Below are 101487 nucleotides of genomic sequence, written 5' to 3' on the forward strand. Positions count from 1 at the left end.
CCAAGTACGTCCAGTACGAGGACTTCCGGCCGGCACGCCGAGAGCACGCACCGGACGTCACTCCTTGACGGGCGAACGTTGCCTGCCGGGGCACTGGGTGTATTGCTCGTGAGGCTCGTACTTGTGGGGACGGGCGTGCGCGCACGCCCGTCCCCCCGACTCGCTTCGGAAACAGTCCGGTTCAGTCTCACCCGTCGGCGTTCTGCCAGGGAAAAGGTGCCAGGTCGGGTTCGACCCAGCTGGTCCTGGCCGGGGTGCCGGCCAGTGTCGACGACCGGTAGAAGCGAGTGAGCAGCTTCTTGTCGAGCAGCGCGCGGTGCTGGTCGACGAAGGCGTCGAAGTCGGCGGTGTCCGGCTCGCCCGCGTGGTGGCCCACCAGCTCGACCCAGGCCCGGCTGACGGTGGCGTTGTACTTCTGTGGTGCGCCTGCGTAGCGGGCGGTGCGCTGGATACCGTCGCTGACCAGGTCCACCGCCGCGTCCGTTCCGTAGCGCCGGACGGCCAGCCAGGTCAGGTGGACGTGCTGGCGGTGCCCGAATCGCTCGGCAGTGGCCATCACCTCTCCCATCAGCTCGGCGAACGGCGACGACTCCTCGTTCACACCGTGGTCGGTTGTGATCACGCCTCCTCCGTGGCCAACGCGTCCAGAACGGCGTAGAAACCGGCGACCGCCTCGGCGGGCAGGCCGTCCAGCGCGCGGCTCTCCAGGCCGGCCAGTGTCTGCCGGATCAGAGTCGCGGTCTCGCGCCCGGACTCGGTGAGCTGGATCAGCACCGAGCGGCGGTCGCCGGCTCGCGTACCGCGTGTGATGTGGCCCCGTCGCTGCAACCGGTCCAGCACGCTGGTCAGGGTTGTGGGGCGGGTGCCAACGGCCGCGCTCAACTGGGATGGGGTGCGGCCCTGGCCGTCGGCGAGGTTGGCCAGTGCGTTGATCTCGGAGGCGGTCAGGTCGAGGTCGACGAGTTCGGCGGCGATCAGGTGCAAGGTGGCATGGGTCGCGCGCTGCAGGGCCAGCAGCGCCGACCGTTCCGATGGCACGGATTCGAAGTTCACGATTTCGGATATTACGAAATCGTACTAATGCTGCAAGCCCGCCGGGTGCCAGTGACGGCGTCCGTCACGGACGGTCGGCGGCAGGGCGGGGTAGAAGTGGAGCGATGACCGGAACAGCGAGGTGAGCACACCCTTGGCCGCCGTGTTGCCGCGCCGCGCTGTGGACGGGGCTGCTGACCTGCCGGAAGACCGCCTCACCCGCTCCGTCGGGCGGGTGTGCCGGTGAGGTCGGCAGGTGGAAGGAGCGAGTGGGATGAGCCGAGCGGAGCACCGTCCGGAGCAGGCGGATCGTCCGGAGTACGGGGTGTCGGGCCCGAGCGGTTTGATGGATCTGCTGGGTGTCGCCGCGGTGCTGGTGGAGGCCGACGGCCGGATCGACATGTGGAGTCCGCAGGCCGAGGAACTGTTCGGCTATGCCCGCGGCGAGGCAGTCGGACAGTACGCGGCACCGCTCCTCCTCAACCCCGAACACCGGGAGACGGCGATCAGGCTGTTCGCCGAGGTGATGGAGACCGGCCGAGGATGGGCGGGTGCCTTTCCCGTCCGGCACAAGGACGGCAGCACCCGGATGATCGAGTTCCGCAACATGCGGCTGACGGACAGCGTCGGTGACCACTACGCCCTCGCGCTGGCGACCGACCGTTCCACCTTGCGTCAGGTGGAGCGCAACGTGGCCCTGTCCACGCGGCTGGTAGCCCAGGCCCCGATCGGGCTGTCCATCCTGGACACCGATCTGCGGTTCGTGGTCGTCAATCCGGCCCTCGCGTCGATGCACGGCGTCCCCGAGGCCGACCACGTCGGCCGGAGGTTCCGCGAGATCCTGCCCGGTGTGTGGTTCCGGGCCGCGGAGACCGCGATGCGGAAGGTGCTGGAGACCGGCGTCCCCGTGGTGAACCAGCAGGTGGTGGGCCGGACTCTCGCCGACCTGGACAACGACCACGCCTGGGCGGTGTCGTTGTACCGGCTGGAGGACCATCACGGGCGCGCGCTGGGCATCGCCAACGTGGTGGTGGACGTCACCGACCGCTACCGGGCAGGCAGAAAGGCGGAGCGGGCGCAGCAGCGCCTGCGTCTGGTGGCCAACGGTTCGGCCCGCATCGGCACCACCCTGGAGGTGGAGCGGACCGCGCAGGAGCTGGCCGACGTCCTCGTGCCCGACCTGGCCGACATGGTCGCGGTGGACCTCCTGGACTCCGTTCTGCAGACGGGCCGCACGGAGCTGGGCGACGACCCGGCGCTGTTCCGCGCCCTGGCGGTGAAGACCGCCTACCCGACCGACGCCGTTCGAGCGATCGTTCCGCCCGGCTGCCTCACCACCTACCACTGCGACCATCCGGCGGCCCATTGCATCCGCACCCGCCGCCCCGTCCTGAGCACCCACCTGGTCGGCAGCGACGTCACCCGTATCGCCGCCGACCCCGAGGCCGCCCGCCTGCTCGTCCGGGCGGGTGTCCACACCGACATGGCGGTCCCGCTCATCGCCCGCGGACAGGTCATCGGTGTCCTGGGCATGGCCCGGGCCCGCAACCCGCTGCCGTTCGACGAGGACGACCTCACCCTCGCCTGCGAACTCGCCTCCACCGCCGCTCTGAGCATCGACAACGCCGTGCTGCACCAGCACATCCGCAGCGCCGCGGAGACCCTTCAGCGCAGCCTGCTCCCGCAGCTCCCGCCCCACCATCCCGGCCTCGAAGTCGCCGCCCGGTACCGGCCGGCGCAGGCCTTCAGCGAGGTCGGCGGCGACTGGTACGACCTCATCCCACTCGACGGCGACCGAACCGCCCTCGCGGTGGGCGACGTCATGGGCAGCGGTATCCCGGCCGCCACCACCATGGGCCGCCTGCGCACCGCTACCTCCACCCTCGCCTACCTCGACCTCGAACCCGCCCGGATCCTCACCCACCTCGACCGGATCACTCACGGTCTGGACCCCTACATCGCCACCTGCCTCTACGCGGTCTACGACCCGCACCACTGCCGCCTGCACGTGGCCTCCGCCGGCCATCTGCCCCCGGTCCTGGTGCGGGCCGGCAAACCACCCGAACTCCTCGACCTGCCCACCGGCACTCCGCTGGGAGTCGGCGGTGTCCCCTTCGTGGCCACCACATTGCGGCTGGAGCCCGGCGACCAGCTGGTCCTCTACACGGACGGGCTGGTCGAAACCCGGAACGACCCCATCGACGAACGCCTGAACGACCTCCTGCGTCTTCTGACACTGCCGGACCGCTCCACGGAAGAGACCTGCGACCGGCTTCTGCGGCAGCTCCGGGACCCGGCCGGCCATGACGACGTCGCCCTTCTCATCGCCCGGGCCCAGCCACTGCGGCCCAAGGGGAGTGCGGGGTAGGGCAGCCGGCGGCCCGCCGAGGGCATCGAGCTCTGCGGGGACGCCGTCCCGGTCAGGGCTTCCCGCCTCCGCCCGCCGTCACGCCCGTTCGGGAGAGCCGATCTCGCGCAGGATCCCGAAGGCCCGCAGCAGGGGCGCCGGGCCCGTGTCCGTGATGCCGGACGCCCGGCGCGCCCGGCGGGTCCGCAGTACGGCACGTACCGCGGAGAGGGCGGCGCAGGCGATCACGGCCGCCTTGAGGTCGGCGTCCGGCGTGTCCGGAGGCAGCCTGCGCTGAACCAGGACGGTGAGCCGCTCCTCGAAGTCGGAGAAGGCCTGCACCAGGCGGGCCGTGACGACGTTCTCCATGTCCTCGAGCGGGTGGCTGAGGGCGGTCAGGGTGGAGGCCGCGAACGGCTTGGCCGCCTCCAGCAGGGCGTTGCACACCGCGGCCAGGGGCTCCTCGTCCGCCGGACGCCCGGACAGGGCGTTCTCGACGTAAGCGAAGATCTCGACGCCGTCCGGCAGCAGCAGCGCCTCCTTGCTCTCGAAGTAGCGGAAGAACGTGCGCACGGAGACGTTCGCGTATGCGGCGATGTCCGCAACGGTGGTGGCCTCGAAACCACGCTCCTTGAACAGGCGCGCGGCCCCTTCCAGGAGCAGGCGCCGGGTCTCCTCCTTCTTGCGTTCACGCAGTCCAGTGGGGGCGATCTCACTCGGCATGAGTCGAAGCCTCCGCCATGGTGTCGCGACTGTCAATTGGCACGGATGCCACGCGTGGGCGTCGCGGGAGCAAACTGGCATGGATGTCAATTGTCATTAGTGCCACTTCTGCTCTAGGGTTCGTGTCACTCGTGACACTTTCTTTGGGAGGCCACGGTGCCCCGACCCTCACAGCCCCCGCCGGCGCCGGCCGACGCGCACACCGACGCGCGTACGGATGCCCGTACTGATGCCCGTACAGAAGTCCATCCGCCGGCGAACCCCGCCCCCGCACGCGGTGGACTCGGCCGCCTCGGCGGCTTCTGTGCCCGGCATCCGGCCGCGGTCATCGCCGCCTGGCTGCTGATCCTTCTTGCCGCCCTGGCCGGGCGGCACCTCGCGGCGCCCACCTTCAGCGACCAGGTCAGCCTGCCCGGCACGGCCTCCCACACCGGGGCCGACCTCCTCGCCACCTCCATGCCCCAAGCGGGCCGGCCCAGCGGCAAGGTCGTCTTCCACACCGACTCGAGCACTGTGGCCGACCAGCGGTCCGCTGTCGACCGCACCCTGGCCGATCTGCGCGACCTGCCCCGCGTCATCGCCGTTTCCGCCCCCGTGACCAGCGACGACGGACGTACCGCGTACACCACCGTCTCCTTCGACGAACAGCTGAAGAACCTCGGCCACGACTACACCGAGCGACTCGACACGGCGACGGGGCCCGCCCGGGCGGCAGGGCTGGGCGTCGCCTACGGCGGAGACCTCGAACAGGTGGTCCGCGAACCGGCCAACGACAAGCTGAGCGAGGCCGTGGGCGTGGTCACCGCCCTCGTCATCCTGCTGCTGGCCTTCGGCAGCGTCCTCGCCGCGCTGCTGCCGCTGGTCACCGCGCTGATCAGCGTCGGAGTCGGCCTCGCCGTCGTGGGCATCGTCGCCGCCACCCTCTCCTTCGCGACCTCCGCCACGACACTCGCCGGCATGATCGGCCTGGGCGTCGGCATCGACTACGCCCTGTTCCTGACGACGCGCTTCCGTCAGGACCTCATCGACGGGCACGATCCGGTCGAGGCCGCGGCCCGCACGGCGCGCACCAGCGGACGCGCCGTCCTGATCGCTGCCCTGACCGTGGCCGTCGCCATGCTCAGCCTGTACGCCTGCGGGCTGAGCTTCATCGGCAAGATAGGGCTCGCGGCCACCCTCGCCGTGGTCGTGACCGCCGGTGCCGCCCTCACCCTGGTTCCGGCAGCCCTGGGCCTGGTCGGCAGGCACATCGACCGGCTCCGACTGCGCCGCCCCGTCGCCGAGAGCTCGGGAGCGCACGACGGGTGGCACCGCTACGCGGACCTCGTCTCCCGGCGCCCATGGACCTTCCTGGCCGTCGGCCTCGCCATCCTCGGCGTGTGCTCCGTACCCCTGCTGTCCATGCGCCTCGGCCATGTCGACTCCGGTGCGGACCGACCCGGCACGAGCACCCGTACCGCCTACGACTGGATCGCGCACGCCGACGGACAGGGTTTCGGAGCGGGCGCGAACGGCCCGGTCCTGACCGTGGTCGACGTGAGCAAGGCGAAAACGCCCGCCGACCGGATCTCGAACGACCTGACCGCGGCCCTGCGGAACACCCACGGCGTGGCGTCCTTCACCCCCCTCAGGGCGAGCGCCGACGGGAAGATCCTCGTCACCACGGTCACGCCGACCACGGGCCCGCAGGACGCCGCGACCGACGCCCTGCTGCACACCCTCTCGGGCCGCACGCTGCCGAAGGCCCTCGACGGTACGGGCGCCGGGGCCTGTCTCACCGGCAGCGTGGCCGGCCAGGCCGACTTCCGCGACACGGTGGAACAGCGGCTGCCGATCGTCATCGGCATCGTCCTGGTCCTCTCGTTCCTCCTGCTCATGACGGTCTTCCGCAGCCTGGTGATCCCGCTGAAGGCCGTCGTCCTCAATCTCCTCACCACGGCCGCGTCCTACGGTGTGCTCGTCGCGGTCTTCCAGTGGGGCTGGGGCGACGCAGTGCTCGGGCTGTCCGAGCCCGTGCCCATCGAGTCCTACGTCCCGATGATGATGTTCGCGATCGTCTTCGGGCTGTCCATGGACTACGAGGTCTTCCTGCTGTCCCGGATCGCCGAAGCCTGGCATCGCACCGGTGAGAACCGGCCGGCCGTGGGTGAGGGGCTGTCCGCGACGGCCCGCGTGATCTCCGCCGCGGCCTTCATCATGACCGCCGTGTTCCTGTCGTTCACCGCCTCGCCGACCGTGGTCGTGAAGATGCTCGCCCTCGGACTGGCGATCAGCGTGATCGTGGACGCCACGGTGGTCCGCCTGATGCTGGTGCCGTCCGCCATGTTCCTCATGGGCAAGGCGAACTGGTGGATCCCCCGCCGACTCGACCGGGTCCTTCCGCACCTGCACGCCTGACCGCCTCACCCGCCCGCCCAACCGACCGAATCCGGAAGTGACCACGTGAGCCCGAACCGCCGGAACGCAGTCCGCATCCTCGTCGTGAGCACCGCGATACTGGCCGCCCTCGTGTGCGCGACCGATCTCCTGGTCGAGCACCGCACCGAGGAGCGGCTCGCCGCCCAGGCCTCGCGCCGGCTGAAGCCGGAAGGGCCGGTGCACACCGATCTCACCACGCCGCTCGCGGGGCTGCGCACCCTCGGCGGAGAGGTCGGCGACGTCGAGGTGAGCGCCAAGGGCGTACGCCGTCAGCACACCGTGATGGACGTGACCGTCCGCTTGAAGGACGTCACGACGGACGGCGACAGCGCCGGCGGCACCGCGACCGCCACCGTCGGATACGACGAGGTGACCCGGCGCCTGGGCTCGCTGGGCGACGGTCTGACAGCGGGCGGCCAAGGCGGCGACCTGATCCTCGGCGGGAGCGTCGGACGCCTGGGCCTGCCGGTCACCGTGCGGGCCAAGGTGTCCACGACCTCGGACGCCTTCACCATCACGCCCACGACGGTGAGCGCCCTCGGCCGCAGCATGGCGGTCGACGACCTCGCCGCCCTGCCGGCCGCGTCCGGGCTGCGGGACGAGCTCGAGCCCCGGACCGTGGCCGTCACCGGACTGCCCCGCGGCGTCGCGCTGACCTCGGCGCATGCCGCCGACAACGGCCTCGTGCTCACCTTCTCGATCGACGCGGGCCCACCGGGCGCGGGCGGGGGAGCCGCCTGACGGACCGGGAGGCAGCGCCCGTTGCCTGGTTGCTCGCGGACAGTAATAAGCTGGGTGACCATGTGACCGGCACGTCGACGACCGCGCCGGGCTCGAGCGTCAGGAGGCGACCGATGACTGTGGGAACCGAGCGAGCCGTACTGGCGGGCGGTTGTTTCTGGGGCATGCAGGACCTGATCCGCAAGCAGCCGGGCGTGGTGTCCACGCGCGTCGGCTACAGCGGCGGCGACACACCGAACGCCACCTACCGCAATCACGGCGACCACGCCGAGGCCATCGAGATCCTCTTCGATCCCACGGCCACGAGCTACCGCGACATTCTGGAGTTCTTCTTCCAGATCCACGATCCGACCACGAGGGACCGTCAGGGCAACGACATCGGGCGCACCTACCGCTCCGCCATCTACTACACCGACGAAGAGCAGCACCGCGTCGCCGTGGACACCATCGCGGACGTCGAGGCGAGCGGGCTGTGGCCGGGCAAGGTGGTCACGGAGGTCGAGCCCGTGGGCGACTTCTGGGAGGCCGAGCTCGAGCACCAGGACTACCTGGAGCGCTACCCCAACGGCTACACCTGCCACTTCCCGCGACCGAACTGGAAGCTGCCTCGCCGAGCCTCCTCCCCGACGAACTGAGACTCCGGCCCACGCCGGAACACCGCCCCTGACCAGCTCTCGGCGATTTCCGTCGACGAACCTGGTCGGGGCCGTCGATGCGGGCCGCGACGGCGCCGGGTGCCATGGGAAGGTGCCGGGCGCCGTGTGGCGCGTGATTCTGTAAGGGTGTCTGCTGTCCGAGCCGGTCGGATCCCGGCGGCCTACGCCGACTCGGGCCGCCGCGCGGTACGCGTGACGCTGGCCGCCGCGGCCGGTTTCTACCTCTTCCGCTACGGCCTCGACCGACCCGTCGCGGCCACCTACGCCCTGTTCGCCGCCGTCGGGTTGGGCGGCCTCTCCAGGATCCCCGGCACCGGGCGGCAGCGCGCCGCGATGGTTGTGCGCCTGCTGCCGGTGTGCTGGCTGCTGGTGGCCGTCGGCACCTGGCTGTCGGTACGGACCTGGAGCGCCGTCGTCGGCATGCTGGTCGTCGGCTTCGTACTGGCCTTCTCCGCCGTGGGCGGACCGCGCCCGGCGGGAGCGGCATCGGGCCTGCAACTCCTCTACATCCTGCCGTCCTTCCCCCCGTACGACCCCGGCTCGCTCGGTGACCGGCTGCTCGGCACGACCACCGGGCTGGCCCTGCTCGCCGCCGCCGAGGTGCTGATCTTCCCCGAGCCCACCCCACCCCCGTACCGGGAGCGGGCCGTCCACGCCGCACGGACCGCCGCACACTGCGCGGCGCTCCTCGCCGCGCCTCCCTATGCCCTGACCGACGGGGACATCCGGGCGACCCGGGAGTCCGGCCGCGCCCTGCGGTCCCTGACCGTGCCGGAAGCGGAACGTCCGGCGGGACCGGGGGTGCGCGACCGCGCCCTCACCCACACCGGACTGGCCACCCGCACCCTGCTCAGCCGACTGGGTGAACTCCCCGCCGCACCCGGCGACCCTCCGGGAGCCGCCGTGACCGCCGTACTGCACGCGGTGGCGCGACTGGCCACGGCGACCGCAGCCCGGCTGACGGCGGGGCCGCCGCCGATGGCACCGTACGAGGAGCTGAGCGCGGCACGCGCGCACCTGTCGGCCTTGTCCGTCGGCCCCGCCGCCGGCGTGGCTGCCGCCTCCGTCCGCACCGGCGGGGACGCTTCGCCGCCGGGCTTCCCTCCGGCCGTACTGCGCCGACACGCCGCCGTGCTGGAAATCGCCGACGCCGCGCTGACGATGGCCACGGCGGCCGATCTCGGGGTAGGAGGCCGGCGAGCCGCACTGCCGGCGCCGGCGGGTCGCTTCTGGTACGCCAGGGAGCGGGCACCCGGCCTGTGGTGGCACCGGTTGCGTGGCCACGCCGAGCGCCGGTCGGTGTTCTTCCAGAACGCGGTGCGCATAGCCATGGCCCTGACGGCGGCCCGCCTCGTGGCCGGGGTGGACACACTGCCGCACGGGTTCTGGGCCATGCTGGCGACCCTCACCCTCACCCGGACCACCATGGACGAGACCTGGACCACCATCCGGGTGGCGCTGGCGGGCACGCTGGCCGGTGCCCTGGTGACCGCCGGGACGCTGACCCTGGTCGGCACGGACACCGTGATCTACGCCGCCGTAGTGCCGTTGTGGATGCTGTTCGCCTTCACGGTCGGGCCCGTCAAGGGGGTCGGCTGGGCGCAGGGTCTGTTCACCGTGCTGGTGGCCCTCGTCTTCGCCCAACTGGCGCCGCCCACATGGCGGCTGGCGGAGGTGCGGATGCTGGACGTGCTGATCGGCAGTGCGATCGGCGCGGTCTTCGGCCTGCTGGCCTGGCCCCGTGGTGCCCACGACGAGTTGCGCCGTGCGGCGGCGGAACTCCTGCACAGGGCAGCCGAGATCGTGGTGGCGACCGGCGCCTCGCTGGCGGAGGGCGGGCCGGTGGCCGCGCCGTCGGCGGTGCCGGGCCACCGGTCCCTGCGGCACGCCGTCATCCTCGCGGAATCCGCGTACGCCCAATTCCAGAGCGAGCCGGCACCCTTCGGCGGCCGGGCGCGCCGGATGGCACTGCCCGGGGCCGACTGGCAGGCGACGCTCATGGCCGGTCACCACACACTGTGGGGAGCGGACCGGCTGCTGGAACCGCCGCTCACCGCGCTGGGCCCGGTGGCGGCGGAGTCGGTCGGCGGAATGGGGGATCGTGTGGCCGGGCGGATGCTGCTGGTCTCGGCGGCACTGGATCCCGGAAGCGACACCCCGACCGCGCCGGTGCCGCTGCTCGACCCGGCTGTCGACGGGTTCGCCCTGGAGCCGCCCGGCGCACCCCGGCTGTACTACGCGACCGTGTCGTGGCTCGACTCGCTGATGAAGGACCTGGCCCGGATCGCACGCGGCGGGCCGGGACCCGAGCCCGGCGAGGCGGCCACAGCGCGCTGAGGCTCCTGTCGCCGCCGGCCGGGAGCGGGCGTACCTCCGGCCGACGTCAGGAGCTCGTGAGGACGACGAGCTGCTGGGTCGCCCGGGTCATCGCCACATAGCGGTCGACTGCTCCTTCGACTCCCTGGCCGAACTCCTCCGGGTCGATGAGGACGACCAGGTCGAACTCGAGCCCCTTGCACAGCTCCGGGGTCAGCGACCGGACGCGGGACGTCGTGCGGAAGGTGGGATCGCCGATGACGCAGGCGATCCCGTCGGCATGTGCTGCGAGCCAGGTGTCGAGGATCGAGCTCAGATCCGAAGCAGATCCGTGGACGACGGGGACACCGCTGCTGCGGATGGAGGTCGGCACGTTGGCATCCGGGAGCACGGTCCGGACGACCGGCTCGGCCTCCGCCATGATCTCCTCCGGCGTACGGTAGTTGACGCTCAGTGAGGCCAGGTTGATCCGGTCGAGCCCGATCCGTTCCAGCCGTTCCTGCCACGACTCCGTGAACCCGTGTCTGGCCTGGGCACGATCCCCGACGATGGTGAAGCTCCGGGACGGGCACCGGAGAATCAACATCTGCCATTCCGCGTCGGTCAGTTCCTGCGCCTCGTCCACGACGACGTGCGCGAACGGGCCGGCGAGCAGGTCCGGTTCGGCGCTGGGCAACGCGCTCGCGTCGATCAGGGTGTCCCGCAGGTCCTGTCCGCGCAGCATTGTCACCGCGCCTTCACCGTCGTCGTCCGCCTCGAGGAGGCCGTCGATGACGCCGGCCCTGCGGTCGCGTTCTGCGGCGACCGCGGCTTCGTGCCGCAGCCTGCGCCGCGACGCCTCCGGGTCCCCGAGCCGCTGCCGTGCCGCGTCCAGGAGCGGCAGGTCGGACACCGTCCAGGCCTGTGCGTCCTCGCGCTGCAGCTGCTGAACCTCATCGGGGCCGAGCCAGGGAGCGCACATCCGCAGGTATGCGGGCACCGACCACAGGTCTCCGACGAGGTCGCCCGCTTCGAGCAGCGGCCACGCGCGGTGGAAGGCCGTGAGCAGTTCCCTGTTCTGCCGCAGTGACTTGCCCAGCAGGTCGTCCGAGACGTCGCCGTCGTGCCTGTCCACCAGGATCGTGAGCAGCTCCTCCCAGACCTGGTCGCGCGCCTCGTTGTGCGGAGTACCGGGCTCTGCCGCTTCGAACGCCACCGCCCAGTCGTCAGCGCTCAGCCGGATGTCGGACCAGTGGGTCGTGACCGTCATCCCCTCGGTGGGCGGCTGCTCGTAAAACCTGACGGCCGTCTCGATCGCCTTCACCATGTTCGCGGACGACTTCAGGCGGGCCGCGTCCGGGTCGGCCTCGACCGCTGCCGCGGCTCCCTCGGAAACGAGGTCCCGCAGGGTGCAGGTCTGCACGCCCTCCTCACCAAGGCTGGGGAGGACGTCGGCGACATAGGCCAGGTAGGGCCGGTGCGGACCGACGAACAACACGCCGCCCCGCCGGTGACCGAGGCGGGGATCGGAGTAGAGGAGGTAGGCGGAGCGGTGCAGGGCGACGACGGTCTTGCCCGTACCCGGACCGCCGTCGACGACGAGAGCGCCGCGGGATCCCGCGCGAATGATGGCGTCCTGGTCGGCCTGGATGGTGCCGAGCACGTCTCGCATCCGGGGCGAACGGTCGCTGCCAAGGCCGGCGATGAAGGCGGATTGGTCGTCGAGCGCGGCATGCCCGGCAAATCCGTCCGGGGTGAACACCTCGTCCCAGTAGTCGCTGATCAGGCCGCGGGTCCAGCGATACCTGCGGCGGCTTGCCAGCCCCATCGGGTTGGCGTGGGTGGCTCCGAAGAACGGCTCGGCCGCGGGGGAGCGCCAGTCGACCAGCAGCCGACGACCCGTGCTGTCCGTAAGGCCAAGTCGTCCGACGTACACGGGCTCGGGGTTGTCCGCACCGACCATGTGTCCGAGGCACAGGTCCAATCCGAAGCGACGCAGGGCGCGCAGGCGAGCGGTCAGCCGGTGGACCTCCGTGTCCCGGTCCATCGCCTGCCGGCCCGCGCCACCGGGCGCCTTGCGCTCGGCCTCGAGGCGGTCGGACACCTCGGCGATCGACTGCTCCAGGCACTCCGCGACGGCAGCGAAGTGCTGCTCGTCGCCTGCGATCAGCGCCGGGTCGGCCTTGGGGGAGAGGCGGTCGGGGAGGTCGAAAGCACTGGTGGTCAAAGGGGTCACGTCATCAGCTCCGATCTGGGGCCGCTTGCGGCCGTGGCGCGCGGCAAGGCGTCTGGACCGGCGTGGCGAACCTGGGTTCCTGTCTTCCGGGTCCTGGCCCGGCGGTCCCGTGTGGCTCACGCGCAAACGGGCGACCGGTCCCGGTCGACCTCCGCGAGCAGCAGCTTCGCGGCCACCGCCGCCCCGTCGCTGCGGATCGTGCGGGCCACCGCCCTCGCTCGTGCGCGGGTCGCGTGAGTCAGGGCCGTTTCGGGCGGGGCCGGTTTGACGTCCCCGCGCGACCCATACGTCGACAACAACACACGCACTTCGCGACACCCGTTTCCTCAGGTTCTGGCTTCGGGCCGCGATTCTGCGGTACGACGGGGGCCTTGCCGCAAGCCCCCCAGTGCGCTATACGTTGAGAGTGGCAAGGAGTGGGCAACCTCCTTGCCCTTGCTTTTTGTCCCCCGCTGTCGCCCGTTGTTGACGAACCAGCCCGGCGCCGAGCTGTGGCCACGGGGCGCCGACGGTCCAAGAGGCGGCCGGCCACACCGGAACGGCACTCTGCAGGGAAGCGGCCGGCTTCCAGCCAGACCCGGTCGCCTGCATGGATCAGCAGCTGAGCGCCGGTACGGCCGCGGAGTTGGGCGGCGCCCTGGACGTGGTCGGGGTGGGCGGAGCGTCCTGGGGTCGGGATGGAGGGGTGGGTGGCGGCCACGTACGGCTTCAGGGCGGACGGGTCAGTGGTGCGTGCGCGGGCGGCGCGATGCATTCGAATTCATAACATCTACTTTTGTGGTGGCTCGCTTGGCATGGCGCCGTGGCACTGGAGCGAAGCTCCCTCCCGCGCACCGCCGAGGCCGTGGCCCTGGCCGAACTGCGTGACGCAATCGTCCGCGGCGACCTGCCGCCCGGCTCTCCCATCCGCCAGAACGCCGCGGCGGAGGAGCTCGGTCTGAGCGTCATCCCGGTACCCGAGGCACTCGAGACCCTGGCCGGGGAGGGCATCGTCACCTACGTTCCGCAGCGAGGGTTCACCGTCACCGCGCTGACCCCGCGCAGCGTGGACGGGATCTTCCAGGTACGGGAGTTGATCGAAGCCGCGGCGGAGGCCAGCGCCGCAGTCCGGCGACGAGCCGAGGACGTCACCGCCACGCGCGGCGCGCTGGAGGAGCAGCGTGCCGCCACCGCGGCGGGTGACCGGGAGGCAGTCATCACCGCCAACCGCCGCTTCCACTTCGCTCTGCTGGACAGGTGCGACAACGAGTGGATGCTGCGCTTCGCCCGGCAGCTGTGGGAGGCCCTGGAACCGCATCGCGCCCTGTCCTACCGTCGCGCCGCAGCTGCGGGCGACCTGGTCCGGGCCGAGGCGGTCCTCGCCGATCACGAGGGCGATGTAGCCGCCTTCGAAGGCGGAGACCATGCCCTGGCCCTGCGGCTGTTGGCCGAGCACCGGCGGGGCGGCCTGGGGGACTTCCACCGGTTGCCGGCTCCTGCCGATCACAGCGGATGACAGACAGCCTCCAGGGTGATGAGCGCGCTACTTGGAGTCGACCCGTCCGAGCGGATTGGGTCCGGTCGTCAGCGCGTCGCGCGCTGCCTGCCACGCGGGATCCCCGGGGTGGAGCTCGGTGCGGAGGTAGGCCCAGGTGAGCCGCTGGACCACGGCGACTCGCTCGGGGTTCTCGTCCGTGGTCTCGGCGACGTCATACCCGGAGACACCACCGAGCCCGTGCTCTGCGTCGAACAGGGTGAGCAGGGACTTCGGGCCGGGGGAGAGGAAGTACGGATCGGCGTGCCAGCCCGCGCCCGCAACCGTGAGGTGGGGAGAGGTGTCCTTGTCACCGGCGACCACGAGCGCGGGCGTCCTCATCTCGGAGAAGTCCGTGGTCGAGAAGAAAGACAGGTTCTCCGCTGCCGACTCGGTGAGGGCATCACCACCTCTGCCGGGCGCGGCGAGCAGCACGCCCGCCTTGATCCGGGGCTCGGCCAGGTTCACCTCCGTTCCGTCCTGCGGATCGATGAGCCGGGCACCCAGCAGCAGGCTCGCGGTGTGCCCGCCCATCGAGTGCCCGGCTACGGCGACCTTGTTCCTGTCCAGGCGCCCGAGGAGCTGCGGGACGGCGGCCTCCAGCACGTCGAGCCGGTCGAGGATCCGAGTCATGTCCTCGGCCCGCGAACGCCAGTACAGCGGCGCTCCAGGGGTAGTGGGATCGAGGCTCAGCGTCCTCGAGCTCAGATGGGTGGGCTGGATCACGACGAATCCGTGCGCCGCCCAGAAGTTGGCGAGCGGGGCGTAGCCGTTCAGCGAGGAGAGATGGTTCGAGTGGCCCTGGCCGTGTGAGAGAAGGATGACCGGCAGCTCGCTGCCGGTCACGGGCGCGGAGACGCGCACGTGCAGATCTACGGCCCGGCCGGGTGCCGACAGCACCACCGGACTGACCGAGAGGACGGGAGTGGGGGCGCTGACGGTGTCGGCTGCGTGAGTCGATTCACTCATGGTGTGCAGTTGCCTTTCCGTAGGCTTTGCTGCCGATCCCATCGAGTGGGCAGCAGGTGAGGCGGACAGGAGCGTCCCGCTTCGGGCTACGCTCAAAGCGGATCCTCGTTCCGGAAGAATACGGAACAGCGTTCCGCTTGGTCAACTGTCGCCGGAAAACCGGAAGGAGAGCGTGGTGTCCGCTACAAGTCGGCCCGGGGAGGTGCCGGCCCGAAGCAAGCGGGCCGACGCGCTGCGCAACCAGCAGGCGCTGCTTGCCGCCGCCGCCGCGGTCTTCGCCACCTCGGGCGTCGACGCGCCGATCCGTGAGATCGCGGCCAGAGCCGGTGTCGGCTTGGGGACGATCTACCGCAACTTCCCGACCCGGGCAGATCTTGTCGTCGCCGTCTACCGTCACCAGGTCGAGGCCTGCGCCGAGGCCGGCCCGACCCTGCTGGCCGACGCCGACTCTCCCCTCGCGGCACTCCGCCAGTGGGTCGACCTCTTCGTTGATTTCCTGGTCACCAAGCACGGACTCGCCAACGCGCTGCAATCGGACAGCAGCGGCTTCGACGCGCTGCACGCCTACTTCCTCGACCGCTTGGTGCCCGTCTGCGCGCAGTTGCTGGACGCCGCGGTCGACGCGGGCGAGATCAGGCCCGGTACGCACGCCTACGAACTCATGCGCGGCATCGGCAACCTCTGCATCGGACGCGACGGCGACCCGCGCTATGACCCCCGCCGACTGATCGAGTTGCTGCTCCGGGGACTGCAACAACCGCAGTCATCCTGATGCGGACGACACTCGACGACTTCTGGCCCTGCCACTTCACCATCCAGCAAGGCCGACCCGCCCCCAGCTCCCCATTTGTCGTGATCGCCGAGGGCGGGTCGCGCCCGCTCCGTCAGCCGCGCGCGGCCACGTACAGGCTCTGCGTGCCGCGGCCGAGCGGACCCTTCTCGTCGTGCAGGGCGGACTCGGCGAGGCCGATGCCCGCGCCGTCCACCATGGTCCGGGCGTCCAGGCAGACCCACTCGCCCACGGGGTGGCGGTGGAGGTTGACGGTGAGGTCGGTGTTGATGAATACATAGCGGTGGAAGTCCAGCTCGGCGCTGACGCCGTTGCCCGAGTCGGCAGCAGTCAGTACACGGCTGAGCGGGGTGATCTCCTCGCCCGCCACCAGGGGGACGCGCATCCGCATCCACGCCGTGGCGGGGCCGGGTTCGAGGAACGAACCGGCGGCGAAGCGGATTTCCATGGCGGTGTGGTAGCCCTGGTCCCACGGGATCGGGAAGAACGCCTTCGAGGGTACGGCCTCGGGGCCGGGCACCTGCCGGCCCGGCGACACCTCCGGTACCGAGTCCGGCGCCGTCTTCATCAGCAACGCCGTCGCCCGCATCACTTCCTCACCGCCGTCGGGTGTCAGACCGAGCTCCCAGAGCTCGACGCTGCGCCCGGCGCGCAGCAGGCGCGTGGCCACGGTCAGCGGCCGTATCGGGACCGGGCGCATGATCTCGTACGTGATCCGGGCGACGCGCATGTCCGGCCGTCCGCCCGGCCGTTGCTCGGCGGCCAGCCCGAGCAGACCTGCCGGCGGTCCGGCGTGCTGGGAGTCGGCGTCCCAGGGCCCGCGAGTGTAGGCGGTGGGGAGGAACCGGTCGTCGGCCTCCCGCTCGTAGAAGGCCTCGGCTTCCGACACTGGCATGACGGTTCCTCCCGGTCGCGCGGACTGTCCCTCGGACATAGTACTAAGCGCTTGCTCATTTGCCTTGGGGTCACGCTGCCCGATCGCCACGCCAGACGGAAAGGACGACGCCGGCCGGCTCGGCAGCCGGCCGAAGGAGTCGAGCAAACCGGCGTGCGGAGAACGGACGAGAGCTGCGCTCGGGCTGTCCGGCAGGACAGCACCGAAGCGGTTCAGTGCCTGTGCGGGGCGTACGGACCTGGGATTTCCCCCGACCCTCGCGGGATCAGTCTGGTGGGCATGACGACGGTGCGGGGCGGGGAGGTGTCCCCGTGGATGCGGGCGAACAGTAGGTGCGCGGCGCTCGTCGCGAGCGCGACCGGGTCCTGGGCGATCACGGTGACCGGGGGAGTCATCTGCGCGGCCAGGGTGAAGTCGTCGAAGCTCACGAACGCGATACCGGAGGGCAGGACGGCCAGTACCCCGAACGCGACGATGTCATTGCTGGCCAGAACCGCCGTGGGTGGCTCGGGCGAGGAGAGGATCTCGGTGACGGCCTTGGCGGCGTCCGGGCCCGACCTCAGTCCATGTCGGATGAGCGCCGGATCGGCTTCGATGCCCGAGGCTTTCAGTGCTGCCAGGTACCCGCGATAGCGTTCGCCGACGGCCCAGATCTCCTGCTTGTCGCCGAGGTAGCCGATGCGGCGGTGGCCGTGCGCAATCAGGTGCTGGACGGCCTCCTTGACGGCCCCGAAGTTGTCCACCACCACGGTGTCGACCTTCAGACCGGCCGCCGCCCTGTCCACGCACACGATTTTGGTCCCCTGCGCCTGTGCCGCGCGCAGGAAGCGGTGGCTGCCCGCGACGGGGGTCAGGATCAGCCCATCGACGCGGCGGGCGGTGAAGGCCGCGATGACTTCCCGTTCCCGGCGAAGGTCGTCCCGGCTGGAGCCGATCAGCACCATGCTGCCGCGCTGGCGGGCGACGTCCTCCGCCGCTGATGCGACCGCGGCCATGAAGGGGTCGGCGACGTTGTCGACCACCAGTCCGATGGTCTGACTCAACTGGTCCGCGCGGCGCAGTTGGCGAGCCACATCGTCGCGCTGATAGCCCAGCTTCCGGACCGCGGCCTCCACGCGTGCAGCGGTCTGGGGGGCGACGGCCGAATCACCGTTGACGACCCGGGACACCGTCATCGCGCTGACGCCCGCTTCTGCGGCTACGTCTTTCATCGTGGGCCGCGTGGCCACGCTGCGTCCTCCAGGTGGGTCACTTTCGAGCATCGATTAGTTAACGTTACCATCCGGTTGCCAAGGCCGAGCCACCACCGGATCACCCCTCGACGGTTACTTGGTGGCGCGCCGATTCACCTGTTCCGTATCAGCGCCCGGGACGCGCGGCTCACCGCTCCCGCTCCCGTTCCGGGGCGGACCTGGCTGGACCGGGCCGCTGTGGGCGAAGCTCTGCGAGCCTGCAAGAGCGGTGACATCGACACAAAGGGCACCGCTCAACTCGGCGATGAACGCGCCTTACGACTCGTCACTCCGCTGACCGCGGACGAGATCCCGTGTGCGCCGACCCTTGACACCCATCTGGAGCCGCCCCAGAATCAGCGCCACTGTTAACGATACCAACCCGAAGGCGCAGCATGGCCTCTGCAAGGGAACCACTTCTCGCGGCACACGGCGTGGTCAAACGATTCGGCCACGTCCAGGCCCTCCAGGGTGCCGATTTCACGGCGTATCCCGGTGAGGTCGTCGCTCTGATCGGTGACAACGGTGCCGGTAAATCGACTCTGGTGAACGTGCTGTCGGGCGTGATCACCCCGGACGGCGGCGAGGTCCGTCTGGAGGGGGTGCCGGTGCGGTTCGGTGGGCCGGTGGACGCGCGGCGTCATGGCGTGGAGACCGTGTACCAGGACCTGTCGCTGGCGCCCGATCTGGATGCGGCGGCCAATCTGTATCTCGGCCGAGAGCTTTTGCGCGGTGGCCTGCTGGGCCACCTGGGCGTGCTCGACCGACCCGCGATGCGGCGGGAGGCGGTCAAGGCGTTCGCCGAACTCGGCGTCGAACTGAAGGACGTGACAGCGCCTGTGACAACGTTGTCGGGCGGTCAGCGTCAGTCCGTCGCCGTGGCTCGTGCGGTTGCGTTCGCCAACAAGGTCATCTTCATGGACGAGCCGACCGCCGCTCTGGGGGTCGTCCAGCGTGCCCGCGTGCTGGACACCGTTCGGCGGGTCGCCGACCGGGGCATCTGCGTCGTGCTGATCAGCCACAACATGCCCGAAGTGCTGTCGGTGGCGGACCGGGTGGAGGTACTGCGGCTGGGCCGGCGGGTCGCCTCGTACACAGCGGCCGACACCACCATCGAGGAACTCGTCGGGGCCATGACCGGATCGCTCGACGGAGCCGCGCAGAAGAACGCGGCCCTCGGCTCGGCCGGTGCAACGGAAGCGGAGGAAGGGCGATGACTGCCGACAGCCAGGAAATCGAGCAGGTTGCACAGCCGCACGATCCGCCCCGGTCCGGCAACGGACGGATCGTTGTTCCCACATGGCTGCGGCGGGCGGCATCTGTCAGTGAACTGTGGACTTTCGTGATCCTCGTGGCGCTGGTCGCGTTCTTCACCATCGCCGCGCCGGGCAGGTTCTTCACCGCGTACGACCTCACGCAGATCGCCGTCAACGCGGCCATCTACCTGGTGCTGGGTGTCGGAATGACGTACGTGGTCATCACCGCGGGCATAGATCTGTCGATCGGCTCGGTCCTTGTTCTGGCGGCGGTGGCCGCGGGCGAGTACAACATCCACCACGGCGGGGCCACCGCCGGCTGGGGCGCGGTCGCAGTCTGTGTCCTCATCGCACTGGCCGTCGGCACCGCGTGGGGCGCGCTGCAGGGATTGGTGGTGGCGACCGAGAAGGTGCCCCCGCTGATCGTGACGCTCGGCGGGCTGGGTGCGGCGCTCGGTCTGGCCGAACTCGCCACCGGTGGCCAGGATCCGGCCGGTGCGGCATCCGCCAACCTGCAGAACAGTCTCGGCTTCGGCAAGGTGCTCGGCATCCCGTGGTTGGTGATCCTCGCCGCCGTGGTCACCGCCGTGTTCGGCGCGGTGCTGGGCGGTACGAAGTTCGGCAACTACACGCTGGCGATCGGCTCCAACCCGGCTGCCGTACGCCGCGCGGGCATACCGGTGGGCCGTCACCTGATCAAGGTGTACGGGCTGATGGGTCTGCTGGCCGGACTGGGCGCGGTGATGTGGCTGGCCTCATACGGCACGACGTCCATCGCCGGACACTCCACCGACAACCTGAAGGTGATCACCGCAGTGGTCCTCGGCGGGACCAGCCTTTTCGGCGGGCGTGGATCGGTGCTGGGCACGGTGATCGGCGTGTTCATTCCCGCGGTGCTCACCACCGGACTGATCGTCATCGGCGTTCAGCAGTACTGGCAGGACGTGGCGGTGGGGGTCGTGCTGGTCGCAGCCGTCTACATCGACCAGATGCGCAGGAAGACCCGAGAGCGCACCTAGTGCCCCGGCAGGCAACGTTCGCCCCGTCGTGACGCCCGGCACTCCCCCAAGCTCTTCGAGCAGGGGGGACCCCCACTCGCCGCACCGGCCGAAAGCCCAAGTACGTCCAGTACGAGGACTTCCGGCCGGCACGCCGAGAGCACGCACCGGACGTCACTCCTTGACGGGCGAACGTTGCCTGCCGGGGCACTAGTCACCCCACGCCGCCTCAACACCCCACATCCGCAGGCGGCATGGAGACCCCAGATCCCCGCGGCCTCACCCCCGCAGTCAGGGCGGGACAAGCACCCACGGCGCCGAGCGCGCAGCTAAGGAGAACACCGTGATGTCGAGCATTCGCAGCAAGCACACCCTACTGGTCGCCGCAGGCGCTGCGCTGGTCCTGGCCACCACCGCCGCATGCAGTTCGTCGAGCAGCGGCACGGGTTCGGGGTCGGCGGGAGGCGCTGCCCACAAGAAGGTCAGGCTGATCACGGGTGTGAAGAGCGATCCCTTCTACATCACCATGACCTGTGCCGCTCAGAACGAGGCCAAGGCCAAGGGCATGGACTTCAGTGCCGACGGTTCCGCGCAGTGGGACGTGTCGGTCCAGCGCCCCCTCCTCGACTCGGTCGCGGCCGCCCGGCCCGACGGGCTGATGATCTCGCCGGTCGACACCAGCGCACTCACCCCCTCGCTCAAGCAGATCCAGTCGTCCGGAACCAAGCTCGCGCTCGTGGACACCACGGTCAGCGACACCTCGGTCGGCATCACCCGTATCTCGTCCGACAACGAGAAGGGCGGCCGGGTCGCCGCCGACGCGCTCGCCAAGCTGATGAACGAGAAGGGCTCGGTCATCGTGATCAGCGTGAAGCCCGGCGTCTCCACCACCGACGCCCGGATCAAGGGCTTCACCGAGGAAATGGCCAAGTACCCCGACATCAAGGTGCTGCCCACCCTCTACGACAACGACCTGCCGGCCACCGCGGCCTCCCAGATCCAGTCGACGCTGGCGGCCCACCCCGACCTGGGCGGCGTCTTCGCCGGCAACACCAACACCGGCCAGGGCATCGCGACCGGCCTCAAGCACGCCGGGAAGCAGGGCACCGTCAAGGTCGCCGCCTTCGACGCAGAACCCGACGAGACAGCTGCGCTCAAGGCGGGTTCCCTCCAGGTCCTGGTCGCCCAGGATCCGGCAGCGATCGGGAAGCAGGCGGTCGACCAACTCGCCGCCGCCTTCGAGGGCAAGCCCGTCGACAAGGCGGTCGGCACCAACATGGTCGCCATAACGAAGGCCAACATGAACGACCCCGCGGTCAGCAAGTACTTCTACAAATCAGGCTGCTGACCCACCCGCAACCGCCGGGTGGACCCGTCCTCCTGCTCATCGGGTGCGGCCCCACCCGGCGGTCCTGCGCGGACCTGGTCGGGCCACAGGGGGTGACCAGTTCCCTGTCTGGTGGTGAGTCGTTGTGGTACGGGCGTCCTCGTCGACGGCTGCCTGATCGAGCCAGCCCAGGACGGTGCTGGCGCCCGCTGTGCCCTCCCGGCAGGGCACCTGGTGCCCGAGGGGCAGCGAGGGGTCAGCGACGCCGGTGGGCGTTGAGGCGGGCGGCCTGGCGCGTCAGGTAATCGCGCTCGGCGAGGTTGGGTGCCTTGTGGGCCGCCTCGGCGTACAGCCGCGCCGCCGTCGCCAGGTCGCCGTCGCGCTCGTGGAGGTACGCCGCCACCGCGGCATGGCGGGGCAGTGAGTCGTTCAGCGCCGCGAGCGCCGCCAGCCCGGCGCGAGGTCCGTCGGCCTCGCCGACGGCCACCGCGCGGTTGAGCCGGACGACCGGGCTGTCGGTCAGGCGCAGAAGCTCGTCGTACCACTCGACGATCTGCACCCAGTCCGTCTCCTCGGCGGTGGCCGCGTCGGCGTGGAGTGCCGCGACGGCGGCCTGGGCCTGGAACTCGCCAAGCCGGTCGCGGGCGAGGGCCGCCTGCAGGATCTCGACGCCCTCGGCGATCGACTCGGTGTCCCACCGGCCGCGGTCCTGCTCGGCCAGCGGCACCAGGCTGCCGTCGGGCGCGATCCGGGTGGCGCGCCGGGCGTGGTGGAGCAGCATGAGGGCGAGCAGCCCCGCCACCTCGGGGTGGTCGATCGCGGCCGCGAGCTGCCGGGTGAGCCGGATGGCCTCGGCGGCGAGATCGACGTCGCCGGAGTAGCCCTCGTTGAAGACCAGGTAGAGGACGCGCAGCACGGTGGCGACGTCGCCGGGCTGGTCGAACCGCACGTCGGAGACGGTGCGCTTGGCACGGCTGATGCGCTGCGCCATCGTCGCCTCGGGCACCAGGTAGGCCTGGGCGATCTGACGGGTGGTGAGCCCGCCGACCGCGCGCAGCGTGAGCGCGACCGCGGACGACGGTGTGAGCGACGGGTGGGCGCACAGGAAGTACAGCTGGAGCGTGTCGTCCGCCGTCGGCGCGGGCCCGGGCGCCGGCTCGCCGTCGACCAGGTCCTCGCGCCGGCGGCGGGCTGCGTCCGCCCGGGTCGCGTCGAGGAACCGGCGCCAGGCCACGGTGACCAGCCAGCCCTTCGGGTCCCGCGGCTGGTCGGCCGGCCAGACGCGGACCGCCTCGACCAGCGCGTCCTGCACGGCGTCCTCGGCCGCCGCGAAGTCGGCTCCGCGGCGGACGAGGATCCCGAGCACGCTCGGCGTGAGGCTCCGGAGCAGGGCCTCGTTCATCGATGGGGGCACTCCGTGATGGTGGGCGGCGCGGCCAGGAACGGGCGCACCTCGAGCCACTCGTGGATCGGCTTCCCGCCCGCCCCGGGGGCCGCCGACAGTTCCCCGGCCAGCTCGATGGCGCGCTCGTAGCTGTCGACATCGATCACCATCCAGCCGGCGATGAGGTCCTTGGTCTCGGCGAATGGGCCGTCGGTGACCGGCGGGCGGCCCTCACCGTCGTACCGCACGAACGTCCCCTCGGGCGCGAGCGCCTGACCGTCGACGAACTCGCCGGTCCCCTCGAGCCGGGCCGCGAAGTCCTGCATGTACTTCACGTGCGCCGAGATCTCCTCCGGCGTCCACTGGTCCATGGGCACGTCGTTGACCGGAGCCGGAGCGCCGCGGTAGTGCTTGAGCAGCAAGTACTTGGCCATCGTGTGTCTCCTCGGTGCTGGTGCGACCATTGTGGTCGCGTTCACCACGGGGACGGAGCCAGGCACCGGTTCTCGACATCGCCGCCCGAATTACTTTTGCGGTGGACCCAGCCCCGTTGAACCGGCCGTCCCCCGTGGCCCTTCCCCCGTAGGACTCACCCGCCCCACAGCGTGACATACACCGGCGGCCGGAACTGGGAGGGTGGGACGCCCGTGCCGGGTGCGCGCATGATGCGGGTCGCTGCGGGGGTGTGCAGGAAGTGCAGGAACGCGTCGGTGGCCGGGGAGCGGTGCTCGGGCTGCAGGACGGTGGCGTGCCATGTGGCGTCCGACGGCGTCGCCGGGGTCTCCAGCACGCGCAGCTCGTCACGCCGGATGCGGGGTGACACCAGATGGGCCGGCGCCGGCGCCACCCCCGCGCCCTCGGCGGCGGCCGCCCAGGTCGCGGCCTGGTTGGGGAACACCCACACGTGCCCCTCGGCCACACCGAGCCGGCGCAGCAGCCGCCCGGAGTCCGCGTCCGGATCGGTCCCGGAGGAATCGACCAGCCACGACCACTGCGACGGCGGACCGGGCGGCCGCGGCGACCTGGCGCCGGTCACCACGACCAGCTGGGTGCGGAACAGCGGCTCGCTGACCAGTTCGCCCCGGCGGAGCGCGCCGAGGTACGGCCCGAGCGCGACGTCGGCCAGCCGGTTTTCCAGCAGCACGCGTATCTCGTTGCCGACGGCCACCCCGAACGAGGTTTCGGTCCTGCGTCCCGAGCGTTCGGCGAAGGCCTCCACCAGCGACGGGAGCACGAACTCGGCCAGCGTGCTCGTGGCGACGACCCGCAGCTCGTCGGGCGCACCCCGCGCCGCCCGCACCGCCGCCTCGGCGTCCGCGCTCAGCGCGACCATCCGCGACGCGACCGGCAGCAGCCGCGCCCCCGCGGGCGTCAGACGCATCGCTCCGCCGCCGACGCGCCGGATCAGGGGATCGCCGAAGTGGGTGCGCAGCGCGGTGAGCGTCTGCGACACCGCGGACTCGCTCACGTTCAGGGTCCGTGCCGCGGCGGCCACCGAACCGAGCCGGGCGACCAGCACGAAGGTACTGAGCTGTGTGACGGTCACTAGCTGATTTTCGCGCGTTTGAGAGGATAAGTGAACGCTTATCGACCCATTGCATGGGGGATGCGGAAAAGCGCAGCATCACTGCACAACGGGCACAACGTTCCGGGAGGGCCCGATGCAGGTTCCCGCTGCATTCCAGTACGAGACGGCCACCAGCCTCGAGCATGCGATCGAGCTGCTCACACGGTACGGCCCGGAGGCCAGGGTGGTGGCGGGCGGACACAGCCTGCTGCCGATGATGAAGCTGCGGCTGGCCCAGCCCGAAGCCCTGATCGACATCAACGGCCTCGGCGAGCTGGCGTTGATCCGGGTGGACGGTCACGATCTGTCCGTCGGAGCGATGGTCCGCCACGCGCAGCTGCTCGACTCGCCGGTCGTCGGCGAGCACTTCCCCATCCTGCGCGACGCGGAACGGGTCATCGCCGATCCGCTCGTACGCAACCGCGGCACCGTGGGCGGCTCGCTGTGCCAGGCCGACCCGTCCGAGGATTTGTCCGCGGCGTTCTCGGCACTGCGGGCGACCCTTGTCGCCCAGGGCCCCCGCGGCAGGCGCACCATCGGGATCAGGAAGTTCTTCCTCGGCCCGTACGAGACCGCGCTGGACGAAGCGGAGCTTGTGGTGGAGATCCGCGTGCCCATCCGCTCGCACGCCAGCGCCTACCGCAAGGTCGAGCGCCGGGTCGGTGACTGGGCGGTCGTCGCCGCGGGAGCGGTGCTGGAGATCTCCGACGGGGCCATCACCGAGGCCGGGATCGGGCTGACCGCGGTGGGTGCCCCACGGTTCGTGGCCGAGGAGGCCGAGGACTTCCTGCGCGGTGGACGGCCGGACGACGAGGCCTTCGCCGAGGCGGGCCGGATCGCCGCGCAGGAGTGCAGGCCGACAGCCGACCAGCGCGGCCCGGCCGACTACAAGCGGCATCTGGCCGGAGAGCTCACCATCCGGGCGCTGCGCGCCGCCGCCGCACGCGCCCAGGGGCAGGAGGCCTGACATGCGGATCACCGTGACCGTGAACGGCGAGCAGTACACGAGGGACGTGGAGCCCAGGCTGCTGCTCGTGCACTTTCTGCGCGACGAACTCGGGCTCACCGGCACCCACTGGGGCTGCGACACCTCCAACTGCGGGGTGTGCGCCGTCTGGTTGGACGGGACGCCGGTGAAGTCCTGCACGGTGCTCGCGGTGATGGCCGACGGCCATGAGGTGCGCACCGTCGAGGGCCTGGCGCACGGGGCCGAACTCGACCCGGTGCAGCAGGGATTCGTCGCCTGCCACGGGCTGCAGTGCGGCTTCTGCACGCCGGGGATGATGATGACCGCCCGCTGGCTGCTCGACCACAACGCGGACCCGTCCGAGGAGGACATCCGCAAGGCCATCTCCGGACAACTGTGCCGGTGCACCGGTTACGAGAACATCGTGCGCTCCATCCGCTGGGCCGCCGAGCACGGCGGCGGGGCGCGGACCGCCGACACGGGCACCGAGCCGGCGCCCGGCCGCGAGGAGGTGCGGGCATGACGACCACCGAGGAACGGCCCGTCGGCTTCGGACGGATGACCCGCAAGGAGGACGCGCGGTTCGTCCGCGGGCACGGGACCTACGTCGACGACGTGCGGCTGCCCGGAATGCTGCACGGGGCCGTGCTGCGCAGCCCGCTGGCGCACGCCCGGATCGTGTCGATCGACACCAGCGCCGCGGAGGCGCACCCGAAGGTCAAGGCCGTGATCACCGGGCAGACCCTGGCCGGGCTCGGGCTGGCCTGGATGCCCACACTCTCGTACGACTCCCAGGCGGTGCTGGCCACCGACAAGGTGCGCTTCCAGGGCCAGGAGGTCGCCTTCGTCGTCGCCGAGGACCGCTACGCGGCCCGGGACGCCCTCGAACTGATCGACGTGGAATACGAACCGCTGCCGCCGGTCGCCGACGCCCGCCGGGCGCTCGACCCGGACGCGCCGGTCATCCGCGACGACAAGGACCAGCAGACCGACAACCACATCTTCGACTGGTCGACCGGTGACAAGGATCGCACCGACGAGGTCTTCGCGGCCGCCGACGTCGTGGTGGAGCAGGACATGCTGTACCCGCGGGTGCACCCGGCGCCGCTGGAGACCTGCGGCACCGTGGCGGACATGGACGCCATCACCGGGAAGCTGACGGTGTGGTCCACCACCCAGGCCCCGCACGCACACCGCACGCTCTACGCGATGGTGGCCGGCATCCCGGAACACAAGATCCGGATCATCGCCCCGGACATCGGTGGCGGCTTCGGCAACAAGGTCGGCATCTACCCCGGTTACGTGTGCGCGGTCGTCGGTTCGATCGTCACCGGCAAGCCGGTCAAGTGGATGGAGGACCGCTCGGAGAACCTGATGAGCACCTCCTTCGCCCGCGACTACCACATGCACGGGGAGATCGCGGCGACGAGGGACGGGAAGATCCAGGCCCTGCGGGTCCATGTGATCGCCGACCACGGCGCCTTCAACGCGACCGCGCAGCCGTCCCACTTCCCAGCCGGCTTCTTCGGCGTCTTCACCGGCTCGTACGACCTGGCCGCCGCGCACTGCACCGTGACGGGCGTCTACACCAACAAGGCGCCCGGCGGGGTCGCCTACGCCTGCTCGTTCCGCGTCACCGAGGCCGTGTACCTGGTCGAGCGGATGGTCGACCTGCTCGCGGCCGAGCTCGGCGAGGACCCCGCCGAGCTGCGGCTGCGCAACCTGCTGCGACCGGCGCAGTTCCCGTACCGGACGCAGACCGGGTGGGAGTACGACTCCGGCGACTACCCGCGGGCCCTGCGGCTGGCGATGGACATGGCGCACTACGAGGACCTGCGCGGGGAGCAGGCCGAGAGGCGCGAGCGCGGCGAACTGATGGGCATCGGGGTCGCCTTCTTCACCGAGGCCGTCGGCGCCGGCCCGCGCAAGCACATGGACATCCTCGGGCTGGGCATGGCCGACGGCGCCGAACTGCGTGTTCACCCGACCGGCAAGGCGGTGCTGCGCATCTCCGTGCAGAGCCAGGGACAGGGCCACGAGACGACCTTCGCGCAGATCGTCGCCGAGGAACTGGGCATCCCGCCCGACGACGTCGAGGTGGTGCACGGCGACACCGACCAGACCCCGTTCGGACTCGGTACCTACGGCTCCCGTTCGACACCGGTGTCCGGAGCGGCGGCCGCGATGGTCGCCCGCAAGGTACGCGAGCGCGCGCGGCTCGTGGCCTCGGCGATGCTCGAAGCGAACCCCGACGACCTGGAATGGGAGAAGGGCCGCTGGTTCGTCACGGGGGACCCCGACCAGGGCAGGACCATCGCCGAGATCGCCCTTGCGGCGCACTCCAACCTGGAGCTGCCCGAGGGAGTCGAGGGCCACTTGGACGCGACCTGTGTCTACAACCCGCCGAACCTCACCTTCCCCTTCGGGGCGTACATCTGCGTCGTCGACGTGGACGCCGACACCGGCCAGGTGAAGGTGCGCCGCTTCATCGCGGTGGACGACTGCGGCAACCGGATCAACCCCACGATCGTCGAGGGTCAGGTGCACGGCGGGCTCGCCGACGGTCTCGGCATGGCGCTCATGCAGGTGATCGCCTTCGACGAGGACGGCAACTGCCTCGGTGGGTCGTTCATGGACTATCTCCTGCCCACCTCGGTCGAGTGTCCTTCCTGGGAGCTCGGCGAGACCGTCACGCCCTCCCCGCACCACCCCATCGGAGCCAAGGGCGTCGGTGAGTCCGCCACGGTGGGCTCGCCCGCCGCGGTGGTCAACGCCGTGGTCGACGCGCTGAAACCGCTCGGCGTACGCCATGCCGACATGCCGCTGACGCCCGCCGCGGTGTGGCGGGCCGCCCAGGGCCGGCCGCTGCGCACCGACCTGGCGATCACCTGAGGCGCCCGCGATGACGAACACCGAACTGCTGACCCGCGCGGACGTGCTCCGGCACGGCCGGACCCCGTTCGTCCTGGCCACCGTCGTCCACGCGGAACGGCCCACGAGCGCCAAGCCGGGGGACAGCGCGCTGGTGCTGCCCGACGGCAGCGTGGAGGGCTTCGTCGGAGGCACATGCGCCGAGACGACCGTGCAACTGCAGGGTCTGCGCGTGCTGGAGACCGGCGAGTCGCTGCTGCTGAGGATCACGCCCGCCGCTGACACCGGGACCGAAGGCGCACAGGAGCCGGGCGAAGGCCTGGTCACGGTGGCCAATCCCTGCCTGTCGGGCGGGACGCTCGACATCTTTCTGGAGGCCAACCTCCCCGCGGCGCTGGTGTACGTCTACGGACACGCCCCCATCGCCCGTGCACTGCTCGACGTCGGTCGCGTACTCGGCCTCGACGCCCGGCCGGCCTCGCCCGGGGAGCCGCTGCCATCCGATCTGGACGTCGTCGTCATCGCCACGCACGGCCGCGACGAGGAGACGGTGCTGATCGAGGCCGCACGCGCCGGAGTCCCGTACATCGGGCTGGTGGCCAGTCCGAAGCGCGGCGCGGCGGTGCTCGCCGGGCTGGGTCTCACCGGGGAACAACGCGCGCGCGTCCATACCCCGGCCGGCCTGGACATCGGCGCGCGGACCCCGGCGGAGATCGCGCTGTCGGTGTACGCCGAGATCATCGCACTGCGGCCGAAGGCGGTCCGAGCCAAGCGCCCCGGAGCCGACTCCGCCGCGCCGTGGGCCGTGGCCGAGGACGTGGATCCGGTGTGCGGCATGACCGTGGCGATCACGCCCGCCACCCTCTCACTGGAGCGGGCCGACGGCAGGGTGTACTTCTGCGGGCCGGGGTGCCAGCACGCCTTCGCCGACGACCCCTCCCGGTACGCGCATGTCTGACCCCGACTCCCTCGTACCCGATGTCCCCGCCCTGCGCTCGCGTCTGGACGCCGTCGGCTACCTGGCCGACGACGCCCTGGCCACGGCGCTGCTGCTGGCCGTGCGCATGCGGCAGCCGATCCTGCTGGAGGGCGAGCCCGGCGTCGGCAAGACCGAGGCGGCCCGCGCGCTCGCCACCGTGCTCGACACCCCGCTGATCCGGCTGCAGTGCTACGAGGGACTGTCCTCGGCCGAGGCCCTGTACGAGTGGAACTATCCACGGCAACTGCTGGCCATCCGGCTGGCCGAATCCCGCGGGGAACCCCTGCGGGACGCCGACCTGTTCGCCGAGGACTACCTGCTGCCACGGCCGCTGCTCGCCGCGATCTGCCACCCGGGACCGCGGCCCGCCGTACTGCTCATCGACGAGGTCGACCGCGCCGACGACGAATTCGAGGCCTTCCTGCTGGAGCTGCTCGCCGATGCCGCCGTCACCATCCCCGAACTGGGCACCCGGACGGCCGCGGTGCCACCGGTGGCCGTACTGACCTCCAACCGCACCCGGGATCTGCACGACGCGCTCAAACGCCGCTGCCTCTACCACTGGATCGACTACCCGGACACCGCCCGGGTCGCCGCGATCATCCGCAGACGGGTGCCGCAGTCCGCCGAATGGCTGGCCGCGCGCGTGGCGCGCGGGGTGGCGCGCCTGCGTGCCCGGCAGGAGCTCACCAAGCCGCCCGGCATCGCCGAGGCGATCGACTGGGCGGGCGCGCTGCAGGCGCTGGGGCTCTCCGTTCTCGACACCGACGCCGCCGACCGCACCCTGGGGGCGGTACTCAAGTACGCCGAGGACCTGGAAGCGGTGCGCCGGGCCGGCCTGGCGGAACTGGTCGACGCGGAGGCAGGCTCCGATGCCTGACCTGCCTGACCTGTGGCGCCTGCCTGGCCTGCCCGAACTGGCCGCCGGGTTTACCGCCGCCCTGCACGACGCGGGGATCGCGGTGGGCCCCGACCGTACCCGGAGCTTCGCCCGGGCCCTGACCCTGCTGGCACCGTCGACGAGGAGCGAGCTGCGGTACTGCGCGCTCGCCACCCTGGTGTCCGACCGCGAGCAGATCGAGCCGTTCGACGCGGTCTTCCGCGAGGTCTTCGGCGGCCTGGCCGACCGCGGAGCACAGCGCGGGCAACCCGGCGAGCCGCCCCGATCGCTCCCGGAGAGCGTTCCCGCCCGTGTCCCCGGCACCCGGAAGGCAACCGCCGACGGACGTGACCGGGACGCCGACACCAAGCCGCGCAGGGCTCCCGTACCCCTCGCCGCCAGTCCGCTCGACCGTCTCGCGGGCCGCGACTTCGCGGACCTGTCCGCCGAGGAACTGGCGCGGCTCGCCGAGGTGATGCGCACCCTTGTGCTTCGCACCCCGACCCGGCCGTCCCGCCGACGCCGCACCGCGCACCACGGTGCGCGCATCGACGTGCGGCGCACCCTCTCCGCCGGCCGGCGCACCGGCGGATACCCGCTGCGGCTACGCCGCTTCGAGCCCCGCGCCCGCCCCCGCGATCTCATCGTCCTCTGCGACATCTCCGGATCGATGGAGCCCTATGCCCGCGCGATGCTGCAACTGCTCTACTGCGCCGCCCGCGCCGCCCGCGCAGAGGTCTTCACTTTCGCCACCCGGCTCACACGTCTCACGCCCGCCCTCCGCCGGGCCGGGCCGGACGACGCCCTGGCACGGGCCGGACGGGCGGCTCCGGACTGGTCCGGCGGCACCCGGATAGCGGAGTGCCTGGCGGAGTTCAACGAGCGGTTCGGCCGACGCGGCATGGCGCACGGCGCCGTGGTCGCCATCATCTCCGACGGCTGGGACACCGGCGCGCCCGCCGATCTCGCCACCCACATGGCGCGGCTGTCCCGGGTCGCCCACCGCATCGTATGGGTCAACCCGCGCACGGCGAGCCCGCGCTACCGTCCGCTCGTGGCCGGCATGGCTGCGGCACTGCCCTACTGCGACGCCGTCGTCAGCGCCCACAACCTCGCGGCCCTGGACGACTTCACCGCCGCTCTGTCCGCCCCGCGCCGCCGCTGACCCTGCCGCCGCCGCTGATCCTGCCACCCTCCCGCGAGGGCACCAATCCAAAAGGGCGCTGCCGACGTACTGGAAGTAGGACCGCAACCTTGGGGGTGCGCCCCTGGTCGGCCCGGCTTCCGTGCAGCGGGGATCTCGGATGCGAGACGTGCTCCTCGCCTGCACGGGCCGACGCCTGCAACCCTGCCGCTGCACCCTCGCGGCTGCGGCCGTCCATCTCGTGCCGCTGAGAGTTGCGCGAGACGATGGAAGGAAGAGTGCATCCATCATGCGAGCACAATGCGTGAGGCGTCTCGTTGCCGCGTCCGCGGCCGGCATGCTGATGGCCGGCGGCGCTGCGATCGGCGCAGCAGGCACGGCCGCAGCAGCAGCCCCTGCCGTGCACACCCGTGTGACCACCGACCAGTGCTTCGACCACGACTTCGGGCGCTGCTTCGACCACGGATTCCGCTTCGACCACGGCTTCGACCACGGATTCCGCTTCGACCACCGCGGCTTCTGCTTCAACCACCCCGGCTTCTGTTTCGACAACCGCTTCGACCACGGCTTCGACCACGGCTTCGACCACCGGTTCGACCAAGGAGGCTTCGTGATCATCATCCTCTAGTAGTGGTCGCCGCAGGCGCACAAGGGGGCGCGTCCGTCATGGGCGCGCCCCATTGTCGTTGGTCACGACAAGGATGCAGGGTCGGGCGTGAGATTCAGGCTTCGCCGCGCAGTACGGGGCGCAGGGTGTCGATCACGGTCGGGTCGTCGATGGTGGAGGGGAGTTCGGGCTCACCGCCGTCGGCGATGTCCCGCATGGTACGACGGAGGATCTTGCCCGACCGGGTCTTGGGCAGCGCGGTGACGACGTCGATGCGGCGCAGCGCCGCCACCGGGCCGATGGTCTCCCGCACCGCGGCCACGAGCTCGGCCGACACGTCCTCGGGACTGCGCGCGGTGCCGGCCTTGAGCACGACGAAGCCGCGCGGTACCTGGCCCTTGAGCGGGTCGGCGACCCCCACGACGGCGCATTCCGCGACATCCGGATGGCCGGTGAGGACCTCCTCCATCGCGCCGGTGGACAGGCGGTGACCCGCGACATTGATCACGTCGTCGGTGCGGCCCATGATGAACACATAGCCGTCCGTGTCCCTGTGCCCTCCGTCTCCCGACAGGTAGTGACCGTCGTACGCGGAGAGGTAGGAGCGGACGTAGCGCTCGTCGTCCCCCCACAAGGTGGGCAGGGTGCCCGGGGGCAGTGGGAGCCGGATCGCCACGGCTCCGTCGGTGCCCGTGGGCGCCTCACGGCCCGCCGCGTCGAGAACACGGACGTCGTAGCCGGGCATCGGCACGGTGGGCGAACCGGGCTTGATCGGCTGCGGGTCCAGGCCCACGGGGTTGGCGACGATCGGCCAACCCGTCTCCGTCTGCCACCAGTTGTCGATCACGGGGACGCCGAGCAGGTCGCCCGCCCACTGCTGCGTTCCCGGGTCCAGACGCTCCCCGGCCAGGAACAGGTGGCGCAGCGAGCTGGTGTCGTGCGGACGCAGCAGAGTCCCCTGCGGGTCTTCCCGCTTGACGGCACGGATTGCGGTCGGCGCCGTGAACATGGTGTTCACCCGGTGCTGGGCCACGACGCGCCACAGCGCTCCGGCGTCCGGGGTCCCGACCGGTTTTCCCTCGTAGAGCACCGTGGTGCAGCCGGTCAGCAGCGGGGCGTAGACGATGTAGGAGTGGCCGACCACCCAGCCGACGTCGGAGGCCGCCCAGTACACGTCGCCGGGTCCGGCGCCGAAGATGTTCTCCATCGACCAGCGCAACGCGACGGCGTGGCCACCGTTGTCCCTGACCACGCCCTTGGGCCGGCCGGTGGTGCCCGAGGTGTAGAGGATGTAGAGCGGATCTTGTGCGTCGACCGGGACGCACGGCACCGGGCGGGCGTTGCTCATGGCCTCGTCCCAGTCGAGGTCGCGCTCGGTCAGGTCGGCCGGCAGCTGACGGCGCTGCCGGATGACGCAGTGCTCCGGCCGGTGGTGTGCCTGGGCAAGGGCGGCATCGAGGAGCGGCTTGTAGGGAACCAGGCGGGAGGGCTCGATGCCGCAGGAGGCGGAGACGACCACCTTCGGCCGGGCGTCGTCGATGCGGACGGCGAGCTCGTGCGCGGCGAACCCGCCGAAGACGACCGAGTGCACGGCGCCGATGCGGGCGCACGCCAGCATCGCGATGACGGCCTCGGGGACCATCGGCATGTAGACCGCGACGCGGTCGCCCTTGACCACACCGAGATCGGTCAGGACGCCTGCGAAACGCGCGACCTGGTCACGCAGCTCCCGGTAGGTGTAGGAGGCCACCGTCTCGGCGACAGGACTGTCGTACACGAGTGCGACGCGGTCTCCGTTGCCGCTCTCGACATGGCGGTCCAGCGCGTTGTGGCAGGTGTTCAGCCGCCCGCCGGGGAACCAGCCGTACAGCGGCGCGCGTGAGGAGTCCAGTGCTCGGTCGGGCGGGGTCGCCCAGTCGACGTCGCGGGCGGCATCGAGCCAGAAGCCCTCCGGGTCCTCCAGGCTGCGCCGGTAGGCGGCACGGTAGGCGCCCTCTTCGCTGGTGTGTGCCATCGAGGTTTCCTCTCTTCTCGGTTACGGCCGCGCAGTGTTGCCGCCTCGGCCTCGCGTCACCTGAAAGGACGGCGGAATCGCCTCACCGGTGGTTCTCGACCGGCAGTGGCACAGGTGGATCGGTCCGGAAGGCTCGGCTGGGGCGCAGGAGGTGGAGGGCCGGTCCGGGCAGTGCAGTTGGATGTCCGGTCCCGTCGCGTCGGCGAGGCGGGAGCTGTGACGGGAGTGCCGAGCTCACATGAGATCTCGTTGGTGATGGCGTTCGGTGCGCAGAGGTTCCCGCCGGGGCCGTTGACGATCAGGATAGTACGGAAGCCGGACGCCGGGATGGAGGTGCAGGACAGCGGCGTCAGGACCGTCTGGTGCCATACCCGCCCCGACCGTTGGCCCGCCGTGCCGCAAAAGCCGTACGGCCCGGGCGATGTCTTCGAGGTCGTCCATCGGGCAGCACCGGACAGCGGCCGGCCCGAGAAAGGCGGGGTGGTCACGCGACCTGCACCGGCACCGGCCTGAGCTCACTTGAGGAGTTTCGTCACCACGCGGTCGAGCGCCTCGATGTCCTCGCGGGGCAGTGCGAGCAGGGCGTCGGGCGGGGTGGTGAGGATCTCCACGGCACGCGCCGCGGTCGCCCGCCCCTCGTCGGTGAGGTGGACCACTTTGGAGCGGCGGTCGGCCGGGTTGGTGATGCGCTCGGCCAGCCCGCGCCGTACGAGATCGTCGACGATGACGGTGGTGTACGGCGGGTCGGTGCTCATCCACTGCGCCAGTTCCCGCAGGGTGAGCGGGCCGGCGGCGAGACGGCGCAAAGCCCTGACCCGGCTGAAGCTCATGCCGAGGGTCTCCGCGACCGTCTTGCGGCGGTTGTGGCGGTCCATGAGGAGGGTGTTGAGTCCTTGCCATGCCCGGGCGGCCGTCTGTGCGGTGGTCTCCTCCACCTTGCCGTGCTCGTCGTCCCGTGGGCGTTCCATCAGACGTTCACCGTCTCCTTGCTCTCCTCGACAGCCAGTCGTCGCGAGGTGCGCCGGGCCGTTGCCCGGGCCCACCGGCCGGAGGTGAGCGTACCCGTGACCAGCACAGTGGCGCCGCAGCCGGCGATGATCCACCAGGCCGTCCGACCGGCGTCCGTGAACGCCGCCGGGTCGGCTCGGCGCGCGCCGGTGGCCATGAGGGCGCCGATGACGGCCACGCCGAGAGACTGGCCGATCTGCCGGCTGGTGGAGGCCACCGCGGCCGCGACGCCGGCCTGTGCGCGGGGCATGCCGGACACGGCGGTGTTGGTGATGGGCGCGTTGACCATGCCGAAGCCGGCACCGAAGAGCAGATAGGCCGTCACCAGCAGGGGCACCGGCAGGTGGACCGAGTAGGTGAGTGCCTGGAGCACGGCGCTCGCGCCCAGCGCCGCCCCGGCGAGCAGCAGGGGAACCCGTGGTCCCCGCGCGGCCACGATACGGCCGGACAAGGGAGCGGTGAGCAGCGCCGTCACGGCCATCGGCAGCATGAACAGCCCGGTGTGCAGGGGATCGAGGTGCCGTGCGTCCTGCAAGTACAGGGAACTGACGAAGAGGAAGCCGCCCAGCCCGGCGAACGCGGCCACCGCGATGACGGTGGCGCCCGAGAACGGCGCGGAGCGGAAGAACCTCGGGTCGATGAGCGGGTCGGTGCGCCGGGGCTCGTACCACAGCAGTCCCAGCAGCGCGCAGAGCGCCGCGGCCGCGCAGCCGGAAACGACGGGTGACGTCCAGCCGCGGTTCGGCGATTCGATGATCGCGTAGGTCAGCGTGGCGAGCAGGACGATGACCAGGGTCTGCCCGACCGGGTCCACACGGCGGGCCCGCGGTGCCCGGGATTCCGGTACGTACGACCGGGTCAGGACGAGCGCGGCCAGGCCGATGGGCACGTTGATCCAGAAGATGGCCCGCCAGCCGGCCGACTCCACGAGTGCGCCGCCGAGTATCGGTCCGGCGGCCATGCTGATGCCGACGACACCGCTCCACACCCCGATGGCGCGGGCACGTTCGCGGGAGTCGGGGAAGGTGTTGCTGATGATCGACATGGCGACGGGGTTCAGCATGGATCCCCCGACCGCCTGGAGCATGCGCGCGGCGACCAGCCATCCGAGGCCGGGCGCCAGGCTGCACAGCAGGGACGCGGCGGTGAAGACCGCCAGCCCGACTTGGAAGGTGCGGCGGCGGCCCACGCGGTCGGCGGTCGAGCCGGAGAGCATCAGCAGGCTCGCCAGCACCAGGGTGTAGGCGTCGACCGTCCACTGCAGCCCGGACACCGAGGTGTGCAGGTCGTGCTGGATGGCCGGCAGGGGATGCTGTTCGCGAGGTCCGTGTTTCCGCCCTCTGCCGCCAGCGCGTGCGCAGTGAGCAGCAGGATGGCCTGGGTCTGCTGAGACGCCGTGCTGTTGGCGTCGGTCGTCTTGGCCGTTGCGAGCAGAGAACGGGCCTTGTCGACCAGCGCGGCCTGATGCTTGCGCTGGACGTCGTTCATGTGCTGAATGACGAGCATCGCTGCCAGCACGGCGAGGACCGACAGGACGCCCACTGAGCGTAGGAACACCGGACGACAGCGCCGTGCGTGTCGGAACGCCTCGTCAAGGTCGGTAGCGTATTTGAGGGGGACCGCCGACCGCCCTTGTTGGTGCTCTGTGTCGCCCCGGTTGGCCGCGGGCAGGACCACCGCCTTCTTCCCGGCCACCGACGCCGCGTCGATCTTGGCCTTGATGTCATCGACGCGGCGCAGGGTAGCGTCGTGCCCAAGGGCGGCGCTGATGGCCACCTTTTCGCTGGCGCGCCGGGGTCTGGCCCGGGCCCAGCGTGTGGTGCGGCGGCCCAGTTCATCCAGGGCGAGTGCGATCGTGGCACCCGCGGAGTCGCCCTCCAACCAGTCTGGATATCCCTTCCCGTCACTCACGCTCCACAGCACGGTCGCATTGTCCAGAGGGCGCGCGGTCCACGCGGAGCGCAGCGCATCGAGGAAGCGTGCGTCACAGACGGTCAGCCCCATGGTCCGCGGGTCCGGGTAAAGGTCGGGAGCGCCTGAGGCCAGACGGTGGAGGCGGACAGCGCCCACCTCTCCGTGCACGCCGAAGCTGAACAGCAGGGGGAGGGCGACTTCGTCGACGGGGCCGGGCAAGGTGCCTTGCAGGGCTGCGACACGCAGCGCCAGGTCGGCACAGACGCCGGGGTCGGGTTCCGGTATGCCGTCGGCCTGCAGGGCGGCCCTGATCTTTTCCTGTGGGTTGCCGCCCGCCAGGCCACGGCCGCCCGCCAGGTCACGTCCGCCGGCCACCGGTGTGGTGTTGGTGCGGGCAATGTCATAGGCGCGGCGCAGGGAGCCGGACTCGCCCACGGCGAAGCGAGCAAGGTCCACTTGTGCGGCCAAGGCACTGCCCACCGGGCCGTCCAGCCCGTGTGATGCCCAGCTTTCGGTGAGGTCGACACAGTCCGGCAACTCCGCCACGATGCCTGACACCGTCCCGGAGCGCACCGCCGTAGTGCACCGGGCGAACCACCCGCGCTAACGGTCGAACAACCTTCGGTACCGCAGGATGCCGGGCAGTTCACCGTCACTTCCGGGCTCGCCCTCTCCTTCCGGCCCGGCGTTTGCCGAATGTCCTCCCACTTTCATGAGGTCCCCCGTCCACTGCCGAGCTCCCGCCGCACCGTCTTCCGAAATTCCTCGTCCCAGCCGGTGTTCGACGCCGAGGCCAACCGTCGCCAATGTCGCCGGGTCCCCTCGACTGCCACCTGGATCGACCGGCTGATGAACTCGGCGTCTTCCGCTACGAGTTCCTGCACCGACAAGAATTCAATCTCGGCGTCGAACTCCACACTCGGCAGCGTGGTGGTCAACCGGAGCGTGCCGTTGGCTGAAGCGGTATCCGGCTCCTGCCCACCGGTCGCCAGCGGAACCGCGAACCGTTCCCAGACGTCGCCGAGCCGCCCCCGGATCACGGCCACCTCGCCCGGAGACGGAGTGCCCGTGGAAACCTCGACGATGATCTCCTGAGGCGCCTCGGTATACGTCGACAGCGAGACGGTCACCAGGCCGTCTGCCGACCGGAACGTGTCACGCACTGTGCGCCCGCCGGCCGCTGCGCCGGCCGGCGCCAGTCTGCGGAAGGAGTGAGCCTGCACCGGCGGCCCGCTCTGCGGGGCGCCAGAACCGGCGGTCCGGGACAGTGCCGAGACGGGCCGGGGGATCGACGCCTTCAATGACTCCGCTTCCCGACGCAGGTCACCGAGGATGGCGGCGGCCCTCGTCTCGCTGACTCCGAGGCGATCGTGCAACAGAAGAACCAGGTCGTGCTCCGGACCCTCAAGGCTCTCCGGCGGTACGACGAATGTTCGTTCCGTCCCATTCCGGATCGCGGTGACCTGCAGTACCTCCCGAATACGGATGGCGCTCTGCACGGACTTGCGCCGACGGCGCGACGCGTCCGCCCAGGCGGTCAGCATGACGAGGACCGCGACCACGACAGTGGCGAAGAGCAGGGCGTTCATCTCACTCCTCGCCTTCGGCCAGGAAACGGGCGACGAGCGCGGTCACCACGGCCACTCCGAAGAACGCCAAGGACACATGGGCGATGTGTGTCTCCTGGCCGACCACCGGTTCCTCTCCCTGGTAACGCAGATGGGCGTAACTCATCGCGTACAGAGCTGTGAGGAGGAAAAGCAGGCCGAAAACAATGATCTTCAAGGTCGGGCGCCTGGTGCCGTGGCGCATCATGACGAGCAGGTGTTTCCCGAGCGTCTCCGCGCAGACGACCGTCGCCAGCAGCAGCAATTCGCCGTGCGCAAGGATCCCGTTCACCGTGGGATGGACGTCGTGGGCGCTGCCCCACACATAATCGAAGGCCAGGGGCACAAGGCCGAACGCAACTCCGAATATCAGCCAGATCGCCAGGCGGCTTCTGCGCAGCGATTTCCGCTGCCAGGGACCGATGTCCTGGGCGCCCGGCGCTTCGGCCACCGAGACCCGGCTAATGACGATCTTCGCATCGTCCTGCGCCGCACCGCCCGCCGATTCCGCCGCGGCCCCGCCCGATGAGGTCTTATGAGGCAGGGATAACTCTTCCGACACAGCGCGTCCCCCCTGTGGCCGAAACTGCACCATTCCTGCACTTCGGTCCCAGCCCACGCAACCCTGCCACTGCATGTCTTTGGACCGTGTGCTTGCAACGGCTGACACCATGAGATGGATGGGAGCCGATGGCCGTATTCGGTTCCGAAGTTGACTCCTCCCAGATCAGGTCCCTGATCGGCGCGAGGTGGCCACGTACCCGAAATCAACCCAGCAGTGACTCCAGCGACATGCCGGGAGCCAGTGTCAGCAGTCCCTTCGCTGCGAAGCCCCGCACGAGCACCTCCCAGCTGGGACGAGCGGCGATCAGCGCCCGCAGTTCCGCACCGCCCGCCTCGACGTCCCCCTTGGCCAGCAAGGCTCGCGCGCGCAGGAACCGCAGGTTCTCCTCGCCCGGCAGACCTGCCAGTCCGGCATGAACCTCGGCCAGGGCGGCGGTCGCGTCGCCGGAGTACAGCGCGTCGACGCCCCGGTTGAGGTGCTGCCAGGCGTCGTGGGCGGACAGGAGTGCGTCCAGCTCTCCGAGAGGGTCGGTGCTGTGGTCGACCCGGACGTCGACCAGGCGCCCGGCCCACGGCTGCGCTGCCTGGCCGGCGACCACCATCACGGCTGCGGACATCACCCCGCGGGCGTCACCGCCCGCGTCTTGGGCCGCGCGCAGTGCCGCGAGCATCCGGCGCGGGAACGGGCCGCGGGCGCCGGTGAACGCCTCCGCCATCGCCGGCCAGACCCGGTCGCCGGCCATCATGTTCGCCTGCACCGCGAACCCGTCGCCCGATACATGCCCGGCCGCGTCGATGCACGCCCCGCCGGTCCGCACGGCGACCGTCCCATCGGCGGCCACGACGGCGACCTGCCGCATCATCGGCTCCGGATCCGCCGCACTCGCCTGGGCCAGGGCATCCGCCGCGCCGGCCCCTGCGGCGATTGCGTCCAGGCACCGGGGGCCATAGGCCGGCTCCGTGAACGCCTGGCTGGCCACCACGCCGACACCGGGCCGCACCCAGGGAACCCGATTGCCCACCGCGACAACCGCGGACTGGACGGCGACCCCCAGCACACCCGTCTCCGGATCACGCGCCACGACCGAGTACGTCATCGAGATCTCCCCCCTCACCGGCCTTCCCGTCGACCGGGACCGATGCCATCCGCCCCGCCCAGTCCGCAATCAGCCGCACGCGACGATCCTCCTATCAGCAGAGGATCTGCAGGCTGCGCAGGTGCGGTGATGCAACAAGGACGACCGTATCTGCGGCTCCGCCATCCGCGCCGCCCTGTTCCCGGTCACCGCTCCGCGCGCACGGTCCGCGAGGCGCCGGACTTCGAGCGCGAGCCGCCGCGGGATCACCTATCACGAAGTGCCGCTGGACCCCGGCAACCCGCGGTGCGTGTCGGTGAGGCGATGGGGTGGTTTGTTCGTATGTGCGTTACGAGGGAAGGCCCGCTCGGAATGCTGTGACTGTGAAGGGTCCTGTGCGGCTGGACCTGCGGAATCACAGGCGCCGCAACAGCGGCCGACCAGTAAGGGCGTGCTCCGAGGGCAGGACTGTGCCGCTTGGGGCGGCACCGCCGACGGACAGCATGTGCAGGGCCGGTACGGCCGGCCCCTGGCCTGCCTTCGCTGTCGGAGGTTCCCTCGACGCTTTCCCCACATGCCGTGGACCGTGCCGACTTCTCGGTGCCCGGGCATCCGCTCGGGCCCAGGCGGTCTGGCCCCTGGCGGCAGGTGGCATCGGCCCTGTCCTGGTCGAGAGCACACACAGAGAGGTGGATCGAGATGACGAGCGGGTTCAACGAGGAATCCGGAAGTGGCACGACTTCCTGGGCACTGCTGTCCGCTGTCGCGGACTTCGCCGACAGCGGCAGGCGGTCCGCGGAGGACCTGCCCGACGCGCAGGCGGCATTCGTACCGCTGGACGAGGTCCGGCTGGCTGCGCTCCGGCACGCGTTGCGGACCGGGGAGACCGGCGTGCTGCCCGAGGACCTGGCTGTGCAGGTGGAACAGGTACGTGCCAGGGGATACGAGGAGGTGCGGTTCCCCGGCGCGGACGGCGACGAGCTCGACGGCGCGCTGTGGACTCACCCGGACGACGAGCCGCGTCCGGCGCTGGTGATGCCCTCACCGTGGGTCAACCCGGGCTGGACCTCGTACACCGGCATCGCCGCCCGGTTCCAGGAATGGGGCTACCACGTGCTGGCCTACACCACGCGTGGCTTCGGTGACTCCGGCGGGCTGGTGGAGGCGGCGGGGGACAAGGACATCGAGGACGCCGGCAAGGCGGTGGACCACTTGTTGGCACGCCTGGGCGAGCGGGTGACGAAGGTGGGATTCCTGGGCGAGTCCTACGGCTCCGGCATCAGCCAGCTGGCGGCCGCCGTCGATACCCGAGTGGCGGCCGTGGCGGCGCTGAGTACCTGGGGCGACATGGGCGCGGCGTTCTACGAGAACGGCACCCGGCACCTGGCGTCCGTCGGTGCGCTGAAATCCTCGCCGACCCCCGGCCGCCTGGCCCCCGAGACCGAGAAGATGTTCGACACCCTGCTGGGCGGCGGGGACGTGAGCGACCCGCTCGCCTGGGCCGCCCGGCGCTCCCCGATCAACCGCGTCGAGGACCTCAATGCCCGCGGTGTTCCGGTCCACTACGTTCACGCCTGGCACGAGACGATCTTCCCGGTCAACCAGACCCTGGAGCTGTTCCGCCGCCTGACCGGCCCGAAGCGCCTGTATCTCGGCATCGGCGACCACACCTCGCCCGAACTGCTGTGCCTGAGCGGTGTGCCGGGCGACCCGATCCTCCGGGACCTGCACCGGTGGTTCGACCGGTTCCTGAAGGACGAGAACAACGGCATCGACCACGAACCGCAGATCACCAGCGAGGTCATGCACACACGTATCCGCCACACCTACTCACGCTGGGAGGACTTCATCGGCGAGGCGCAGCGGCTGTACCTGGGCGCGCCGGAGGCGGGACCCAGGCGCGGGCCTCTGGGCACCGTGCAGCCGTCGGGCTGGAGCCTGTCCCTGCAGTCGGGCCCGAGCACGCCGGCGAGGGTGGCGGACGCGGTGATCCTCAGCGGACTGCTCGAGCGGTTCGTCCTGCCCAAGCGGTACCTCACCAACCACTTCGACCAGGGCGCGGCCCAGCAGTGCGTGGGCATCTGGAGCACCGGCCCGGCAAGCCCGGGCGGAACCCGGCTGCGCGGCACGCCCCGGCTGAGCCTGAACCTGGCCTCCACCACGGGCATGGCCACGATCGTGGCGTACCTGTGCGCCGTGGACCCGCTCGGCGGTGGATACATCATCAGCCACGCCCCGTTCACCCGACACGACGGGCAGGCAGGCACCACGGTCACCGCCGAGTTCGACCTGCAGGCCACGGACTTCTTCCTCCCCGCAGGGTGGCGCCTGATGCTCGCCGTCGACACTGCCGACCCCTTCTACGACACCGCCAACGAACCCAGCACCGTCGTCACGCTGACGTCCGAGGACGGCAAGGCGAGTTACCTCGATCTGCCAGTCGTCTGAGACACCCCGACGAAGGCCGGCGCTGCCGCGGCCGGTCGGCGAGGTGCCGCCGACCGGCCTTGCAGGCGACGTCTGTACGCGTCGCGAAATCCTCAATCGGGGAGAAAGTCCCCAGCATGGTCGTGTGCCCATTGGGCGAAGGTGCGAGCCGGGATGCCGGTGACATCCTCGGCCGTGGGCATCGGACCGACTGCCGTCGGATCGAATTCCTTCACAGTCCGCAGGTCGGTCCGCCCCCCTGAGTAGTCCTCGAAGCCGAGCAAGAAATCCGCGTTCGCCGCCGCGAACCCTCCCTGCCGGAGGTAGCTGTCCCGTGCTTCGTCCCGGGTCACGACCTCCAGACGGATCGGGCTCCCGAGGGCAGCGGCGATCAGTGCAACCTGTCGCCGATGCGAGAGCATTTCGGGGCCGTTGAGGGTGTAAGCCCGTCCACAATGCCCGTCCTCGAGCAGGGCCCGGACCGTGACATCGGCGATGTCCTGCTCATGCACAGGGCACCAGGCCGCATCGGGGTTGGGGTCGCGCACCACGCCTTCGGCTCGGATGGACGGACCCCATAGAGCCAGCTTGTTCAGCGCGAACTCGCCGGGGCGCACGTGGGTCCACTCCAGGCCCGACTCCTCGACGGCCTGCTCGACCGGCAAGTGGAAATTGGTGTCGAAGCCCGTCGTGACTGCCCCGGAGGACAGCACAACGATACGACGCACGCCGGCCTGCCGTGCCACACTGACCACTTCCCGAGCCGTTTCGGCGACCGGGAACAGGAACATCCGGTCAACGCCTTTCAGCGCGTCGGCAAGAGAATCCGGCCGCGTGAGATCTCCCGCGACAACGCGCACGGCTTCCGCCAACCCGGCTGTGAGTGGACTGCGGGTCAGAGCTCGCACCTCCTCACCAGCCTCGACGAGTTGCCGAACCACATTCCGGCCGACGTTGCCGGTGGCTCCGGTCACCAAGATCGCCATGGATGTTCCTCCTGATCGTCATGATCCATGGAGCAGCCGACGAGAGGCAGGACGCCGCAAAGCCCGCCGCAGGCCACGACGAGCACAGCGGTCCGAAGACGAGATCGTCGGCCCCGCGGGCGAGAATGACAGCCGACGGAGAAATGACGCCAGTCTCCCGCCCAGCGCGTTTTGAAACCGTGGTGCACCTCCGGGCCGCCTTCGTGGGCGTCAGGTGGGGATCGCGGTGAGCCTTGTCGCCGTACCGGGCGCAATTTTGGGATGCAGCGTGCCGCTGATCCGTGGTGCGATGCGCCGCATGAGCGACTCCCTGCCTGCTCGGATCGAGCAGTATTACGCCACCGTGCCCTTGCTGTTCGCCGACGTCGAAGAGTTCGGCCCGTTGCGGCTGTTCGTACGCAAGGAGCCGGGGACCCCCTACCCCGAGGGACGCCGCGGAGGCAAGGCACCGTGGGATGCGAGGTTGCGCCGGGTCTCCAGGGACTCACGCAGCAGTAAGGCCGATGACTCACGTCATCGGCCTTACTGACGTGCAGGGTGTCAGCCTCGCAAGCGATAACTGCTCGCGAAACCGGACGGGTTACAGACGTTCAGCTGGTTGGTGACCTGGTCGTAGGTCCACCCTACGGGGACATTGCAGGCCCATAGCCCGTTCACAGGCGTGCGGAGGTGGTAGCTGTATGAAAACCCGGACGGGTTGCATACATTCAATTGACTGGTGACCCGGTCGTAGGTGAGGTTACCGTTCGGGACATAGCAGGCCCAGATGTTGTCCTGTCCGACTCGCATGCGGTAACTGGTCGCGAATCCGGACGAGTTGCAGACGTTCAGTTGATTACTGGCCTGATCGTAGGTGTAACCAGACGGGACATAGCAGACCCAAATATTGTCTTGGGGTGCCCGCAAGTGATAGTAGGCGTGGAAACCGGAGCCGCATACGTTGAGCTGGCTCGCCACCCGATCGTAGGTGTATCCCGAAGGCACCGAGCATGCCCAGGTGTTGTCCAACCCGGCCTGGCCGGCCTCTGAAGCTGCGGCCGTAAAACCCCCGGACAAACCCAGCACCAAGGCCAGTGATGCGAATGTACATGCCCCCGCGCGGGCCAGTGAGCGGAATGCCATCCTCACGTATTGCTCCCCTTTCTGGGTACGCCGGACTTGCAGTGCGGGACACTACTCGCGTTCACTCCGAGAAACAGGAGCTGGTTTCGGCCTTGATGGGGTGTGGGTGTTAGTGGCTCGATAGAGCGGTTGACTTCGAATTCCTTGACCGCGGGACTTCGGTTCACCTGGGTGTTCGTCAACGGTCGGAACTGGGCCGCGATCACCGTCAGGGGGCGGGTTCGGTGTGCCGAAGGCTGCCGAACACCGCGGGTGTCATCCAGCCGCGCAGCGTAGCGTGAATCGTCGATCGGCACCCCTGCCGACCAGCCGACCCGTGACGAGATCCCCGCCTTCCTGCGCGACCCCAAGTGACGCCCGTGCAGCCCGTCGTCGGCATCGGTGGGTGAACGCTCGGAGCTGCTTGGGCCCTGCGTCAGGTGTAAGGCCTGAAACGCTGGTGCGCTTCACCTCCCAGACGTCGACGGAGGGCGTCACCGAACAGTGGCCGAGGAGGCCGCGCGGATCACCGTGCCGGTGCAGTTCCTGGTCCAGTGGGACGACCAGGTGGTTCCGCGGGAGCAGAGCCTGGCGTTGTTCGACGCCCTGGCCTCGACTGAGAAGACGCTGCACGCCCACCCCGGCAAGCACGGGGATGTGCCGTCGTTTGGACTGTCAGTTCACAGCGCGTAACCGTCACTCTGCAGTCGCGAAACGATGAAAACCGTTCATCGGGACCAAGGGAAACGGTCAGCTATCGCCAATAGGTGGCTCGCCGAGCGGTGATCGTCCATTGAATGTTACACATTGCCCCAGGTTGTTGTACGGGGGGAATTCATGACCGGCATTGGCGCAGTGCACGTACATGGCGCTGTCGACGGGCAGGTTGTCGTCGGTGAACGCAACGTGGTGATCAACGCCCAGCAGGGCTCGTCCGTTTCGTATCGTGCGGAAGGGCCACCGCCGATCCGTCGGCGCAGTCATCCGGTGGGCCGCGCGCTGCCGCGTCGCTCAGCCGAGCTTCTGGGTCGCGAGAGCGAGCTGACCACGATCGGGGGGTGGCTGGCCGAGGGACACCCGGTGTATGTCGCGGGCGCCCCGGGAGTGGGAAAGTCCGCTCTGCTGCGCCGGTATGCGGCGGACCAGACCGCGCAGGGCCGGGACCTGGTGTACCTGCCGGCCGCGGGCCTGCCGGTCGAGGATCTGGTCCAAGAGCTCTTCCACACCTGTTTCGAGGCCGAGGACTACAAGCCCGAACCCGCCAGGATGCGTCGCCTCATGGGTACGGTCCACGCCCTCCTGGTCATCGACGATTTCGAGGGCTCGGCCGAAGAGCTGGCAACGCTGATCGACGCCGCCCCCGGCTGCGATGTGCTGCTCGCTACGGTGGAGCGAGTCTCGTCCGGCGACGGGCGGGAGTTACGGTTGGAGGGGCTGCCCGAGTCTGCCGCCCTCGCACTGCTCGCACGCGAACTGGGGCGCACGCCGCAGGGCGAGGAAGAGGACGCCGCACGTCGGTTGATCGCCACCGTCGACGGACATCCGCTGGCCTTGGTGCAGGCGGCAGCGGCGATGAGGAGGGCGGCGCAGAGCGGGTCGACGTCCGAGGCCGGTTTCACGGTGGATGAGACGGCGGTGGCGGTCGGCACGGCCGGGCGGCTGAGCGAAGGCGCGGCACGGCTGCTGCGACTGCTGTGCGCGATCGAGCCCGTGCCCGCCTCGGCCCGGTTGCTGGGAGTGCTTTCCGGAGGCGAGAGCGTCAGTACCTCCCACACCTCGGAGCTGGAGGAATTAAGACTGATCGAGGGCTATCGGGCCGGGTATCGCTGCTGCGGCCGGTTCGCCACCCTGGTCGCCGAGCAGACTGGGACGGTGCCGGACCCGGCGCAGTTCGCGGTGGCGCTCGTGCGCTGGCTCCGGACCAGCGCCAGCCGGCAGGATGCCACGGCCGAAGCACCAGTGATCCTCCGCGTTTTGGAGGCGGCAGCACTGCGGGACGACCACGCGGCCGTACGTGACCTTGCGCGTGCGGTGGCCCCCGCACTGGCCCGTTCTCTGCACTGGGGCGCTTGGGGGCGTGTCGTGGAACGGGGAAAGTCGGCCGCCGAGGCGCTGGGAGCGGCCTCTGATCTGGCCTACTTCAGCCGCGAGGCGGAGGTACGCAAGCGCGCGCTGGGGCTGGCCGGGGGTCTGCTGGTCGGTGGCGGTGCGGGAGCCGGAGCAGCAGCTGCGCACAGTGCGTGGCAGGGTGGCGTCGGCAAGGGGGCGACCGTCGCGAGCAGGACCGGGCTCAAGGCGATGGTGTCCGGTCCGGTCGCCCTCGGCACGGGGGCGGCCGTGGTCGTCGCCGGTGTTGTCTTCGTGAGCCTGGCCGGAGGGAAGCACCAGCATCCGGTCGCCGCCCCAACGCCCGTGCCGACGGTCTCCGGCGCCCCCCTCATTTCGCCGACGTCTTCCGAGCAGCCCTCATGGACGCCTTCCGAGTCGGTGTCGGCATCGGTGTCGGCATCGGTCTCGGACACACCGGTGGTGACCATCCCGAGAGGCGCCCCACCCTCCGGTTCCGGAACATGCGTCCCCGTGACGGTGGCCGGACCCGCATTCGATCCGGTTCCAGCGCCCGGCCGAGAGACGGAACCCTTCGACTTCGATGCCTGGCTGCCCTGCGACGACGCCAAGAGCCTGGCCGTCGACGACCCGGTCAATTGGAAGGTGGAGCCGACCTCCTGCCCTCCGCCACAGGAGTCGCGGCACTGCCGGCTCGCGGTGACCTTCCAGCCACGAAAGCCGGGCGATTACCACGCGAAGATCACCTGGCACGACATCTGGGGGCAGGACGATGTGACGATCGAGGTGTCCGCGGTCGCCACCACCGAGTCAGGCGGTCCCTCCGATGTGCCGAGCTCCTCGGTACCGACCAGCCCCAGCGCCGTGGTGAGCCCGTCGCCGCCCGTGTCGCCCGAAAGCCCCTCGCAGAGCGTCACGTCGCCCCCGCCGTCCCAGTAAGAGCCGGAACAGCGTGCTCCCAAGAGCCCAGACGGCATCCGTGACACACCCGCACACCCAACTCGTACTCGCCCCGGACCACCCCTCGAGGAGCCGCACCATGACCGAGCACTCCGTCGACCGTGATGACCCCGTTGACGGCGGCAGTTCCTACGACCGCGGTTACGTACGAATCGGTGACGTCTCCGGCCAGGTGGTCGTGGGCCGTAACAACACCGTCTCCCGAGTGGAGGCTGCGCCCGGTCAAGCCCCCGTGACGGCCGAGGAATTGACCGCGCTGCGAGGGGAGTTCGCGCGAGTACGGGCCCTGGTACCGCGCGACGTGCCCGAGGCGGACCGGGCTGGCGAGCTCCTCGACGAGTTGGAGGAGTCGGTCACCGCCCCGCGGCCCGATCTTTCGACGATGGAGTACATCCGCCGCTGGTTCGGACGGCGTCTGCCGGCGCTCGCCGGGGCGGTGACAAGTCTGATCCTCCATCCGGTGGTCGGCCGGCTCGTCGAGGCCGCGGGGGACACGCTCACCGACGATTTCCGCCGCCGCTTTGGCGGATCGGACGCGTAAACGGACCGGGACGCAAATCCGGTGGAGCCGGAAGGGCCCGCAGTAGGCGGTGACCTGTCCAGCACTGCCGTGACCCACGGATGTGTGTCGCCAAAACGTCGGCGTGCCAAGCCCGGTGCCCGGGGCAACCCTCCGGCAGGTGAATACAAGGCGTGGATGAGCCCCTTGCAGCTGGTGCTTGTTTGACGGGTTTTCACGTACGGCCACCTGAAGGGCTCGGAAGAGGTCCCCTAGTCTCCTACCGCCTGATCAGGAAGGGCCTGATCAATGGACAACCTCCCCGCTCACTGCTCACACAGGAGGTCCACCGTGTCCTTGAAGTCCCGGATCAAGCGTTTGCGCCTTCCCCTTGTTGCCGCTCTTCCCGCCGCCCTGGTCGGGACGTGGGCCGCTGCACCCGCTGCGGAGGCTGCCGGTCTTCCCGCCCCCGACCATGTGATCGTGGTGGTGCTCGAGAACCACTCCTACGAGCAGATCATCGGCAGCTCGAGCGCCCCGTATCTCAACAACACGCTGAAGGCCGGAGGCGCAAACCTCACCAACTCGTTCGCCATCACCCACCCGAGTCAGCCGAACTACCTGGACCTGTTCTCCGGCAACAACCAGGGCATCACCAACGACAACTGCTACACCCCGCAGTTCAGCAGCGCCGCGAACCTCGGCTCCGAGCTCATCGCCGCAGGCAAGACGTGGGGCAGCTACAACGAGGGGCTGCCCTCCCAGGGCTCCACGGTGTGCACCAACTCCGCCACCGAGTACGCCCGGAAACACAACCCGTGGTTCGCCTTCAGCAACGTTGCGCTGAACACGGCGCACACCTTCACGCAGTTCCCGACGGACTACACCACCCTGCCCAAGGTCTCGTTCGTCATTCCGAACCTGTGCAACGACATGCACGACTGTTCCATCGCGACGGGCGACAACTGGCTGAAGAGCAACCTCGGCGCCTACGCCACCTGGGCCAAGACGCACAACAGCATCCTGGCCGTCACCTTCGACGAGGACGACAGCTCGCACAGCAACCACATCGCCACCGTGTTCTACGGTGCGCACGTCGCACCGGGCAGTTCCACCGGGACGCGCTACAACCACTACAACATGCTGCGAACCCTCGAGGACCTGGCCGGGCTGACCACCCACGCGGGGGCCGCGGCCAACGCCTCCGACATCACGGGCATCTGGAACTGACCTTGGGGCGGGCTTCCCACAAAGCCGGTCCACGGCAGTGAAAGAGCATCAGGGTCGCCGCCTCGAAGAAGGCGGCGACCCTGCCCTATGCGGGGAGCCTGCGCCGTCACACCGGACATCCAGTGTGGCGCCGGTCCGCGGCGCCGCATCCACCGGACTGGTCTCCGCCAAGCGGAAGGCGCGGGGCGAGCGCACCACGCGCAGGTGCGACAACACGCGGCACGCGCGCCTGGGACGGGCACCGGACTCCCGCGGCGGGGGAGCCGTGGTCCGTGGCGGCGAGCAGCGCCCCGTCCCGAGGCCGGCCGCGCAGTGGTCATCGTGAGCTTGAACCGTGCTGAGACCGCGCTCAGAGTGCGGCGACCTTCTCCCACCGGGCGTAGGGAACGCCTTCACCGTTGTTCACCGACGCCGTCACCCGCACCGGGTCGCCCTTGGCGAGCGGCAGGCTGTGGATCAGTGCAGGGACGTTCAGCTTGATGGTGTGCTTCTGCCGGTCGCAGGTGATGGGCACCGGGGAGGCCACCCCCCTTGGCGCGTCGATGTCCTTGTCCCGTTCGTCGGCCAGGCGCCATACCACTCCCAGGGACGGGTCGTCCTTCGGCTCGCAGGAGTAGGTGACGTTGACTGCGATGGCCGAGGTCGAGACCATCGTCACGGCGCCGATGGCGACGGTGTTGTCCTCGCCGAAGATGGTCGAGCCGTCGCGTGCTACGGCGGGAGCGGCGGTCGCCACGGCTCCCGCGCACACCACCAGGGCGGTGACAGCGGTGGCGGATGCGCGTCGGCCGGCGCGTGCAATGCGCATTGCGTTCTCCTTCTGGTTCGCTGAGGGCGGCGCCTCCGGCCGGCATGAGCCGACAGGGGCGAACGGGACGCACGTGTCGCTGCGGCGGGGGCCTCGCCTCGCAGCGGAGTAGGCCCTGTTGGCCCGTACTCGCCGCCACGCTTCCACCGCCCCGTGCGTCCCGGACACCGCACAGACAACCCGACAGAGCTCCTGGCGCGATCCCGGACCGCTCTCGGTCGCGCTTGCACCGTGGAAATCGGCCCCGCGCCGCATCGCCAACTCCGCCTGCGTCGCGACCTCCGGCACCTGGCACCTGGCACTAGGGTGCGTCTTCGGATGGTGGATCCGGGTGCTACGCCGTCATGAACTCACCGACGCGGAGTGGGATCCTCGTTCGCAGCGAAGATACCGGTGTAGATGACCGTGACACCGCGGTCCACCGCGGTCCACCGCGGCACGCTCCGCTGCCGTCACCAAAGCGGCCCCCACACCGCGGCCGCGATGTTCATCCAGGACCACGGTGTGGATGTCGGCTCCGCGAAACTGCACCCGTCGGTCCGTTCCACGCGCAATCCGCTTCGGGGCGCCGGACAGCGCCTCTCGGCGGGGGTCTGCCCCGGTGCATCCGGCGATGACCGCGACAGGGAAGACGGTGACGGCGGAGAATGGCGGTATGGAGCCGGAGCTGGGTGAGGTGACCCTGGACGTTGCGCCGACGCCGCGGACGGCGGTGGCGTGGCTCCCGCCGCCGGAGCTGTGGCCGCCGATCCAGGACATCCGCTGGGAGCACGACCCGCAGGTGCGGCGGTGGCCGCCGCACGTCAACCTGCTGTTCGGGTTCGTACCCCAGGAGGAGTTCGGGCGGGCGGCTCCGCTGCTGTCCGCCGCTGTGGCGCGGATCCCGCCGTTCGCCGCCCGGCTGGCCGGGGTGCACATCTTCCGGCACCGGGCGTACGCCACTGTTTGGCTCGACCCCGCCGCGGCGGGCATGACACCGTGGGCCGGCCTCTACCGGTCGCTCGCCGAGCGGTTTCCGCGCTGCGCGAGTCGTCGCGCTGAGTTCACCCCGCACTTGTCCCTGGGCCGGACCCGGCAGCCCAAAGAGCTCGCCGCCGAATGCGCCGCCCGACTGGGCCCCCTGTCCGCCCAGGTCACTGAGGTGGTGCTGCTTTCCCGCCAGGGAGACGGGCCGATGAGCGCCTACGCAACCATCGCCCTGGGCAGCGGCGTCCTGCGCCGTCGGCGACCCGCCCGCTGAGAGATCAGCGCGGCCCGGGTTGTCTGATCTCCAGCTGAAGATGATTACGCCATCAGGGTGAACGTTGACCGTGCACCCTTGTCACGCGAATGGCACTGTGAAGCGCAATATGTGATGAACCGGTAGGCCGCCCATCCGTGGCGGACAAACGACCAGGGCGTGGCTGTGCCGGTGTCTCTGCATTCCGAGTGACAGGGGTGAACCCTGTCGAGCCGGTGCCACGCAAGAGCCCTTGCGGTGCCGTGCGTTGGATGCCCCCTCCTCTGCCGGCCGATGGCTCCCGTGCCGATGGCCGGTACACCCAATTCCTCTTCCTCTGTCCCGGCGTGCAGTGAGGAATGTCCCCATGCTCATCTCTTTGAACCGACGTTCACGGCGACGGTGGTGGCGGCGGGAGTCGGTGCGGGGACGCCCACGGGTAGGGTGACGTTCGCCTTCGTGGGCGGCACGCCGTCCGTCATGGCCACATTGAGCGGCGGCCTTGCCACAGTCACACACACCTACACCACGACGACGGGCGGTCCTTTCACCGTCACCGCCACCTACAGTGGCGACACCAGCTTCACAGCGTCCACCGGCACCGACACGCAAACCTGACCGCCGCCTGCAGCGGTGACATCAACTACAGGTCTTCTACCGGCACCGGCACCCATACGGTCACCTGACAGGGCGTGTCAGGAGGGCGGGCAGCCGAACCAGTGCACGGCGCCGTTCTCGGAGGTGTAGCCCAGGCACCTGATGGTTCTGTCGTGCCGGGTCTCGGTCCGCTCGACTCCTCCGTCCAGAGTGTCCCCCTTGTAGTGGACCTGTACGAGGGTGTCGATCTCGACGGTGTACCAGCGGCGCTTGGTGTCCGGGATGCTACAGCGGTGGCCGGTCACGTCGGTGCTGGGCCCTGCGTCCCACATGTCGCGTTCAGCGCGGTCGCAGTGCGCACTGTCGGCGGCGTCGGCGGTGCCGGCGCCGGTGCCGAGCAGGGCCGCCGCACCCATGGTCAGCGCCGCGGTGGCGCCGAGCAGGCGCTTCAGAGCGAGGTTCATCGATTGGTCCTCCTGCCAGCCGTGGTGACGGGCGGGAGTCGCCGTATCACCTTGGAGTGATAGTCACACTTATCCCGGATGTCCGGCCCGGCAGCCGGGGGCGCAGTCCCCCGACCCGGTGACGTCAGTGATGCCAATGCAGCAGGCCGCGGTCACACCCCACGGTGACCAGGCCGTGCCGCTCGCAGCGCAGGCCCGCGTGGAGGAGGAGCCCGGGCGGGCCGCTATGCGGCGTTCGCGCGGCTGCACGGCTGGGAGGGTCATGAAGCCGGGCTCCGCCTGGGCGCGTACACGACATCCGCTTCCGGCGGCGCTGCAGCGACGGCCCGCGGGATGGGCCCCGGACGGGGGGAGGGCATTGCAGGGCACTGCCTGGTCCCGCCGCCGAGCTGTGAGGGGAACGACAACGCCATGGCTGATGCCGACGTGACTTGCGCCCACACTTCCCACCGGCAGGTGATCAATTCGTATGGACCTGCGCTCTTGAGCACCTTGTAGTAGTCGCTGCTGGAGAGCTGGAGCCGGAACACCATGCCGTATCACTTGCGGATGCCGGCGACCGTCGCCGACTCCGGCTCCGGCAAGAACCGCTGAACCGACGGATCGTTCCTCGCGGCGTACGGCTCCTCGACCAGGCGCTTGGGGCCGTGGTCGTGCACGGGGTCCCAGGTCAGCGACCCTCCCCAGGCGAACACTTCGCTGGGGTCCAGCGCCTTCGGGCCGTTGGGGTTCGGGCCGTTGTTCCGGTAGTAGGCGAGCAGTTTGCTGCCGGTCTCGTCGTGTGTGAACGGTATGTCCGGATCGCTCGCCCCTGCGGTGAGTATTCCGTCGACGACATCGTCCATGTGCCGGGGATCGGCACCGTAGTAGGCGGTGACGGTCATCCAGCACTTGATCTTGTACGTATCGCTGCCGTCCTGGAAGAACGGCTGCTTGGTCTTCCCCGTCTGGCAGTTGTCCCGCACCACGACCATGCCGAGGGTGAGCGGAGTGCGGTCGGCGTACTTCCGCACCATCTTCCGCAGCCGTTTCTCGGCCTTCTGCCGGACCTCGACCGTCTGGCTGCTGCCGGCCAGTGCCCGGGCCTCCTTGGGACTCACGGCACGATTGCCGTGAGCGCAGGCGGTGACGGCGCACAGCAACAGGGCGAAAAGCCGACCCGACTTTGCTCTCATCGCCGGTCTCCCTCCATGGTCGGTTCCGGGGCAGCCCCGCAAGGGCTGCCCCGGAGGGATCACCGGTGATCGAAGCGATCACAGGTGATCGTCACAGGCCCATGCCTGCCATCGTGCGCTCAAGGGAGTTGGCGTACAGGCGCGCACCCTGGATCTTCGGGTGGAACGACTGGGCCGACAGGCCGTAGTTCCTGAGCTACGGCCAGTCGTTGCTCGGGTTGTCGGACTTCACCAGCGTCTTGACGATGCCGTGGACCTGCTCGGGGTCACCGCACACGCCCTTGCCCTGGAAGTCGCTCGCCGGGTTGGAGTACCACACCTTGGCGCCGTGGATGTTCGCGTCGTCGGCTGCGCCCTGCATCGCCGCCGCCAGCGTGCCGGCGGTGTCGTTGAGCCAGCCCGCGGAATCCGAGGACAGGCCGAGGGGACCGATGCTCAGGCAGGAGCCCTTGTCGGAGAGCGGCGGCGGGTACCCCATGAGGACGATCTTCGCGTGCTCCGCCTGGGCGTGGATCTCCAGCAGCGTCCTCATGATGTCCGGGCGGACGATCTCGCTGATGATGCCCGGCACGGCCGTCTCCAGCGTCTGGTTGACGAACTTCTTGTCCCGTCCGTTGATGGGGCCGTCCACGTCCCCGTCCTCGAACTTCTTGTCCTTGCAGTTGCCGCTGCCGACCGACATCAGGCAAATGTGGCCGGTTTTCTGTGGCTCAACCGCGCCCCTCGTGGATGACCCCGTTCAGGCCGACGTCCCACTGCGGCGCAGCGCCGCGCGGTGCCCCGTGCAGGGCCCGGCCGCGGAGCTCGAAGCGCCCGGTTGGCATGGGTGCCTGCGGTTCCGCTTCCACAGCGGTTGTAGAGGGCGCAGAGGCCGCCACCGATGTACCCGGCTCATCCCCGTGCGCGGCCCGGAGGCCGGCGGCCTGGTCGCACTCGCGCGGTCGGGAAGAGGCGCCACGCCGAGGGCCGCGCGGGTGATTGTTCCGACGACCGGTCCACCGGAAATCCCCTGGTCCCAGCGAATCGGCATACTGTCCGAATGCGGATGCAGCAGAAGATTCCCGCCCTGATCCACCAAACCTGGAAAGACACCGATGTACCTCCGGAATGGGAGGCGTGGGCCGACTCTTGGCGGCGGCGCCATCCTGGCTGGGGGTACCGTTTGTGGACCGACGCGGACAATCGCGCATTCCTCCAGGAGCACTATCCGTGGTTCCTGCCCGTCTACGACGGCTATCCCGAAGCGATCATGCGGGCCGACGCAATTCGCTACTTCCTGCTCGACCATTTCGGCGGGCTCTACGTCGATCTGGACTTCGAGTGCCTCACCCCCGTCGACGACATCCTTGACGGGCACGAACTCGTCCTCGGCTGCGAACCCGAGGCGCACACACGGCTGCTGCTGGCCCGCCAGCGCGGATTCGGGCGCATCATCGGCAACGCGTTCATCGCCTCACGCCCGGGCCACCCCTTCTGGGCCCATGTGCACCAACAGCTCGTCGGCTCCCACAAGTCGCCCAGCGCACTGGACGCCACAGGTCCCTTCTTCCTCACCAGAGCGGTCGACAGCGTCCCGGATCCTGCCTCGGTCACGGTCCTCGCTTCGGAGGTCCTCTACCCCGAAGTGAGCCCCTACGCGACAGAACTGTTCGGCCCTCAGGAAGCCGACTACGAACGCGCCTACGCCGTGCACCACTGGTCCGGCAGCTGGGTGGGAGACACCCCGGGGGCCCCGCGGCCCTCCGTCGGCAAACGGTTCCCGTTCTGGGCGAGCCAGGAGCTGCACCCCCTCGCCGACGGCATGCTCAGCCTTGACGCGCAGCGCCGCCGTTGGGCCTCGGACGCGCCCGCGCCGACGGTGTCGTGCCTGATGGTGACCAAGGACCGCTCGTCGACCGCCCGTCGGGCGATCAGGTGCTTCCGCGCGCAGACCTACCCGAACCTGGAACTGGTCGTCGTCGAGGACGGTACGGACGACGCCCTCGAAAAGCACATTCGTGAGCTGGGCGATCCGCGGATCCGCCATCACCGACTCCCCCCGGAGAGGCGGCCGTTGGGGGAACTGCGCAACGAGGCTGTGGACCGGGCGACCGGGCCGTACGTATGCCAGTGGGACGACGATGATCTGTACGACCCGGAGCGGGTCGAGACACAGATGGCGGCGATTCTCGCGCTGGAAGCCGACGCCTGCTTCCTCGCCCGGGAACGGCTGTGGTGGCCCGATCGGCGCAAGCTCGCGATCTCCTGCGTGCGCGTGTGGGAGGGGTCGATGGTGTGCGCCAAGGACCGGCTCCCGCGCTACCCGGCGCTGCGTCGGGGCGAGGACACCCCGGTGGCGGAAGGGGTGATCCGCGGATGCCGGGTGGTCTCGGTCGACGCGCCCGAGCTGTACACCTACGTGTGTCACGGCAGCAATACGTTCGGCGAGTCCCATTTCGCGCAGCACTTCGACGTGGCGACCGAGATCTGGGCCGAACCCGGCGCCTACGCCGAACGGTTGCAGGCCATGGCGACCCGGTTGCCGATCGAGCCGGAGGACGTCGTCCACGCCGAGACGGGCCCCGCCGCCGCCCTGGCCTGCGAGCAGGGACCGCGGACGGCCGTGGAGCCCGCCCCGGGACCGGCGAGCGAGCGGCCACGGGTGCTGGTGCTCACCCCCGTCAAGGACGGGGCCGCATTCCTGCCCCGCTATCTGGAGAGCCTTCGCGCCCTGGACTACCCGCGCGAGGCGATCTCCCTGGGCCTGCTGGAGGGCGACAGCAGGGACACGACACGAGAACTGCTCCAACAGGTCCTGCCCGGCCTCGAGGCGGAGTACCGGCGGGTCACCCTGGTGCACCGCGACTTCGGCCTCCAGCTGACGGGCCCCCGTTGGGAGCCCGGAGTCCAGCGCCGACGCCGGTCGGTACTGGCCATGGCCCGCAACCACCTGCTCTCCCGGGCCCTTGCCGACGAGGAGTGGGTGCTGTGGCTCGACGTCGACGTGACCGACTACCCGGCCGACCTGATCCAGCGTCTCCTCGGAGCGCGCAAGGACATCGTCGTCCCGCACTGTGCCACCACGGCGGGCGGACCCACGTACGACCTCAACACGTTCGTCCTTCACCGCAGGGCCGGCACGCTCAACTGGTCCCAATGGCTTCGCGACGGCATCCTGCAGCCCCCCAAAGGGTTCGGCCGGACCTACCTCGACGAGTTGCGCGGGCAGGGGCTGGTCCGCGTCGACTCCGTGGGTGGCACGGCACTGCTGGTTCGCGCCGACCTCCACCGTGACGGCCTGACCTTCCCGTGCTTTCCGTACCAGCACCTCATCGAGACCGAGGGTCTGGCCGCGATGGCCCGGGACATGGGCACCGCCTGCTGGGCCCTGCCCGACCTCGAAGTGCTGCATCCGCACCACGCCCCGGACCCGGCGGGCGTCGGGGCCGTGTCCCCGTCCTGACCGACACAGGCCGGTGTGCCGTCCCGGCCGGCCCGGTCGGTGCACCGGCCTGACCGATCCGCGCCGACGCAGAAGCACCGTACGGGGACTGCAGCACTCGGAGTAATCGTTTTGACGCGGAAAGTGAGTAAATCCTACGGTGGCGCCACTGCCCCGGTCGCGGAACGTACCGGCCGTGCAGGGCAAGTCCCAACCCTCGAACGAGAGGCCCCACCGTGAAATCCCGTGTCATATCCTCACTGGCTCTCCCCGCCGCACTGGCAACCGCCGGACTGCTGAACGGCGCGGAGGCGGCCTATGCCGCATCCGTCACTTCGGACTCGCCGGCCACGTCGGCGACGTCCGGGCACCCGGAACAGGTGATAGGCGGCGTCGCCGTCACCTCCGGGGCGGAGCATCCCTGCACGCCCATCGGCAACATGACCATCACCGACTACGGACACTGCTGCACCCCCATCGGCAACATGACCATCACCGGCTACCACCACTGCTGCACGCCCATCGCCAACGTCGTGTTCTGCGACTACGGGCACCACGGGCACCTGTACCCCTTCGAGGGCTAGGAGCGTCGACGGCGCTCCACCACGAGTGGGTGATCCGGCGGTCCGCTGCGACACGGCCGTCCAACAGGGCCTGAGGAGGGCCGCCGGCACCCGGCAACGCGGAATCGTGCCCGCCCGATACCGCTGGGGCCTCATCCGCCCGCTCCCGTGCTGCCCCGCCCTGTCCCTTCCCGTTTCCGTTCTCGTTCCGAAGCGAAAGACGGCGCATGCCCCACAGATCCGATCCCGTGGTTTCGGTGGTCATCCCGTGCCACAACTACGCCCGCTATCTGCCCGAGGCAGTGTCCAGCGTGCTTGGCCAGACGTTCGACGACTGGGAACTGGTCATCGTCGACGACGGCAGCACCGACAACACCGTCGAGGTGACCGAGGACCTGATCGCCCGGCACCCCGACCGACGCCTCCGATTGCTCCAACAGGCCAATGCCGGGGTCTCCGCCGCGCGCAACACCGGAATCGAGGCCGCCGCCGGCCGCTACATCCTTCCCCTGGACGCCGACGACATGATCGCGCCCACGATGCTGGAGAAGACGGTCGCGGTGCTCGACGGCGATCCCGGCGTCGCCATCGCCTCAACCGACGTGTTCACCTTCACCGACGACGATCTGCCCCCACAGGTGATGCCTCTCCCCGCCTACAGCAGAGAACTGCTGCTGCAGCGACTGATCATGTTCTACTGCTCGCTGTACCGCCGTGAAGCGTGGCAGACGGTGGGCGGATACGACGAGAACATGCGGGCCGGGGAGGACTGGGACTTCTGGATCGGCTGTGCCGAGCACGGCTTCGATGCGTACCACATCCATGAGCCGCTGTTCGGGGCGCGCAACAAGGACACCGGACTGCACCTGGAAGCCGCCGAGAACGACCTGGCCATCCGGGCCCGGATCGTGGCCAACCACCCGGACCTGTTCAAGCCGATCACCCGAGACTGGGCACACGCCGTGCTGAGTCAGGACGCGGAGGCCTGCCTGCGGGACGAGCACGTGCCCGACGACATCCTCACCCGGGCCGTCGAGATGGACCAGTTCCTCACCGCGGTGATGGCCCTGCAGAGGACCACGCGGGTGCAGTACTACCACATCCGGCGCCTGGAGAAGGCGCTGGCCGCTCACAGCGGAACCGTCAACCCGCCCAGTCAGGGAAGGGAAGAGGCGCCGACGGCATCAGCCGTGTGACGTGGTGCAGGGAAGCGGGGGCGTCACTGCACCCGCGTCCTGCCGGGCGGCTGTGCCCTGACGCGTTGATGGGCCTGACTTCCAGTCGGTTCGCCGTCACACGCGCGGTTGAGCCGAGCCGCACGCCAGGACACTGCGGTCGCACTGCACCGGTAACCCGGCACCCTTCGCGGGTCGCAGGCGATCCTGTCCGCGGATATGTCACAGCATCGGAGAGCCGGAACCCAGCCCGGTGAGACTGAGGCCGAGTGAACCAGGTCCCCAGCTCAGCCGCGAGTTGACCCTCCCCTTACGTCGGGCTTGAGGCTGTATGCCGACGAAAGGGCAGGTGCATGAGCTGCTCCGTGGGACAGGTCTCGGGCTTCGCCGGGGTGACGGTGCGTACGTTGCACCACTACGACAAGGCGGGCCTGCTCTCGCCCAGTGAGCGCAGCCACGCCGGTTACCGGCTCTACAGTGACGCCGACCTGGTGCGTCTCCAGCAGATCCTCTTCTACCGCGAGCTCGGCTTCTCCCTCGCTGAGATCGCCGCGATCTTCGAGGACCCGCAGGCGAACGCCCTGCACCATTTGCGGGCCCGGCAGCGGCAGTTGAGTGAGGAGATCGCCAGGCTGCAGCGGCTGGCCGGGGTGGCGGAACGGGCGATAGAGGTCCAGCAGACCGGGGTCTCCATGACCCCTCAGGAACGCTTCGAGGTCTTCGGTGAGATTACCTTCGACCTCAGCTATGCCACCGAGGCAGAGCTGAAGTGGGCGCACTCGCAGGGACAGCGCGAGGCGATGGCGCGCGCGGCCGCCCATACCCAGGACGATTGGCGGCAGCTCATGGGCGAGGCCGCCGCCTGGCGCGCGGAGCTGCTGGCGGCCTTCGACGAGGGGGAGCCGAGCGACGGCGAGCGGGCCATGGACCTCGCCGAGGAGCACCGCCTGCACATCTCACGCTGGTTCACCTCCTGTCCGCCCGACATGCACCGGCGCATCGCGGACGACTTCATCGCCGACCCGCGCGCATTCGCTCTGGTCGTACCGCCGTCGCAGCAACGCCCGGGCCTGGCCGCCTACACGTGCAACGCGCTCCACGCCAACGCGGCCCGCCACGCAGGTGGCCGCACCGACTCCGAGGAGGACCGATGAGGATCCTGATCGCCGCGGCCGGATCGCGCGGCGACATCGCGCCCTACACGGGCCTGGGCGCCGAACTGCGCCGGGCCGGATACGACGTCGCCCTCGCCACCACGGAAGCCTTCGCGCCCCTCGTACGCGACGCCGGACTGGAATTTCGACGCCTCCCCGGCGACACGCGAGCCCACGGGGGCGTCACAGGCAGGCGTGACCTGATGCGTGCCGCTGCCGCCTTCATCACCGAACTGGGCCAGGGGTTCGCCGACGCGATGGCCGGCGGCACGGACATGCTCCTGCTGTCGACCACCACAGCCCCGCTCGGCTGGCACCTCGCCGAGGCCACGGGCACACCGAGCCTTGGTGTGTACCTCCAACCCGCCGCGCCGACCGGTGACTTCCCGCCCGTGGTCACAGGCTCTCGCTCCCTGGGCCGCCCCGCCAACCGCATGGCCGGACGCTTCGCCCTCCGCATGGCCGACCGTGTCCACGAACAGGCGGTCGCACAGCTGCGCCACCGCCTCCAGCTGCGCCCGGCGTCCCCTTCCCAGATGCGCCGACGGCAGGAACGGGTGAACTGGCCCATCTTGCACGGCTTCAGCACGGCACTGGTGCCCCGCCCCTCCGATTGGCGCACCGGCCTGGATGTCGTGGGCAACTGGTGGCCCCATCACGATCCGTCCGAACGGCTGCCCGCGGATCTGGAGGACTTCCTTTGTGCCGGACCCCGGCCCGTCCTCATAGGCTTCGGGAGCATGGCGGCCGGCGACGGGGACCGGCTGAGCGAGCTCGCCGTGCGAGCCCTGCGCCGCGCCGGGCTGCGCGGCATCCTCCAAGCCGGCAGCGCCGGGCTGGCTGCCGACGGCGACGACATCCTCACCATCGGGGACGTACCGCACGCCCTGCTGTTCCCACGGCTGGCTGCGGTGGTCCACCACGCTGGGGCCGGCACCTCGGCCGCCGCGTTGCGCGCCGGAGTACCCGCGGTCGCCGTACCGGTGACTGCCGACCAGGCCTTCTGGGCGGCACGACTTGCCGCCCTCGGCGCCGCGACCGACCCGATCCCCTTCCGATCCCTCACTGCCGAACGGCTCGCCGACGCACTCGACCAGGTAGTGAAGCAGCAGAGATACACACGGGCCGCCGCGAGAGCCGCGCAACAGATGGTGACCGAGGACGGAGCAGGCCTGGCCCTCAAGGCCATTCAGCAACTGGCCAACGCATGATGCCGATCCGATCCCGGCCAGGTGCACCGCCAGAGTGCGCGGTCGTGACGTTCGCCGATGAGGCTGACGTCGGCAGTTGGCCAGTTCTGGGAGCTTTGGTTCAGCCGCAACGCCAGTAGGGTCTTCTTGGCATGCCCACATAGATTCAAAGGGGGAAGAAGTGAGCATTCCAACGAAATTAGCCGGTGTGGCCGCAGCCGCGCTGACAGCGGGCCTGCTGGTGGCCGCACCGGCTTCTGCCGAGCCGACGGGACCCGCCGCGACGTGTCCGGGAGGTTTCCACCCTTCGACCAGCGGTGGTGAGGCTGCCTGGACAATCGAGTGCGTCGGCAGCAGGGTCGTCATCGACGGCTGGGTCCGGGACACGGACGCCGACGGGAAATGCGCCTACGTCAAGGCGTTCGCGCCCTTCACCGACGGCGCGACACGTAAGGAAGCCAAGGCCTGCCCGAAAGGCACAACCACGAAGTTCACCTGGGAGGCCAACGGCACCGAGATCAGGGCCTACCTGTACGTGGCATAGAGCCGCACCCGCCACGGCGCTCGCCTTCTGTGGATCAATCGCCGTCCTGCGGCAGGCAGCGTCTCATGTTCTGCAAGCGAGCGCGTCCGGCGCTGCCGAGGCCGGCCGAGTGACGAAGACAAAGGTCAACTACGGCACACGAGCCCGGAAATACGGTGATGAGCCCCACCGCTAAGCGCGGCGGGGCTCATTCTCCTTCGCCGCCCGGGTTGGGGGCGACGTCATCACCGTTGGACGCTGCGGCCTCAAGGAGAGTCCCGGTGGCAGCGGCGCCTCCGAAGGAGCATTCCGCGCGGCGCCGCGACGCTTCACGTCACCGGGCCAAAGATCGGATCTCCTGCCCGCCTGAAGGCGAGGATTCCCGTCGAAGACGAGGGGATGGATGCCGTGGCGGGAGGCTGTGTTCGGTGAGCAGGAGGGCGATGTCGTCGGCACGGTAGGAGGAGTCGCGGGCATGGTGCAGGAGCCGGTCGGCGAGTTCGTCCAGTGAGTCCGCACGGGCGTGGGCCAGTGACGCTCGCAGGTGGTCGATGCCCACGTCGATGTCGGTTCCGGGCTTCTCGACCAGACCGTCGGTGTAGAGGGCGAGGATGGATCCCGGCGGGAGGTCGATGCGGGTTTGTGTGTAGGCGCTCGCGTGATCCACTCCGAGGAGTGGTCCGATGTCGAGGTCAAGGGCGTCGGTCGTGCCGTCGGGGCGGCGGAGCAGGGGTGGGGGGTGTCCGGAGGTGACGGCGTAGGCGTGCCGGCTGTGGGGTTCGAGGTGGATGTAGCAGCAGCTGGCCAGCAGGTTGGAGTCGAGGTCGATGAGGGTTCGGTTGACGCCCGCCATCACGTCGCCGGGCGTATGGCCCGCAGCTGCGAAGGCCCGTACCGCACTGCGCAACTGAGCCATGGTGGCCGCGGCGGCAATGCTGTGCCCCTCTACGTCGCCGATGACGAGACAGACCCCGCTGCCGGTGGGGATGGCGTCGTACCAGTCCCCGCCGATGTCCATACCGCTGGTGCCGGGCAGATAGCGTGCGACGGTGCGGATACCTGGGACGTCCGGCAGCCGGTGCGGCAGGAGCGCCTGCTGCAGGCCGTGCGCGACGGCGAACTCCGAGTCGTACAGCCGTGCGCGCTCCAGAGCCTGGGCGATCAGTCCGGCGAGTGCGGTGAGGACGCCGCGGTCCTTCTCGGTGAACTGATGAATCTCGTCGAAGCCGAGCACGCAGGTGCCGACAGGGCGGCTGGAGGCGATCAGTGGCAGATACGCCCAGGAGCTCACGTGGCCCGTGGGGATGCCTGGGTAGCCCCGGGCGAGGTCCTGCTGCGACTCGATGAAGAGCGGAGCACCGGACGTCAGGGTCTCCGTGCCTGGCAGCCGGGCGTGCAGCGGGACACCCTCCAGCCAGTCGAGGAACTCTTCGTGGTGGCCGGTGTGATGGAGCCGGTGCATTGTTCCGTTGCGGACCACATAGATCGCCATCTGCTGGCCTCCGAAGGCCGGCAGGAGCTGGTCGGAGACAACCTCGCAGACCTGCCGTGTGGTAACCGCCTCGGTCAGCGCGCTGCCGAGCTGCAGGACGTGGTACATGACGCCCAGGCGCGCTGGTGCGGTGGCGGGTGCGGCAGTGGCCGGGGAGGAGGGGGCTGCAACGGCCGATGCGGGACCGGGGACGGGGACCACCCGGCCGGTTACCCCGTCGGCCTGGGGATGCAGGGAGAAGGCGAGCCACTGGTCGGGCGATCGGCTCGCGAGGAAGGAGGACGGCGTCTGCGAGATCATCGCGGATCGGTGCCGGTACTCGACCCCAGGGTCGGACAGCCACGGCAGTACGTCCCACAGAAAGCCGCCCAGAACCTCGTCGGCGGAAACGTCCAGCAGTTGCAGGGCGCTGTGGTTGGCGTAGGTGACTCGCCCGTCGGGGGCGAGGGAGAACAGTCCGTCCCGCAGCCGTTCGACCGCTGCGACGGCCGCATTGCCGGCCCGGGCGTCCACGACGGCGCCGATCAGGTGCTTGCGTGCCCGCGCGTCGTCGGCTTCCGGTACGCGGCCCCACAGCTCGACCGTGCGGTACCTCTCGCCACCGTCGCTGTGATCCCGTACGCGCAGGCGCCGCGCGGTGACCGGACCCCCGTCGGCTGCTTCCCTGGCGCAGGCCCGAAACGCGGCGAGATCACCGGGGTGCAGGCACGCGGTAAGTGTTTCGGCTCGTCCGTCGAAAGCGGCAGGGTCGAGTCCGAAGATCGCGCAGAGCGTGCTGTCCACGCTGAAGGTGCCGGAGCCGAGGTTCCAGTCGAACAATCCCACCCGCATGGCCGCTGCCGAGGGAGCCGGAGCCTCGACGGGAACCGTCTTCGGGCCGCATTCCACGGGATCACCGGTACGGGCGCGCAGTGCGGCCAGGGTGTCTCCGAGCCGACTGGCGACGGTCCGCAGGTGGCGGCGCTGGGCCTTGGACAGCCCTTCGCTGCCCGGTGGCGCCGCCCACACGATCGCCAGCGATCCGAAGGCCTCCCCACTCGCGCGCACCGGCACGGAGCAGGAGCCGAAGGCATACGGCAGAGCCACCGCGAGCTGGGGATACCGCCGCATCGTCTCCTCTGCGTTTGCCAGGTGGACCGTGCGCCCGGAGTTGTACACCACGGCGACCGGTATGGGACTGCTCACCGGAATGAGGCGCCAGCCGCCCAGCAGCGACGGCGGCACCCCGCACGTCGCGGCGAGCACGATCGACCGGCGGTCGCGGGAGCGAAGGAAGATGCTCCCCGCGTACGCGCTCGTTCCTTGGACGGCTTCCACAACGGCTGCGGCGAGCGCATCCTCACGCTCCGCTGCCTCGCCGTCGATCATCCCGTGCATACATCCAGTGTGCGCAGGTCAAGCTGTCAGGGCCCAGGGCGGAAACCGCGCAGCGAACCGCTCGGCGGTTCCGAACGCGGGTGTCCGGCCCAGGCTCTAAGGCTTCCACCCGACGGTTCGTTCGGCCCAGGTGATGAGAGCGCCGTTGCCGTCCTCTTGATCAGCGAGCGGCTGGCAGGTGAGGCACAACTCGTGGTGTCCCTGGGAGGTGATCACGCTGCCCCAGCCGTTGCATTCTTCGCAACCGATCGCCCAGGCGGCGTTGGCACGGGGGTTTGGAGCGGGAGAGGCGATGCCCATGTGACTCTCCTGGCGGTCGGCGCTTTGCCCGGCGGTGCGCAGCATCACCTGCGCGATGTTCAGTTTATGGGGTTTATGTCGGCTTGTGTACCCTTAGGTCCATTTTTGCTGTGCTTTGCGAGCTCGGCGTCAGCCCGCCCCCGGGGAGTCCAACGCCGTCGCCGAGCTCCATGGGCGGATGGGCTGTTCGTTGAGCGTCGGGGCCCGGGCGATCAGGTGGGGGCGCAGTCGTTTGGAGCGGACACGTCGTCCCTGCAGGCGGTCGATGAGCAGGCCCATGGCATGCTCGCCCATCTCGAACATGGGTGAGCGGATCGTGGTGAGGGGCACGGACATGTCTGCGGCGACGGGGATGTCGTTGTATCCGACGACGGCCACGTCGCTGCCGGGCCGCAATCCGTGTTCCCGCAGGGCTCCGACGACGCCGATGGCGGCGGTGTCGTTGACGGCGAAGATGGCGGTGGGGCGCGGGTCGAGGTTGAGCAGTGCCGCGCCCGCGGCGTGGCCGCCCGCGGTGTCGAAGCGGGAGGGCAGGACGTAGTCCGGCAGGAGGGGGAGGCCGGCTTCGGCGTAGCGGCGTACGAAACCGGTGGTGCGCTCCACGCCGGTGCTCGCGTAGGGCTCCCCGGCGGCGACTCCCACGCAGGTGTGGCCGAGCTGGAGGAGGTGTTCGGCGGCCAGCCGTCCGCCGAGGAGATCGTCGGTGGTCACGGACAGGTGTCCGGTCAGGCGCCGCGAGACCAGGACGTAGGGGATGTTCCTGCGGGCAAGGATGTCGACCAGGTCGTCGCCGTCAAGCCGCGCGTCCCCCAGGACGATGCCGTCCACCCGCCGTGCCAGGAACTCTTCGAAGCGTTCGCGCCGCAGCACGGGGTCGTCGGTGGTGTTGGCGACGAAGGTGGCCGAGCCGCCCGGCCGGCCCGAGCGCGTCCGGTTGTGGCCTCCGATCCGGGCGTCGGCGGACGGCATCAGGGCGTGACGGGAGCGGCTGGTCGCCGAGCGGCTGCGGCAGCCGTTCAAGCAGGCCTTCCGGGAGATCTACCTGCTCACCCCCGCCGAGGAGGAGACCGGTGTCTACTCCAACCGGTTCGCCGCCCACATCGTCCACTACCGGCAGCTCTACGCGCTGTTCAAGGAACGCGGCTGGCAGGCCAACTTCCTCGGCCGCTACAACGGCGGCTACGAGGGTACAGCCCGGGCCCGGTTCGGCGACGGCCGGTGGCGGGCCTGCTTCCACCACGAGCCCGCCGCGGACGACGGCGGCGGCTACGCACCCGAGCACGCCGCGACGGACCAGGTCCGCTTCGAGCGGCGGGACGGCCGCCGCTGGCGGGAGGTACCGCTGGCGGAGGTGCCGCCGCTGGGGTTCAGCGAGGCGATGCGCGACGTCGACCTGTTCGTGGGCGTGACTTCGATCGCCGCCGATCCCGACTGGACCGACCGGGGTGAGGACCGCTATGCCGGGTACCGGCGCACGGCCACGTTCGGTGCGCTCACGGCGAGCGCCGAGGTGCGCCGCGAGGCACTGGAACGGATCCTGCCGCGCCTGAAGATCACCGGCCGCTGCTCGCTCGACGGCCGCTTCCTGGTCGTCCGAGGCGATGTGCGCACGTACAGGATCCACCTGGGTTCGGCCAACATCCTGATGGAACCGGATGACAGCTACCTGTGCATCGTCCCGGCGCGGCGCCCGGGGACCGGCAAGGTCTTCCTGCCCTTCGAGGACGATCGGCTCGCGCTGATCCTCAGCAAGGCGTTTCTGCTCGCCGCCGACACGAAGATCACCGACGAGACCATCCTCATACAGATCAAGCGAGGTGCCTGATGGCCACCGTGACGTTCCGGGACGAGACCGCGACGGGTAAGCCGCTCACCGAGTGGGAGGTCGCCGGGCTGCCCGAACGGATGACCGTACGGGAGCTGATCAGGCTCCGGGTCCGCGAGGAGGTCGCCCGGCACAACGCCCGCCCGAGCGACCGCTTCAACGGCCTCGTCCGCGCCGACGACGCCGAGACGGAGCTCAACGGCTATCGCCTTCGAGAGCCCCGCCGCATCAACTGGGAGCGCCAGGCCGAGATCGCCGAGCACGCCTTCCTGGCCAACGGGTTCTTCGTACTGGCCGGCGATCGACAGGTCGAGGACCTCGACGAAGTCGTGGATCTCACCGCCGATCCGGGTCTGGTCTTCATCAAGCTCGTCGCGCTGGTCGGCGGCTGAGAGACCGGCGGTTCCCGGCCGACAAGTGCTGAACCGCGGGCATCGCCGCTGGGATCCGCTCCAGGACTCCGCCCGCGAACACGTCGTACAGCGGCAGCGTCTCCAGGTGGACGTAGCCGATGTGACAGTCACAGACGGCCAGCGGGCACGCGCGCGGACGCAGTGCCCGCCGGTAGGAGCCGTCGTACAGGTTGCCCAGCTCCGACCGTACGAAGTGGCAGCGGCGCACCGTGCCTTCGCCGTCCACCGAGATGACGGACACTCCCGTACGGCAGGGCAGGCCCGCGCTGCGGTGCGGGTGGCGGCTGTACGGGAAGAGCGGGTCGAGGGCGGTCCACTGGTCGGCTTCGGCGTCGGTGTAGGTGTGCCCCTCGGCGGCGTTGACCCACAGGTATACGTGGGCGGGCAGGTCGGCGCGCAGGCGGCGCGCGTGCTCCAGGTGCTCGGGAAGGCCGACGACGCCGACGCTGTGGCGGACCCCACGGATGGCCAGGTCGTGACACTTGGCCAGGAACCGGTCGTACGGCGTCTGCCCGGGGTGGAAGGTGCACCACAGGGCGAGGGTGTCCAGGTCGGCCGTGTCCAACCAGTCCGTACGGCAGCTGAGGTTGGTCTGTATCGCCACCCGGCGGACGTGCGACAGCCGGCTCAGTTCCGCGAGCGTCTGCCGGTACCAGGAGCGCACCAGGCCCTCGCCCCACGGAGTGAACAGCAGGGAGAGCCGGTCGTCCTTCTGTGCGCCCGCCCATGCGGCGAAGCGCTCCAGCGCGTCGCGGTCCGCGGTGAGCTGGGCGCGGCTGTCCCGGCGCTTGGCGAAGGGACAGTACGGGCAGTCGTAGTCGCACGACGCCAGCGGGCCGCGGTAGAGGATCGTCAGGTCCATCGGGCTCCGTCACTTCGGTTCGTAGGCGGCCATGCGCTCGCGCACGGCGGAGGAGAACAACTCGGGGCCCAGGGCGTCGGAGTGGGCCAGGCCCTCGGGGGAGAGCCGGAGCAACTCCGGGCCGGCGCAGTCGTCCAGCCAGCCCCGGTCGCGGAACCGGTCCAGCTCGTCGGCGAAGTCGGCGCCGGGCGCGGTGCCGAAGCGGGTCCGGTAGTCCGCGACCGGCATGCCCTCGGCCTGCAGCAGCGACTGCAGCAGATGGCGGCGCCGGGCCTCGTCCCCGTTCATCTCCCAGCCGAAGTCGGCGTGGCGGAAGTCGTCGGCCGAGCGGGCGGTGTAGCCGTCGATGATTCCGCGTATGTGGCGCATGTCCACGGCGTAGTCGAAGGAGTAGTGCAGGGCGGAGGTGTACGAGCGGGCGCCGCAGCCGAGGCCGACCATGCCGTCGGTCTGGCACGCGTAGTCCTCTGCGCCGGTGACGGGGGCGTCCTGACGGCGGAACATGCGCATCGACACCTGTTCGTAGCCGCGCGCGAGCAGGTGGTCGCGGCCGTGGCGGTACAGCCGCAGCCGCTGATCGTCCCACTCGGCTTCGCCGCGCACCCGGTCGCGATGCCGGCCGAGACCGGTGAGCGGGCGCACGTAGAGGGGGTAGAGATACAGCTCCTCCGGCTGCCAGGCGAGGGCGGCTTCGAGGGAGTGAGTCCACGACTGCTCGGTCTGGCCGTCGATGCCGTAGATCAGGTCGATGTTGAGGACGGGGATGGCGGCGTCGCGAATCCGGGCGAGAGCCGCTTCGACGTCCGCCCGGCGCTGTGGGCGTACGGCCGTTTGCGCCTCGGTGTCCATGAAGCTCTGCACGCCCAGGCTCAGCCGCGTGGTGCCGCGGTCGGCCAGCACGGCCAGCCGGTCGGCGGTCGCCGTGGCGGGCGAGGCCTCCACCGACAGCGGTATCGCGGTCAGATCGGCGCCCAGGCCACGCTCGGCGAGATCGCACAGCCGCTCCAGCTCCGCGGCCTCCAGAAACGTCGGAGTGCCGCCGCCGAAGGCCGCATTGGCGAACCGAGCCCCCTCGCCCAGCGCCTCGCGCACCGCGGCCGCCTGACGGTCCAGCGCGTCCAGGTAGGCGGTGATCAGCCCGTCCGGCGCCCCGATGCGGGTGAAGAGATTGCAGAATCCGCAGCGCACTTCGCAGAAGGGAATGTGGAAGTAGAGCGAGAGGGCGTCCTTCGGCTCGTCCGCCCACAGCTCGCACAAGGATGCGCGCTCCCGGCGCAGCGGGCGGTACGCGGTCTTGTGCGGATACGCGTAGACGTACTGCTGGTACGGGCGGACGGCGGGCGTGGGCGCTGCTTCGGTGCTGGTCATCGGGCCTCGTCGACGAAGAAGTGGGCATAGGGAACCGTCCAGACGACGTCATGGCCGATGCGGTGACCGTTGTAGCCGTCCTCGCCGTACGCGGTGCCGTGGTCGGAGCAGACGATGGCCAGGCACGGACGGCGGCTGCCGGCCGCCGCCAGCAGCCGTCCCATGTGCCGGTCCACGTACTCCAGCGCCGCGGCGTGGGTGGCCCGCGTGTCGCCCGCCTCGCGGGTGGCCCCGGAGAGGTGGAACCAGTTGGGCTGGTGCAGGGCCGACACGTTCACGAAGAGGAACAGGCGCTGCTCGTGAGGGAGCCCGGCCACGACCTTCTCGGCACAGGCCACCTGAGCCTCGAAGGAGGTGGGGGACGTCACCCCGAACTCCGGCTCCCAGTGGCTCTCCTGGAACATCCCGGGCAGGACGGAGCCCAGCGGCCCCCGCTTGTTGAAGAAGCCCACGCCGCCGATGCATACGGTGCGGTAGCCCGCGGCGGCCAGGCCCGACACCAGGTCGGGCGTGTCGTAGACGAAGGTGCCGCTCGCGGTGGTCTCACTGCCCGCGAAACGGGCGGCGAAGAGCCGCGGATGCGGGCCCGGGGCGGCCGGTGTCGGCAGGAAGCCCGCGAACATCGCCTGGTGGGAGGCGTAGGTGAAGCTGCCGGGGGCGTGCCGGCGCTCCCAGGTTCCGCCGGGCAGATGCCGGGCCAGGTTCGGGATGCGTCCGGCCGCCGCGAGCTCCCGTGCCACGTCGTAGCGGAGTGTGTCGAGCGTGACCAGCAGGAGATCGTGGCTGCCCACGATGTCGTTCATGTCAAGTGGTGGTGTCATGGTGGTGCTCCTCGCGTTCCGCTCTGCGCAGGGCGGCCGGTGCCGCGGCGACCTGCGCGGCGTAGGTGTCCAGGCCCTCGGCGCCGCTGCCGGGCAGGCCGGTCAGGTGGGGGAGCAGGTCCCCGAAGGCGTTCACCTCACCGACGGTGAAACGGCGCCATCCGGTGGCCGGCAGGATGTCCACGCCGACGCACAGCGTGCCCGGGAAGCACGCGGCTGCTCGCTCGGCCGTGTCCAGCACGTCGGCAAACCTGCCGCCCGCGGCCCGGATCGCCGTGCGTGCCGCGTCCAGGTCGCCGCGCGCGCCACCGAGGTGCAGATTCGTCATGGGGTGCCGGCTGGTCCGTACCACGGCATGCGTGGCGCGCCCCGCGACCACGACCACCCGCAGATCGGCGGCCCGGCCGCCCTGCGACGCCTTGGGCAGCCACCGCTCGACGTGGATCCCGTCCGGGACCAGGGCATCGACAAGGGCGGCGACCTCGGTCTCCGAGGTGTAGTCGCGCACCCGCAGTGAGTTGTACAGGCGGCCGTCCGGCGTGGTCTCCACGGAGGTCGTCGCCTTGACCCGGCCGGGGCCCGCCACCGACAGCGCCACGACACCGGAGCCCGACGAGCCGTGTGCCGGCTTCACGAACGCCCGCGAAATGCGGGCGGCCTTCAACTGCTCCCTGAGCCCCTCCCAGCCCCCGACCGGACCCGTCAGGGCCGGGGGGACCGGGACACCCGCGGCGGCGAGCCGGGCATGGCAGCGCCGCTTGTCGAACATGACCGCGACATCCTCCGGGTCCGCGGACGTCGCCGCGCCCGCACGGTGCGCCGCGCTCGTCACGTCCCGGACCGCAGTGGTGAAACGACGGTGCCACCGAGCCGTTCCCTCGACCCGAGCCGGATCGTCGGAGCCCCGCAGCAGCCGGTCGACCTCTGCGTTCTCCCCAGGGGAGTCGATCCGTACCCATTCGCCCGGCTTGAAGGCGTACCGCCCGCGCAGCACGTCCCGCCACGCCAGCACGCGTGGTGCCGCGTGACCCGCCGCGCGGACGGCATCGGCGAACATCGTCGTCCGCCGGTTCTCGGGATTGCCGACGACGGCGAACTGAACGCCGAGACCGGGCGCCGGGCTATTCGGAGACAGCGACATAGCGCCACTCCTGGTCCCGCCAGCGGCGCGGAGTGCGGGGGTCCGACAGGCCGACCTCGGTTCCGGCGGAGGCGACAGTCGTGCGGATCCGGTCGGCCACGGACTCACTCAGGAAGTGGTGGTGCAGGTCCAGCCGCTTGAGATGGGTCAGCGGCTGGCCGTGGAGCAGGGCCTCGGCACCGGTGTCGGTGAGGGTGCCCATCGACAGGCTCAGCGATTCCAGCTGCGCCACCACTGCCGCCGAGGCCATCGCGGCCGCGATCTCGTCCTGCAATTCGCTGTCCTGAAGACCGAGATGGCGCAGCGCCGGGAAGCGTCCGGCGGCCAGGATCGGCGCGAGGTCGGCGACCGTCGCGTCACCGCCGTACTGGGACACGCCGAGCCACAGTTCCAGGCGTTCCAGGGCGGGCAGTTCGCAGGCGCCGACCGCCCGCACCACCTGCCCGGGCAGACCACCCGACTCGAACCGCAGTACCCGCAGCGCGTCGTGACGCACCGGGCGCAGCGAGAGGGGTTCCTCGCCGAGCCCCTGCGAGACGCCGCCGCGCACGGCGAACTCCTCCAGCAGCGGGAAGGCCTCCAGAACGGGAGTGACATCAGTGAGCTGCAGCCAGGAGATCTCGCACTCCTCGCCGGTGACGTCGGCGAGGAACAGGGCACGCAGCGCGGGGAAGCGCTCCGCGTCGGCCAGGATCAGCTCCAGCGCCGGCCGCAGATCGCTGTAATCCTCCTCCCACCAGGGCCCGATGACGAGGGCCCGTACATCCGTGCTCGGCACCCGCTCCGCAAAGCTCTGCCACAACTCGGCGAACGGCATCTCCCCGGCCTCGAAGCAGTCCTGCCGCCAGGCCACGCCGTCTGCGGCCGGAAGCGCCCCTTCACCTGGCTCGGGCAGGGTGAAGACGGGCAGCCCGTGGAAGGTCTCGAAGTGATCGGCGAAAGTCATCACGGCCTCATTCCGCGACGGCGGTGAAGCGGTGGACGACGCCGTCGTCCTCCCACGAATCGCCGGGCTCGGACAGGTCGACCTCGACGCCGGACGGCTCCAGCGCCGTCCGTATCCGCCGGCCCACCGGCTCGGTGACGAAGTTGTGGTGGAGGTCCAGCCAGGTCAGGTGCGTGAGCGGCTGGCCGCCGAGCAGCGCCGTCACGCCCTCGTCGGTGAGCACGCCGAGGGACAGGTCGAGCGACTTCAGCTGGGCGACGACCGGTGCTCCGGCGACGGCGGCGGCTATCTCGTCCTGGATCTCGCTGTTGCGCAGGCCGAGGTGGCGCAGCGCCGGGAACCGTCCCCCGGCCAGGATCGGCGCCAGGTCGGCGACCGTCGCATCGCCGCCGTACTCCTCGACACCGAGCCACATCTCGAGGTACTCCAGCGCGGGCAGCTCGCTGGCCGCGACACCGCGCACCACCTCGCCGGGCAGGCCGCCGGCCTCGAAGGAGAGCGTGCGCAGATGCTCGTGCCGCACCGCCGGGAAGCGCAGTCCGGTGCCGCCGCGGATCCCGAACTCCTCCAGCAGCGGATAGGCATCGAGGACCGGCGTGACATCGGACTGCTCGATCCAGGAGATCTCCGCCTCCTCCATCTCCAGGTCCCCGATGAACACGGCCTGAAGCCCGGTCAACCGGTCCCGGGCATCCACCAGGCGCTGCACGATGCCGCTGGAGTCGTTGTCGTACGGCTCGCCCCACTGGCCCACGACGATCGCGCGGACGCCGGCGCAGTCCACAGAGCCGAGGAAGCGGTCCCACAGATCTCCGAAATCCTCCGGTGCGGAGTCCCCGTAGGGATCGACGGCCAGCCGCCAGGCCACAGCGCCCGCCTCCGGCAGTTCTCCCGTCGCCCCGGGACCGGGGAAGTCGAAGGCCGGGAGGCCGTGCAGTTCCTGCAGATGCTCGACGTGGGACATGGCGCTGGCCTCCTGGGACCCGAACACGGTGCGATGGTCGCGAAGAGTTCTACCAAGCCGCTCTGACATCGCAGGCGACGGGCTGCGCAAAGGCCGGTCCAGGGGGCGTTGTCAGACCCCCGGCGTAGCGTCGTGGACATCGATCGGTGAAGCGCCGACGGGGAGGGAGACACGCATGTACCGGCAGGGGGATGTCCTGATCGTGCCCGTGGCGGAGGCGGCTGTGCCGCCGGGGACGGACGAGTTGCCGCAACAGCCGCGGGACGCGCGGGGACGGCTCGTGCTTGCTCTGGGCGAGGTCACCGGACACGCACACGCGGTGGTCGGTCCGGGCACCTTGTTCCGGGAGGTCGCGCCGTTCGCAGCCTCCTACCTCCACCTCCCCGGGGGTGGGCGGGTGGTGCACGAGGAACACGCGGCGATACCGCTGCCCAAGGGCTGGTACCGCGTGGTGCGGCAGCGTGAGTACGTGCCCGGCGCAGTGCGCGTCGTGGCGGACTGAGACAGCGGGGGAGTGGAACGGTGAGGACGTCGACGGGCACCGCACAGGCGGACATGGTGGCGATGTGGCGCGAGGTGGCGGCGGCGACCGGCCCTGCGGACCGCGCGGCTGCCGAGGAGGGGGTGCGCCTGGCTTACCGGTTGGCCGGCCTGCCCGAACCGGAGCGCATCGTCTGGGCGGGCTCGCCCCGTGAAGGTGTGGCACTGGCGGCACGGCTCACAGCGGAGGGCGTGGCCGGCCGCAGCGTCCGCGAAGCGGTCCGCACTCGGCCGTGGGCCGCCGCTCGGGAGCGTGTCCTCGACCGGCTCGGGCCGACCGGCTGGGCCGGGCACTGGGCCCTGACGGGCGCTCAGCTGTGGGATGGCACGGTCATGCTGACCGAGCGCATACGGACCGGCGTAGTAGAGGCGTCGGCCGGTGCGGCAGAGGGAGAGCAGGCCGTCCGGCTTGTACTGTTCGACGCCGTCCTGGGCCAGCACGACGCGGCCTGGCTGGCAGCCTTCGACGGCCAGGACGGCGAGGGGGCGCTCGACGGGATCGCCGCGGTCGCTCGCGCCGCCGGATGGTGGTGGCCGTACGAGAAGACTGCGGTCGTCTGCGAACGCCCCGTGGAGCTGCACCGTGACGAGGCGGGCCGGCTCGACCGCGGGGACGGACCGGCGCTCGCCTTCCCCGACGGATTCGCGCTGCACGCCTGGCGCGGCATGCCGGTCCCCGCAGAATTCCTCGAAGGGCTCGCCGGGCTGACACCCCGGCGGATACGCGAGGAGGAGAATGCCGAACTTCGCCGCGTGATGCTGGAGTACTACGGCTACGACCGCTATCTGGAGGAGTCGGGGGCCGAACCCGTGCAGCGGGACGAGGCAGGTGTGCTGTGGCGCATCGAACTGGAGGGGGACGAGCCGCTGGTGATGGTCGAGGTCGTCAACTCCACCCCGGAGCCCGACGGCACCCACCGCACGTACTGGCTGCGGGTACCGCCGCGGACCCGGACCGCACGGGAGGGCGTCGCCTGGACCTTCGGACTGGAGGAGACCGATTACGCGCCGGAGAGGGAGACCTGAGCCGACTTCATCATGTCCGCGGCGAGGGACGCCGCTCCTGGGCCGAGTACGTCGCGGCTCGGGCCGACGCCCCGCAGCAACCACCCGGAGCCGGCGGCTGCCGATGAGGATCACGATTCGTGCAGCTGCTGAGTTGACCGATAAGGTGCCAGGTCACGACCGCACCCCGTTCGATCCACGGGCCGGTCAGGGCTCTGCCGCAGCCGGTGGCACCTCCCCGGCTGCTGTGCTGGTCTCTGCCTGCCCAGGCCCTGGGACACGGGGGCGATCTCACGGCGGGGCAGTCGGGCCCCGGCCGACGGGTCAGGAGGAACGAGTGGCACAGATCATCGCCGAGGTCTCACGGACGTTCAACGAGTTTCTGCTCTTGCCGAACCGGACTCGGACCGACTGCTCGGCTGCGACCGTTGACCTGCGCACGCCCCTGGTGCGGCACGTCTGGGGCGAGGTGCCGGCGATCGAGCTGCAGTCCCCGTTCACGTCCGCGATCATGCAGGCCGTCAGCACACCCGATCTCGCGATTGCGCTCGCGCGCAACGGCGGTCTTAGCTTCCTGCACCACAACCAGCCGATCCAGGACCAGGCTGCGGCGGTCCGCCAGGTGAAGAACTTCAAGGCCGGATTCGTCACCAGTGACACCAACGTCCATCCCGACGACAGCCTGAGCCTCCTGGTCGACGTCATGCGCCGCACCGGTCACAGCACCGCCGCAGTCACCCACGACGGGACCGCCCACGGCCGCCTGCTCGGCCTGGTGACCTCCCGGGACTTCCACCCTCAGCGCCATGACCTGGACGGACCGGTCAGCGGCCGGATGACCGCTGTCGCCGACCTGGCCCATGCCGGGCCCGACACCACACTTTCCGAGGCCAACGCGCGGCTTTGGGACGAACGGCTGGACTGCCTCCCGGTACTGGATACCGAGGGTCGACTGCAGCACCTGGTGTTCCGTTCCGACTACACGGACAACAAGCGCTTCCCGAACCAGCTCGTGGACGTTGCCAAGCGTCTGCGTGTGGGCGCGGGTATCAACACCCACGACTATCGAGAGCGCGTCCCGGCCCTGCTGGAGGCCGGCGTGGACGCGCTGTGCTTCGATTCGTCCGACGGGTACAGCGACTGGCAGGCACAAGCTCTGACCTGGGTGAAGAAGCACTATCCGGAGATCCCGGTCGGCGGCGGCAACGTGGTCGACGGCGAGGCGTTCACCTTTCTCGCCGAGGCGGGGGCGGACTTCGTCAAGGTCGGAGTGGGCGGCGGCTCCATCTGCATCACTCGGGACCAGAAAGGCATCGGCCGCGGCCAGGCCAGCGCTGTGTTGGACGTCGCGGCAGCCCGGGATGCCTTCCGCGAACGCACCGGCGAGTACGTACCAATCTGCTCCGATGGCGGGCTGGTGCACGACTACCACGTGGCCCTGGCGCTGGCGATGGGAGCCGACTTTGTCATGATGGGGCGTTACTTCGCACGCTTCGACCAGGCGGCCGGCGCAAAGTTGCCCACCGGCGACGGCTTCGTCAAGGAGTACTGGGGTGAGGGCTCGAACCGGGCCCGCAACTGGCGGCGCTACGGCCAGGGAGGCCAGGAGCTGGTCTTCGAGGAAGGCGTGGACGGCTACGTCCCCTACGCAGGCGACCTCAACGAAGGGCTCGCCCTGACCTGCACCAAGCTCAAGACCACGATGGTCTCCTGCGGCTCCAGAACCCTGCCGGAGTTCCGGTCCACGGCCCGGCTGACCCTCGTTTCAGACCAGAGCTTCCAGGAGAGCCACGCCAACGTCACCCTGCGGGACACCCCGGCGACCGTCTCCTGACAAGCTGCCGGGTGCAGACGAGAGGACTACTGGCCGGAGAGGGACAGCGCACGGTTGGGCCAACCCGCTCCCGCCAGTAATTCTCGGCCCGGACACAAGGTGCCGCCCCAGGGCCTGTCCGGAGCTGTGATCATGTGGCGGGGAAAAGGGTTGAGGGGATGATCATCGGGCTGCTAGGTTTCAGTCGACCGTGACACCGCCCGAGGAGGTGAGACCCATGAACGCTGTATCGACGTGGGTGCTCCCCCTTCCCGTCACGGCCGGCGATTGACGTAGACGTCGCCGGGAGCGCCTCGACCACAAGGCACTCCCGAAAGGCAACACCTCATGCACTCTCTGAAGTTCACCGCTGAGTCGTCGTCGAACGGCATGCTCGAACGCGATTTCACCGTGGGCGATGTCCCCGGCGTTCTCTGGTCGCCGGCCTCCAGCGCAGCCGGCCGAGCGCCCCTGATCCTGATGGCCCACGGCGGCGGCAATCACAAGAAGCACCCGGCGATGTCCGGCCGCGCTCGCCTTCTCGTGACCGGCTGCGGCTTTCACGTCGCCGTCATCGACGCGCCCGGCCACGGCGACCGGCCGCGCACAGCGCATGACGAGGCGGAAATCGCCGAGCTGTTCCGGGCGCGGGCGGCGGGCGAGCCGGAAGGACCGATCGTCGTGCGCTACAACGACCACCTGGCGGAGCTCGCCGTACCGGAGTACCAGGCGACCCTGGACGCCCTCCAGGAACTCCCGGAGATCGGCACCGACGGGCCGGTCGGCTTCTGGGGCATCAACATGGGCACCGCGATCGGCGTACCGTTCGTGGCGATCGAACCGAGGATCACCGCTGCGGTCTTCGGTCAGCACTGGCCCGATGTCCTGGCCGAGAAGGCGAAGCAGATCACCATCCCGATCGAGTTCGACCTGCAGTGGGATGACGAGCACATCTCGCGCGAGGAGGGTCTCGCGTTGTTCGACGCCTTTGCCTCGAAGGAGAAGTCGTTGCACGTGAACTCGGGCAAGCACAAGGAACTGCCCAGGTTCGAGGCCGACAGCGCGGTGCGCTTCTTCGCCCGGCACTTCGGCGGAGCGGTCAGCCGGACGGCCTGACGTGCGCGGTTGCGGCGTCCGGCCCACCAGCCGGACGCCGCAACCGCGGCCCCTGGTTGAGGCTGCCACCGTCGCAGTTGCGCAGCATGCTGGAGTACAGAGCCGCCTGGTACAGCCGCGAAGTGATCGCGCTCGACCGCTGGTTGCCCTCCTCCGAGTCCTCCTGAACGGGGCAGCCCCCTACGGAGCGAGCCGTAGGAGCCCCCTTCGTTTACGAGGGGGAGGAGGTCAATCGGGCCACACGGGCGCCCGCTTGTCGAGGAAGGAGGCGATGCCTTCGCGAGCCGCCGGGGACTGGGAGGAGACGGCCATGACCTCCCCGGCGATCTCGTAGGCATCGGACTCCGGACGGTCCAGCTGAGCGTAGAGGGCCTGTTTGCCCAGCGCCTTGCTGGCCGGGCTGCCGCGGGTGGCGCGGGCCAGCAGTTCCTCGACTGCCGCGTCCAGCTCCCCGTCGGGGACCGCTCGGTTGATCAGTCCCCAGTCGGCGGCGGTGCGAGCGTCGATCACGTCCCCGGTGAGGGCCATCTCCATGAGCCTTTTGCGTCCGATCGAACGGGCCACCGGAACGGCGGGCGTATGGCAGAACCAGCCTCCCTTGCCCCCGGGGAGTGCGAACCCGGCAGATTCTCCGGCTACCGCCAGGTCGCAGCTCGCCACCAGTTGGCATCCGGCGGCCAGGGCCGGCGCGTGCACCCTGGCCACCACTATCTGCGGTACGGAATGGATGAGCTGCATCAGGCCGGTGCACAGCTCGAGCAGTCCCCGGATGTCGTCGGTGTCCGCGGCCAGGACGTCGGCGAAGTCGTGCCCGGAGCAGAAGACCGGGCCATTGGCTGCCAGGACGATGCCCGTGGCCGAAGAGTCAGCCACCTCGGTGAGGGACTTGTGCAGTTCCCTGAGCATGCTCCAGCTCAGGGCATTTCTGCGTTCGGGGTGATTCAGGGTGACCCAAGCGGATTTCCCTCGAGCCGCCACAGTGAGGTATTCGTACGCGGCCATGCCCCCACCGTACGCCAGGGTAATGCGCCGCGCTCTGGCTCCCGAGTGGAAAACCCCGGTGTGCCTTGCTGCCAGCGGCCGACCTACGACCATACGCAGCTGCACTACTCTGACTACTCGCGCGACCTCCGGCACTCTCCGGTAGGTCTGCGGGTTGCAAGATCACCGGATTCCGTGGTGGCGATAACGCCACATTCATCTTGTAATTTTTAAAGCATCAAATCGGAATCCAAATACCGCGCCTCTCGGACGATGATTTCACTCATACGGTTGAGCAGTTGCTCAAGTTCAAAATGGCAGGCTGCCTCTTCTCCAAGCTTCCGAGTTGTGGTCAGGACCTCTGGGAGTTGCGGCGGTGTCCACCGCGGAGAGATCCTCGGCAGCAGTGGGGCCGTCACCTGGGTGTGAGAGCCCTGGCGAAGATCGCGTGCCCCGGAAGCCGGTGACGCCCGGAGGCCGATGCGCCGCCTGCCGCGCGATGACCGGGTCCCACATCGAAGCCGGGCGACAGGAGCTGGACCGTGAATGACACCACCTCCACGCGCATGCTCGTCGTCGGCGCCGGCCCGTACGCCCTGTCTGCGGCCGCGCTCGCCCGAGAGCACGGCATCGACACAGTCACAGTCGGGCGACCGATGGGCTTTTGGCGCGAGCACATGCCCGACGGGCTGCTGTTGCGTTCAGGCCCTGATTGGCACCTGGATGCCACCGGGGAGCACACCCTGCGGGCCTACCTGCGCGAGCGACGCCTTACCGCTGATGAGGTCGACCCGATCCCCGTCTCCGTCTTCCTCGGCTATGCCGACTGGTTCCGCCACGCGAAACAGATAGCGGTCCGGGAGGAGCTGGTCACGGGCGTCACCCGGCACGACGGCACGTTCGAGACCGAATTCTCCGGAGGTGGACGCGTGCGGAGCGACGTGGTGGTCGCTGCCCCCGGCGTCGGCTATTTCGGGGAGCTCCCGGGCTGGGCTGCCGAGGTGCCGCCTGACCGCGCCGCCCACAGCAGTGATCTGATCTGTTTCGACACGCTGTCGGGACGGCGTGTTCTGATCGTTGGAGGCCGGCAGAGCGCGTACGAGTGGGCGGCGCTGATCAGTGAGCACGGTGCGGAGCGCGTCGATGTCGTGCACCGCCATCCTGCGCCCCGCTTCGCCCCCGTGAGCTGGGACTTCTTTGACGACTACGTGGAGAACACGCTGGGCGTGGAAGGTTGGTGGCGGCGGCTGACGTCCACGGAGAAAGCCGCGATCCACACGCGGTGCTGGCAGGCTGGACGGGCGACGCTGGAACCGTGGCTGCCGCCGCGCCTGCCCTCTTCCGTCGTCCACGTCTGGCCGCAATGCCAGGTGGTGCACGTGGATGGCGGCGGGGGGAGCGGCGGCTGCATGAAGATCACCCTGTCGAACAGCGAAACTCTGCTGGTCGACCAGATAGTGTTCGCCACCGGATACGCAGCTGACCTCAACCGCGTCCCCTACTTGGCCGGCTTGCTCGACCAGATCGCCACCCGCAACGGCTTCCCGGTACTCGACGAGGGCTTCCAGACCACTGTGCCCGGCCTCTATCTCACCGGCTTCGCGGCCACTCAGGACTTCGGCCCCTTCTTCGGCTTCGTCAAAGCCGCACCGGCATCCTCCACCGTTCTTCTGCGGGCGCTCCAGTCGCGCTGGAGCTGACCGACACGCTCCCGGTGTTCTTGGCCATGGGGCGACCAACCGGCGCCGGCGAAACAGCTTGTCCAATTCACAGGACCAGGGTGACTGGGCATGCCGCGGGGGAGCGTGGCCGGTGGCCGGACGTCACTGGTACACCCCACCCGGCCGGGGCTTGGACGGTGCGAGGAGCTGTTTGACGGTGACGAACGTGTAGCCGCGGGCTTCGAGAGTGGAGATGAGGCCGGGAAGCGCGGCGACCGTACCGTTGTAGCCACGATTGGTCGGGTCCACCCGGTCGTGCAACAGGATGATCCCGCCGGGGCCGGTCTGGGCCAGGATCCGGCTGGTGATCAGTGCGGAGTCGGTGGTCTGGTAGTCAGATCCGCTGGCGCTCCACAGGACCTGTGCCATGCCGAGCTGCCGGCAGATCGCGGTGATGGCCGCGCTCGTGCGGCCCTGTGGCGGGCGCAACAGGACCGGTCGACGGCCGATGACCCTGGCCACGGCATCGCGGCCCTGGATGATCTCCTTGCGCGCCTCGGCCGGGCTGATCTCGGTGAGGATCTGGTGGGACCAGGTGAGTGTCTCCACCTCGTGGCCTTCTGCGGCCATCCGCCTGACGGTCACCGGGTATCTCATGACATGGTTCTTGCCAAGCGTGAAGAACGTGGCGTGCGCGCCGTACCGGCGCAAGATGTACAGGATCTGTGGGGTGCGAACGCTCGGTGAGTCGTCGAAGGTAAGCGCTACGCACTTCGCTTTCCGGCAGTCGACGGACCCGCCGGGGCGCCGGGCGGGCCCGGTCGTCGCGCCGCTCGCCGACGGCATCTGCCCAGTGACTCCAGCCCGCGGGGTCACATCGTTGCTGCCACCGCAGCTGCACAGGCCGAAAGTCAGCACTGCTGCGGTCACCATGGCGGCCACCCTTGTGACTGCTCCCTGCATTCGATAGGTCGCAGTCCGGGTATTCCGAACGCAGCGGTCTCCGGCTCCTGGCGAAATATTCCGGGTTGGCTTTGATTCGAGAGCACCTCGATGAGACGGACGAGGCATATTTGGAGATTAGCCCGGACGGGTTGCGCGGGCACCTGGGATGACTCCGAGGCGGCTCCGCTCACGGGTCATGGGCGAGGTCATGGGCGAGAACGTGCAGATGGTGCCCAACGGGATCAGCCGGATCAGCTCTTCTGTCACCTGCGGCACCACGGCAGGCTCGAGGCGTGGTGGTGACGGGCGGCGTCTGCCTCGGCCCGTACCGCCAGGCAGGCGGACGCCGGAGGGGCGGCTGCTCGTACTTCCGGTCCTCGTCTCTGAGCCTCCGTCTCCGCCGGCCTGGGGCTTCGACACCTGGTGAGGCGGACGGCAACGCGACTGTCGGACGCCCCCGCTGACCTGGCTGACCCCTGCATCTGGCTGGGTTGTGGCACGAGCCTCAGCCGACGACAGTCGGCCACGATGGCGGGTGCGCCGTCCGACCACGGACGTGTAAGTCTCGCTGTACCCCCCAACGGCCTTGGCCACGCTACCGGCTTGTGGTCGTCGGCCGGACGCCAGGGCCGTTGCGTGGCGGGGGTGCCGGAGCGCCGTGCCTATGAGATTTCAGCTTGGGAATCTGCGATCATTCGCGGCGGCCGCTGGGGAGGGGCTGTTCCGTCCAGATGGACTTGCCGGTGGGGGTGTGGCGGGTGCCCCAGCGCTGGCAGAGTGCGGAGATGAGTTGCAGGCCGCGGCCGCCCTCGTCGGTGGGGGAAGTGTGGCGGATGTGCGGCGTGGTCATCGGTGCCGTCGGGGTGGGCCACCGCCGGGGGCGGCTGACCGGCGCTGGCGTACGACAGAAGCCGGGTCACCGGGTCGTAGATGCCGTACAGGCAGGTCACGAAGACGTCGGTTCCCTTGCTCGCCGACGATGTCGTTGAGGTGGCCGAGGATTTCGTCGGGCGGCAGCTCCAGCTCCGAGGGGGTGCGGACGGCCGTGCGGAGCCCGCCCATGGTAGCGGCCTCGGCCATGCCGTGGCCCATGACGTCGCCGATCACGAACGCCACCCGGGCCGCGGAGAGCGGGATCACGTCGTACCAGTCGCCGCCGACGTCGGTTCCCTGCTTGGCCGGCTGGTAGCGCGCCGCTGCCGTCACCTCGGGCAGCGTGGGCAGTTCCTGCGGCAGCAGGCTGCGCTGGAGGGTACGGGCCCGGGTCGTCGCCTCGTCGTAGAGCCCGGCCCGCTCCAGGGCCTGCGCGATCAGTCCGCTGAGCGCGGTCAGCAGCGTTCGTTCGTCATCGTCCAGCACCCGCGGTCGCCCGAAGGAGATCACCGCCGCGCCGCTTCCGCGCCCCGATACCGCCGGCGGCAGAAAGGCCCACGCCTGCGTGCCGCCCTCCCTGATCAGGATGTCGGTCCCCGGGTAACGCTTCAGGAACTCCTCCGGGGATGAGAGGTGGACGGGGGTGCGGGTACGCAGTGCGTCTCCCACCGGGTTCCTGGTGTCCCTCGCTGCCCATTGCCCGTCCAGCAGTCGGGTGAAGTGCGGGCGGCGGTGTCAGCTCTGATTGTGCGGGGCGGGAGAAGGTGCTGCCCCGCTGTCGTCAGGGTCCTGCTGTACCCCGGCGGTGGGTTTCGGCGCAGCCGGTTCCGGCAGGGTTCTGAAGAGCAGCCAGGCCAGGGCGGGCATCGCGATCAGCGGGGTCAGGGCCGTCTGGAGGGAGGTCGCGTCGGCGATGCTGCCGAGGACCGGGCTGGTGAGGCCGCCGACGCTGACGGCGAGCCCGAGAGTGACGCCGCTGGCCGTGCCGACGCGCGCGGGCAGGTAGTCCTGGCCGAGCGTGACCTGCAGGGAGAACGGAACGTACAGGCCGGCCGAGGTCATCGCCACGAACAGGTAGAGGGCGGGGCCGGGGGCGTACACGACGCCCGCGACGGCGGCGACGGTCATCAGGTACGACCTGCGCACCGTGGTGATCCGGCCCCAGTGGTCGGCCAGCCTGCCGCCCAGCACGGTGCCCACCGCTCCGCCGATGTAGAGCACGAAGAGCGCCGCGGTGCCCGCGGCCATGCCGCCTCCTGTGTGCTGCTGTGCGTAGAACGGTATGAACGTGCTGAGGCCGATGAAGGTGACGGAACGGAAGACCACCGCCAGCGACAGCTTCACGAAGGAGACCTTGTCATCGGTCCCGGCTCTTGCAACGGCTCCTGGACCGCTGGGTCCCGTGCTCGTCAGGGCGCGCAGGACCGGAAGGCACAGCACACTGCCTGCGAGGGCCGGCAGCACCAGCGCCGGCGTGCACCGCAAACCGCCGACGGCCATCACGGTGGAGACCATCAGCGGCGCCAGCGCGAAGCCGATGTTGCCGCCGACGGAGAACCAACTCATCGCGATGTGGCTGCCCCCGCTGGCCTTCCGCGCGACGCGGGCAGACTCGGGATGATAGGCGGCAACTCCGATGCCGGAGAGGGCGAAGAACGCGAGCGTGAGCGCGTAGCCGTGGCTGAGGCCGCTCATTGCGATCCCCACTCCGCCCAGGAGTGTGCTCGCCGGCAGCAGCCAGGGCATGGCCCGCCGGTCGGTGAGCACGCCGAACAGCGGTTGTGCCACTGAAGACAGCAGTGACGCGGCGAGCACGATGCCCGAGGCAGCGGCGTAGGTGTAGTCGCGCTCGGCGACGAAGAAGGGGACGAGCGCCGACACGGACCCCTGGTAGACGTCCACGCACGCGTGCCCCAGCGACAGGAGGGAGATTGTTTTCTTCATTGACACGCAGCCATGGTCACGGCCGGGCATCGGGTCAGACTTCCGATAATCTGCCAAGTAATGACGCAGATCCGCCATCAGTCGGTGGCACCGACTCGCATGCGCTGGCTTGCACCCGGCGCCGGCATAGACGCCCACCGCCACGATGACCACCAGATCGCCTACGCCAGCCGCGGAGTGCTGGCCGTCACCACCGACGCGGGCACATGGGTGGCACCGGCCAACCGCGCCATCTGGATACCGGCCGGAGCCCCGCACGCCCACCGAGCCCACGGCAAACTTGAACTGCACCTCGTCGGCCTGCCTCCCACCGACAATCCGCTCGCCCTCGACTACCCGACGGTCCTCAAGGTCAGCCCCCTTCTACGGGAACTGATCCTCGCCTACACCCGCGACACCGAGGCCGGCGGCAGCTCTCAACGGGTCCGGCTGCGAGCTGTCCTGCTCGACCAGTTGAGCATCTCCCCCCAGCAGCCCCTGCACCTGCCCGCTCCCACCACTCCCCGCCTCAGGGCACTGTGCGACATCCTGCAGGCCGACCCGGCCGACAACCGCACCCTGGCTGCACTGGGCAGGCAGGCCGGAGTGAGCGACCGTACGCTGTCCCGGCTCTTCCAGGCCGAGTTCGGTATGACCTTCAGCCAATGGCGCACCCAACTACGCCTTTACCACGCCCTAGTGCTCCTCGCAGAGGACACACCGGTGACCGCGGTGGCCCACCTGTGCGGCTGGTCCTCCGCCAGCGCCTTCATCGACGTCTTCCGCCGCGCCTTCGGGTACACACCGGGGTCTCTCAGGACCCCGGCTCCGCAGCAGAGCCGCACTTGGTGAACCCAACCTCCTCACTGTCACACCGGGGCAGGACGTGTTCTCCGGCGGCAAGGCCGAACCGCCCGTGGAATCAATGGACATGGTGCGCCGCATCGCACCCGTACGCGCACGACGTGCCGAGACCGGCCTTCGACGCGCCTGAGGCCGCCCGCCACAGTCGGCCCTGGGTCGGCAATCCCTTCGTGCCGGGGTCAGTGCGTCTGACGTTGCCAGACCGAGGGGCTGACGCCTCGGGTGCGCTTGAACGCCACACTGAAGGCGAAGGGGTCCTCATAGCCGACCTCGTGGGCCACGGCGGCGACGGTCGTCTCGGTGTCCCGGAGCAGGTCCGCCGCTACGGTCATGCGCCAGCCGGTGAGGTAGGTGAGCGGGGGTTCGCCGACCAGCGCGGCGAAGCGGGCTGCGAACGCTGCGCGGGACATGCCAACCCGGGCGGCCAGCTCGGCGACCGTCCACCGACGAGCGGGGTCCTCGTGCAGCAGGCGCAGCGCCTCACCGGTTCCCGCGACACCGAGCAGGACGACGTTGAGCATCAAAGTGGCTGCCCACGAGGTGATGACGGTGATGACGGGGACCGTGATCGCTTTGCGGGACAAAGGGGCGGCGGCCAGGTTCCGGGGTGGGAACGCCGTGCTCGGTGTCGGTCGGGTGCCGGGGATGCCGGTCGGCGTGGTCCGCCCGGTGGCGGGGCCTGCTGGGCTCGACGGCCGGCGGGAGGTTCGGGGAGGGCATGGCGCCTTCTTGTCGACTGTGTGGCCGCGAGGACCGGCACGGGCCGGGCGGGTGCCGGTCCCCGCAGCAGGGCACGGGAATTGCGGTGGGTTGGAAGAAGCAACCGTCGAAGGGGAGGGTGCGGCCGGTGATGCAGTCGGCGTCGTCGGAGGCGAGGAATGCGGATCCGGCGGCAACCTCCTGGGGCTGCGCGAGCGGCCGAGCGCGCCGTGCACCTCGATCCACTGGGGCAGGGACACGGTGCCGCGGAGTTTGGGGTGCTGGTGGCCGGGGCCGTGTTCGGCGGCCATGTCGGTGGCGGTGCCCCCGGGAGCGATGGCGCTGTTGGTGATGCCGCGCCGGCCCCGTTCGGCGGACAGGCGTCGGCGCGCAGCCCGTAGGCACGGGCGCCGTCGGCGCCGAGCGCGGAGACGAGGTCCTGCGCCGCCCACCGTGGCGGGCGAGACGCCGAACAATGGCGGCGAGCTGCCGCGCGGTCATGAGCTCACCGAGCGCAGAAAGTGAGCCGCAGTACGATCTCGCCGTCGTCGATCTCCCCGGTGGGCTCGAACCCGAACTTCTGGTAGAAGGGCCACGGTTCGCCGTCGCCGGGCTCGTAGCTGGTCAGCAGCTCGGTGGCGCCGTCCGCGCGAACCAGTGCGGCGATCTGCGTGAGCGCCTCTCGGCCGATCCCTCGCCTCTGGTACCGCTTGTCGACAAGGAGGCGCCAGAGGAAGTGCCGCCCTTTGAAAGGACCAGCCGGCGGTTTCCACGACATCATCACGAAGCCGACTGGCTCCTCTCCGCGGTACACGGCGCGGTACCAGGGATTGGCCTCCGGTTTCCTTGCCGCCTCCTTGAGCGACTTGGAAACCGAGGCGACGAATTGCTTCTGGTCGCCTCGGACGCGGAGGGCACGAACGGCATCCTCGTTGTCGTCGGTGATCTCCCTCAGGTGCACGCCTGGGGACCTCATGCCACATCCCTTCCTGCATCCGGCAGCTGCCCCATCCGGGCTGGTGTGAAGAGCCGCCACCGGGCGGCATTTCCTTCCGCGTACGCGTTTTCAATGACGCCAGGTCGGGCGTCTTCGCAGCGTATTCGACACAGGCGATCTGGGGTGTGACTGGCACGCCGGGCTGTGACCGCGCCCAAGGCAGCTCCTTGTGAAAAGCCGTGCGATCCTCGGCCGGCCGCCGGAATCTCATCCGCGCTCGCGGAGGTACGCCTCCAGCTCGGCGGCCCCGGCCGGCATCGCGCGCCCTCGGGCGGACAGCCGGCCGTGCCAGTCGCGCAGGGTGGCTTTCAGCGGCTCCGGACCGCCTGCCGCCCGCACCTGGGCGATCAGCGGGGCGATCTGCCCCAGCAGGTGGCCGCCCCGCCTGAGCTGGTGCGCCGGCCGGGCGTCCCGCACGTCGGCCTCGTCGTAGACGCGGTATCCGGTCCGCGGGTCGCGGCGCGGGCGCACCAGCCCGGCGCGCTCCCACTTGCGCAGCGTCGCGGGCCGGATGCCGAGCTCCCCTGCCGGCGGGCCGATGAACCTGCCGGCAGGCCCGGACACTGCGTTGGGCTCGGACACCGCAGTGGGCTCCAGGCCGCGGAGGGCACGCTCCACGCCGACACCTCACCGGCCCGCATGACGCGGCTGGTGGGCCTGCGGGACCAGATGATGGCCGACAACCTCCTCGCCCTCGCCGAACGGGGCCCGGCGCTGGTCCACGCCCACAACGGCCACCTTCAGCGAGAGAAGAGCACGATGCGGATGGGCGACCTGCCGCTGGAGTGGTGGATCGCCGGCGCGCTGGTGAGCACCCGGCTCGGCGAGGGGTACGCCTTCGTGGCCACGGCCCTCGGTACGATCCGGCACCAGGGAGTGGACATCCCGCCGCCGGACACCGTCGAAGGACTCCTGTACGCGCTCCCGGAGGACCGCTGCGTCATCGACGCCCCGCGGCTGGCCACCGCACCGCCCTCGGCGACACGCGGCCCGCTCCCCGTGTGTCCCCGTATTACGGCTACTCCCCGCTCGACCCGGCCCACCTGGCCGGAAACGACGGGATCGTGTTCGTCAAGGACGTCCCACAGATCTGGCGCTCCTGACTTCGGCTCGTCAGGGAGTTCTTCTCGAAATCCCTGAGCGTCACCCTGCCGAGCCAAAGCCGGTAACGACCACCCAACCCCCACCGGGCGCCAGGCCAGGGACCGACGTGGTCGAATCCGGAGTCAAGACTGGTCCGGAGTCAAGAGCGGTCCGGCAGGACACGTGGCCCGCCGGACCGTTCGAGTGGTGGTGGCTTCACGAGTTGAGGGCTTGAGGCGTCTTTCTCGGATTCTCCGCAACCATCCGCTGCTGCAAGCGACTCGTCCACCCGACCGCACAGGAGGCGGTCTCAGTGCCAGCCGGTGCAGGCCTGGCCCACGGTCTGGATGGTCACGCATGCCCGGGCCGTGAGGTTCATGTCATCGACCATCATCGTGAACGTGTCGGAGCCGGAGCTGATCGTACTGGTGTACGTCAGGCCCTGCGAGTTCTGGACCAGCGCCGAGTCCGAGGGGATGCCACTGATCAGTTGCGCCCATGCCGCCCGGCAGTCCGGGTTGTACCGCAGTCTGATCAGCCGTCCGAAGTAGGATTTGTCCTCGAGGGTGCGCACATTGCCCGAAGCGCAGCCCGTCGTGTTGGGGTTCTGGCCAGAGCACGTGGAGCCCTGGCACGTCACCGCTGCCCTGGCGGGAGTTGCAGTGGAAGCAGGCGAGTCCCAGACCGCTGTCCCGACGATCACTGAAGCAGTTGCCGCGAGTACAGCCAGGCGCCTTCTTGCGCTCATGCCTGTTCCTTCCTGAACGAGACGGCTGGGGCTGAACTCCGACCCGCCCGGATTTTGCGGTGTGCGCCCCTCCGGTCGCGAGGGGGCCTCGTCTCTCTTGTACGGGCCGTAAGGAGAACCGAGATGGCTCTGCGAAGGCTCATCATGCCGCCATGACTGCCCACCGATGAATCCCGTTATTCCCGTACAAATAAGTCGTATGACCAGCTCAGCGCTATGGCGACCGCGGCTGCACCGCCGACCCACCGGACTTGTGTGCAGAAGACGGACGCCCGGCGGGCACGCCGGTGCCCCGGTGCACCGGTGATCCGTGATCCGTCGTTCGCCCTCGTCTCGGGTCAGCGGGACCGCGCCGAGCCGTGGGTCAGGGCGGCCGCACAGTACGTGTCCGGGTTCGGGCCCCTCGGCACCGGGGACTTCGCCGAGGCCGAGCGGGCGTTCCGTACGGCTGCCGCGGCGTTCCGGGCGCTGGGCGACAGATGGGGTGCCGCGCTTGCCCTGGACGCCCTCGCAGGTCTGGCGGGCGCACGCGGCGACCGCGAGGAGGCGGTCGCGCTCACCGACCAGGCGCTCGTCCTCGCCGAGCAGTTGGGCGCCTGGAGGACTGCGCCGACCTGCTGGTCAACCGGGGCGACCATCGTGTGGACACCGACACGGCGGCGGCGCGTGCCGACTGCGCGACGGCCGCCGAGTTCGCCCGCCGCGCGGGCAGCGCCTCCGCTCTGGCGGCCGCCCGGCGCGGGCTCGGCGACATCGCTCTGCTGGAGCGGGACCAGTCCACGGCGGAGGAGCTGTACACGCAGGCCCTCGAACAGCTCGACCCGCACTGGGTGGAGGGGCTCGGCAACCGTGTCCGAACACTGGCCGGACTCGGCCGGATAGCTGAAGCCCGCGGCGACGAGGCCGGGGCCCGGGCCCGCTATCGGGAGGCCGCCGAGGCCACGGCCGCGACAGGGGCGGCGCTGCCCGACGTACTGTGCCTACTGGGTCTGCCCGAACCTCTCGTCGAGGCGGTGAGCCGACGGTGAATCGCCGGTGAGCGCTCGGGTGCAGGCTCGGCAACTCCTCGGGTATGTGAGGCAGGTGGCCCTGCGCCGTATGGGCTCCCAAGCATCTGGGGCCTGTTGAGGCACATCCGGCACGTAGACCACGCTGTGCCGCGCCAAGACCCCCACCGGCCACAGCGGAGGCCGTCGCGCTCATCTCCGAGCGGTAGGCGGAGGGGCGAACCGCTCCGAAAGGGCGGCGCAGCCCGGTCGCGGTGACGGTCGTGGCGACCCGTCAGGTGCGGCTCGGTGCCGGTTCCGGCTCCGGCTCGGAAGGGCGTGCTGACGCGCGGCGGGGGAGCAGCAGTGGGGTCGCCAGCAGGAGCACGCCGGCCAGGCCGATGGCCGTGCGCGGGCCGAGCAGGCCGCCCAGCACGCCCCAGACGGCCGTCAGGAGCGCGGTCGAGGCTTTGGTCGTCACTGCCCAGGCGGACAGGGTGCGGGCGACCCGGTCGGTCGCGGTGCGCTCGAGGCGGTAGGTGGCGTAGACGGGGTTGAAGACCCCGCAGCAGAAGATGAGCCCGAGCTCGACGCCCATCACCAGCAGCAGCCCTGCGGCGCCCGGCCCCAGGAAGGCCAGGCCGACGGGCCAGAGCGCGCGCAGCGTCCCGACCACGACCAGGACCTGGTGCTGCCCGAGACGGGTGACAAGCGGTCGGGCCAGCCGTGAACCGAGCAGCCCGCCGATCGAGGGCGCGGCGAAGGCGAGGCCGTACTGCCATGGTGTGAACCCGAGTCGAGCGAGCATCAGGACGGCCAGCAGCGGCTGGACGGCCATCACCAGGCCGTTGAACAGGGCGGTGTTGAAGAACAGCGGACGCAGCGTCGCGTCGGCGAGGATGTACCGCCAGCCGTCGAGCAGGTCCCCGGCCCGCATGCGTGCGGCCTCGCGACGCTCTGGCCGTGGCTCGTGCCCACCCGTCGCGCGGATGCCCAGGGCCGAGAGCAGGTAGCTGACCGCGTCGGCCACCACCGTCGCCACCGGACCGAGGAGCCCGATCGCCGCGCCGCCCAGCGGCGGCCCGATGATCGTGGTCGTCCAAGTCGTGGACTCGAGTCGGGCGTTGGCGACGAGCAGGTCCTCGGCCGGCAGCAGCGTCTTGAGGTACGCGCCGGAGGCGGCGCGGAAGGTGATGTCGGCCGCCGCGACGACGACCGAGACCAGCAGGAGCTGAAGGAACGTGAGCACGCCGAGCGCGAAGGCGGTGGGGATCGTCAGCAGCGCCGCGAACCGCACCAGGTCCATCGCGATCAGCACCGGCCGCTTTCGGCGGAACTCCACCCACGGGCCGAGCGGCACCGCCACGGCCGCGCCCACCGCAGTCCCCACGGAGGAGAGCGCGGCGACCTCGGCCGGTCCGGCGTGCAGTACGCGGATGGCGATCAGCGGGAACGCGCCGAAGGCGAGCCACGTGCCGAGCGCGCTGGTCCCGTACGCTCCCCAGAGCCACCCGAACCGCCGCCCCAGCCGATGACCGAGCAGATGTCCCAGCCGGTGCCCGCTCCTCATGTCCGACGCCCCCCGCCACTCGCCTGCACAACCGATTCGCGATCGGTGGCATCAAAGCGAGCGCCATACGCAGGGGTCAAACAACCGCTGGGCCGCCGGCCACAACCAGCGGTTGTGGCCGTAGGGTCACCGGCATGGACCTCGACACCGTCCGGACCTTCGTCGCCGCCGCCGACACGGGGCAGTTCCAGGAGGCCGCGGCCGAGCTGGCGGTCACCCAGCAGGCCGTCTCCAAGCGCATCGCCGCGCTGGAGCGCAGCCTCGGAGTACGGCTGTTCACCCGCACCGCGCGCGGCGCCGAGCTCACCATCGACGGGCAGGCCTTCCTGCCCCATGCGCGCGAGCTGCTGCGCGTCGCCGAGCGCGCGGTCGCGTCCGTGCACACCGGCCGCCGGCCGCTGCGTGTCGACGTGATCGCCTCGCGCGTCGCGCCGTCGGGTCTGATGCGCGGATTCCACCAAGCGCACCCCGAGATCGACCTCGACGTGGTGATGCTGTTCGACGTCGAGACGGCCGTCGCCGCCATCCGGTCCGGTGCGATCGACGCCTCCTTCCGCGCCGTCGCCATGCCCGGTCGCCCTCTTCCCGAGGACATCGAGTCCGTCCGGGTGCTCGACGAGCCGCTCCAGCTCCTCACCGGTCCCGCCCACGCGCTGGCGGGCGCCCGGTCGGTGACCCTCGCCCAGCTCGCCGGACACCGGATCTGGATGCCCGGCATCGTCCCAGGTACCGAATGGGCCGCCTACTACGACGACCTCGTCGCCGAGTTCGGCCTCTCCATCGAGGCGACCGGCCCCAACTTCGGCTCCGACGCGCTCCTCGACACCGTCGCCGACACCCCGGCCCTGGCCACCTTCATGAGCGAGCAGACCCGCCTCGTCTGGCCCGCCGACCACGGCCTGCGCCGCATCCCGGTCACCGACCCGACCCCCATCTACCCGCACTCACTGCTCTGGCACCGCGACAACCCCCACCCAGCGCTGGCCACCCTCCGCGCCCACCTCGCCGCCGCGGCGGCCGGCCACGACGCCGCCGGGACCTGGACACCGGGCTGGGTGCTTCCGCGCTGAACGCCGCCGCGTCTGCGGCATGCGGATTCGCCGCGGCGGTGGCCGTGCCCGCCGCTGCCGGGGAGCAACTGTCCCGTCAGGAAACCCCCCGCGGGACGACCCAGGTTCTCAGCGCTGCTGGACGAAGGCGCGGCCTTCGTGGCGATTGACCGAGCAGGAGCGTTTCTCCGCAGCTGTCACTTGCGGGTCCTCACCACGACGGCGTTGTTCTTGCCGTCCGTACCGTTCTCGGCGGGACCGGTGACGGTGTCCTCGAAGAACCAGTAGTAGTGGCCCCACTCAGGGCTGTCGTAGTGCGTCTGCCGGGTACCGGTGGCTTACTGCATCACCTGCGCCCTGGAGCCCGGCCGGCCGAGGCTACGGCCGCGACGAGTACCCGCGCCAGCTCTGGCGGCGCCGCATCCGGCCCGCGATCGCCGAGCGTGGCCAGTCGCACGGCTCCGCCCTGGGCGCCCATCGCCGGTCGTCGAACGCAGCGCCTCCTGGCTGCACGGCTTCCGCCGCTTGCGCAGCCGCTGGGAAAGGCGCGACGGGCGAGGCGTTCCCTGGCCTCGCCGTCTGCTTGATCACCCATCACCATGTCCAACGCCTCTGTCAGGGCCTTTCAGGCCGGCCGCCGCGCGAAGCCCGTCGGCCCGGCGAAGACGAGGGAGATCGGCGCTGGACGGCTACCGTCACCCTCGCGGCACGCCCGGAGACGACCCCGCCGCGCCGGGTGGCCCGGGCCATTGCCAGGAGACGCGGAGAGGATCCCTCCGGCGGCGGACGAGCCGATGCCGCATGCTGACCCTATGGGATTGTTCGCCGCGGATCCGGCCTGCACCTTCTGCGGCATCGTCTCCGGCCGAGTGCGCGCGAGCCGGGTGTACGAAGACGCGGAGGTCCTGGCCTTCATGGAGATCCATCCGGCCACGCCCGGTGATCTCCTCGTCATTCCCAAGGCGCATGCGGCAGGTCTGGGCCGATGGCAACCAGCAGGTGCCGATGACGGCCCAGCCCAAAGTGAAGAGGCTGCCGGGCGCCTCGCTGCGGCGGTGCGAAGTCCTGCTCGAGCAATTCGGCGGATGCTGTTGGCCCTGGCTGATGGAACGTCGCCCTGGGCCGTTCTCGCTTCCACCCGCACACCGAACCCTGGGGGCAATGATGACGGACAGTGCCGACCCCGTGGGGCTGTGGTGCTCGCAGCCACCACCAGTGCGCCCGGAGCCGTGGCCCGACGGGCAGCCACAGGCAGGCCACGTCTGCCTCGGAGGGCCGCAGTTCGTCTTGGTCCAGCCGTGTGGGTGGAGGTGACAGCGCGATGAGATCGCTGTTCGGTCGTCCGAGTCTGCGCCCTTATTCCAGCTATATGCAGCGTTCGGTGCTCAACCCTGATGGTCTGACCGCGCGCTTTTTGGGAACCAGTTCGCTGTTGCTCTCCGATGGGGACACCACACTCCTGTGTGATGGATTCGTCACCAGGCCCGGGTTGTTGCGCGTCGTGCTGGGCCGGATCGGACCTGATCGGGCGCTTGTCAGGGATGCGATCGGGCGGTTGGAGGCCCACTCACTCGCGGCGGTGTTCTGCGCGCATACTCACTACGACCACGCTCTGGACGCTCCGGTGTGGTGTCTGGAAACGGGCGCTGATCTGGTCGGTTCGGAGTCCACGGCCAACGTAGGGCGCGGTGTGGGCCTGCCCGAGTCGTCGCTGAGGGTGGTCGAGGGCGGCGACGCGCTGACCTACGGCCGGTTCGAGTTGACCTTCCTGGACTCCGTGCACAGTCCCGGCGACCACTACCCGGGAACGGTCGACCAACCACTGGTCCCGCCCGCTCCGGCGCGTGCCTGGAAGACCGGCACGGCTTTCTCCGTGCACGTTTCCCACCCGCGGGGCAGTGTGCTGGTGCACGCCAGCGCGAATCACCGGCCCGGAATGCTCGCCGGCTGCCAGGCTGACGTCGTCTACCTCGGCGTCGGGCTTCTCGGCAAGCAGTCGCCCGAGTTCGTACGCACCTACTGGGATGAGGTCGTGGGCGCGAGCGGCGCACGCCGGGTCGTCCTCGTGCACTGGGACGACTTCTTCACCGGCCTGGACCGCCCGCTGCGGCCGATGCGCTCCTTCGCCGACCGGTTCGACACGGCAATGGACCAACTGCTTCCCTTGGCCCGCCGAGACGGTGCCGAAGTAGTGCTTCCGATCGTCTGGCAGCCAACCGACCCGCTCGCTGGGCTGACCTGACCCGCGTGAACGGAGCCGGGCAAGGCACTGATCTGTGGCCATCGCTCACTACTCGCCGGCCGGACCGAGGTTGATGCCGTCGTCGAGACCGGGGACTTCCTGGGCAAGGATGGCCGCGGGTCTTCGAACGCATCGGACGCCAGGTCCAGGCGCTCGGAGTGCCCGAAGCCGCCCAGTTCACCGCAGCGTCCGCGCTGATGAACCGCATCCTCGGGGTGGCGGGCCAGAATGCCGCTTGACCGCTGACCGCGTGGCAGTGCTCGCATGCCTGGGCGACGGCCCAGGGCACGCCATGGCGGCGCGCGTTCGTCCACAGCTGCCACGCCTTGGTCACCCTGTACTCGGTCTCCGGACCGCATGCGGCGCAGCGCCTTTACGTATGTGATCCGGCCGAGTCGCACTACTACTTCGCACGTTCGGCCGCCGCCCTTCACACGCCGCGCGAGCGGGTACGGAAAGCGATCGTCTCCACCCACCAGGCGCTCGCCCTGATCCGCCTCGACGAACCACAGGCTGCATCCCGGTTCTGCATGAGTGCGTGGCGCGCGGGCGTCCTGGGCGGGGCCGGGGGCGGGCAAAGTACGGGTGAGGAGGGGGAGCGGGGGAGGAGACTGGAGGCCGGTCACGGTGAGGCGGGGATGGGTGAGTGGCAGCACAGCCGTCAGAGCGCGCGGCGCGCGGTGAGATGTGCAGGTTGCTGATCGAGGGGCTGGAGCGATCGCGGCTGAGCAAGACGGATCTTGCCGTTCAGACAGGGTTGGGGCGTACGACGGTCCATGCGGCGTTCCAGATCAGCGGAGCGCTTCCCTCGGCGCGGACGATCAGTGTGCTGGCTCGGCGGCTGCGTTTGCCGGTTGAGGAATTGTTGCGTCTGCGGCGTGTCGCTGCCGGGCAGTTGGTGTCCGGTGACGTCGGTGGTGTCCTGGGCCTGCCGATCGGTCACTGGGACCCCCATGATCTGGAGGTTCATCCTGCTCATCCGGTGGGTGTCGGCGAGCTCTGCGATCATCCGGGGCGCAGGGTGGTGCCCAGCTATGTCGAGCGTGCCCATGACCAGGTGCTCGCCGCCGCGGTGCGCGATGCCAGGGCGGGCCGCAGCCGTCTGCTGATCGTGGTGGGGGCGTCTGCGACCGGTAAGACCAGGGCGTGCTGGGAGGCGGTGCAACCACTGGCTGAGGAGGGGTGGCGGTTATGGCATCCCATCGAGCCCGCACGGGCACGGGCCCTGGCGGCCGGTTTGGAGCGGGTGCGGGCGCGCACGGTGGTGTGGCTGAACGAGGCCCAGCACTACCTCGGAGATCCGCTCAGGGGCGAGGATGTGGTGGCGGGGCTGCGCAACCTGCTGGCGAGCCCTGAGCGCGGACCCATCCTCGTCCTGGGAACGCTCTGGCCTCAGTACGCCGAGTGGTTCATGCGGTTGCCGGCCGCGTTGGTCGACGATGAAGCCGAGTACCGCAGTACCCGGCACCTGCTGGCGGGCAGGATGGTCACCATCCCGGACGCCTTCGACGAGGAGGAGCTGTACCGGGCACGGGTCATCGCCCAGGACGATTGCCTGCTCGCGGACACCCTCACCCGGGCGGGCGCGGACGGCCGGGTGACCCAGGATCTTGCCGGGGCACCGGAACTGCTGCGCCGCTATGTGCAGGCACCACCTGCTTGCAGGGCGCTGCTGGAAGCGGCGATGGACGCGCGCCGCCTGGGAGTGGGCTTGCGCCTGCCGCAGGCCTTCCTCAGCAGCGCAGCGATCGGCTATCTCAAAGATCACGAATACGAGGAGCTGGCCGAGGACTGGGAGGAAGCGGCCTACGCCGACCTGGCCAGGCCCGTGCACGGCAGGCATGCGCCGTTGCGGCCCACGCGTGTGCGCCCCGACTTCCACCCGGCCAGTGACGTAAGCCGGCCAACGCCGCCGTCGCCGCAGGCACCGGTGGTCCGGCTCGCCGACTACTTGGAGCAGTGGGGCAGCATCACCCGTCAAGGGCAGTGCCCGCCGGATTCCTTCTGGCACGCCGCCCATGCCCACCTCGCCCGTCCTGACGACCTGGGTGAGCTCGCCAGGGCGGCTCGCGCGCTGGGGCTTTCGCTGTGGGCCCACCACCTGTCCTGCCGGGCATGTGAGGCCGGCCACCCGGACGCCCTGTACGTCCTGGCACTCACGCGGCAGCACTGCGGCGATCTCGCCGGCGCGCAAGCCCTGTTCCAACAGGCTGCGGATGCCGGTGACTCCGACGCCCTGTATGAGCTGGCACTGCTGCTGGAGGCCGGGAAAGACCTGGCAGGCGCCGAAGCAGCAGCCCGTCGGGCGGTGGCGGCCGGGAGCATCGACACCCTCTTCGAACTCGCCCGGCTGCGGGAGAAGGGCGGCAACCGGCAGGGCGCGGAACTCCTGTACGCGGAAGCGGCCCACGGCGGCGACCTCACTGCGGTCAACCACCTGGCAAGACTGCGCGAACAGGCCGCAGACCGGGATGGCGCGCACGCCCTCTACCAGCAGGCGGCCGACGCCGGCGACGTCGTCGCCCTGTTCAACCTGGTGCGGATGAAGGAACAAGACGGCGATCGCACGGGCGCCGAAGCACTGGCCCTCCAGGCAGCGGCCGCCGGCCACGTCGAAGCGCTGTACGAACTGGCGTTGCTGCGTGAGGGGGCCGGAGACCGTGACAGTGCCGAAGCCTTGTACCAGCAGGCGGCCAAGGCCGGCGACATCACCGCTGCCACATGGATCGAGCGACGCCGAGCTGCAGCCGACAACGCCCCCGACCCAGGAGGCGACCTGGACGAGAATGACCCGGATCCCGACGATGCGGACGAGAGGTGACCCCCTGGGCCATCCGCGCGCCCTTGTCACCATCGCGGCCAATGATGCACGCCACGCATCACAGTGGGGCCGCCACACGGGACGCATGCCCGGGGGGAGCACTCGACGGGCGTGTTCGCTGGTGTTCGTCTTCATCCGGCCGAACCCTGGCGAACAGCCTCTGCACGACCTTGGTTCACGTCGATCCATTCGGTGACCCAAGGGAGTACTGCCGTGTCCGGCCCCATCGTCGTTGTCTACGCCGTCGCCCTTGTGGTGATCTTCGCGCTGCTCGTCGCCGTCGGCGCGGGCAAACTGGCCCGCCTGGACGGCGCGAGCTACCCGACTGCACTGATGCGGGCGGGCAACGCATTCGCTGCGGTGCTCACCTGCGCAGCCGCAGTCACCGCAGCGCTCGCCGCGCTGTTCACCTGACGCAGTGGGGCCGCGCTGGCCGCAACGGCGGCTGAGGCGTGGTCCGGCGTGCCCCGGCAGGGTGGCTTCAGCAGCCCGCGTCGTAGCCCGCACAGCGCAGACTTCCGAACCCCCCTCTGGTACAAGGGGGGCGACCTCTGCGCCTTCACGCCGGACCCCGTGCGGCGATGCCCCGTTGCGGGGGAGTAACTGCCCAGCGGTTTACTCTCCTTGAGGGGGAGTCATGCGCGAGGGCCGCTACACCGGCGGCGTCCGCCCGCCGCCGCGGTCACCGGCCAGGAGAAGGAGCTCGGCCCCCCGTCGGACGGAGGCCACTTCATCGGGTCCCGCTCCCGGGAGGCTGCGTCGCGCAGTGGTGGGCGACAGTGTCGGCGAAGGTGCGGGCCAGGGGCGGGAGGGCGTCCCAGTCGCGCACGGCCCACCCCGCAGTAAGGGCAGGGAGGGCGGGGATGGGGACGAGGCGCAGGCCAAAGTGGCCGGGGCCGCGCCAGCGGGGGAGTGTCGGAACGATGGCATGACCCAGCCCCAGTTCGGCCAGGAGGACCGCGGTGTCCCAGTCGGCGACGCTGGTGTCGAATACGGGGCGTACACCGGATTCCCCGAGCCAGGAGTCGAGTTGCGAGCGGGAGGTGGAGTTTTCGGGGAGCCCGATGAGCCGGGCGTCTTGCAGGTCTGTGGGTTCGATGAACGGTTTGTCGGCCAGCGGATCGTCGGCGGTCACAGCAAGTGCCCAGGGAAGTTCGACGACCGGGCGCTGCTCGATGCCGCGGACCGGGGGCCCGAGGGTGATCCAGGCGAGGTCGAGTCCGTCGGTGGCGAGTGCATCGAAGCAGCTGCGGCTGGAGGTCTCAGTCTGGAACTCCAGGCTGACCTGGGGGAAGCGCTGACGGAAATCGACGATGGCGGCCGACATGAAGTGCCGGACGGTGGTGGCTCCGGTGGTGATCCGCACCGCACCGCCCTCTCCTCGGGCGAGTTCGTCGAGGCGGCGCAAGGCGTGGTCGATGCTGCCGAGCCCATTGATGACCGCGGCGTGCAGGAGGTGCCCGGCCTGGGTCGGTGTGACCCCACGTGGTTGCCGCTCGAACAGACCGAGTCCCAGTTCCCGTTCGAGTCTTTTCACGTGCTGGCTGACCGCCGACTGTGTGCACCTCAGATCGCGGGCAGCGGCACTCAGTGAGCCGGCCTGGCACACGGCAGCGAAGACGCGAAGATCATCAAGAGTCACAGCCATCCAAGGTATCGCTTGGGTATGGACAAGCAAATACGAGGATTGACTTGCATTTCCGTGATGCTTGATCATCGGTGCAGGGCCCCGGGCGGCAACCCGCCCTGACTTCGCAGCGATCCGGACGCGAGGCGAAGGCACGGCGGGTGCCGACCCGCCACGCGCCGAGAGGAACCACCGCCATGTCCACCCCGCCCACCGCGACGGCTCGGGCCACCGCCCTGCTGCGCCGGCTCGGCGCCGCGAACATCGAGCACCCCGGCGGCACCCTCCTCGCCCATCTGCAACGGGTCCAGCAGCAGCTCGCCGCCTGGGGTGCCCGCCCTGCCCTGCAACTCGCGGGTCTGTGCCACGCCTGCTACGGCACCGACGGATTCGCCACCGCACTGCTCCCCCTCGACCGTCGCGGAGAACTGGCCACGGTGATCGGCGCCGAGGCCGAAGCACTGGTGTACTTCTACGCCGGTTGCGACCGGACCGCCTCCTACCCGGCGTTGGGCGATCCGCACCCAGTATTCCGCGACCGGTTCACCGGCTGCACCCTCGTCCCGGACCTCGGGCTGCGGCAAGACTTCACTGAGCTGTCCGCCGCCAACGAACTCGACATCGCTCGAGTCGACCCCGCATTCCGCGAGCGCTGGGGGCCTGATCTCCTCGACCTCTTCACCCGCCTCCGATCGCTGCTGAGCCCGCCCGCCTGGAAGGACTGCCACACAGTGCTCACCACCCCATCCTCCGCCGAGGACGACACCGCGCGCCGATACACCGTCGCGGTCCTGGGCCCCGGAGGCGTCGGCGGCCTGCTCGCCGCGCTGCTGTCCCGCGCCGGCCACCGGGTCGTCTGTCTGTCCGGCGAGACGACCGCGAAGGCACTCCGCCACAACGGCCTGCGCGTGCACAGCCGTCAATTCGGCGACTTCACCGCCGAGGTGGAGGCGGACACCGAGCTGCACGAGCCGGTCGACCTGTGCCTGGTGACCGTCAAGCACACCGCCCTGGGCGCGGCGTTGGAGCGAGTCCCGCCCGCCATGCTCGAAAACGGCCTTGTGCTGCCCCTGCTCAATGGCATTGAGCATCCTGAAGCCCTGCGCCGACGTTACGGTGTCGACCGGGTTGCGCCCGGGGTCATCCGGGTCGAGTCGACCCGCGTCTCACCGAACGTCATCGAACACGGCAGCCCCTTCACCGAGATCGATCTGGCCGGGCCGGCGCAACGGCTGGAGGACCTGGCTGTCATGTTTCAATCCGCAGGGGTGATGGCTCGGGTGGCCGAGGACGAGACCGCCGTACTCTGGGCCAAACTGACCTTCCTCGCGCCCTTCGCACTGCTCACGACGCGGTACGGGCTCACCATCGGCGGTGTCAGGACCGAGCGTCGGCAGGAACTGGTAGCGCTCGTCGAGGAAGCCGCCGCTGTCAGTCGGGCCTGCGGCGCCCCCGCCGACCCCGCGAAGGCCCTGGCGCTGTACGACGCCTTCCCAGCGGGAGCGAAGTCCTCGATGCAACGCGACGCGGAGGCGGGGCGTCAGCTGGAACTGGACGCCATCGGCGGGGCACTCCTGCGAGCCGCTCGCCGACACAACGTCGCCGTGCCCATCGTCACTCGGTTGGTGACCGAGCTGGCCATCGACTGAGGAGGACAGGAGAGCCCCCTGCCGTGCCGAAGCTCCCCGGGCGCCGGCGCCGGCGCCGACACTCGACTGAAGGCCGATGCGCCGGCCAATGGGTGCCCGACGCACGACCTCCAGCTGCCCGGCTCCTGGTGGACCGACCTCACTGGGGCGCTGGGGAAGGTTTCGGCACCTGTCACCGACCGTGTCGCCGTACGTCAGCAGTACATGGACCGGGCGATCCGCGAGTTCGTGCGGCTCGGCGCTGACGTGCTGGACCACCGCCCACGCTGACCTGCACTGGGCGAACCACACCGCGCCCCTGCGACTTCTGGACTGGGAGGGCTGGGCCCGCGCTGGCCGTCATGGCGGACGAACAGCGCTCCGCGCCCGGCTCGCTGGAGCAGGTGCCGACCGTCTGACGGCGTCGACGCACGACGACAGGGGCGCTGATGTCAGCGCCCCCGTCGGGGGGTGGAGCGCGCTTCTCCTACTGGTTGGGCTTCGCCGCGCTGATGTTCCCGAGCGCCGAGTCCGGGTCGCGTTCGATGGCGAGGTCGCCCAGGGAGACGATGCCCACCGGGTGATCATGGTCGACGACCGGAATCCGGCGCACCGAGTGCTCGCGCATCAGGTTGACCGCCTGGTCCACATCCTCGTCGGGGGTCACGGTGAAGAGGTCGCCGCTGCACGCGGAGGCGACTGTCCGATCCACCGGGTCGCCGCCCTCCGCCAGTGCGCGCACCACGAGGTCACGGTGCTGACCAGGCCACGCAGGTCGTCGCCCTCCGTCACCAGGACCGCTCCGACGTTCTGGTCGCGCCTCTTGCGAGCAACCGCCGTCACCGAGGCCTGCGGTTGCACCGTCACCAGTCGGCTGGTCATGATGTCGCGTACGTGCCGAGCCATGACGTCTCCCTTCGTCGACGTCCTGCGGTACCGTTCACCGCCCTGCGCCCGCCGGGTCCCGGCTGCGGGCCCGGCCCACCCCGCGTGTGTGTGACGCATGAGCGTTCACCGGCCCGCCTGCACGGGGGGCTCTTCGCCCAATGGTGGTTTTAGTGGTCGTAGGCGGTCAGTGCGCGCATGACTGGCTGGCCGCGCATGAACCCGGCTCCCCTCATCAGGCCGCTTGGAATCGACCATCTAGTAGGACTCCGTTAGGTCTGTCTTGATCTTGGTGTGGCTCTGCTGGGCAGGGGTCGGTGGCAGGTGGTGCAGATGCCGGTCCAGCAGTTCAG

The 101487-nt window shown here is 70.0% G+C and carries 86 protein-coding genes and 11 pseudogenes; 51 read left to right on the forward strand and 46 right to left on the reverse strand.

From position 1 onward, the window contains the following. Positions 1–187: 187 nt before the first annotated feature. Positions 188–622 carry a hypothetical protein gene (locus tag AB0A61_RS30475; RefSeq protein ID WP_361299260.1) on the reverse strand — a complete coding sequence of 145 codons (435 nt, stop codon included), beginning with the start codon at positions 620–622 and terminating at the stop codon, positions 188–190. Continuing rightward, on the reverse strand, positions 619–1053 hold the full coding sequence (locus AB0A61_RS30480; protein WP_361299263.1) for a MarR family transcriptional regulator: 435 nt from the start codon (positions 1051–1053) through the stop codon (positions 619–621). The genes AB0A61_RS30475 and AB0A61_RS30480 overlap by 4 nt, the downstream gene beginning before the upstream one ends. Before the next feature lie 253 nt (positions 1054–1306). Between AB0A61_RS30480 and AB0A61_RS30485 the strand changes: the two genes are divergently transcribed. Further along, positions 1307–3400, forward strand: coding sequence for a SpoIIE family protein phosphatase (locus AB0A61_RS30485; protein WP_361299266.1), 2094 nt, complete (start codon positions 1307–1309; stop codon positions 3398–3400). A 78-nt stretch (positions 3401–3478) separates the two neighbouring features. On the opposite strand, the gene AB0A61_RS30490 is transcribed toward AB0A61_RS30485, so the two are convergent. Next, the gene (locus AB0A61_RS30490) at positions 3479–4102 is read right to left on the reverse strand and encodes a helix-turn-helix domain-containing protein (RefSeq protein ID WP_361299269.1); all 624 of its coding nucleotides are present in this window, start codon (positions 4100–4102) and stop codon (positions 3479–3481) included. Between the two features lie 156 nt (positions 4103–4258). Here AB0A61_RS30490 and AB0A61_RS30495 point away from each other — a divergent pair, with 156 nt between their 5' ends. The 4 genes from AB0A61_RS30495 to AB0A61_RS30510 all read left to right on the forward strand — a co-directional run bounded on the left by AB0A61_RS30495 (position 4259) and on the right by AB0A61_RS30510 (position 10254). Continuing rightward, entirely contained in the window at positions 4259–6499 is a 2241-nt protein-coding gene (locus tag AB0A61_RS30495; protein WP_361299272.1) for an MMPL family transporter, read from the forward strand. A gap of 84 nt (positions 6500–6583) precedes the next feature. Then, positions 6584–7261: an LmeA family phospholipid-binding protein gene (locus AB0A61_RS30500; protein WP_361299275.1), complete on the forward strand. Its 678-nt coding sequence runs from the start codon at positions 6584–6586 to the stop codon at positions 7259–7261. A 113-nt stretch (positions 7262–7374) separates the two neighbouring features. Next, positions 7375–7896, forward strand: a complete 522-nt coding sequence (gene msrA / locus AB0A61_RS30505; protein WP_361299278.1) for a peptide-methionine (S)-S-oxide reductase MsrA — start codon at positions 7375–7377, stop codon at positions 7894–7896. Between the two features lie 147 nt (positions 7897–8043). Beyond that, positions 8044–10254 carry an FUSC family protein gene (locus AB0A61_RS30510; RefSeq protein ID WP_361299281.1) on the forward strand — a complete coding sequence of 737 codons (2211 nt, stop codon included), beginning with the start codon at positions 8044–8046 and terminating at the stop codon, positions 10252–10254. Positions 10255–10300: 46 nt separating this feature from the next. Here the strand turns inward: AB0A61_RS30510 and helR are convergent, their stop codons facing one another. Beyond that, entirely contained in the window at positions 10301–12448 is a 2148-nt protein-coding gene (gene helR, locus AB0A61_RS30515; RefSeq protein ID WP_361299284.1) for an RNA polymerase recycling motor ATPase HelR, read from the reverse strand. An 802-nt stretch (positions 12449–13250) separates the two neighbouring features. On the opposite strand from helR, the gene AB0A61_RS30520 reads away from it, so the two are divergent. Next, positions 13251–13943 (forward strand): GntR family transcriptional regulator, encoded by a 693-nt coding sequence (locus AB0A61_RS30520; protein WP_361299287.1) that lies wholly within the window; start codon positions 13251–13253, stop codon positions 13941–13943. Between the two features lie 27 nt (positions 13944–13970). Here AB0A61_RS30520 and AB0A61_RS30525 read toward each other — a convergent pair whose 3' ends face one another. Further along, positions 13971–14930 (reverse strand): chlorophyllase, encoded by a 960-nt coding sequence (locus tag AB0A61_RS30525; RefSeq protein ID WP_361299290.1) that lies wholly within the window; start codon positions 14928–14930, stop codon positions 13971–13973. A 175-nt stretch (positions 14931–15105) separates the two neighbouring features. Here AB0A61_RS30525 and AB0A61_RS30530 point away from each other — a divergent pair, with 175 nt between their 5' ends. Beyond that, positions 15106–15702 (forward strand): TetR/AcrR family transcriptional regulator, encoded by a 597-nt coding sequence (locus AB0A61_RS30530; protein WP_361299293.1) that lies wholly within the window; start codon positions 15106–15108, stop codon positions 15700–15702. Positions 15703–15814: 112 nt separating this feature from the next. On the opposite strand, the gene AB0A61_RS30535 is transcribed toward AB0A61_RS30530, so the two are convergent. Beyond that, on the reverse strand, positions 15815–16615 hold the full coding sequence (locus AB0A61_RS30535; protein WP_361299296.1) for a thioesterase family protein: 801 nt from the start codon (positions 16613–16615) through the stop codon (positions 15815–15817). Positions 16616–16827: 212 nt separating this feature from the next. Then, positions 16828–17844: a LacI family DNA-binding transcriptional regulator gene (locus tag AB0A61_RS30540; RefSeq protein WP_361299298.1), complete on the reverse strand. Its 1017-nt coding sequence runs from the start codon at positions 17842–17844 to the stop codon at positions 16828–16830. 398 nt (positions 17845–18242) lie between these two features. On the opposite strand from AB0A61_RS30540, the gene AB0A61_RS30545 reads away from it, so the two are divergent. From AB0A61_RS30545 to AB0A61_RS30555, 3 genes are all read left to right on the forward strand, one after another. Beyond that, on the forward strand, positions 18243–19064 hold the full coding sequence (locus tag AB0A61_RS30545; protein WP_361299301.1) for an ATP-binding cassette domain-containing protein: 822 nt from the start codon (positions 18243–18245) through the stop codon (positions 19062–19064). Then, positions 19061–20122, forward strand: coding sequence for an ABC transporter permease (locus AB0A61_RS30550; protein ID WP_361299304.1), 1062 nt, complete (start codon positions 19061–19063; stop codon positions 20120–20122). The genes AB0A61_RS30545 and AB0A61_RS30550 overlap by 4 nt, the downstream gene beginning before the upstream one ends. A 325-nt stretch (positions 20123–20447) precedes the next feature. Further along, complete coding sequence (locus AB0A61_RS30555) at positions 20448–21449, forward strand: ABC transporter substrate-binding protein (protein ID WP_361299307.1); 1002 nt, start codon at positions 20448–20450, stop codon at positions 21447–21449. Positions 21450–21684: 235 nt separating this feature from the next. On the opposite strand, the gene AB0A61_RS30560 is transcribed toward AB0A61_RS30555, so the two are convergent. The 3 genes from AB0A61_RS30560 to AB0A61_RS30570 all read right to left on the reverse strand — a co-directional run bounded on the left by AB0A61_RS30560 (position 21685) and on the right by AB0A61_RS30570 (position 24358). Further along, positions 21685–22830: a DUF6596 domain-containing protein gene (locus tag AB0A61_RS30560; RefSeq protein WP_361299310.1), complete on the reverse strand. Its 1146-nt coding sequence runs from the start codon at positions 22828–22830 to the stop codon at positions 21685–21687. Next, positions 22827–23246 carry a YciI family protein gene (locus tag AB0A61_RS30565; protein WP_361299313.1) on the reverse strand — a complete coding sequence of 140 codons (420 nt, stop codon included), beginning with the start codon at positions 23244–23246 and terminating at the stop codon, positions 22827–22829. Before AB0A61_RS30565 ends, AB0A61_RS30560 begins: the two co-directional genes overlap by 4 nt. Before the next feature lie 155 nt (positions 23247–23401). Next, positions 23402–24358, reverse strand: coding sequence for a LysR family transcriptional regulator (locus AB0A61_RS30570; RefSeq protein WP_361299316.1), 957 nt, complete (start codon positions 24356–24358; stop codon positions 23402–23404). A 115-nt stretch (positions 24359–24473) separates the two neighbouring features. On the opposite strand from AB0A61_RS30570, the gene AB0A61_RS30575 reads away from it, so the two are divergent. The 7 genes from AB0A61_RS30575 to AB0A61_RS30605 all read left to right on the forward strand — a co-directional run bounded on the left by AB0A61_RS30575 (position 24474) and on the right by AB0A61_RS30605 (position 31848). Next, positions 24474–25346, forward strand: a complete 873-nt coding sequence (locus tag AB0A61_RS30575; protein WP_361299319.1) for a xanthine dehydrogenase family protein subunit M — start codon at positions 24474–24476, stop codon at positions 25344–25346. Position 25347: 1 nt separating this feature from the next. Further along, the gene (locus AB0A61_RS30580) at positions 25348–25869 is read left to right on the forward strand and encodes a (2Fe-2S)-binding protein (protein WP_361299322.1); all 522 of its coding nucleotides are present in this window, start codon (positions 25348–25350) and stop codon (positions 25867–25869) included. After that, entirely contained in the window at positions 25866–28238 is a 2373-nt protein-coding gene (locus AB0A61_RS30585) for an aerobic carbon-monoxide dehydrogenase large subunit (protein WP_361299325.1), read from the forward strand. The genes AB0A61_RS30580 and AB0A61_RS30585 overlap by 4 nt, the downstream gene beginning before the upstream one ends. Before the next feature lie 10 nt (positions 28239–28248). Next, positions 28249–29175 (forward strand): XdhC family protein, encoded by a 927-nt coding sequence (locus AB0A61_RS30590; RefSeq protein ID WP_361299328.1) that lies wholly within the window; start codon positions 28249–28251, stop codon positions 29173–29175. Beyond that, a complete protein-coding gene (locus tag AB0A61_RS30595) occupies positions 29168–30076 on the forward strand; it encodes a MoxR family ATPase (protein ID WP_361299331.1) in 909 nt (302 codons plus the stop codon). Before AB0A61_RS30590 ends, AB0A61_RS30595 begins: the two co-directional genes overlap by 8 nt. Continuing rightward, positions 30069–31241 (forward strand): VWA domain-containing protein, encoded by a 1173-nt coding sequence (locus AB0A61_RS30600; protein ID WP_361299334.1) that lies wholly within the window; start codon positions 30069–30071, stop codon positions 31239–31241. Before AB0A61_RS30595 ends, AB0A61_RS30600 begins: the two co-directional genes overlap by 8 nt. 283 nt (positions 31242–31524) lie before the next feature. Further along, entirely contained in the window at positions 31525–31848 is a 324-nt protein-coding gene (locus AB0A61_RS30605) for a hypothetical protein (RefSeq protein WP_361299337.1), read from the forward strand. Between the two features lie 94 nt (positions 31849–31942). Here the strand turns inward: AB0A61_RS30605 and AB0A61_RS30610 are convergent, their stop codons facing one another. The 7 genes and pseudogenes from AB0A61_RS30610 to AB0A61_RS30640 all read right to left on the reverse strand — a co-directional run bounded on the left by AB0A61_RS30610 (position 31943) and on the right by AB0A61_RS30640 (position 40031). Further along, the gene (locus AB0A61_RS30610; RefSeq protein ID WP_361299340.1) at positions 31943–33841 is read right to left on the reverse strand and encodes a propionyl-CoA synthetase; all 1899 of its coding nucleotides are present in this window, start codon (positions 33839–33841) and stop codon (positions 31943–31945) included. Between the two features lie 515 nt (positions 33842–34356). After that, a complete protein-coding gene (locus tag AB0A61_RS30615) occupies positions 34357–34809 on the reverse strand; it encodes a MarR family transcriptional regulator (RefSeq protein ID WP_361299343.1) in 453 nt (150 codons plus the stop codon). After that, positions 34809–36155, reverse strand: a pseudogene (locus tag AB0A61_RS30620) (MFS transporter); the annotation flags it as partial. The gene AB0A61_RS30615 and the pseudogene AB0A61_RS30620, both read right to left, overlap by 1 nt. Beyond that, entirely contained in the window at positions 36065–37309 is a 1245-nt protein-coding gene (locus AB0A61_RS30625; RefSeq protein WP_361299346.1) for a hypothetical protein, read from the reverse strand. The pseudogene AB0A61_RS30620 and the gene AB0A61_RS30625, both read right to left, overlap by 91 nt. 164 nt (positions 37310–37473) lie before the next feature. Further along, positions 37474–38352: a hypothetical protein gene (locus tag AB0A61_RS30630; RefSeq protein WP_361299349.1), complete on the reverse strand. Its 879-nt coding sequence runs from the start codon at positions 38350–38352 to the stop codon at positions 37474–37476. 1 nt (position 38353) lies between these two features. Then, complete coding sequence (locus AB0A61_RS30635; protein WP_361299352.1) at positions 38354–38932, reverse strand: hypothetical protein; 579 nt, start codon at positions 38930–38932, stop codon at positions 38354–38356. A gap of 205 nt (positions 38933–39137) precedes the next feature. Next, positions 39138–40031, reverse strand: a complete 894-nt coding sequence (locus AB0A61_RS30640) for a DUF1028 domain-containing protein (protein ID WP_361299355.1) — start codon at positions 40029–40031, stop codon at positions 39138–39140. Between the two features lie 678 nt (positions 40032–40709). On the opposite strand from AB0A61_RS30640, the gene AB0A61_RS30645 reads away from it, so the two are divergent. Next, complete coding sequence (locus tag AB0A61_RS30645) at positions 40710–42458, forward strand: CocE/NonD family hydrolase (protein WP_361299358.1); 1749 nt, start codon at positions 40710–40712, stop codon at positions 42456–42458. A gap of 92 nt (positions 42459–42550) precedes the next feature. On the opposite strand, the gene AB0A61_RS30650 is transcribed toward AB0A61_RS30645, so the two are convergent. Further along, positions 42551–43423 (reverse strand): NAD(P)H-binding protein, encoded by an 873-nt coding sequence (locus AB0A61_RS30650; protein WP_361299361.1) that lies wholly within the window; start codon positions 43421–43423, stop codon positions 42551–42553. A gap of 226 nt (positions 43424–43649) precedes the next feature. Between AB0A61_RS30650 and AB0A61_RS30655 the strand changes: the two genes are divergently transcribed. Next, entirely contained in the window at positions 43650–43952 is a 303-nt protein-coding gene (locus AB0A61_RS30655) for a hypothetical protein (RefSeq protein WP_361299364.1), read from the forward strand. 11 nt (positions 43953–43963) lie between these two features. Here AB0A61_RS30655 and AB0A61_RS30660 read toward each other — a convergent pair whose 3' ends face one another. Further along, positions 43964–44551 (reverse strand): hypothetical protein, encoded by a 588-nt coding sequence (locus tag AB0A61_RS30660; RefSeq protein WP_361299367.1) that lies wholly within the window; start codon positions 44549–44551, stop codon positions 43964–43966. A 486-nt stretch (positions 44552–45037) separates the two neighbouring features. Here AB0A61_RS30660 and AB0A61_RS30665 point away from each other — a divergent pair. From AB0A61_RS30665 to AB0A61_RS30680, 4 genes and pseudogenes are all read left to right on the forward strand, one after another. Beyond that, positions 45038–45217, forward strand: a pseudogene (locus AB0A61_RS30665) (alpha/beta hydrolase); the annotation flags it as partial. Positions 45218–45361: 144 nt separating this feature from the next. Continuing rightward, positions 45362–47530, forward strand: coding sequence for a hypothetical protein (locus tag AB0A61_RS30670; protein WP_361299370.1), 2169 nt, complete (start codon positions 45362–45364; stop codon positions 47528–47530). 100 nt (positions 47531–47630) lie between these two features. After that, complete coding sequence (locus tag AB0A61_RS30675) at positions 47631–48092, forward strand: hypothetical protein (protein ID WP_361299373.1); 462 nt, start codon at positions 47631–47633, stop codon at positions 48090–48092. Between the two features lie 267 nt (positions 48093–48359). Then, positions 48360–49280, forward strand: coding sequence for an alkaline phosphatase family protein (locus AB0A61_RS30680; protein ID WP_361299376.1), 921 nt, complete (start codon positions 48360–48362; stop codon positions 49278–49280). Between the two features lie 349 nt (positions 49281–49629). On the opposite strand, the gene AB0A61_RS30685 is transcribed toward AB0A61_RS30680, so the two are convergent. Both AB0A61_RS30685 and AB0A61_RS30690 read right to left on the reverse strand, forming a co-directional pair. Next, the gene (locus AB0A61_RS30685) at positions 49630–50088 is read right to left on the reverse strand and encodes a hypothetical protein (RefSeq protein WP_361299379.1); all 459 of its coding nucleotides are present in this window, start codon (positions 50086–50088) and stop codon (positions 49630–49632) included. A 342-nt stretch (positions 50089–50430) separates the two neighbouring features. Then, on the reverse strand, positions 50431–50619 hold the full coding sequence (locus tag AB0A61_RS30690; protein ID WP_361299382.1) for a GNAT family N-acetyltransferase: 189 nt from the start codon (positions 50617–50619) through the stop codon (positions 50431–50433). 82 nt (positions 50620–50701) lie between these two features. Between AB0A61_RS30690 and AB0A61_RS30695 the strand changes: the two genes are divergently transcribed. Beyond that, positions 50702–51328: a 2'-5' RNA ligase family protein gene (locus AB0A61_RS30695; RefSeq protein WP_361299385.1), complete on the forward strand. Its 627-nt coding sequence runs from the start codon at positions 50702–50704 to the stop codon at positions 51326–51328. A 288-nt stretch (positions 51329–51616) separates the two neighbouring features. Beyond that, the gene (locus AB0A61_RS30700) at positions 51617–51925 is read left to right on the forward strand and encodes an Ig-like domain repeat protein (protein WP_361299485.1); all 309 of its coding nucleotides are present in this window, start codon (positions 51617–51619) and stop codon (positions 51923–51925) included. Positions 51926–52002: 77 nt separating this feature from the next. On the opposite strand, the gene AB0A61_RS30705 is transcribed toward AB0A61_RS30700, so the two are convergent. From AB0A61_RS30705 to AB0A61_RS30715, 3 genes are all read right to left on the reverse strand, one after another. After that, the gene (locus AB0A61_RS30705) at positions 52003–52368 is read right to left on the reverse strand and encodes a hypothetical protein (RefSeq protein ID WP_361299388.1); all 366 of its coding nucleotides are present in this window, start codon (positions 52366–52368) and stop codon (positions 52003–52005) included. Between the two features lie 539 nt (positions 52369–52907). Next, complete coding sequence (locus AB0A61_RS30710) at positions 52908–53543, reverse strand: hypothetical protein (RefSeq protein ID WP_361299391.1); 636 nt, start codon at positions 53541–53543, stop codon at positions 52908–52910. 196 nt (positions 53544–53739) lie between these two features. Next, positions 53740–54225 (reverse strand): hypothetical protein, encoded by a 486-nt coding sequence (locus AB0A61_RS30715; RefSeq protein ID WP_361299394.1) that lies wholly within the window; start codon positions 54223–54225, stop codon positions 53740–53742. A gap of 363 nt (positions 54226–54588) precedes the next feature. On the opposite strand from AB0A61_RS30715, the gene AB0A61_RS30720 reads away from it, so the two are divergent. The 6 genes from AB0A61_RS30720 (at position 54589) to AB0A61_RS30745 (ending at position 61590) form a co-directional block, all read left to right on the forward strand. Further along, entirely contained in the window at positions 54589–56985 is a 2397-nt protein-coding gene (locus tag AB0A61_RS30720; protein WP_361299488.1) for a glycosyltransferase, read from the forward strand. A gap of 215 nt (positions 56986–57200) precedes the next feature. After that, positions 57201–57548: a hypothetical protein gene (locus tag AB0A61_RS30725; protein WP_361299397.1), complete on the forward strand. Its 348-nt coding sequence runs from the start codon at positions 57201–57203 to the stop codon at positions 57546–57548. A gap of 206 nt (positions 57549–57754) precedes the next feature. Beyond that, on the forward strand, positions 57755–58723 hold the full coding sequence (locus tag AB0A61_RS30730) for a glycosyltransferase (protein ID WP_361299400.1): 969 nt from the start codon (positions 57755–57757) through the stop codon (positions 58721–58723). 332 nt (positions 58724–59055) lie between these two features. Continuing rightward, entirely contained in the window at positions 59056–59856 is an 801-nt protein-coding gene (locus AB0A61_RS30735; RefSeq protein ID WP_361299403.1) for a MerR family transcriptional regulator, read from the forward strand. Continuing rightward, the gene (locus AB0A61_RS30740; protein WP_361299406.1) at positions 59853–61067 is read left to right on the forward strand and encodes a glycosyltransferase; all 1215 of its coding nucleotides are present in this window, start codon (positions 59853–59855) and stop codon (positions 61065–61067) included. Before AB0A61_RS30735 ends, AB0A61_RS30740 begins: the two co-directional genes overlap by 4 nt. A gap of 160 nt (positions 61068–61227) precedes the next feature. Then, positions 61228–61590: a hypothetical protein gene (locus tag AB0A61_RS30745; RefSeq protein ID WP_361299409.1), complete on the forward strand. Its 363-nt coding sequence runs from the start codon at positions 61228–61230 to the stop codon at positions 61588–61590. A 313-nt stretch (positions 61591–61903) separates the two neighbouring features. On the opposite strand, the gene AB0A61_RS30750 is transcribed toward AB0A61_RS30745, so the two are convergent. From AB0A61_RS30750 to AB0A61_RS30760, 3 genes are all read right to left on the reverse strand, one after another. Beyond that, entirely contained in the window at positions 61904–64438 is a 2535-nt protein-coding gene (locus AB0A61_RS30750) for a SpoIIE family protein phosphatase (RefSeq protein WP_361299412.1), read from the reverse strand. A gap of 96 nt (positions 64439–64534) precedes the next feature. Further along, positions 64535–64786: a hypothetical protein gene (locus AB0A61_RS30755; protein WP_361299415.1), complete on the reverse strand. Its 252-nt coding sequence runs from the start codon at positions 64784–64786 to the stop codon at positions 64535–64537. Between the two features lie 81 nt (positions 64787–64867). Then, entirely contained in the window at positions 64868–65758 is an 891-nt protein-coding gene (locus tag AB0A61_RS30760; RefSeq protein ID WP_361299417.1) for a substrate-binding domain-containing protein, read from the reverse strand. Positions 65759–65774: 16 nt separating this feature from the next. On the opposite strand from AB0A61_RS30760, the pseudogene AB0A61_RS30765 reads away from it, so the two are divergent. From AB0A61_RS30765 to AB0A61_RS30775, 3 genes and pseudogenes are all read left to right on the forward strand, one after another. After that, positions 65775–65825: pseudogene (locus AB0A61_RS30765) on the forward strand (hypothetical protein); the annotation flags it as partial. A 264-nt stretch (positions 65826–66089) separates the two neighbouring features. Next, complete coding sequence (locus tag AB0A61_RS30770) at positions 66090–66563, forward strand: hypothetical protein (protein WP_361299419.1); 474 nt, start codon at positions 66090–66092, stop codon at positions 66561–66563. Next, positions 66563–66955, forward strand: a complete 393-nt coding sequence (locus AB0A61_RS30775) for a hypothetical protein (protein ID WP_361299421.1) — start codon at positions 66563–66565, stop codon at positions 66953–66955. Before AB0A61_RS30770 ends, AB0A61_RS30775 begins: the two co-directional genes overlap by 1 nt. On the opposite strand, the gene AB0A61_RS30780 is transcribed toward AB0A61_RS30775, so the two are convergent. The 6 genes from AB0A61_RS30780 to AB0A61_RS30805 are packed head-to-tail and all read right to left on the reverse strand — an operon-like array spanning position 66927 to position 73078. Further along, a complete protein-coding gene (locus AB0A61_RS30780; RefSeq protein WP_361299423.1) occupies positions 66927–67838 on the reverse strand; it encodes an STM4011 family radical SAM protein in 912 nt (303 codons plus the stop codon). The genes AB0A61_RS30775 and AB0A61_RS30780 overlap by 29 nt on opposite strands. A 9-nt stretch (positions 67839–67847) precedes the next feature. Next, positions 67848–69206 (reverse strand): STM4012 family radical SAM protein, encoded by a 1359-nt coding sequence (locus tag AB0A61_RS30785; RefSeq protein WP_361299426.1) that lies wholly within the window; start codon positions 69204–69206, stop codon positions 67848–67850. After that, positions 69203–70009: an STM4013/SEN3800 family hydrolase gene (locus tag AB0A61_RS30790; protein ID WP_361299491.1), complete on the reverse strand. Its 807-nt coding sequence runs from the start codon at positions 70007–70009 to the stop codon at positions 69203–69205. Before AB0A61_RS30790 ends, AB0A61_RS30785 begins: the two co-directional genes overlap by 4 nt. 1 nt (position 70010) lies before the next feature. Next, complete coding sequence (locus tag AB0A61_RS30795; RefSeq protein WP_361299429.1) at positions 70011–71168, reverse strand: STM4014 family protein; 1158 nt, start codon at positions 71166–71168, stop codon at positions 70011–70013. Continuing rightward, entirely contained in the window at positions 71149–72114 is a 966-nt protein-coding gene (locus AB0A61_RS30800; RefSeq protein WP_361299432.1) for an STM4015 family protein, read from the reverse strand. Before AB0A61_RS30800 ends, AB0A61_RS30795 begins: the two co-directional genes overlap by 20 nt. 7 nt (positions 72115–72121) lie before the next feature. Continuing rightward, on the reverse strand, positions 72122–73078 hold the full coding sequence (locus tag AB0A61_RS30805) for an STM4015 family protein (RefSeq protein WP_361299494.1): 957 nt from the start codon (positions 73076–73078) through the stop codon (positions 72122–72124). Between the two features lie 175 nt (positions 73079–73253). On the opposite strand from AB0A61_RS30805, the gene AB0A61_RS30810 reads away from it, so the two are divergent. From AB0A61_RS30810 to AB0A61_RS30825, 4 genes are all read left to right on the forward strand, one after another. Then, positions 73254–73580 (forward strand): hypothetical protein, encoded by a 327-nt coding sequence (locus AB0A61_RS30810; RefSeq protein WP_361299435.1) that lies wholly within the window; start codon positions 73254–73256, stop codon positions 73578–73580. A gap of 53 nt (positions 73581–73633) precedes the next feature. Continuing rightward, positions 73634–74644 (forward strand): DUF6745 domain-containing protein, encoded by a 1011-nt coding sequence (locus tag AB0A61_RS30815; RefSeq protein WP_361299497.1) that lies wholly within the window; start codon positions 73634–73636, stop codon positions 74642–74644. A gap of 316 nt (positions 74645–74960) precedes the next feature. Then, positions 74961–76457 carry an IMP dehydrogenase gene (locus AB0A61_RS30820; RefSeq protein WP_361299438.1) on the forward strand — a complete coding sequence of 499 codons (1497 nt, stop codon included), beginning with the start codon at positions 74961–74963 and terminating at the stop codon, positions 76455–76457. A gap of 327 nt (positions 76458–76784) precedes the next feature. Continuing rightward, positions 76785–77552: an alpha/beta hydrolase gene (locus AB0A61_RS30825; protein WP_361299441.1), complete on the forward strand. Its 768-nt coding sequence runs from the start codon at positions 76785–76787 to the stop codon at positions 77550–77552. 228 nt (positions 77553–77780) lie between these two features. Here AB0A61_RS30825 and AB0A61_RS30830 read toward each other — a convergent pair whose 3' ends face one another. Further along, the gene (locus AB0A61_RS30830; RefSeq protein WP_361299444.1) at positions 77781–78554 is read right to left on the reverse strand and encodes an enoyl-CoA hydratase-related protein; all 774 of its coding nucleotides are present in this window, start codon (positions 78552–78554) and stop codon (positions 77781–77783) included. A gap of 521 nt (positions 78555–79075) precedes the next feature. On the opposite strand from AB0A61_RS30830, the gene AB0A61_RS30835 reads away from it, so the two are divergent. After that, positions 79076–80233 carry an NAD(P)-binding domain-containing protein gene (locus tag AB0A61_RS30835; RefSeq protein ID WP_361299447.1) on the forward strand — a complete coding sequence of 386 codons (1158 nt, stop codon included), beginning with the start codon at positions 79076–79078 and terminating at the stop codon, positions 80231–80233. 123 nt (positions 80234–80356) lie between these two features. Here the strand turns inward: AB0A61_RS30835 and AB0A61_RS30840 are convergent, their stop codons facing one another. From AB0A61_RS30840 to AB0A61_RS30855, 4 genes and pseudogenes are all read right to left on the reverse strand, one after another. Then, entirely contained in the window at positions 80357–81265 is a 909-nt protein-coding gene (locus tag AB0A61_RS30840; protein WP_361299450.1) for a polysaccharide deacetylase family protein, read from the reverse strand. Positions 81266–81830: 565 nt separating this feature from the next. After that, positions 81831–81989, reverse strand: a complete 159-nt coding sequence (locus AB0A61_RS30845) for an ATP-binding protein (RefSeq protein ID WP_361299509.1) — start codon at positions 81987–81989, stop codon at positions 81831–81833. A gap of 1 nt (position 81990) precedes the next feature. Beyond that, positions 81991–82675 (reverse strand): annotated as a pseudogene (locus AB0A61_RS30850) (GAF domain-containing SpoIIE family protein phosphatase); the annotation flags it as partial. Between the two features lie 72 nt (positions 82676–82747). After that, a complete protein-coding gene (locus AB0A61_RS30855) occupies positions 82748–83956 on the reverse strand; it encodes an MFS transporter (RefSeq protein ID WP_361299500.1) in 1209 nt (402 codons plus the stop codon). 60 nt (positions 83957–84016) lie between these two features. Between AB0A61_RS30855 and AB0A61_RS30860 the strand changes: the two genes are divergently transcribed. Next, on the forward strand, positions 84017–84787 hold the full coding sequence (locus AB0A61_RS30860; RefSeq protein WP_361299453.1) for a helix-turn-helix transcriptional regulator: 771 nt from the start codon (positions 84017–84019) through the stop codon (positions 84785–84787). 191 nt (positions 84788–84978) lie between these two features. Here AB0A61_RS30860 and AB0A61_RS30865 read toward each other — a convergent pair. The 3 genes and pseudogenes from AB0A61_RS30865 to AB0A61_RS30875 form a co-directional block, all read right to left on the reverse strand. Further along, positions 84979–85284: pseudogene (locus AB0A61_RS30865) on the reverse strand (AraC family transcriptional regulator); the annotation flags it as partial. 719 nt (positions 85285–86003) lie between these two features. Then, entirely contained in the window at positions 86004–86459 is a 456-nt protein-coding gene (locus AB0A61_RS30870; protein WP_361299456.1) for a GNAT family N-acetyltransferase, read from the reverse strand. A 243-nt stretch (positions 86460–86702) separates the two neighbouring features. Then, a pseudogene (locus tag AB0A61_RS30875) lies at positions 86703–87113 on the reverse strand (MerR family transcriptional regulator); the annotation flags it as partial. Here AB0A61_RS30875 and AB0A61_RS30880 point away from each other — a divergent pair. After that, a pseudogene (locus AB0A61_RS30880) lies at positions 87114–87598 on the forward strand (erythromycin esterase family protein); the annotation flags it as partial. It abuts the pseudogene before it with no gap. A gap of 290 nt (positions 87599–87888) precedes the next feature. Here AB0A61_RS30880 and AB0A61_RS30885 read toward each other — a convergent pair. Next, positions 87889–88326 (reverse strand): DUF2690 domain-containing protein, encoded by a 438-nt coding sequence (locus AB0A61_RS30885; RefSeq protein ID WP_361299459.1) that lies wholly within the window; start codon positions 88324–88326, stop codon positions 87889–87891. A 641-nt stretch (positions 88327–88967) separates the two neighbouring features. Here AB0A61_RS30885 and AB0A61_RS30890 point away from each other — a divergent pair. After that, positions 88968–89354 (forward strand): hypothetical protein, encoded by a 387-nt coding sequence (locus AB0A61_RS30890; RefSeq protein ID WP_361299462.1) that lies wholly within the window; start codon positions 88968–88970, stop codon positions 89352–89354. Positions 89355–89607: 253 nt separating this feature from the next. On the opposite strand, the gene AB0A61_RS30895 is transcribed toward AB0A61_RS30890, so the two are convergent. Continuing rightward, on the reverse strand, positions 89608–90882 hold the full coding sequence (locus tag AB0A61_RS30895) for an MFS transporter (RefSeq protein WP_361299465.1): 1275 nt from the start codon (positions 90880–90882) through the stop codon (positions 89608–89610). A gap of 134 nt (positions 90883–91016) precedes the next feature. Between AB0A61_RS30895 and AB0A61_RS30900 the strand changes: the two genes are divergently transcribed. The 5 genes and pseudogenes from AB0A61_RS30900 to AB0A61_RS30920 form a co-directional block, all read left to right on the forward strand. Then, positions 91017–91952 (forward strand): LysR family transcriptional regulator, encoded by a 936-nt coding sequence (locus tag AB0A61_RS30900; protein WP_361299468.1) that lies wholly within the window; start codon positions 91017–91019, stop codon positions 91950–91952. Between the two features lie 346 nt (positions 91953–92298). Further along, positions 92299–92480, forward strand: a pseudogene (locus AB0A61_RS30905) (IS5/IS1182 family transposase); the annotation flags it as partial. Positions 92481–92743: 263 nt separating this feature from the next. Then, positions 92744–93256, forward strand: a complete 513-nt coding sequence (locus tag AB0A61_RS30910) for an HIT domain-containing protein (protein ID WP_361299471.1) — start codon at positions 92744–92746, stop codon at positions 93254–93256. Further along, positions 93253–94173: an MBL fold metallo-hydrolase gene (locus tag AB0A61_RS30915; protein ID WP_361299474.1), complete on the forward strand. Its 921-nt coding sequence runs from the start codon at positions 93253–93255 to the stop codon at positions 94171–94173. Before AB0A61_RS30910 ends, AB0A61_RS30915 begins: the two co-directional genes overlap by 4 nt. A gap of 116 nt (positions 94174–94289) precedes the next feature. Next, positions 94290–94409: pseudogene (locus AB0A61_RS30920) on the forward strand (TetR/AcrR family transcriptional regulator); the annotation flags it as partial. A gap of 425 nt (positions 94410–94834) precedes the next feature. Here the strand turns inward: AB0A61_RS30920 and AB0A61_RS30925 are convergent. Further along, complete coding sequence (locus AB0A61_RS30925) at positions 94835–95182, reverse strand: hypothetical protein (protein ID WP_361299477.1); 348 nt, start codon at positions 95180–95182, stop codon at positions 94835–94837. Positions 95183–95197: 15 nt separating this feature from the next. On the opposite strand from AB0A61_RS30925, the gene AB0A61_RS30930 reads away from it, so the two are divergent. Both AB0A61_RS30930 and AB0A61_RS30935 read left to right on the forward strand, forming a co-directional pair. Further along, on the forward strand, positions 95198–96994 hold the full coding sequence (locus AB0A61_RS30930) for a hypothetical protein (protein ID WP_361299479.1): 1797 nt from the start codon (positions 95198–95200) through the stop codon (positions 96992–96994). Positions 96995–97207: 213 nt separating this feature from the next. Further along, positions 97208–97408, forward strand: a complete 201-nt coding sequence (locus tag AB0A61_RS30935; RefSeq protein WP_361299482.1) for a hypothetical protein — start codon at positions 97208–97210, stop codon at positions 97406–97408. Positions 97409–97724: 316 nt separating this feature from the next. On the opposite strand, the gene AB0A61_RS30940 is transcribed toward AB0A61_RS30935, so the two are convergent. After that, complete coding sequence (locus AB0A61_RS30940; RefSeq protein ID WP_361299503.1) at positions 97725–98636, reverse strand: LysR family transcriptional regulator; 912 nt, start codon at positions 98634–98636, stop codon at positions 97725–97727. A gap of 182 nt (positions 98637–98818) precedes the next feature. Here AB0A61_RS30940 and AB0A61_RS30945 point away from each other — a divergent pair. Next, positions 98819–99358: pseudogene (locus tag AB0A61_RS30945) on the forward strand (DUF6817 domain-containing protein); the annotation flags it as partial. Then, entirely contained in the window at positions 99353–100270 is a 918-nt protein-coding gene (locus AB0A61_RS30950; protein WP_361299506.1) for a 2-dehydropantoate 2-reductase, read from the forward strand. The pseudogene AB0A61_RS30945 and the gene AB0A61_RS30950, both read left to right, overlap by 6 nt. 466 nt (positions 100271–100736) lie before the next feature. On the opposite strand, the pseudogene AB0A61_RS30955 reads toward AB0A61_RS30950, so the two are convergent. Beyond that, positions 100737–101155: pseudogene (locus AB0A61_RS30955) on the reverse strand (CBS domain-containing protein). Between the last annotated feature and the right edge of the window lie 332 nt (positions 101156–101487).

It is taken from the genome of Streptomyces sp. NPDC046197 (assembly GCF_040646295.1).
Taxonomy (GTDB): Bacteria; Actinomycetota; Actinomycetes; order Streptomycetales; family Streptomycetaceae; genus Streptomyces.

Bases quoted from the DNA above. Each gene is read 5' to 3' on its own strand.
- AB0A61_RS30485 (WP_361299266.1), top strand. From the start codon at position 1,307: ATGAGCCGAGCGGAGCACCGTCCGGAGCAGGCGGATCGTCCGGAGTAC.
- AB0A61_RS30490 (WP_361299269.1), bottom strand. From the start codon at position 4,102: ATGCCGAGTGAGATCGCCCCCACTGGACTGCGTGAACGCAAGAAGGAG.
- msrA (WP_361299278.1), top strand. From the start codon at position 7,375: ATGACTGTGGGAACCGAGCGAGCCGTACTGGCGGGCGGTTGTTTCTGG.
- AB0A61_RS30525 (WP_361299290.1), bottom strand. From the start codon at position 14,930: ATGAGTGAATCGACTCACGCAGCCGACACCGTCAGCGCCCCCACTCCC.
- AB0A61_RS30535 (WP_361299296.1), bottom strand. From the start codon at position 16,615: ATGCCAGTGTCGGAAGCCGAGGCCTTCTACGAGCGGGAGGCCGACGAC.
- AB0A61_RS30545 (WP_361299301.1), top strand. From the start codon at position 18,243: ATGGCCTCTGCAAGGGAACCACTTCTCGCGGCACACGGCGTGGTCAAA.
- AB0A61_RS30550 (WP_361299304.1), top strand. From the start codon at position 19,061: ATGACTGCCGACAGCCAGGAAATCGAGCAGGTTGCACAGCCGCACGAT.
- AB0A61_RS30555 (WP_361299307.1), top strand. From the start codon at position 20,448: ATGTCGAGCATTCGCAGCAAGCACACCCTACTGGTCGCCGCAGGCGCT.
- AB0A61_RS30560 (WP_361299310.1), bottom strand. From the start codon at position 22,830: ATGAACGAGGCCCTGCTCCGGAGCCTCACGCCGAGCGTGCTCGGGATC.
- AB0A61_RS30565 (WP_361299313.1), bottom strand. From the start codon at position 23,246: ATGGCCAAGTACTTGCTGCTCAAGCACTACCGCGGCGCTCCGGCTCCG.
- AB0A61_RS30575 (WP_361299319.1), top strand. From the start codon at position 24,474: ATGCAGGTTCCCGCTGCATTCCAGTACGAGACGGCCACCAGCCTCGAG.
- AB0A61_RS30580 (WP_361299322.1), top strand. From the start codon at position 25,348: ATGCGGATCACCGTGACCGTGAACGGCGAGCAGTACACGAGGGACGTG.
- AB0A61_RS30585 (WP_361299325.1), top strand. From the start codon at position 25,866: ATGACGACCACCGAGGAACGGCCCGTCGGCTTCGGACGGATGACCCGC.
- AB0A61_RS30590 (WP_361299328.1), top strand. From the start codon at position 28,249: ATGACGAACACCGAACTGCTGACCCGCGCGGACGTGCTCCGGCACGGC.
- AB0A61_RS30595 (WP_361299331.1), top strand. From the start codon at position 29,168: ATGTCTGACCCCGACTCCCTCGTACCCGATGTCCCCGCCCTGCGCTCG.
- AB0A61_RS30600 (WP_361299334.1), top strand. From the start codon at position 30,069: ATGCCTGACCTGCCTGACCTGTGGCGCCTGCCTGGCCTGCCCGAACTG.
- AB0A61_RS30610 (WP_361299340.1), bottom strand. From the start codon at position 33,841: ATGGCACACACCAGCGAAGAGGGCGCCTACCGTGCCGCCTACCGGCGC.
- AB0A61_RS30615 (WP_361299343.1), bottom strand. From the start codon at position 34,809: ATGGAACGCCCACGGGACGACGAGCACGGCAAGGTGGAGGAGACCACC.
- AB0A61_RS30630 (WP_361299349.1), bottom strand. From the start codon at position 38,352: ATGAACGCCCTGCTCTTCGCCACTGTCGTGGTCGCGGTCCTCGTCATG.
- AB0A61_RS30640 (WP_361299355.1), bottom strand. From the start codon at position 40,031: ATGACGTACTCGGTCGTGGCGCGTGATCCGGAGACGGGTGTGCTGGGG.
- AB0A61_RS30645 (WP_361299358.1), top strand. From the start codon at position 40,710: ATGACGAGCGGGTTCAACGAGGAATCCGGAAGTGGCACGACTTCCTGG.
- AB0A61_RS30650 (WP_361299361.1), bottom strand. From the start codon at position 43,423: ATGGCGATCTTGGTGACCGGAGCCACCGGCAACGTCGGCCGGAATGTG.
- AB0A61_RS30670 (WP_361299370.1), top strand. From the start codon at position 45,362: ATGACCGGCATTGGCGCAGTGCACGTACATGGCGCTGTCGACGGGCAG.
- AB0A61_RS30675 (WP_361299373.1), top strand. From the start codon at position 47,631: ATGACCGAGCACTCCGTCGACCGTGATGACCCCGTTGACGGCGGCAGT.
- AB0A61_RS30680 (WP_361299376.1), top strand. From the start codon at position 48,360: ATGGACAACCTCCCCGCTCACTGCTCACACAGGAGGTCCACCGTGTCC.
- AB0A61_RS30685 (WP_361299379.1), bottom strand. From the start codon at position 50,088: ATGCGCATTGCACGCGCCGGCCGACGCGCATCCGCCACCGCTGTCACC.
- AB0A61_RS30695 (WP_361299385.1), top strand. From the start codon at position 50,702: ATGACCGCGACAGGGAAGACGGTGACGGCGGAGAATGGCGGTATGGAG.
- AB0A61_RS30700 (WP_361299485.1), top strand. From the start codon at position 51,617: ATGGCCGGTACACCCAATTCCTCTTCCTCTGTCCCGGCGTGCAGTGAG.
- AB0A61_RS30705 (WP_361299388.1), bottom strand. From the start codon at position 52,368: ATGAACCTCGCTCTGAAGCGCCTGCTCGGCGCCACCGCGGCGCTGACC.
- AB0A61_RS30710 (WP_361299391.1), bottom strand. From the start codon at position 53,543: ATGAGAGCAAAGTCGGGTCGGCTTTTCGCCCTGTTGCTGTGCGCCGTC.
- AB0A61_RS30715 (WP_361299394.1), bottom strand. From the start codon at position 54,225: ATGTCGGTCGGCAGCGGCAACTGCAAGGACAAGAAGTTCGAGGACGGG.
- AB0A61_RS30720 (WP_361299488.1), top strand. From the start codon at position 54,589: ATGCAGCAGAAGATTCCCGCCCTGATCCACCAAACCTGGAAAGACACC.
- AB0A61_RS30730 (WP_361299400.1), top strand. From the start codon at position 57,755: ATGCCCCACAGATCCGATCCCGTGGTTTCGGTGGTCATCCCGTGCCAC.
- AB0A61_RS30735 (WP_361299403.1), top strand. From the start codon at position 59,056: ATGAGCTGCTCCGTGGGACAGGTCTCGGGCTTCGCCGGGGTGACGGTG.
- AB0A61_RS30740 (WP_361299406.1), top strand. From the start codon at position 59,853: ATGAGGATCCTGATCGCCGCGGCCGGATCGCGCGGCGACATCGCGCCC.
- AB0A61_RS30750 (WP_361299412.1), bottom strand. From the start codon at position 64,438: ATGCACGGGATGATCGACGGCGAGGCAGCGGAGCGTGAGGATGCGCTC.
- AB0A61_RS30775 (WP_361299421.1), top strand. From the start codon at position 66,563: ATGGCCACCGTGACGTTCCGGGACGAGACCGCGACGGGTAAGCCGCTC.
- AB0A61_RS30780 (WP_361299423.1), bottom strand. From the start codon at position 67,838: ATGGACCTGACGATCCTCTACCGCGGCCCGCTGGCGTCGTGCGACTAC.
- AB0A61_RS30785 (WP_361299426.1), bottom strand. From the start codon at position 69,206: ATGACCAGCACCGAAGCAGCGCCCACGCCCGCCGTCCGCCCGTACCAG.
- AB0A61_RS30790 (WP_361299491.1), bottom strand. From the start codon at position 70,009: ATGAACGACATCGTGGGCAGCCACGATCTCCTGCTGGTCACGCTCGAC.
- AB0A61_RS30795 (WP_361299429.1), bottom strand. From the start codon at position 71,168: ATGTCGCTGTCTCCGAATAGCCCGGCGCCCGGTCTCGGCGTTCAGTTC.
- AB0A61_RS30800 (WP_361299432.1), bottom strand. From the start codon at position 72,114: ATGACTTTCGCCGATCACTTCGAGACCTTCCACGGGCTGCCCGTCTTC.
- AB0A61_RS30805 (WP_361299494.1), bottom strand. From the start codon at position 73,078: ATGTCCCACGTCGAGCATCTGCAGGAACTGCACGGCCTCCCGGCCTTC.
- AB0A61_RS30810 (WP_361299435.1), top strand. From the start codon at position 73,254: ATGTACCGGCAGGGGGATGTCCTGATCGTGCCCGTGGCGGAGGCGGCT.
- AB0A61_RS30815 (WP_361299497.1), top strand. From the start codon at position 73,634: ATGGTGGCGATGTGGCGCGAGGTGGCGGCGGCGACCGGCCCTGCGGAC.
- AB0A61_RS30825 (WP_361299441.1), top strand. From the start codon at position 76,785: ATGCACTCTCTGAAGTTCACCGCTGAGTCGTCGTCGAACGGCATGCTC.
- AB0A61_RS30830 (WP_361299444.1), bottom strand. From the start codon at position 78,554: ATGGCCGCGTACGAATACCTCACTGTGGCGGCTCGAGGGAAATCCGCT.
- AB0A61_RS30840 (WP_361299450.1), bottom strand. From the start codon at position 81,265: ATGCCTCGTCCGTCTCATCGAGGTGCTCTCGAATCAAAGCCAACCCGG.
- AB0A61_RS30845 (WP_361299509.1), bottom strand. From the start codon at position 81,989: ATGACCACGCCGCACATCCGCCACACTTCCCCCACCGACGAGGGCGGC.
- AB0A61_RS30855 (WP_361299500.1), bottom strand. From the start codon at position 83,956: ATGAAGAAAACAATCTCCCTCCTGTCGCTGGGGCACGCGTGCGTGGAC.
- AB0A61_RS30860 (WP_361299453.1), top strand. From the start codon at position 84,017: ATGACGCAGATCCGCCATCAGTCGGTGGCACCGACTCGCATGCGCTGG.
- AB0A61_RS30885 (WP_361299459.1), bottom strand. From the start codon at position 88,326: ATGAGCGCAAGAAGGCGCCTGGCTGTACTCGCGGCAACTGCTTCAGTG.
- AB0A61_RS30895 (WP_361299465.1), bottom strand. From the start codon at position 90,882: ATGAGGAGCGGGCACCGGCTGGGACATCTGCTCGGTCATCGGCTGGGG.
- AB0A61_RS30900 (WP_361299468.1), top strand. From the start codon at position 91,017: ATGGACCTCGACACCGTCCGGACCTTCGTCGCCGCCGCCGACACGGGG.
- AB0A61_RS30910 (WP_361299471.1), top strand. From the start codon at position 92,744: ATGGGATTGTTCGCCGCGGATCCGGCCTGCACCTTCTGCGGCATCGTC.
- AB0A61_RS30915 (WP_361299474.1), top strand. From the start codon at position 93,253: ATGAGATCGCTGTTCGGTCGTCCGAGTCTGCGCCCTTATTCCAGCTAT.
- AB0A61_RS30925 (WP_361299477.1), bottom strand. From the start codon at position 95,182: ATGATCGCAGAGCTCGCCGACACCCACCGGATGAGCAGGATGAACCTC.